This window comes from Dyella jejuensis (assembly GCF_044904675.1).
GTDB classification, from domain to species: domain Bacteria; phylum Pseudomonadota; class Gammaproteobacteria; order Xanthomonadales; family Rhodanobacteraceae; genus Dyella_B; species Dyella_B jejuensis.
Genome location: NZ_JADIKJ010000006.1, coordinates 1 through 115,343, shown reverse-complemented (window position 1 = coordinate 115,343; position 115,343 = coordinate 1). Strand labels below are relative to the sequence as shown.

91 protein-coding genes, 1 other RNA gene and 1 riboswitch (1 of these 93 running past the window's edge) are annotated in these 115,343 nt (G+C 62.3%); of the genes, 59 read left to right on the top strand and 33 right to left on the bottom strand.

Translation table 11 applies throughout. From position 1 onward, the window contains the following. The 5 genes from ISP15_RS07130 to ISP15_RS07110 form a co-directional block, all read left to right on the top strand. Positions 1-405 carry the 3' portion of a hypothetical protein gene (locus ISP15_RS07130; protein WP_404546507.1) on the top strand. Its footprint begins 147 nt before the window's first position, so 405 of the gene's 552 nt are visible here — the last part of the coding sequence; its start codon lies off the left edge, out of view; its stop codon occupies positions 403-405. 78 nt (positions 406-483) lie between these two features. Then, on the top strand, positions 484-1,239 hold the full coding sequence (locus ISP15_RS07125) for a DUF2884 family protein (RefSeq protein ID WP_404546505.1): 756 nt from the start codon (positions 484-486) through the stop codon (positions 1,237-1,239). Between the two features lie 118 nt (positions 1,240-1,357). Beyond that, positions 1,358-1,801 (top strand): PA2169 family four-helix-bundle protein, encoded by a 444-nt coding sequence (locus tag ISP15_RS07120; protein ID WP_404546504.1) that lies wholly within the window; start codon positions 1,358-1,360, stop codon positions 1,799-1,801. After that, positions 1,801-2,385 carry a DUF924 family protein gene (locus ISP15_RS07115; protein ID WP_404546503.1) on the top strand — a complete coding sequence of 195 codons (585 nt, stop codon included), beginning with the start codon at positions 1,801-1,803 and terminating at the stop codon, positions 2,383-2,385. The genes ISP15_RS07120 and ISP15_RS07115 overlap by 1 nt, the downstream gene beginning before the upstream one ends. Before the next feature lie 49 nt (positions 2,386-2,434). Beyond that, complete coding sequence (locus ISP15_RS07110) at positions 2,435-2,770, top strand: hypothetical protein (RefSeq protein WP_404546502.1); 336 nt, start codon at positions 2,435-2,437, stop codon at positions 2,768-2,770. A gap of 23 nt (positions 2,771-2,793) precedes the next feature. Here ISP15_RS07110 and ISP15_RS07105 read toward each other — a convergent pair whose 3' ends face one another. Together ISP15_RS07105 and ISP15_RS07100 are read right to left on the bottom strand one after the other, a co-directional pair. Then, complete coding sequence (locus ISP15_RS07105) at positions 2,794-3,807, bottom strand: 2-dehydropantoate 2-reductase (RefSeq protein ID WP_404546501.1); 1,014 nt, start codon at positions 3,805-3,807, stop codon at positions 2,794-2,796. Further along, positions 3,804-5,459, bottom strand: a complete 1,656-nt coding sequence (locus ISP15_RS07100) for an FAD-binding dehydrogenase (protein ID WP_404546500.1) — start codon at positions 5,457-5,459, stop codon at positions 3,804-3,806. Before ISP15_RS07100 ends, ISP15_RS07105 begins: the two co-directional genes overlap by 4 nt. 196 nt (positions 5,460-5,655) lie before the next feature. Between ISP15_RS07100 and ISP15_RS07095 the strand changes: the two genes are divergently transcribed. The 4 genes from ISP15_RS07095 (at position 5,656) to lpdA (ending at position 10,810) form a co-directional block, all read left to right on the top strand. Beyond that, positions 5,656-6,465: a DUF2884 family protein gene (locus ISP15_RS07095; protein WP_404546499.1), complete on the top strand. Its 810-nt coding sequence runs from the start codon at positions 5,656-5,658 to the stop codon at positions 6,463-6,465. A 130-nt stretch (positions 6,466-6,595) separates the two neighbouring features. After that, positions 6,596-7,441, top strand: coding sequence for a mechanosensitive ion channel family protein (locus tag ISP15_RS07090; RefSeq protein WP_404546498.1), 846 nt, complete (start codon positions 6,596-6,598; stop codon positions 7,439-7,441). Between the two features lie 65 nt (positions 7,442-7,506). After that, on the top strand, positions 7,507-8,952 hold the full coding sequence (aceF, locus tag ISP15_RS07085; RefSeq protein WP_404546497.1) for a dihydrolipoyllysine-residue acetyltransferase: 1,446 nt from the start codon (positions 7,507-7,509) through the stop codon (positions 8,950-8,952). Between the two features lie 13 nt (positions 8,953-8,965). After that, positions 8,966-10,810 carry a dihydrolipoyl dehydrogenase gene (gene lpdA, locus ISP15_RS07080; protein WP_404546496.1) on the top strand — a complete coding sequence of 615 codons (1,845 nt, stop codon included), beginning with the start codon at positions 8,966-8,968 and terminating at the stop codon, positions 10,808-10,810. A 411-nt stretch (positions 10,811-11,221) separates the two neighbouring features. Here the strand turns inward: lpdA and ISP15_RS07075 are convergent, their stop codons facing one another. The 3 genes from ISP15_RS07075 to ISP15_RS07065 form a co-directional block, all read right to left on the bottom strand. Then, the gene (locus ISP15_RS07075; RefSeq protein ID WP_404546495.1) at positions 11,222-11,938 is read right to left on the bottom strand and encodes a hypothetical protein; all 717 of its coding nucleotides are present in this window, start codon (positions 11,936-11,938) and stop codon (positions 11,222-11,224) included. 75 nt (positions 11,939-12,013) lie between these two features. Further along, positions 12,014-13,099 (bottom strand): DNA polymerase IV, encoded by a 1,086-nt coding sequence (gene dinB, locus ISP15_RS07070; RefSeq protein ID WP_449757816.1) that lies wholly within the window; start codon positions 13,097-13,099, stop codon positions 12,014-12,016. Positions 13,100-13,290: 191 nt separating this feature from the next. After that, complete coding sequence (locus tag ISP15_RS07065; RefSeq protein ID WP_404546493.1) at positions 13,291-14,229, bottom strand: ATP-grasp domain-containing protein; 939 nt, start codon at positions 14,227-14,229, stop codon at positions 13,291-13,293. Positions 14,230-14,648: 419 nt separating this feature from the next. Between ISP15_RS07065 and ISP15_RS07060 the strand changes: the two genes are divergently transcribed. Beyond that, positions 14,649-15,983 (top strand): APC family permease, encoded by a 1,335-nt coding sequence (locus ISP15_RS07060; RefSeq protein ID WP_404546492.1) that lies wholly within the window; start codon positions 14,649-14,651, stop codon positions 15,981-15,983. Between the two features lie 134 nt (positions 15,984-16,117). On the opposite strand, the gene ahcY is transcribed toward ISP15_RS07060, so the two are convergent. Further along, a complete protein-coding gene (gene ahcY / locus ISP15_RS07055; protein WP_404546491.1) occupies positions 16,118-17,566 on the bottom strand; it encodes an adenosylhomocysteinase in 1,449 nt (482 codons plus the stop codon). A 64-nt stretch (positions 17,567-17,630) separates the two neighbouring features. Beyond that, positions 17,631-17,755: riboswitch (S-adenosyl-L-homocysteine riboswitch) on the bottom strand. Positions 17,756-17,855: 100 nt separating this feature from the next. On the opposite strand from ahcY, the gene ppc reads away from it, so the two are divergent. Together ppc and ISP15_RS07045 are read left to right on the top strand one after the other, a co-directional pair. Next, positions 17,856-20,597 carry a phosphoenolpyruvate carboxylase gene (gene ppc / locus ISP15_RS07050; protein WP_404546490.1) on the top strand — a complete coding sequence of 914 codons (2,742 nt, stop codon included), beginning with the start codon at positions 17,856-17,858 and terminating at the stop codon, positions 20,595-20,597. Positions 20,598-20,658: 61 nt separating this feature from the next. Then, positions 20,659-21,282, top strand: coding sequence for a TIGR00645 family protein (locus ISP15_RS07045; protein ID WP_404546488.1), 624 nt, complete (start codon positions 20,659-20,661; stop codon positions 21,280-21,282). A gap of 165 nt (positions 21,283-21,447) precedes the next feature. Here ISP15_RS07045 and ISP15_RS07040 read toward each other — a convergent pair whose 3' ends face one another. Then, complete coding sequence (locus tag ISP15_RS07040) at positions 21,448-23,325, bottom strand: ATP-binding cassette domain-containing protein (protein ID WP_404546487.1); 1,878 nt, start codon at positions 23,323-23,325, stop codon at positions 21,448-21,450. 264 nt (positions 23,326-23,589) lie between these two features. Between ISP15_RS07040 and ISP15_RS07035 the strand changes: the two genes are divergently transcribed. Both ISP15_RS07035 and ISP15_RS07030 read left to right on the top strand, forming a co-directional pair. Beyond that, positions 23,590-24,687 carry a D-alanyl-D-alanine carboxypeptidase family protein gene (locus ISP15_RS07035; protein WP_404546486.1) on the top strand — a complete coding sequence of 366 codons (1,098 nt, stop codon included), beginning with the start codon at positions 23,590-23,592 and terminating at the stop codon, positions 24,685-24,687. Positions 24,688-24,773: 86 nt separating this feature from the next. Continuing rightward, positions 24,774-25,322 (top strand): DUF6933 domain-containing protein, encoded by a 549-nt coding sequence (locus tag ISP15_RS07030; protein ID WP_404546484.1) that lies wholly within the window; start codon positions 24,774-24,776, stop codon positions 25,320-25,322. 75 nt (positions 25,323-25,397) lie between these two features. On the opposite strand, the gene metK is transcribed toward ISP15_RS07030, so the two are convergent. The 4 genes from metK to ISP15_RS07010 all read right to left on the bottom strand — a co-directional run bounded on the left by metK (position 25,398) and on the right by ISP15_RS07010 (position 30,226). Next, entirely contained in the window at positions 25,398-26,597 is a 1,200-nt protein-coding gene (metK, locus tag ISP15_RS07025) for a methionine adenosyltransferase (RefSeq protein ID WP_404546482.1), read from the bottom strand. Positions 26,598-26,747: 150 nt separating this feature from the next. Further along, positions 26,748-27,596 carry an alpha/beta hydrolase gene (locus ISP15_RS07020; RefSeq protein ID WP_404546481.1) on the bottom strand — a complete coding sequence of 283 codons (849 nt, stop codon included), beginning with the start codon at positions 27,594-27,596 and terminating at the stop codon, positions 26,748-26,750. Positions 27,597-27,901: 305 nt separating this feature from the next. Continuing rightward, complete coding sequence (dusB, locus tag ISP15_RS07015; RefSeq protein WP_404546480.1) at positions 27,902-28,885, bottom strand: tRNA dihydrouridine synthase DusB; 984 nt, start codon at positions 28,883-28,885, stop codon at positions 27,902-27,904. Between the two features lie 81 nt (positions 28,886-28,966). Next, positions 28,967-30,226 (bottom strand): nucleoside permease, encoded by a 1,260-nt coding sequence (locus tag ISP15_RS07010; RefSeq protein ID WP_404546479.1) that lies wholly within the window; start codon positions 30,224-30,226, stop codon positions 28,967-28,969. Between the two features lie 467 nt (positions 30,227-30,693). Here ISP15_RS07010 and ISP15_RS07005 point away from each other — a divergent pair, with 467 nt between their 5' ends. Beyond that, positions 30,694-31,329 (top strand): homoserine/threonine efflux transporter, encoded by a 636-nt coding sequence (locus tag ISP15_RS07005; protein ID WP_404546478.1) that lies wholly within the window; start codon positions 30,694-30,696, stop codon positions 31,327-31,329. A gap of 27 nt (positions 31,330-31,356) precedes the next feature. Here the strand turns inward: ISP15_RS07005 and ISP15_RS07000 are convergent, their stop codons facing one another. From ISP15_RS07000 to ISP15_RS06985, 4 genes are read right to left on the bottom strand one after another with little or no spacing between them, the layout of a single operon-like run. Then, positions 31,357-31,956 carry a uracil-DNA glycosylase family protein gene (locus ISP15_RS07000; protein WP_404546476.1) on the bottom strand — a complete coding sequence of 200 codons (600 nt, stop codon included), beginning with the start codon at positions 31,954-31,956 and terminating at the stop codon, positions 31,357-31,359. Further along, positions 31,953-33,323 (bottom strand): FAD-binding oxidoreductase, encoded by a 1,371-nt coding sequence (locus ISP15_RS06995; protein WP_404546475.1) that lies wholly within the window; start codon positions 33,321-33,323, stop codon positions 31,953-31,955. Before ISP15_RS06995 ends, ISP15_RS07000 begins: the two co-directional genes overlap by 4 nt. A gap of 44 nt (positions 33,324-33,367) precedes the next feature. Beyond that, on the bottom strand, positions 33,368-33,724 hold the full coding sequence (locus ISP15_RS06990) for a YraN family protein (RefSeq protein WP_404546474.1): 357 nt from the start codon (positions 33,722-33,724) through the stop codon (positions 33,368-33,370). Beyond that, positions 33,724-35,571 (bottom strand): penicillin-binding protein activator, encoded by a 1,848-nt coding sequence (locus ISP15_RS06985; RefSeq protein WP_404546473.1) that lies wholly within the window; start codon positions 35,569-35,571, stop codon positions 33,724-33,726. Before ISP15_RS06985 ends, ISP15_RS06990 begins: the two co-directional genes overlap by 1 nt. Before the next feature lie 76 nt (positions 35,572-35,647). On the opposite strand from ISP15_RS06985, the gene rsmI reads away from it, so the two are divergent. From rsmI to lpxC, 17 genes are all read left to right on the top strand, one after another. Further along, the gene (gene rsmI, locus ISP15_RS06980; protein WP_404546472.1) at positions 35,648-36,487 is read left to right on the top strand and encodes a 16S rRNA (cytidine(1402)-2'-O)-methyltransferase; all 840 of its coding nucleotides are present in this window, start codon (positions 35,648-35,650) and stop codon (positions 36,485-36,487) included. Positions 36,488-36,557: 70 nt separating this feature from the next. Beyond that, positions 36,558-36,920: RNase P RNA component class A (gene rnpB, locus ISP15_RS06975), an RNA gene on the top strand. A gap of 273 nt (positions 36,921-37,193) precedes the next feature. Continuing rightward, positions 37,194-37,640 (top strand): division/cell wall cluster transcriptional repressor MraZ, encoded by a 447-nt coding sequence (mraZ, locus tag ISP15_RS06970; protein WP_404546471.1) that lies wholly within the window; start codon positions 37,194-37,196, stop codon positions 37,638-37,640. Positions 37,641-37,946: 306 nt separating this feature from the next. Beyond that, positions 37,947-38,891, top strand: a complete 945-nt coding sequence (gene rsmH, locus ISP15_RS06965) for a 16S rRNA (cytosine(1402)-N(4))-methyltransferase RsmH (RefSeq protein WP_404546469.1) — start codon at positions 37,947-37,949, stop codon at positions 38,889-38,891. Further along, positions 38,888-39,160: a cell division protein FtsL gene (gene ftsL, locus ISP15_RS06960; protein WP_404546468.1), complete on the top strand. Its 273-nt coding sequence runs from the start codon at positions 38,888-38,890 to the stop codon at positions 39,158-39,160. The genes rsmH and ftsL overlap by 4 nt, the downstream gene beginning before the upstream one ends. Beyond that, a complete protein-coding gene (locus tag ISP15_RS06955; protein ID WP_404546466.1) occupies positions 39,157-40,971 on the top strand; it encodes a peptidoglycan D,D-transpeptidase FtsI family protein in 1,815 nt (604 codons plus the stop codon). The genes ftsL and ISP15_RS06955 overlap by 4 nt, the downstream gene beginning before the upstream one ends. Beyond that, entirely contained in the window at positions 40,968-42,443 is a 1,476-nt protein-coding gene (locus tag ISP15_RS06950; protein WP_404546464.1) for a UDP-N-acetylmuramoyl-L-alanyl-D-glutamate--2,6-diaminopimelate ligase, read from the top strand. Before ISP15_RS06955 ends, ISP15_RS06950 begins: the two co-directional genes overlap by 4 nt. Then, entirely contained in the window at positions 42,440-43,807 is a 1,368-nt protein-coding gene (locus ISP15_RS06945; protein ID WP_404546462.1) for a UDP-N-acetylmuramoyl-tripeptide--D-alanyl-D-alanine ligase, read from the top strand. Before ISP15_RS06950 ends, ISP15_RS06945 begins: the two co-directional genes overlap by 4 nt. Next, complete coding sequence (gene mraY, locus ISP15_RS06940; RefSeq protein WP_404546459.1) at positions 43,797-44,879, top strand: phospho-N-acetylmuramoyl-pentapeptide-transferase; 1,083 nt, start codon at positions 43,797-43,799, stop codon at positions 44,877-44,879. Before ISP15_RS06945 ends, mraY begins: the two co-directional genes overlap by 11 nt. Before the next feature lie 3 nt (positions 44,880-44,882). Beyond that, entirely contained in the window at positions 44,883-46,121 is a 1,239-nt protein-coding gene (gene ftsW / locus ISP15_RS06935; protein ID WP_404546456.1) for a putative lipid II flippase FtsW, read from the top strand. After that, positions 46,118-47,230 carry an undecaprenyldiphospho-muramoylpentapeptide beta-N-acetylglucosaminyltransferase gene (murG, locus tag ISP15_RS06930; protein WP_404546454.1) on the top strand — a complete coding sequence of 371 codons (1,113 nt, stop codon included), beginning with the start codon at positions 46,118-46,120 and terminating at the stop codon, positions 47,228-47,230. Before ftsW ends, murG begins: the two co-directional genes overlap by 4 nt. Further along, positions 47,227-48,672, top strand: coding sequence for a UDP-N-acetylmuramate--L-alanine ligase (gene murC / locus ISP15_RS06925; protein WP_404546452.1), 1,446 nt, complete (start codon positions 47,227-47,229; stop codon positions 48,670-48,672). The genes murG and murC overlap by 4 nt, the downstream gene beginning before the upstream one ends. Beyond that, entirely contained in the window at positions 48,672-49,829 is a 1,158-nt protein-coding gene (locus ISP15_RS06920) for a D-alanine--D-alanine ligase (protein ID WP_404546450.1), read from the top strand. Before murC ends, ISP15_RS06920 begins: the two co-directional genes overlap by 1 nt. Beyond that, positions 49,826-50,572 carry a cell division protein FtsQ/DivIB gene (locus ISP15_RS06915; protein ID WP_404546448.1) on the top strand — a complete coding sequence of 249 codons (747 nt, stop codon included), beginning with the start codon at positions 49,826-49,828 and terminating at the stop codon, positions 50,570-50,572. The genes ISP15_RS06920 and ISP15_RS06915 overlap by 4 nt, the downstream gene beginning before the upstream one ends. Positions 50,573-50,711: 139 nt before the next feature. Further along, positions 50,712-51,950, top strand: coding sequence for a cell division protein FtsA (gene ftsA / locus ISP15_RS06910; RefSeq protein ID WP_404546447.1), 1,239 nt, complete (start codon positions 50,712-50,714; stop codon positions 51,948-51,950). A 114-nt stretch (positions 51,951-52,064) separates the two neighbouring features. Continuing rightward, complete coding sequence (ftsZ, locus tag ISP15_RS06905) at positions 52,065-53,246, top strand: cell division protein FtsZ (RefSeq protein ID WP_404546446.1); 1,182 nt, start codon at positions 52,065-52,067, stop codon at positions 53,244-53,246. A gap of 456 nt (positions 53,247-53,702) precedes the next feature. Continuing rightward, entirely contained in the window at positions 53,703-54,617 is a 915-nt protein-coding gene (gene lpxC, locus ISP15_RS06900) for a UDP-3-O-acyl-N-acetylglucosamine deacetylase (RefSeq protein ID WP_404546444.1), read from the top strand. Positions 54,618-54,816: 199 nt separating this feature from the next. Here the strand turns inward: lpxC and ISP15_RS06895 are convergent, their stop codons facing one another. Next, positions 54,817-55,296, bottom strand: coding sequence for a DciA family protein (locus ISP15_RS06895; protein ID WP_404546567.1), 480 nt, complete (start codon positions 55,294-55,296; stop codon positions 54,817-54,819). A gap of 28 nt (positions 55,297-55,324) precedes the next feature. Between ISP15_RS06895 and ISP15_RS06890 the strand changes: the two genes are divergently transcribed. Both ISP15_RS06890 and secA read left to right on the top strand, forming a co-directional pair. Beyond that, positions 55,325-56,257, top strand: coding sequence for a peptidoglycan DD-metalloendopeptidase family protein (locus tag ISP15_RS06890; RefSeq protein ID WP_404546442.1), 933 nt, complete (start codon positions 55,325-55,327; stop codon positions 56,255-56,257). Between the two features lie 194 nt (positions 56,258-56,451). After that, complete coding sequence (gene secA / locus ISP15_RS06885) at positions 56,452-59,172, top strand: preprotein translocase subunit SecA (RefSeq protein ID WP_404546440.1); 2,721 nt, start codon at positions 56,452-56,454, stop codon at positions 59,170-59,172. 102 nt (positions 59,173-59,274) lie between these two features. Here the strand turns inward: secA and ISP15_RS06880 are convergent, their stop codons facing one another. From ISP15_RS06880 to ISP15_RS06855, 6 genes are all read right to left on the bottom strand, one after another. Then, positions 59,275-60,126 carry a symmetrical bis(5'-nucleosyl)-tetraphosphatase gene (locus ISP15_RS06880; protein ID WP_404546437.1) on the bottom strand — a complete coding sequence of 284 codons (852 nt, stop codon included), beginning with the start codon at positions 60,124-60,126 and terminating at the stop codon, positions 59,275-59,277. A gap of 48 nt (positions 60,127-60,174) precedes the next feature. Beyond that, complete coding sequence (apaG, locus tag ISP15_RS06875; protein ID WP_404546435.1) at positions 60,175-60,558, bottom strand: Co2+/Mg2+ efflux protein ApaG; 384 nt, start codon at positions 60,556-60,558, stop codon at positions 60,175-60,177. Between the two features lie 61 nt (positions 60,559-60,619). After that, entirely contained in the window at positions 60,620-61,408 is a 789-nt protein-coding gene (rsmA, locus tag ISP15_RS06870; protein ID WP_404546433.1) for a 16S rRNA (adenine(1518)-N(6)/adenine(1519)-N(6))-dimethyltransferase RsmA, read from the bottom strand. After that, positions 61,405-62,448, bottom strand: a complete 1,044-nt coding sequence (gene pdxA / locus ISP15_RS06865; protein WP_404546431.1) for a 4-hydroxythreonine-4-phosphate dehydrogenase PdxA — start codon at positions 62,446-62,448, stop codon at positions 61,405-61,407. Before pdxA ends, rsmA begins: the two co-directional genes overlap by 4 nt. A 25-nt stretch (positions 62,449-62,473) precedes the next feature. Continuing rightward, positions 62,474-63,829, bottom strand: coding sequence for a peptidylprolyl isomerase (locus tag ISP15_RS06860; RefSeq protein WP_404546429.1), 1,356 nt, complete (start codon positions 63,827-63,829; stop codon positions 62,474-62,476). Between the two features lie 108 nt (positions 63,830-63,937). Then, positions 63,938-66,295, bottom strand: coding sequence for an LPS-assembly protein LptD (locus ISP15_RS06855; RefSeq protein ID WP_404546428.1), 2,358 nt, complete (start codon positions 66,293-66,295; stop codon positions 63,938-63,940). 154 nt (positions 66,296-66,449) lie between these two features. Here ISP15_RS06855 and msrB point away from each other — a divergent pair, with 154 nt between their 5' ends. Further along, positions 66,450-66,851, top strand: coding sequence for a peptide-methionine (R)-S-oxide reductase MsrB (gene msrB, locus ISP15_RS06850; protein ID WP_404546425.1), 402 nt, complete (start codon positions 66,450-66,452; stop codon positions 66,849-66,851). A 42-nt stretch (positions 66,852-66,893) separates the two neighbouring features. Here the strand turns inward: msrB and ISP15_RS06845 are convergent, their stop codons facing one another. Genes ISP15_RS06845 through ISP15_RS06835 form a run of 3 tightly spaced genes read right to left on the bottom strand, consistent with a single transcriptional unit; the run spans position 66,894 to position 68,987 of the window. Beyond that, the gene (locus ISP15_RS06845) at positions 66,894-67,814 is read right to left on the bottom strand and encodes a histone deacetylase family protein (RefSeq protein WP_404546566.1); all 921 of its coding nucleotides are present in this window, start codon (positions 67,812-67,814) and stop codon (positions 66,894-66,896) included. Between the two features lie 13 nt (positions 67,815-67,827). Beyond that, on the bottom strand, positions 67,828-68,394 hold the full coding sequence (locus tag ISP15_RS06840; RefSeq protein ID WP_404546424.1) for a cob(I)yrinic acid a,c-diamide adenosyltransferase: 567 nt from the start codon (positions 68,392-68,394) through the stop codon (positions 67,828-67,830). A gap of 2 nt (positions 68,395-68,396) precedes the next feature. Then, positions 68,397-68,987 (bottom strand): hypothetical protein, encoded by a 591-nt coding sequence (locus ISP15_RS06835; protein WP_404546422.1) that lies wholly within the window; start codon positions 68,985-68,987, stop codon positions 68,397-68,399. Between the two features lie 102 nt (positions 68,988-69,089). Here ISP15_RS06835 and ubiH point away from each other — a divergent pair, with 102 nt between their 5' ends. The 4 genes from ubiH to ISP15_RS06815 all read left to right on the top strand — a co-directional run bounded on the left by ubiH (position 69,090) and on the right by ISP15_RS06815 (position 73,138). Then, on the top strand, positions 69,090-70,316 hold the full coding sequence (gene ubiH / locus ISP15_RS06830) for a 2-octaprenyl-6-methoxyphenyl hydroxylase (RefSeq protein WP_404546419.1): 1,227 nt from the start codon (positions 69,090-69,092) through the stop codon (positions 70,314-70,316). Further along, positions 70,313-71,515 carry a UbiH/UbiF/VisC/COQ6 family ubiquinone biosynthesis hydroxylase gene (locus tag ISP15_RS06825; protein ID WP_404546418.1) on the top strand — a complete coding sequence of 401 codons (1,203 nt, stop codon included), beginning with the start codon at positions 70,313-70,315 and terminating at the stop codon, positions 71,513-71,515. Before ubiH ends, ISP15_RS06825 begins: the two co-directional genes overlap by 4 nt. Positions 71,516-71,904: 389 nt before the next feature. Continuing rightward, entirely contained in the window at positions 71,905-72,699 is a 795-nt protein-coding gene (locus ISP15_RS06820) for a dienelactone hydrolase family protein (protein WP_404546415.1), read from the top strand. A 124-nt stretch (positions 72,700-72,823) separates the two neighbouring features. Further along, positions 72,824-73,138, top strand: a complete 315-nt coding sequence (locus tag ISP15_RS06815) for an RcnB family protein (RefSeq protein ID WP_404546412.1) — start codon at positions 72,824-72,826, stop codon at positions 73,136-73,138. 9 nt (positions 73,139-73,147) lie between these two features. Here the strand turns inward: ISP15_RS06815 and ISP15_RS06810 are convergent, their stop codons facing one another. Next, positions 73,148-74,167 carry a polyprenyl synthetase family protein gene (locus tag ISP15_RS06810; protein WP_404546410.1) on the bottom strand — a complete coding sequence of 340 codons (1,020 nt, stop codon included), beginning with the start codon at positions 74,165-74,167 and terminating at the stop codon, positions 73,148-73,150. A 447-nt stretch (positions 74,168-74,614) separates the two neighbouring features. Here ISP15_RS06810 and glpD point away from each other — a divergent pair, with 447 nt between their 5' ends. The 3 genes from glpD to ssb all read left to right on the top strand — a co-directional run bounded on the left by glpD (position 74,615) and on the right by ssb (position 78,561). Then, positions 74,615-76,123, top strand: coding sequence for a glycerol-3-phosphate dehydrogenase (gene glpD, locus ISP15_RS06805; protein ID WP_404546408.1), 1,509 nt, complete (start codon positions 74,615-74,617; stop codon positions 76,121-76,123). Positions 76,124-76,248: 125 nt separating this feature from the next. Further along, positions 76,249-77,745, top strand: a complete 1,497-nt coding sequence (glpK, locus tag ISP15_RS06800; protein WP_404546406.1) for a glycerol kinase GlpK — start codon at positions 76,249-76,251, stop codon at positions 77,743-77,745. Positions 77,746-78,045: 300 nt separating this feature from the next. Continuing rightward, complete coding sequence (ssb, locus tag ISP15_RS06795) at positions 78,046-78,561, top strand: single-stranded DNA-binding protein (RefSeq protein WP_404546404.1); 516 nt, start codon at positions 78,046-78,048, stop codon at positions 78,559-78,561. A 255-nt stretch (positions 78,562-78,816) separates the two neighbouring features. Here ssb and ISP15_RS06790 read toward each other — a convergent pair whose 3' ends face one another. Continuing rightward, positions 78,817-81,000, bottom strand: a complete 2,184-nt coding sequence (locus ISP15_RS06790; RefSeq protein WP_404546403.1) for a TonB-dependent receptor — start codon at positions 80,998-81,000, stop codon at positions 78,817-78,819. A gap of 1,032 nt (positions 81,001-82,032) precedes the next feature. Between ISP15_RS06790 and ISP15_RS06785 the strand changes: the two genes are divergently transcribed. From ISP15_RS06785 to ISP15_RS06775, 3 genes are all read left to right on the top strand, one after another. Then, complete coding sequence (locus ISP15_RS06785; RefSeq protein ID WP_404546402.1) at positions 82,033-83,550, top strand: DUF4331 domain-containing protein; 1,518 nt, start codon at positions 82,033-82,035, stop codon at positions 83,548-83,550. 222 nt (positions 83,551-83,772) lie between these two features. Then, complete coding sequence (locus ISP15_RS06780; protein ID WP_404546400.1) at positions 83,773-84,858, top strand: tetratricopeptide repeat protein; 1,086 nt, start codon at positions 83,773-83,775, stop codon at positions 84,856-84,858. 95 nt (positions 84,859-84,953) lie between these two features. Further along, entirely contained in the window at positions 84,954-86,114 is a 1,161-nt protein-coding gene (locus ISP15_RS06775) for a HupE/UreJ family protein (protein WP_404546398.1), read from the top strand. 196 nt (positions 86,115-86,310) lie between these two features. On the opposite strand, the gene ISP15_RS06770 is transcribed toward ISP15_RS06775, so the two are convergent. Next, positions 86,311-88,257 carry an esterase/lipase family protein gene (locus ISP15_RS06770; protein WP_404546396.1) on the bottom strand — a complete coding sequence of 649 codons (1,947 nt, stop codon included), beginning with the start codon at positions 88,255-88,257 and terminating at the stop codon, positions 86,311-86,313. A 167-nt stretch (positions 88,258-88,424) separates the two neighbouring features. Between ISP15_RS06770 and ISP15_RS06765 the strand changes: the two genes are divergently transcribed. Next, entirely contained in the window at positions 88,425-89,414 is a 990-nt protein-coding gene (locus ISP15_RS06765; protein WP_404546394.1) for an Lnb N-terminal periplasmic domain-containing protein, read from the top strand. Positions 89,415-89,465: 51 nt separating this feature from the next. Here ISP15_RS06765 and ISP15_RS06760 read toward each other — a convergent pair whose 3' ends face one another. Beyond that, positions 89,466-91,442, bottom strand: coding sequence for a M1 family metallopeptidase (locus ISP15_RS06760; RefSeq protein WP_404546392.1), 1,977 nt, complete (start codon positions 91,440-91,442; stop codon positions 89,466-89,468). A 506-nt stretch (positions 91,443-91,948) separates the two neighbouring features. On the opposite strand from ISP15_RS06760, the gene ISP15_RS06755 reads away from it, so the two are divergent. Further along, on the top strand, positions 91,949-93,676 hold the full coding sequence (locus tag ISP15_RS06755) for a ShlB/FhaC/HecB family hemolysin secretion/activation protein (RefSeq protein ID WP_404546390.1): 1,728 nt from the start codon (positions 91,949-91,951) through the stop codon (positions 93,674-93,676). A 34-nt stretch (positions 93,677-93,710) separates the two neighbouring features. Next, positions 93,711-94,232: a hypothetical protein gene (locus tag ISP15_RS06750; RefSeq protein WP_404546388.1), complete on the top strand. Its 522-nt coding sequence runs from the start codon at positions 93,711-93,713 to the stop codon at positions 94,230-94,232. A gap of 247 nt (positions 94,233-94,479) precedes the next feature. Here ISP15_RS06750 and ISP15_RS06745 read toward each other — a convergent pair whose 3' ends face one another. From ISP15_RS06745 to ISP15_RS06730, 4 genes are all read right to left on the bottom strand, one after another. Beyond that, positions 94,480-95,697, bottom strand: a complete 1,218-nt coding sequence (locus tag ISP15_RS06745) for an AGE family epimerase/isomerase (RefSeq protein ID WP_404546386.1) — start codon at positions 95,695-95,697, stop codon at positions 94,480-94,482. Then, a complete protein-coding gene (locus ISP15_RS06740; protein ID WP_404546384.1) occupies positions 95,694-96,671 on the bottom strand; it encodes a carbohydrate kinase family protein in 978 nt (325 codons plus the stop codon). Before ISP15_RS06740 ends, ISP15_RS06745 begins: the two co-directional genes overlap by 4 nt. Before the next feature lie 112 nt (positions 96,672-96,783). Further along, positions 96,784-98,106 (bottom strand): L-fucose:H+ symporter permease, encoded by a 1,323-nt coding sequence (fucP, locus tag ISP15_RS06735; protein ID WP_404546382.1) that lies wholly within the window; start codon positions 98,104-98,106, stop codon positions 96,784-96,786. 20 nt (positions 98,107-98,126) lie between these two features. Further along, positions 98,127-99,176, bottom strand: coding sequence for a LacI family DNA-binding transcriptional regulator (locus tag ISP15_RS06730; RefSeq protein ID WP_404546380.1), 1,050 nt, complete (start codon positions 99,174-99,176; stop codon positions 98,127-98,129). Positions 99,177-99,322: 146 nt separating this feature from the next. Here ISP15_RS06730 and ISP15_RS06725 point away from each other — a divergent pair, with 146 nt between their 5' ends. The 11 genes from ISP15_RS06725 (at position 99,323) to ISP15_RS06675 (ending at position 115,039) form a co-directional block, all read left to right on the top strand. Beyond that, positions 99,323-101,653, top strand: a complete 2,331-nt coding sequence (locus tag ISP15_RS06725) for a GH92 family glycosyl hydrolase (RefSeq protein ID WP_404546377.1) — start codon at positions 99,323-99,325, stop codon at positions 101,651-101,653. Between the two features lie 314 nt (positions 101,654-101,967). After that, positions 101,968-103,737: a sensor histidine kinase gene (locus ISP15_RS06720; protein ID WP_404546375.1), complete on the top strand. Its 1,770-nt coding sequence runs from the start codon at positions 101,968-101,970 to the stop codon at positions 103,735-103,737. Further along, positions 103,734-104,180, top strand: a complete 447-nt coding sequence (locus tag ISP15_RS06715; protein WP_404546373.1) for a response regulator — start codon at positions 103,734-103,736, stop codon at positions 104,178-104,180. Before ISP15_RS06720 ends, ISP15_RS06715 begins: the two co-directional genes overlap by 4 nt. 86 nt (positions 104,181-104,266) lie before the next feature. Next, entirely contained in the window at positions 104,267-105,838 is a 1,572-nt protein-coding gene (locus ISP15_RS06710) for a response regulator (protein WP_404546565.1), read from the top strand. Between the two features lie 318 nt (positions 105,839-106,156). Next, complete coding sequence (locus tag ISP15_RS06705; protein ID WP_404546372.1) at positions 106,157-106,522, top strand: DUF6984 family protein; 366 nt, start codon at positions 106,157-106,159, stop codon at positions 106,520-106,522. A gap of 3 nt (positions 106,523-106,525) precedes the next feature. Continuing rightward, positions 106,526-106,753 (top strand): helix-turn-helix domain-containing protein, encoded by a 228-nt coding sequence (locus tag ISP15_RS06700; RefSeq protein ID WP_404546370.1) that lies wholly within the window; start codon positions 106,526-106,528, stop codon positions 106,751-106,753. A 94-nt stretch (positions 106,754-106,847) separates the two neighbouring features. Continuing rightward, positions 106,848-107,435: an IS30 family transposase gene (locus ISP15_RS06695; protein ID WP_404546368.1), complete on the top strand. Its 588-nt coding sequence runs from the start codon at positions 106,848-106,850 to the stop codon at positions 107,433-107,435. Between the two features lie 648 nt (positions 107,436-108,083). After that, positions 108,084-108,197, top strand: coding sequence for an RHS repeat domain-containing protein (locus tag ISP15_RS18620; RefSeq protein ID WP_449757815.1), 114 nt, complete (start codon positions 108,084-108,086; stop codon positions 108,195-108,197). Positions 108,198-108,375: 178 nt separating this feature from the next. Beyond that, positions 108,376-108,702 carry a hypothetical protein gene (locus tag ISP15_RS06685; RefSeq protein ID WP_404546366.1) on the top strand — a complete coding sequence of 109 codons (327 nt, stop codon included), beginning with the start codon at positions 108,376-108,378 and terminating at the stop codon, positions 108,700-108,702. Between the two features lie 92 nt (positions 108,703-108,794). Further along, the gene (locus tag ISP15_RS06680; protein WP_404546364.1) at positions 108,795-114,494 is read left to right on the top strand and encodes an RHS repeat-associated core domain-containing protein; all 5,700 of its coding nucleotides are present in this window, start codon (positions 108,795-108,797) and stop codon (positions 114,492-114,494) included. Then, positions 114,491-115,039 (top strand): hypothetical protein, encoded by a 549-nt coding sequence (locus ISP15_RS06675; RefSeq protein ID WP_404546362.1) that lies wholly within the window; start codon positions 114,491-114,493, stop codon positions 115,037-115,039. The genes ISP15_RS06680 and ISP15_RS06675 overlap by 4 nt, the downstream gene beginning before the upstream one ends. Positions 115,040-115,343 lie beyond the last annotated feature (304 nt).

The following is a 115,343-nucleotide window of genomic DNA, read 5'->3' as shown; positions in this document are numbered from 1 at the left end:
AGCCTTCCGGCCGGCGATGCCCAGAGCGCTGCCGCCCTGCATCGCATGCTGGGTTGGGATATCGGATATCTGCTGGCCGCGTTCCTCGTCATCGCAGCTTGCGCCGGCTGTATTCTGCGGCAGGCATGGGCGCGACCAGCCTTGCGCGTGATCGCGTCGATCCTGTGCGTATGGAGCGCTTATCGCGGTGTATTGCTGTGGCACCAATGGAGCGCGCTCGGCGCAGCGGGGGCCATGCCCTCTGCGCTATTGACGCCGGAACAGGCGGCGCAATGGGCGGATCTGAAGCGGGTCTTGCTGATCGGCCTGCTCCTGCGCGTGATCGCGGTACCGGCACTTTTGTGGCTGGCATGGCAGTTGGGCCAGCCTGCCGTCCGCCTGCAATTTCGCGCGCGCCCAGGTTGACGCAGACCGGTTCAGCAGCAGTTCGCGCGAGAGGACTTATCGCTGTTGACCTTGCCTCATCACGATCGACGGTCAGCCATGCGTATCAGTCCCTTATTTGCTGTCTGGATGCTTGGGCTCGCCTGCGCCGGCGGCCTGCACGCGCAGGATCTGGCCAAAGTGTGCCACGCCACCAGCAGCTACGACCTCACCATACAGCCAGGCCGGCTGGTATTCGACCGGGCCGGCCCGGCGCCGACGCGCGTCGAGCTGGCGCCGGGCACGCTGCACACGGATGGTCAGCCCGTTCCCTTGAACGATGAAGCCCAGGACCGGATCGACCTGTTCCAGCAGGAAGTGCGTGCCTTGGCCCCTCGTGTGAAGGCCATTGCGCAACATGGTGTGGACCTTGCCATGCAGGCCGTACAGGCGGAATCCGATGGCCTGGGCCTCGACCCGGACACGCGCGCCGAACTCGGGCGCCGATTAGCCGCCAACGCGGCTGAACTGCACCAACGCATCGCCGCCAGCCAGAGCACGCACGACTGGCGCGGCGATGCCGCCGATCAGTACGCGGACCAGGTGATCGGCGATATTGCCCCGTTGCTCGCGTCAGCGCTCGGACAACAAGCCGTCAGCGCGGCGATGAGCGGCGACCTCCAGCAGGCTGCGGCATTGCGCGATCAGGCTGCCAGCCTTGCCTCCGGTTTCCAGCCGCGCCTGCAGCGACGATTACAGGTGTTGCGGCCGGACATCCAGGCGCTCTGCCCGGACCTCCAGCGTCTGTCCGTATTGCAGGAAGGACTGCGGGCCAGCAACGGCCGCCCGCTGAACCTCATCCAGATCGGCCGGTGACGTCCGCCGGAACGCCAGCTGAGCGAGAACGGGCTATGGCAGGCAGATTTATCCGCCGCTAAGTGCTTGTCCCGCAACATATCGTCACGCTCGATATGGCAAACCAGGAGGCGGCGCGGTGTCGCTGGACATTCAACATCTGTGCAATGGCCTGATTCGCCGCAGCATCGAGCTGCGCGCGTTGTATCGTCATGCGGCGGACCAGGTCAGCGAGCCTGGATTGCGCACGGTACTGGACGAGGAGGCCCAATCCCTGGCCCTTGTCATTGCCGAGCTGCAAGCACAGATGCGCAGTCATGACGGTACCCCCGCTACCCGAAGTCGCATGATCGGCGCGGCACGGCAGCGTTTCGACGCGCTGCTAACCCGCAACATGCCGCGTAGTGACGATGCCTGGATACGCCTGCTCGCGCGCAATGAACAGGCATTGCTACGCATTTTCGAACGTGTCCTCAGCCGTGTGGCGCCCAGCGAAATGACCACCGCGCTTAATCGGCAGCTGCCGCGCCTGCAGTCGATTCACCTGGACATGCATAGCCTGGCCAAGGCAGTAAGTCACTGATGGCAAACCCGCCGCCGGACGCGATGGCGGTGCTGGAATTCTGGTTTGATCCTGCCCATCAAAAGCAATGGTACGCGATCAATCCGCAGTTCGACGCATCGATCCGCGAGCGATTCGCGACGCAACTGGCGCTTGCCGGTGCCGGAAAGCTGGGCAACTGGGCGGCCACGCCGTCCGGCTGGCTGGCCTTGCTGATCGTGCTGGATCAGTTCTCGCGCAATCTCTATCGCGAAGATGCCCGAGCCTGGGAGCACGACAGCCACGCACAGCAATTGGCCTTGTGGGGAATTGAGGAAGGTTTCGACCGGCAACTGCCGCCAATCCAGCGCGTGTTTGCCTACATGCCACTCGAACATGCCGAAGACATCCGCTTGCAGCAGCGATGTGTGGCCCTGTTCGAAGCGTTATGCGACGAGGCGCCGCTGGAAGAGCATGACCGCTACGCCGGCTTTCTCGATTATGCTCGAAGGCATCGGGCGGTGATTGCGCATTTCGGCCGGTTTCCGCATCGAAATGCCGTGCTTGCCCGCCGCAGCACTGCGCAGGAACAAGCGTACCTCGCGCAGCCTGGCGCAGGTTTCTGATTTTGGATCTCCGGCCCTGGATCGGCCGCTTCACGACAAGGAGCACGTTATGCGTCGCTACGTCTTTCTCGCTTTGCTGATCACCGCCTGCAATGCGCATGCACTGCAAAGCCTGCGGATAGGCAGCCAGGTACTGGTGGTCGGGGACAGCGCCGCCCGCGTCAGGGAGCTGTTGGGCGATCCGGCCGTGCATGCGAAAGGCGCTGCGCCAAGCAAGAAGGGCTCACGCAAGGGCGGCTCGTCGAAATCATCGGGCAAGCGCGCGCCAATCAAAGCCGCGGCGAAAGACCAGGGCGAAGCGTGGCAATACCGGCGTGGCGGGCATACCACCACCTTTACCATCGTCGGTGGGAAAATCGCGCATATCGAGGATGTGGCCCGCTGATAGCTACCCGTGCGCCGCGAGGTTTATCGCGCGTGCGTCAGCTCGCGGAGCAGGGATCGTCCATCCCAGCGCATGCAGGTCTGTTGCGCTTCCCGTATCAGTGCGATCACGCGCGCGTTGGCCGGCGCACGAGATCCTTTTGACGCCGCCAGGGCGACGATTTCGCCGTTGATGTAATCCACCTCGGTTTGCCGGCCAGCTTGCAAGTCGTCCCATGTCGATGAGCGAGCCAGTGGATCGATCGCCAGCATGCGCGCAGCAATACGATGAAACAACGCATCCGGCATCGATAGAACGGTAGGCAGCCATTGCGTGGGCAACGCGGTCAGCTGTCCGGGACGAATGCCTGCCAAATCCAGTGCGCGCAGTCCTTCCCGTTGCAGCAAGGCAAGGCAGCGCCGCCATGCGCGTTGCGACAATTGCTCGCGCAGAGGCAGGCCGCTTAATGCGTTGAGCGGATTGTTGAGATTGATCAGCAGTTTCGCCCATGCCACCGCCTGCATGTCGTCGTGTAGCAGCAGCGGCAGGCCGCTGGCCGCGAACAGCGGAAGCAGCGGCGCCAGCGCCGTCGAACGCTCGACGATCAGCTGGCCCGACGATCCCTGGTGAAAGCAGGCCGGCTGCGGTTGCGTCACGTTGAATGGAACCATGCCCGCAAGCACCCGGCAGTGGGGCAGGGCGGCGCGCAACTCCGCCACATTGCGCACGCCGTTCTGGAAACTGATGACCAATGTGCCGCAAGCCAGCACCTCGGCCAATTCGTGCGCGGCCTGCGCAGTCGCCGCGGATTTCACCGTCACCAGCACGATATCGGCATCCCGCGCGGCTCCGGCGTGCGTGCCTATATCGAGCGCGTCGGAAGTCCAGTGCTGCCGATAACCATGCAGGTCGCTGACCGCCAGCCCGTGTTCCGCCAAGCTTGTCGCCACGCCAGGGCGCGCGATGAAGCGGACCTGCGCATAATCATGCAAGCGTCCGCCAAGATAGCTGCCGATCATGCCGGCGCCGTAGATGGCAATGCGCGGCAACGGCATCATGCGATGGCCGCCGCCGCAGCGCGTCCTGCCACGCGCCCCGAAAACAGGCAGCCGCCGAGGAAGCTGCCTTCCAGTGCGCGATAGCCATGCAGTCCACCGCCGCCGAAGCCGGCCGCTTCGCCCGCGGCATAGAGGCCATGCAAGATGTGGCCGCCGTGTCCCAGCACGCGCGCCTGCAGATCGGTTTCCATGCCACCCAGCGTCTTGCGCGTAAGAATATTCAAGCGCACCGCGATCAAGGGGCCGTTGGCGGGATCGAGCAGGCGATGCGGCTTCGCGACACGTACCAGCCGATCGCCGCGGTACCGGCGCGCGTTATGGATCGCCATGACCTGCGCGTCTTTTGCATACGGATTATCGAACTGGAGATCGCGTGCCTCGATCTGCTCGCGTAATTGCTTGGCATCCAGCAGCGGGTGACCGGCCAGTTCGTTCATGCCGGCTACCAGCTCATCCAAACTGTTGCGCACGACGAAATCATGGCCATGCCGCTTGAATGCCTCCACCGGCGCCGGCGCCCGTTTGCCCACGGCGCGCCTGAGCACCTGGCGCCAGCTTTTTGCGGTGAGATCGGGATTCTGTTCGGAACCGGACAATGCGAATTCGCGGCGAATGATGGACTGATCGAGGACGAACCAGCTGTAATCGAAGCCGGTGCGCCGCAAATATTCCAGCGTGCCCAACGTATCGAAGCCCGGCCACAATGGACCCGGCAGGCGCTGGCCGCGCGCATCGAACCACAACGATGACGGGCCCGGCAAAATGCGGATCGCGTGCATCGGCCAGATTGGGTCCCAATTCTCGATGCCTTCCACGTAATGCCACATGCGGTCGCGATTGATCAGCCGCGCACCGGCCGTTTCGCTGATGCCAAGCATGCGACCGTCGACGTGGGCCGGAACACCGCAAAGCATGTGCGATGGCGCCGGACCCAGGCGTTTTGGCCAGTTCGCGCGCACCAGCTCGTGATTGCCGCCGATACCGCCGGAAGCGACGATGACCGCTTGTGCATGGAACTCGAAATCGCCCACGACCTCGCGCGAGCTGGGCTTGCCGCGTTCGACGGCATCCTGTGCCAGGCGTGCGCCGTGCACGCCCACCACGTTGCCTTTTTCTACCAGCAGGCCGTCGACGCGATGGCGGAATGCGTATTGCAGCAGCCCGCTCGCCTGCGCGGCACGTGCGCGGCGCAGGAAAGGTTCCAATACGCCAGGACCGGTGCCCCAGGTGACATGGAAGCGTGGCACGGAATTGCCATGGCCGATGGCACCATGGCCGCCGCGTTCGGCCCAGCCTACGACGGGAAACCAGCGCATGCCCATGCCATGCAGCCATGCGTGCTTCTCGCCCGCGGCAAAGTCGACATAGGCCTCGGCCCATCGGCGTGGCCATGCGTCCTCGGGCCGGTCGAACGCGGCGGAGCCCATCCAGTCGGCGAGCGCTAGTGCATGCGAATCGCGCACACCCATGCGGCGCTGTTCGGGCGAGTCCACGAAGAACAAGCCACCGAACGACCAATGTGCCTGTCCGCCAAGGCTCTGTTCGGGCTCCTGCTCGACCAGCAGGACGCGCCGGCCGGCATCGGTAAGTTCCGTCGCGGCGACCAGGCCGGCCAGGCCTGCGCCAACCACGATGACATCGGTGGATTGCATAACCGCATGCCCCTGGCATTGTCCCGAACGCCCAACTTATCCCGTGCCCGTCTGTTTGCCTATGTGCGCTGCGCCATCGCGCATGACCGATGGCACGGGATGACGTGCGGCCCATGCCAGCGGGCCGTGTCGCGTTAAACCCTATGCGTGCCGGAACGCATCCAAGCCGGCGAGTTATCCGGAGGAGGAAGCGGCCATGTTTCGTTGTGCCATTGTGCCTGCGCTTGCGCTAGGCCTCGTCGCAACCTGCAGTGTGCAGGCGACGGAGACTCATGCGCATCCCCACCTCCAATGCTCGTATGACAGCGACTTCGATGTCCAGGTAGAACCCGCCGGCATTGCATTCACGCGGGACAACGGCCGGCCCGGCGATGTGTTCATGCACGACGGACAACTGCGCGTGGATGGCAAAACCATGGTCGTGTCCGCTGCCGATGCCGAACGGCTGCGCGATTACGAACGGCAGGTACGCGCATTGCTGCCGGCCATGGCGGAGCTGGCGCGCGACGGCGTGGCCATCGGCTACGCCGCCATGACCACGGTCGTCGCGACACTGGACGACAATGGCGATGAGCGGACGCGGCTGCAGCAGGAACTGCGTGACCGGCATCGCGACGCCTTGCGGCAGATTGATACCACGCTCGGCCGTGGAGTATGGAACGCAGGCGATATCGACCGCGCCTTCGGCAACAACCTCCAAGACACCGTAGCCGATCTGGCCGGCAGCCTGACCCGCGATGTGCTGAAAGATACGCTCAGCGGTGATCCGGCCAAATGGGCTGCACTGGAGGCTCGTGCTGATTCGCTGGATGCCACGATCGACAAGGCGATCGTTGCGCCAGCCGACAAGCTGGCGCAACGTGCCGAAGCGTTATGTCCGCGATTCGACGCACTGGAGCGATTGCAACAGCAATTCCAATTTCGCCTCGCCACGGGCGAGCACCTGCAACTGCTTACCCCGGACATGGACCATAACCACAAGGCAAGCCAATACGCCCAGCGTTGATGCTCCCCCAACCATGCTTCCCGGCATGGGACAGTCACGCGCCCGGTCTCCCTTCCGGGCGTTTTTTTGGTTGCAGCTCGATCGAGAAAGAGCCTGCTAGGCTTGGCGCAGTGTTGCCAGGGATTGCGCCATGTTCGATTACTTCCTACGTCTTTCGCTCGATGATCTGTCGGCATTCCTGATCGGTCGCGGGCCGGCCTTGATCGGCGCGCTGCTGGTCCTGCTGATCGGCAACTGGCTCGCGGCGCGGCTGGCAAATGTCACGCAGCGCGCGATGCACCGCGCATCGGTGGACCCGACCCTTAGCGGCTTCCTGCGCAATCTGCTCTATGGCGTGCTGATTGCCGTACTGATCGTCATTGCGTTGCAGACCGCCGGCGTTCCCAGTGCGCCGCTGCTCGCCGCGCTCGGCGCCGGTGGCCTGGCGATCGGCCTGGCCTTGCAGGGCTCGCTCAGCAATCTTGCATGGGGGGTGCTGCTGATCGTGTTCCGTCCCTTCCGGGTCGGCGATTTCATCCATGCGGGCGGTATCGACGGCACAGTCGAAGCCATCAACCTGATGCACACGCAACTGGTACTGGCAGACAATCGCGAAGCGGTGGTGCCCAACGCGAAAATCGGCGCGGACGCCATCATCAACTTCAACCGCCGCGGCACGCGCCGCTTCGAGCTGCGCGTGGGCATCGGCTATGGCGACGATATCGGCAAGGCCATAGACACGGTGCAGCGGCTGTTCAAGGCCGATCCGCGCATCCTCAAAGAGCCCGCGCCCACCGTATGGACCGACCGCCTCGGCGACAGCTCGGTCGACCTGCTGCTGCGCGCCCACACCACCACCCATGATTTCTGGCCGGCGCAGACCGATCTGCTGCGAGCGGTGAAGGAAAGCTTCGATGCCGCTGGCGTCAGCATCCCGTTTCCCCAGCGTGAGGTGCGTGTGGTCCATGCGCCGATGGATGCGCCGATGGATCGTTGAGCCGGCGGGTCCGCGCATACGTATGCGGATGGCCGCTTCAGGCCAATTCGGCATGTCCGTGGGGGATGCCGGTTGCTATCATGGAAGCCTTGCGGCCGCCTCCGCCTCCCCAGCGTGGCCGCCTTCGCTCTGCAGGAGAAATCATGGCCGACCTCAAAGAAGCCCGCGTTCCTGATATTGGTGGACACGCGGATGTACCCGTCATCGAGGTGTTGATCAAGCCTGGCGATACGGTCGAGAAGGATCAGAGCCTGATTACCCTCGAATCGGACAAGGCGACGATGGAAGTGCCCGCGCCCTTCGCCGGCGTGGTCAAGGAAATAAAGCTCAAGGTGGGCGACGAAGTCTCCGAGGGCGCCCTGATTGCCGTCATCGAAGCCGCCGGTGCCGACACGGCATCCAGTGCGGCACCGGCGCCCAAGGTGGAAGAGCCTGCCGCCAAAGCGCCCGCTCCCGCGCCAGCCGCTGCCCCTCAGCCCAAGGAGGAGCCCGCGCCGCAGGGTGGACGCAGCGTACTTCCCGGCAATGCACCGGAAGGCGACGTGGCCCCGCAGGCCCGCCCGCCTTTCGATGCCAAACTCGTCATGCCCGGGGATGCGCCCTATGCCACGCCCGCGGTGCGCGCCTTCGCGCGCGAACTTGGCGTGGATATCCACCAGGTGAAGGGCAGTGGCCGTGGTGGCCGCATCGTGCGCGAGGACATTACCGCCTACGTCAAGCACGCGCTGGCTTCCGGCGCCCGCCCGGTACAGGGCGGTAGCGTGGCGGCTGGCGGCGGCCTCAATTTGCTGCCCTGGCCAAAGGTCGATTTCGCCAAGTTCGGCGCGATCGAGGAAAAGCCGCTGTCGCGCATCCAGAAAATTTCCGGCGCCAACCTCGCGCGCAATTGGGCGATGATTCCACACGTCACCCAGCATGAAGACGCCGACATCACCGAGCTGGAAGCTTTCCGCAAGAAGCTGGGCGACGAAAACAAGGACCTGAAAATCACGCCGCTGGTGTTCCAGATCAAGGCGGTGGTCGCGGCGCTGAAGAAATTTCCGCAGTTCAACGCCTCGCTCGACGAGAGCGGCGAAAAACTCGTGCTCAAGAAGTATTTCCACATCGGCATCGCGGTGGATACGCCCGATGGCCTGGTGGTACCGGTAATCCGCGACTGCGACAAGAAGGGCCTGCTCGACCTCGCCGTCGAACTGGGCGAGATCTCCAGGAAAGCGCGTGACAAGAAACTCGGTCCGAACGACATGTCTGGCGGCTGCTTCTCCATCTCTTCGCTCGGCGGCATCGGCGGCACCGCGTTCACGCCGATCGTCAATGCACCGGAGGTGGCCATCCTCGGCGTTTCCAAGGCGCAGACCAAGCCGGTTTGGAATGGCAAGGAATTCGCGCCACGCTTGATCCTGCCGCTGTCGCTGAGCTACGACCATCGCGTGATCGACGGCGCGCTCGCCGCGCGCTTCGCTTCTTTCCTCGCTACCCAGCTCGGCGACATCCGCCGTCTGTTGCTCTGACGGGCGCGCGACCATGGCCAATACGATCGAAATCAAAGTCCCCGATATCGGCGGTCACGACAACGTGCCGGTGATCGAGGTGATGGTGAGCGTCGGCGACAGCGTGACCAAGGAACAGAGCCTCATCACGCTGGAATCGGACAAGGCGACGATGGAGATTCCTTCCAGCGCAGCTGGCGTGATCAAGGAACTCAAGCTCAAGGTCGGCGACGAAGTTTCCGAAGGCGCGGTGATTGCCATCGTGGAAATCGCCGAAGCAAGCTCTTCGCCCGCTCCCTTGCGGGGAGAGGGTCAGGACAAGGGGGCGACCTCGCCAGATACGTCAAAAGAAGCGGCGAGCGCTACCATCCAGTCCACCGCAAGCCCTGCCGCCTCACCTCAATCCTCTGCCCAGAGGGGAGAGGAGGCAAAGGCACCGCAAGCCGCGGCATCCTCGGGAAAAGCCGCCGACATCGAATGCAAGCTGGTCGTACTGGGCTCCGGCCCGGGCGGTTATACGGCCGCGTTCCGCGCCGCCGACCTCGGCGTCGATACCGTGCTGGTGGAACGCTATGCCACGCTTGGCGGTGTCTGCCTCAATGTCGGTTGCATCCCGTCCAAGGCGTTGCTGCATGCCGCCGCGGTGATCGACGAAGCCGAAGCGATGGCGGCGCATGGCGTCACCTTCGGCAAGCCAAAGCTCGATCTCGACAAGTTGCGCGGCTTCAAGAACAAGGTAGTCGGCCAGCTCACCGGTGGCCTCGCCGGCATGGCCAAGCAGCGCAAGGTGCGCACGGTGCAGGGCACGGGCACGTTCGTATCGCCGAACGAGATGGAAATCGATACGGCCGAAGGCAAGAAATTGCTGCGCTTCGAATACGCCATCATCGCCGCTGGCTCGCAGTCGGTGAAGCTGCCCGCGTTCCCTTGGGACGACGAACGCATTGTCGATTCCACTGGCGCGCTGGAACTGCACGACGTGCCAGCCAAGCTGCTGGTGGTTGGCGGCGGCATCATCGGCCTGGAAATGGCCACGGTATATGCCGCCCTCGGCAGCGAAGTGACCGTGGTCGAGTTCATGGACCAGATCATTCCAGGCGCCGACGCCGACCTGATCAAGCCGCTGGCCAAGCGACTCGGCGGCAAGCTCAAGGGCGTGCATCTGAAGACCAAGGTCGTCGAAGCGAAGGCCACCAAGAAAGGTATCGAGGTCAGCTACGAAGGCGAGAACATTCCGCCGGTCACCGTGTTCGATCGCGTACTGGTCTCGGTGGGCCGTTCGCCCAACGGTAACAAGATCGATGCGGACAAGGCCGGCGTGGCGGTAACCGAGCGCGGCTTTATCCATGTCGATACGCAGATGCGCACCAATGTGCCGCATATCTTCGCCATCGGCGATCTGGTCGGCCAGCCCATGCTGGCACATAAGGCCACGCACGAGGCGAAGGTTGCCGCCGAAGTCGTTGCCGGTCACAAGAGCCATTTCGATGCGCGCGTGATTCCATCCGTGGCCTACACCGATCCTGAAATCGCCTGGGTTGGTGTCACCGAACGCGAAGCGAAGGAGAAAGGCTTGAAGATCGGCGTAGGCAAATTCCCCTGGGCCGCCAGCGGTCGCGCCATCGGCATCGACCGTACCGAAGGATTCACCAAGCTGCTGTTCGACCAGGAAACCCATCGCGTGGTTGGCGGCGCCATCGTCGGTCCGCATGCGGGCGACCTGATTTCCGAGGTGGCGCTGGCGATCGAGATGGGAGCGGAAGCGGCCGACATCGGTCTCACCATTCATCCGCATCCGACGTTGAGTGAATCGGTGGGCATGGCGGCGGAAGTCTACGAAGGCACCATCACCGACTTGTATATGCCTAAGAAAAAGTAAGCATTTTCCATCACGTCAAAACGATGAAGGCCTGGACATGTCCAGGCCTTCTTTTTTGGCAGGTTAGTCCGGCAGCATGCATACACGTTTATATCGTCCATAGAGCATGCAGCCGATCCTGGAGCACATTTAAGTCCGGCAACATGGTGGTTTGCACGGCCTTATCTGTCTTATCGCTTGTAGCAAAATCCGCGGATCTATAATCCTGCCGTATCGGGGATGGCAACTGTGAGCCATTCAAAGGTAGCGCTGACACGTTGCAACCAATCGTTGATCTCGCGTTGTGCGGAATACGCAGCGGAACAGTTCTTGAGTCGGGGATCATCGATCCCGTTTATCGATCCATCGCGATGGCCGCATTTCATGGAAAACAAATGCTGATTTGATCACGCGCAGCCGAGCATGTGCCTTTCAGGGCGTGACGGAATTGGCCGGGCTCGCTGTGGCAATGCCGGGCTGAGCCGAGGCCTTACCAGCCATAGCCGTATCGATCCGGACGCCGAGATTATCGAGGAAATGCGTCACCTCATTGGTGACCGAAGCCATCTGGTTGACGGTGTGCAGTACTTCGCGCGGCTGCAGGTTATCCGTTTGCAGGTCCACAATAGTGTCAAGCATCTTCGGGCCATCCAGCAGCGAGGGCAGATCCTCGGCCATCATCGAGCTGGCAGCGTTCTGTGCGGCATAGACCGCCGCGTAGCGGTGCAATCGTTCGCTATCGATCCAGCTGGCCGACTGATTGGCGACGGCCACGTCCCAGGCTTCGTGGCGCAGGACCGGCCAGCGCCAATCCAGATAGAGCCCGTCCGGCGTGGCTGCTTGCAAATGTTGCTTGATGACATCGTCCGATGCATGGCTCCTGATGTCCGCCAGCAGCATGTCGCGAACCTTCTGCAGCGCCTGCATGCGCTCGAAGTCGTGCTCGCGTTCGCGGACGATGTCGGCACGATTCTGGCGGATTTCTGCTTCGATTTGCGCGCTCGCCGTGGCCGCGGCGTGTTGATGACGGGAATGCTCGATCCACGCTTCCAAACCCAGCGCGGTAAGAATGCTGAGCACGATCATCAGGTAATGCCTGGCGAAATCCTTCAGCGATTCGAGACGGACATTCGGCGGTTCCAGATGCATGTCATAAGCCCTTCGAGGTTATGGCGAGAATTGCGCCATGGAGCGTAGCCGATCCGGCCATGCTGCATGAAACGGCTATTCGTCATCGAACAAGTCACGCTGTACAGCGTAGTTATCGGCATCGACGAAGCCGGATAGCCCCACTCCGACCAGACGATAACGGCTGTCGGCTGGGCGCTCGACGCGAGCCCGCAAGGCACAGGCAAGATCGGCTAGCTCGCTGGCGCAGCTGGGTCGCGTGGCAAGCGTAAGGCTGCGCGTGAGGGTATGAAAATCGGCGGTCTTGAGTTTCAGCACGATAGTGCGCGCGACGCGGCCTTTTTGTGCCTCGCGCTGGTGCGCTGCCCAGGTCTTGTCCGCGAGGCGGCGGATATGCGGTTCAAGTTGATCCAGGGTCAGGTCGCTCTCGAAGGTATCTTCCGAAGAAACCTGCAAGGTCAATTGATTCGGTTGCACAGGATGATCGTCGACGCCAAGCGACAGTTCATGCAGGCGACGCCCCCAGCGCCCGAAACGCTGTTCCAGTTCGGACTGCGGCAGCTGGCGCAAGTCACTGACGGTTTTGATACCAAGCGCTTCCAGCTTCGCTTCCATCACCTTGCCGACCCCGGGGAGGCGGCCCACGGCCAACGGCGCCAGGAAAGCTTCGACCTGGTGCGGGCGGATCACGAACAAGCCGTCCGGTTTGCGAAAATCCGAGGCAATCTTGGCGAGGAACTTGTTCGGCGCCACGCCAGCCGATGCGGTCAGCTGCGTTTCTTCGCGGATCGCCGTGCGGATTGCCTCGGCGGTCGCGGTGGCGGAGGGCAGATGGGTTTTGGTGATGGTGACATCCAGGTACGCCTCATCCAGCGACAGTGGTTCGACCAGGTCGGTATGTCGCGCAAAGATCTCGCGCACTTGCCGCGACACGGCCTTGTAGCGTGCGAAATCCGGCGGCACGAAAATCGCCTGCGGGCATAGCCGCTCGGCGCGCACTGCCGGCATCGCCGAGCGCACCCCGAATTGGCGTGCCTCGTAGCTCGCCGCGCACACCACCGAACGTGCGCCGCGCCACGCCACCACCACGGGTCTGCCGCGCAAGGCTGGATCGTCGCGTTGCTCCACCGACGCATAAAATGCGTCCATGTCGACGTGCAGGATTTTGCGTGGCGGCTGAATGGGCAACGGCGTGCAGTGCTAAGAGGCGGCAGGCCCGATTCTAGGGCCTGCCCATACTATTCGCGTGGCTCGCGCCGGGGGCTGTTTGCCCGCAGACAGGGAGAGCGAGGGTGTACGTCGCACGACCGGGTAATGAAGCCCTCTGGCGGGCAAACAGATATCGCTAACACGGACTGCGCGATAGTGCGGGCCTAGGGCGCGCCGCCGCCTGGCTTCGCGGCAGCAGGCCGGCTACGGCCCGCTTTCAGGTGCTGCAGCCGCTCGGCGATATGCCGCGCGAAGCGTTCGGCGGCATCCGGGCGGATGGCCAGATGCAGCAGCGGCTCGATCAATTCCAGTTCCATGAGCAGGAATTGGCCGTCCACCACGACGCCATCCACTCGCGCATAGGCCGGTTCGCGGTGGCCCAGCCCGGCTGTCACGGCCAGTGCGTTGCTGGCGGCGCGCAGGATAAAGTCATCCGGCGTCGCCTGTGTGGCGGTCCCGCCGTGGTTTTCCTGTACGCGATAATCGCCCGCCGCAGGACGCTTGAGCACGGCATGGCTGTAGCGACCGCCGAAGTAGAGCAGGGACCATTCGCCGTTGCTCGCGATGTCGGGCACGAACGGCTGCACCAAGTAATCGAGTTCCGTCGGCAGCAGCGAGAGTGCCTGCCGGAAGTTGGCGTCGCCGACCACGCCGCGCAGGGTATGCCACGCTCCACCACTGACGGTCGGCTTGATGACGAGGTCCTGTCCTGTCATCGCGGTCAACAGGCGTTGCAAGTCCGTTCCGCGTGAGACTTGGGTGGGAATGATCGGCACGCCATGCGGCTCGAGTTCGAGCAGGTAACGCTTGTCGCTGTTCCAACGGAGCATGTCCGTATTGTTGATGCCCGGCACGCCGAGCCGGTCAAGCGCGTCCAGCCAGGCAAGAAACGGGGCGTAATGCTGGAAGTAGTCCCATACCGTGCGAACCAGCACGGTGTCGAAGGCGCTCCAATCCACCGCCGGGTCGTCCCAGACGCACATCGCAGGCTGGATGCCGAGCTGCTCCAGCACGGCGACGAAATACACATCGTCCGGATGGACCGTAGGAAACAGCCGCGAGGTGGCGATGGCGAGGCGGCATTCGGAAACAGGCGCAGACATGGGTACACCTCCAGTGACTGAGGTGGGCGCCCTTGATCGTGGTGAGGTCGGCCTATCCGAGCGTGGCGGACCGGTGTCCGTCGCAGCACCCCTCGGGGCCGATGGGCCAGCGAAGCGAATACTGGCGCGTGGGAAGTATCCCGAGCGCGCTTGGTTGAAGTCAATGTGACTTTCGCCGTGCGCAGCCTGCCGTGGAACGGATGCTGTGCCGCTGGTGCGGAAAGGGCGTTATTCCGGCATCGGCAAACAGCTGTCAGCGGGACTATGCGTTGCCGAAAACTTTCGGCGAGCGATCGCCATCGTCTTGCGCATGGAGCCCCTGACTGACGTAAGGCTTGGCGATTTTTTATCCCCATGTCGTCGACATAGGTCACAGGTCATCGGACATCCGGGGTCGGGTCGGGTTAATGTCGCTATCTATGACCGACCACTCTTCCAACCATTCTTATCTGCGGCGACTCGGCATCTGGGACGGTGCGGCCATCGTCATCGGTGGCGTGATCGGGGCGGGCATTTTCCGCACGCCCGCGACCGTGGCCGAACGCACGAGTTCCGGCCTGCCATTGTTGACGCTGTGGGCCGTGGGCGGATTGCTGACACTGGCTGGCGTGCTGTGCTACGCCGAGCTGGGCGCGCGGCGGCCGCAAGCGGGCGGCATTTATATCTACCTGCGCGAAGCCTTCGGTCCATTGCCGGCGTTCCTGTTCGGCTGGACCATGGCGTTGATCAACTATCCGGGCAGCGTGGCCGCGGTGGCGATCACCTTTGCCGATTACGCTTGCCGCGCCAGCGGCTTGCCGGCCTGGTGGGTGAAGCCGGTGGCGGTGGGGGCCATCGCCTTCATCGTGGGCGTGAACCTGTTTGGCGTCCGCGCCGGTGCGTGGATGCAAAACCTGTTTACTTTGCTCAAGCTTGCGGCGATCGCGCTGCTGCTGGTGGTCGGACTCGCGCTGGCGCATGGTCATCTCGGCGGCATGCTGCAAGTGGACACCACGCGCGTCGTGTCCGGCGGCGCATGGATCGGCGCCCTGCTGCCGGTGTTGTTTACCTATGGCGGCTTCCATTATCTCAATGACATGGCTGGCGAAGTACGCGATCCGCAACGCACGCTACCGCGTGCGTTGACGCTGGGCCTGGTCGGCGTAGTGGTCTGCTATCTGCTCGTCAACATCGCCTATCTGGTCGGGCTCGGGCATGCGGGCCTGGCGCAGAGCAAGGCACCAGCGGCGGATTTGATGAGCCATATCTTCGGCCCGCGCGGCGCGACCATCATGGCCGTGGGCATTGCCTGTTCCACCTTCGGCTATTGCAGCATTGCCATCGCAGGCGGCGCGCGCGTGCTGCAGACGATGGGCGCGGACGGCATGTTCTTCCGCTCGGTCGGCCATATCGAACCACGCTGGCGGGCGCCGCAGGTGGCGCTGGTGGTACTGGGGGCATGGGCGGTCGTGCTGATCCTGTCGGGCACGTTCGGCCAGTTGCTCGATTACACCACGGTGGGCGAATGGCTCGGCCACGCCTTCGGCATTGCCACCTTGTTCTGGTATCGCCGCCGCTTCGCCGACCAGCCCGCGCCGTACCGCGTGCCGCTGTATCCGCTGCTGCCCCTGGTATTCGTCGGCACGGTGTTGAGTGTGATCATCGCGACTGCCATCAACGCGCCCGGGGACGCCGGCATGAGCCTGGCGATCATCGCGTGCGGCGTGCCGGTGTATGCGATCTGGCGCCGCCGGCAGCGGGCGCGGACCGGTTGAGGTCTATTCGCCGAACGCATGGCGTTGCGTGCATTCCGCCTGGATTTTTCAGTGCCAGTTAGCACCAGGCGAAAAAAATCCCTCTCCTGGGCGGAGAGGGATTTACGGGATACCGCTTCGCAGTACCGGCTACATCAATAGCGGTAGTGCTCCGGCTTGTACGGGCCTTCCACCGGCACGCCGATGTAGGCGGCCTGTTCCGGTGTGAGTTTGGTCAGCTTTACGCCGATCTGCTCCAGATGCAGGCGCGCGACTTCCTCGTCCAGCTTCTTGGGCAGGCGGTAGACCGTCTTCTCATAGGTGTCCTTGTTCGCCCACAGGTCGAGCTGGGCCAGCGTCTGGTTGGAGAAGCTGTTGGACATCACGAAGCTCGGGTGGCCGTGGGCGCAACCGAGGTTCACCAGGCGGCCCTCGGCCAGCATATAGATGCTGTGGCCGCCGCTCTTGCTGTGCGAGGCGCCGAAGGTATAGCGGTCCACCTGCGGCTTGATGGTTTCGCGCGTCACGTCCTTGGCGGCGTTGAGGCGATCCATCTGGATCTCGTTGTCGAAGTGGCCGATGTTGCACACCAGGGCGTTGTTCTTCATCGCCGCCATGTGCTCCAGCGTGATGATGTCCTTGTTGCCGGTGGTGGTGACGTAGATATCGCCGGTGCCGAGCGTGTCTTCCAGCGTGGTGACCTGGAACCCTTCCATCGCCGCCTGCAGCGCGTTGATCGGATCGATCTCGGTGACGATCACGCGCGCGCCGAAGCCTTTCAGCGAATGCGCGCAGCCCTTGCCCACATCGCCGTAGCCACACACCACGGCCACCTTGCCCGCGACCATCAGGTCGGTAGCGCGCTTGATGCCATCGGCCAGCGATTCGCGGCAGCCGTACAGGTTGTCGAACTTGCTCTTGGTGACCGAATCGTTGACGTTGATCGCCGGCACCAGCAGCTTGCCGGCCTCCATCATCTGGTAGAGACGATGCACGCCAGTGGTGGTTTCTTCGGAAACGCCCTTCCAGTCGGCCGCGACCTTCTTCCAGAAGCCCGGGCGCTCTTTGTGTACGCGCTTGAGCAGATCCTTGATGACCTGCTCTTCATGATTGGCGCCGGGAGTGTTGGCCCAGTTGTCGCCGTCTTCCAGTTCCACGCCCTTGTGGATCAGCAAGGTGGCGTCGCCGCCGTCATCGACGATCAGCTCCGGGCCTTTCATGCCCGGATGGGTAAGCATGTCCAGCGTGCATTCCCAATATTCTTCCAGTGTCTCGCCCTTCCAGGCGAATACCGGAATGCCGGCGGCGGCGATGGCCGCGGCGCAATCGTCCTGGGTCGAGAAGATATTGCACGACGCCCAGCGCACCGAGGCGCCGAGCGCGCTCAGTGTCTCGATCAGCACGGCAGTTTCCTTGGTCATGTGCAGCGAGCCGGACAGGCGCACGCCTTTGAGCGGCTTGGACGGCGCATAGCGGGCGCGGATCGCCATCAAGCCGGGCATTTCCTCCTCGGCCATGCGAATGCGGCGACGGCCCAGCGCGGCCAGCGAGATATCGCGGACCTTGTAGTCGTGCGTAGCGGAATCTTGGGTAACAGCATTCATTGAGGGATGTCTCCGAGTCTCATTGGGGAAACCCGGCCGGGATGGCCGGATCGACGCGAAAGCCGCGTCATGAGCGCCGTTGCGGTCGAAGCATCCACCGAGCCTGGCTGGCTGTGCGGAGACCTGAAAAAAGCGTGGTCCCTTGCGGATGAATCCGCGGCACAGCCAGTCGCAGCGCCCCTCGGCGGGAAGATTTCCATTCTATCCCCAGATGCGGACTTATGACGACTTGGAACGGGCAAGTCCGCATAAATTCGGTAGGCTACGGGACTCATGCAAGGGAGCCCCCATGGAAGCCAGCCGCGATCCTGAATTCCTGCCCCACGACGCCCCGCTGCGCGAGGACGTGCATCGCCTCGGCGCCATGGTGGGACGCATGCTGGCCGAACAGGGTGGCGATGGCTTCTACCAGCGCGTCGAGCAGGTCCGCACCGCATCGATCCGCCGGCGTCGCGAGGGGCAGGCTGTGGACGAGCTGGCCGAATCGCTGGCGGGCCTGGATGCCGCGGCCGCCGAAGCGCTGGCGCGTGCGTTCGCGGCTTATTTCCAGGCCGTGAACACCGCCGAGCGCGTGCATCGCATCCGTCGCCGCCGCGATTACCAGCGCACAGGCGACACCGCGCAGCCGGAGTCCTTGCTCGATGTTTTGCAACGCCTGAAAGAGCAGGGCGCCAGCGCGGACGAAGTGCTGGAATGGCTGTACAAGCTCAAGGTGGAGCCGGTGTTTACCGCGCATCCCACCGAAGCCATCCGGCGTTCGCTGCTGGAAAAGGAACAGGCGATCGTGCGCGCCTTGGTCGATAACTTCGATCCCACCCGCACGCCGCAGGAACGCAAGGAAGACGATGACCGCATCTTCATGGCCCTGTCAGCCGCTTGGCAGACCGCCGAGGCCTCGCCGATCCGCCCCAGCGTGCAGGATGAACATCATCACGTCGGCTTCTATCTCGCCAACCCCATCTACCGGATCGTGCCGGCGTTCTATGAAGCGCTCGCCGATGCGCTGCAAACCGTCTACGGCATAGCGGTCCCGTTGCCGCGCCTGCTCAGCTTCGCCACCTGGGTGGGCGGCGACATGGATGGCAACCCCAACGTTGGCGCGCAGACCATTGCCAATAGCCTGGCCACGCAGCGCACGCAGGTGCTGGAACATTACATCGCCGATATCGAAGGCCTCGCGCGCCTGCTCAGCCAGACGGATGACCGCGTCGCCGTGGATCCGTCGCTAGTGCAGCGCCTGGCTCGTTACCGCGAGCAATTTCCGCGCGCCGCGGCGGCGATCCGCCCGCGCCATGCCGACATGCCCTACCGCTGCCTGCTTACGCTGATGCGTGCACGACTGGAGGCCACGCACGAGGAAGGGCATGTGGAAGGCTATCAGTCGGCTGAGGAATTGCTCGACGACTTGCTGCTGATCGTGCATGGCCTGATCGATCATCGCGGCTTGAATGCCGGCGCCTACGCGGTACGCCGGCTGATCTGGCGCGTGCGCACATTCGGTTTCCACCTGGCGCGGCTGGATGTGCGGCAGGATTCGCGCGTGCACGATGATGCGCTGGCCGCGCTGCTGCGCGATGAAGCGTGGATGCAACGCAATCCGGACGAGCGCGTCGCTGCGCTACGTCCTTACGCCAGCGGCGAACGCGAACTGGGCAAGACCGACGATGCGCAAGCCGAATCGCTGCGCGAGGTGTTCGCCACGCTGCAGTCTTCCCGGGAGCGCTACGGCAAGGATGCGATCGGGTTGTACATCATCAGCATGGCGCGCTCGGCGGCCGATGTGCTGGCCGTGCTGGCGCTCGCCAGGCATGGTGGTTTCACCATGCCTCCTTCGCCCGGCGACGGTGCCGGGGGAAAGCAGGACCGCGGCGTGCCGCTCGACATCGCCCCGCTGTTCGAAACCGTCGACGACCTGAAAAACGCGCCCGCGACGCTGCGCGCCTTGCTGGATGATCCGGTCTACCGCGCGCACCTGCGCGCGCGCGGCGATTGCCAATGGGTAATGCTGGGCTATTCGGACAGCGGCAAGGATGGCGGCACGCTGGCGTCGCGCTGGGGCCTGCAGCGCGCGCAAGTGGAGTTGCTGGACGTGGCGGGGCAGGCTGGCATTCGCCTGGCGTTCTTCCATGGCCGCGGCGGTTCGGCCAGCCGTGGCGGCGCGCGCATCGCGCCGGCGCTGATGTCATCGCCGCGCGGGTCGGTCAACGGCGTATTGCGCGTGACCGAGCAGGGCGAGGTGATCCATCGCAAATATGGCATCCGCGCACTGGCCCTGCGCAACCTGGAGCAGACCGTCGGCGCGGTGTTGCGCGCCAGCCTGCGTCCGCGCGAGGACGATCCGCGCGAGGCGGCATGGCGCGAATGCATGGACGCGCTGGCGGCCGACAGCCGCCGCGCTTACCGCGAACTGGTCGAGCGCGAAGGCTTCGTCGACTATTTCCGCGCCGCCACCCCAATCGACGTGATCGAGCAAATGGCGCTGGGCTCGCGGCCATCGCGCCGGCGCAGCATGCGCGGCGTGGAAGATCTGCGGGCGATCCCGTGGGTGTTTGCCTGGACGCAATGCCGCTCCATCATCACGGGCTGGTATGGCTTGGGCAGCGCGCTCGAACTGGCCGTCGCCAGGCATGGCGAGGCAGCCTGGATGGCGATGGCGCGCGAATGGCCGTTCTTCGTCAACCTGCTCGACGACGTCGAGATGGTGCTCGCCAAGTGCGACCTTGACATCGCCGAGGCTTTTTCCAGACTTTCCGGTCCGCTGCACGACCCCTTCTTTACCCTGGTCCGCGACGAGTTCGAGCGCACGCGCCGCTGGTTACTGAAACTCAAGAGCAGCGATGAACTATTGCGCGATGATCCGCGCCTGTCGCTGTCGATCCGTTTGCGCAACCCTTACGTCGATCCCATGAGCTTGCTTCAGGTGGACCTGCTGCAACGCTGGCGTGCTTCGGATCGCGCCGACGACAGCCTGCTGCGGGCGTTGGTGGCTTGCGTCAACGGCGTGGCCCAGGGCCTGCAGAACACCGGTTGACACGCATGCCGGCATGCGTCGTTTGGCCGTCCAGAAGAAAAATCAACAAGGAAGCTTGCAAATGGAACAGTCCCCAGCCCCTCGCCTTGGTCCGCTGCCGATCCTCATCTTCGGTTCGCGCTGGCTGCAGTTGCCGTTGTACCTGGGCCTCATCGTGGCGCAATGCGTATACGTCTATCTGTTCGCCAAGGAGCTGTGGCACCTGATCCATGAAGCGCCGAGCCTGGGCGAGCAGGAGATCATGTTGATCGTGCTCGGCCTGATCGACGTGGTGATGATTTCCAACCTGCTGATCATGGTGATCGTGGGCGGCTACGAGACCTTCGTGTCACGCCTGCGCCTGGAAAACCATCCGGACCAGCCGGAATGGCTTTCGCACGTGAATGCCTCGATGCTGAAAGTGAAGCTGGCGATGGCGATCATCGGCATTTCATCCATCCACCTGCTCAAGACGTTCATTGCCGCCGGCACGCTGCAAGGCTTGCCATTCTGCTCGGCGGACATGCTCGCGGCCATGGCGCAAAACGATGGCGCCGGTACGATGCTCAAATGCGCCACGCTCACACCGGTGGGCGTGATGTGGCAGACCATCATCCACGTAGTGTTCATTCTTTCCGCCATCGGCATCGCGTGGACGGACCGGATCATGCATTCGCATATGGGGAATGGGAAAGAGGCGCACTGACTGTCGCGATACCTGGTCCCTTCTCCCTTCGGGGAGAGAGGCGGCTGATGCTCTTGCCGGGGGCATCAGAGCGTCGACTTTGAAGCGCAAGGCCAGCCTTGTTCCCTCTCACCCCGATCCTCTCCCCGAAGGGGAGAGGAAGTAAAAGCTCAAGGAGCTTGCCGGTCAGCCCTCCAATTCCGTCCAACGCGCATAGGCGCTGTCCAGTTCCGCCTGGATTTTCGCCAGCGCATCGTTCGCCTGTTGGATCGCCGCGTTGTCCCGCTGATAGAACGAAGGATCATTCATCGCTTGCGCGCGCGCGGCGACATCGGCTTCCAGTTGCTCGATGCGCGCTGGCAATTGCTCCAGTTCGCGCGCGTCTTTATAGCTGAGCTTGCGCTTTGGCTTTTGCGCGTCGCCGGGGCCAATGGCTGTGTCCGGTGGCGACGTGGTGCTGTTTTGCGCCGCCGTTTCGGCCGTGCGCGCCGCCGGACGCTGGCGTAGCCAGTCGCTGTAGCCGCCGACGTAATCGCCGACCTCGCCGTTGCCTTCCAATACCAGCGTGCTCGATACCACGTTGTCGAGGAACTCGCGATCGTGCGACACCAGCAACAATGTGCCCTTGTAGTCGGTAAGCAGTTCTTCCAGCAGCTCCAGCGTTTCGACGTCCAGATCGTTGGTGGGTTCGTCCATCACCAGCAGGTTGGAGGGCTGCGCGAACAGCTTGGCCAGCAGCAGCCGGTTGCGTTCGCCGCCGGAAAGGCGCGTGATCGGTGCGCGTGCGCGCTCGGGCGAGAACAGGAAATCCTGCAGGTAGCCGATGATGTGTTTGCGCTGACCGTTGAGTTCGATGTATTCGCGCCCCTCGGCAACGTTGTCCAGTGCATTCAAGGCATCGTTGAGCTGGGTGCGATGCTGGTCGAAGTAAGCGATCTGCAAGCCGGTGCCTAGCGTTACTTCGCCGCGCTGCGGTGTCAGTTCGCCAAGCAGGATTTTCAGTAGCGTGCTCTTGCCGGCGCCGTTCGGACCGATGATGCCGACGCGGTCGCCGCGCATGATCGTGGTGCTCAGGTCTTCGATCAGTACGCGGCCGCCATAGGATTGGTGCACGTGCGCCAGTTCGATCACTTTTTTGCCGGATGCTTGCGCATTGGCCAGCGCCATTTTGGCGGTGCCGGTCAAGTCACGGCGTTCGGAGCGCTCGCGACGCAACGCTTTGAGGGCCCGCACGCGGCCTTCGTTGCGCGTGCGGCGGGCTTTGATGCCCTGGCGAATCCACACTTCCTCCTGCGCCAGCTTTTTGTCGAATTGCGCGTTGGCCTGCGCTTCGGCATGCAGCCGTTCTTCGCGTCGGCGCAAGTAGTTGTCGTAATCGCCTGGCCAACTGCTGAGCTGGCCGCGATCGATCTCCACGATGCGCGTGGCAAGCGCGCGCAGAAAGCTGCGGTCATGCGTGACAAACACGATGCTGCCGTCGAATTGCTTGAGGAAACTTTCCAGCCAGCCGATGGCCTCGATATCCAGATGGTTGGTCGGCTCGTCCAGCAACAGTACGTCGGGCTTGCGTACCAATGCCTGTGCCAACAGCACGCGGCGTTTCATGCCGCCGGACAACGCGGCGAAATCCGTTTCGGCGGGCAGCTCCAGCTTGGCCAGTACGTCGCTGACGCGGCGATCCAGATCCCAGCCATGCCGGGCTTCGATCTGGTTTTGCACGTCGCCCAGCGCGTCGAAATCGCCTTCGGCAAGCAGATGGTGATAGCGCGCCAGCAAGTGGCCGAGATCGCCCAGTCCGTCTGCCACGACATCGAACACGCTGCCGGCGGTGGCCTGCGGCACCTCCTGCGCCATGCGCGCTACGACCACGCCGCTTTGTACGCGCACTTCGCCGTCGTCGGCATGCAATTCGCCGGCGATGAGCTTCATGAGGGTGGATTTGCCTTCGCCGTTGCGACCGACGATGCACACGCGCTCGTTCGCCTCGATGGAGAGGTCGACATGTTCGAGCAGGAGGGGGCCGCCGATGCTGAAATCGACGCGCTGAAGCTGGATCAGGGACATGTTGCCATTCTAGCCGGTCGGTTCCCGGGAAACCGGGCCAGCAGATAGGGCGTCAGCTCAAGAAGCGGCCTACGTTGTCGATAGACTAATCACCGGTGCGTCACTGTGGCATAACAAGAATTTGCGACGGCGCTGGCCGGTAAAATTTACAAAAACATGCACTTAGCATGGCTGATTGAAGTATTTCCTCTGGAAATTGCGACCAGGTTGCATTAAGGTTGCGCAACGCGGCCCCATGCCGCGGTTTTTTGGGAGCGAAAGGCCGTGGCGATCATCCATTCCAAATCGTTCATGCGGATGCCGAACCGGCTGTTTTTCTTGTTCGCGGCGATCCTGCTCGGGCTTGGTGGCCTCGTCGGGGTAGCGCATGCTGGCTACGCCGCCATCGTGATCGATCCGACCACCGGTGAGGTGCTAAGCGCGGTAAACGCGGACGAGCAGAATTATCCGGCCTCGCTGACCAAGATGATGACGCTTTACCTCACCTTCCAGGCCTTGCAGAACGGCAAGCTCAAGGTGGATCAAGACCTGCCGGTGTCCACCTGGGCGGCGTCCCAGGCGCCCACCAAGCTTGACCTGCGCGCGGGCCAGACGATCTCGGTGAACGATTGCATACTCGGCATGGTCACCAAGTCCGCCAACGACGCGGCAACCGTCGTCGCGGAGAGCCTGGGCGGCAACGACAGTCATTTCGCGGACATGATGAATGCCCAGGCCGCGCTGCTGGGCATGAAAGCCACGCATTTCGACAACGCCAATGGCCTGCCGGACCCCGCCAACGTCAGCACGGCACGCGACATGGTCAAGTTGGCGATGGCGTTGTATCGCGATTTTCCGCAATACACGCATTATTTTTCGACCCGGGAATTCGTGTTCCGTGGACAGCTGGTGCGCGGCCACAACAACCTGATGGAGCGCTATCCGGGCATGGACGGCCTGAAAACCGGTTTCACCGATGCGTCCGGTTTCAATCTCGCTTCCACCGCAGTGAGGGATGGACGCCGCCTGTTTGCCGTGGTGCTGGGTGGACGAACCGCGTCGGCCCGCGACAACCTGATGGCTCGCCTGTTGGACGATGGTTTCGATAATCGCCCCACACCCGAGACCCTGGTGGCACAAGCTGGCCGGACCAGCACCACCCGCCGGGTGCTGGCCGCCCTCTCGCCGATCAGCACCGCAGAGGCGGATGAGACCGCTCCCGCACATCGCCGCACGGCCCACGCCGGCTGCACCCGTCATCGGGGCAAAAGCTGCCCGCGAGTAAGCAAGTCGGCGCACCCCAGGCCAGCCACGACTACGCGGCTGGCCCATCGCAAGAGCAAGAAAGTGATGCTTGCCTCCTCGGGCGACAAGCACGATTGAGCATCGTTGTCCCTGGCCCTGCCTGTCAGGGCGCCAGCGGACCTGGAACATAACGACATGGCCTGGATCGCGCCGCGTGTGGACATATGGCTGCTTTTCGTTGCACTGCCAAGCTTTTGAAAGCCATGAAGGCGACGCCGGAAACCCGGCCGCATCCGTCGCATAACCGTCTCGGGGAATGGACTGCCAATCTGGTTCGCGTATCGCGCATCCAGTTGGTGATCGCAGTAAGCGAGCCGACCCGCTTTGCAGTGGTGATCGACGCCGCGCCCTACGCTGCGGTGAGGGAACGGTTTCAGCATGCCCTGTTCCATGCGTTGCTGCACATTGGCATCCCTGCCGATGCAGCTGCGAGCGAAGTGGAGGCGACTTATCCGCTCGAGCCGGCCGTAAGCAACTGCCGCTCAGTGCTCGGTACGCTCAATCGATTCGCCGACGAGGTGGCGTCAGCCCTTTATCACGGCCAGGCTTGCTCGGCGGCGGAACTTACACGGCAACTGAGCGGAACGATCGTGCTCAAGCCTGCCCATATCGTATTTCCCGCTGACCGGGTTCGGGAGGCGTTCGGCTTGGCGCCTATCGATCGCAGGAAAATGTTTCCCATGCTGCTGCCGGGCGATAGCAGGTTGCATTGAACGAACCTGTGTCGTCAAAAGCAAACGGACCGCGCGTGGCGGTCCGTTTGCGGCGTAACCCGAAGGTGTCAGGCGTTACTTAAGCTTGGCGTCGGCCCGCAACGCATCGGCCTTGTCGGTCTTCTCCCAGGAGAACGCCGTAAAGGTCTTGCCATCCGTGCCCTTCACCTCGTATGGAGTGCGGCCGAAGTGGCCGTAGCTGGCGGTCTGCTGATACATCGGATGGATCAGGTCCAGCATCTTGATGATGCCGTATGGACGCAGGTCGAAATGCTTGCGGATCAGCTTCTCGATCTTTTCGTCGCTGATCTTGCCGGTACCGAAGGTGGTCACCGAGATCGAGGTCGGCTCGGCCACGCCAATGGCGTAGCTCACCTGCACTTCGCAGCGATCGGCAATGCCGGCGGCGACGATGTTCTTGGCCACATAACGCGCGGCATAGGCGGCCGAACGGTCCACCTTGGACGGATCCTTGCCCGAGAACGCGCCACCGCCGTGACGAGCCCAGCCGCCGTAGGTGTCGACGATGATCTTGCGGCCGGTCAGGCCGCAATCGCCCACCGGGCCGCCGATCACGAACTTGCCGGTCGGGTTAATGTGGAATTTGGTGCCCTTGTGCAGCAGCTTGGCCGGCAGTACCGGCTTAAGGATGTGCTCGCGCACCGCCTCGACCAGATCCTTTTGCTTCACGCTTGGATCGTGCTGGGTCGACAGCACCACCGCATCGATCGACGTAGCCACGCCGTTCTCGTAGCGCAGCGTGACCTGGCTCTTGGCGTCCGGGCGCAGCCACGGCAGCGGCGAGTTCTTCTTCTTGCGGATCTTGGCCTGCTGCTCGACCAGGCGGTGCGAATAGTAGATCGCCGCCGGCATGAAATCGCGGGTTTCGTTGGTGGCGTAGCCGAACATCAGGCCCTGGTCGCCAGCGCCCTGTTCTTCCGGCTTCTTGCGGTCCACGCCCTGGTTGATGTCCGGCGACTGCTTGCCGATCAAATTCAGCACACCGCAGGTCTCGCCGTCGAAACCGACTTCCGAGGAGTCGTAGCCGATATCAAGGATGACCTTGCGCGTCAGCGCTTCCAGGTCGATCCAGGCGCTGGTGGTGACTTCGCCGGCGACGATGGCTACGCCGGTCTTCACCATGGTTTCGCAGGCCACGCGGGCGCGGGGATCCTGCGCCAGGATCGCATCCAGCACGGCATCGGAAATCTGGTCGGCGACCTTGTCTGGATGGCCTTCGGAAACCGATTCGGAGGTGAAGAGGTAATTGCTCATCGTGGCTTATATCCTTCTTTACGGATAAAGAGATGGAAGGGGGAAACGGGCATTCTACACGCACCAGCTCCCGGAATCACCGCCAAGTCTGGCATATCCGGGTGATGGCGAGATCGTGTTCAGGCCCTCGCGGCCGGCCGGCAGGGCCGGTCATGGGGATGGCGCGGAGGTATGGGCGTGGATGAATGCCAGGGTGTCGTCGAGGGTAGGCGCCTTGCCACGCAGCGGGCGAGAGAGGGCGAAGGCCAGCGTGATGTGCCCCACTGCCGGATAGAGCTTCAGATCGACCGCGTCATGGTGCTCGCGCAGCGTCCGCGCCAGGGAAATGGCATTGGACGGTGCCACTTCCTGGTCTGCCGTGCCCTGTAGCAGCAGCATCGGCGGCTCGTGGCCGCTGACATGGCGCACCGGCTGCGCGCGCGCTTGCGAGGCCTGGTCGTGCCCGAAAATGTCGAGCATGTCCTTTTCGCCGGGATCGATCGGCATGAAGTCATAACAACCGGCCAGGCCGATGAAGCCCGCCAGATTGTCCGGGCGCAATCCATATGGCGCGAGCCAGGACGGATCGGTGACCAGCAGCGCGCCGATCTGGCCGCCGGCGGAGTGCCCCATGACGAACATGTCGCCCGGCGAACCGCCGAACGATCCAATGTGCTCATGCGCCCAGGCCACGGCACGCGCGCCATCTTGCATGAAGCCATCCATTTTTACTTGCGGGTATTTGCGGTAATCGGGAATCACCGCGACGATCCCATGCGCAGCCAATGCCGTGCCGACGAAGCGATACCAGGCGCGCTCGCCGTGCGTCCAGCTGCCGCCATAGAAGAACACCACGACCGGCGCATGGTCGGCATGCGCGGGGCGATACACATCGAGTTTCAGCTGGTGCCGTGCGTCGAACACAATGTCGTGCGTGGCTTCGATGCCGGCACGTCGATCCGTGGCGTTGAGCCCGGTGAACAGCGTCGCCTCGCATCCGCCAAGTAGCAGCGCGGCCATTGGGAGCGCGATGCGCAAAAGAAAGCTTGGCCAAAACCGACGAGGCGAAAAAGACATGGGCATGGATGAGGGACAGAAAAATCAATGATGCCTGCAATCGCGCCGTCAAAGGTTACCTTCCTGGGGCGGAGCGTTTCTTCCCGCCCCATGCAAGATAATCGTGAGTGACACGTAACCGACCGCCGGCACTTCTCGCCCGATTAACCGCATCGTGTAACAGCAAGTCGACAATCCTTCGCATGCGCCAGCGTTGCGCTTGTCGACAGACTCCGATAAATATTTGCTCGGTGGATACGTACGGCGCCTCAGGCTGCCAGCATCGTCCCGTGCCTGGCGGAAAAATAGTGCCGCGTCAGTCGAAGTTGATCGGTAGCGGTTTCAGCCTGGTTGACGACTTGGCGGAACGCTGCATTTTCCGGATGATCTTTCACATACCATCCAAGATGTTTGCGCGCGATACGCACGCCTGCCTGCTCGCCATAGAACGCATAAAGCTGTTCGAGATGGCCCAGCAGGATCGCGGCGATATCCGTTGACGACGGTGGGTCGAGCAATTCGCCTGTGGCGAGGTAGTGGGCTATTTCGCGGAAAATCCACGGACGTCCTTGTGCACCGCGGCCGACCATGACGGCATCGGCGCGTGTAACGTCGAGTACGTGCCGGGCTTGTTGCGGTGTGACGATGTCGCCATTCGCCAACACCGGTATGCGCACGGCCGCCTTCACTGCGGCAATGGTTTCATACTCCGCGTCGCCTTCGTATTTGTCGGCGCGCGTGCGGCCGTGCACGGCGAGCGCAGCGATACCGCTGTCTTCAGCGATGCGCGCAATGGTTAGTGCGTTCCTATGCCGGCGATCCCAGCCGGTGCGGATTTTCAGCGTTACCGGTACCTCGACCGCGTCCACGACCGCCTTCACGATGCGTGCCACCAGCGGCTCGTCCTGCAGCAGCGCCGAGCCGGACCATACGTTGCACACTTTCTTGGCCGGGCAGCCCATGTTGATATCGATGATCTGGGCGCCGTTGGCGACATTGAAGCGCGCGGCCTCGGCCAGCATGCCCGGGTCGTAGCCGGCGATCTGCACGCTGATCGGTTCTGGCTCGCCTTCATGGTCCATGCGCTTGAGCGACTTGCGCGTTTGCCACAGGCGCGGATCGGATGCGGTCATCTCGGACACCGCCAATCCAGCACCCAGCCGCTTGCACAGCAAGCGAAACGGCTTGTCGGTGACGCCGGCCATGGGGGCCAGCACCACCGGAGGATCAATGCGGTAGGGGCCGATCTGCATCCGCTTAGTGTAAGCCCTGATCGCCCCGGGCTTCTCGTTCCTGCCTTGCCCGCGCCCATGCCGGGCCCGGCGGCGGGATATTCAGTGGCCGGGAATGCTCCGTACCGTGTCCGGCTCGTGCTTGTGCCGGAACAGGAGCACGAACAGCACTGCCACGCTCAGCGAATAGATGGCGAAGGTCATCCAGATGCCGTGCCATTCCAGGCTATGGTCGGGGCGGGTGAAGTATTTGTCGATGACAATGCCGCTGATCGAGCTGCCGAGTACGGCGCCGATGCCGTTGGTCATCAGCATGAACAGGCCTTGCGCGCTGGCGCGGATGGCGGGGTCGCTCTGGCCTTCCACGAATAGCGAACCGGAGATATTGAAGAAATCGAAGGCCATGCCATAGACGATGCAAGACAACACGATCATCCACAGGCCCGGGCCGGGATTGCCGAAGGCGAACAGGCCAAAGCGCAGCGTCCAGGCCAGCATGCTGGTCAGCATCACCGCCTTGATGCCGAAGCGCTTGAGAAAGAATGGAATCGCCAGGATGAACAGTGTTTCGGAAACCTGCGAAATCGACATGATGATGGCGGGATAGCGCACCGCGACCAGGTCCTTGTAGGCATCGACCTTGTCGAAATCATGCAGGAAGGTGTCGCCGTAAGCATTGGTCAGCTGCAGTGCGGCGCCCAGCAGCATGGCGAAAATGAAAAAGACCGCCATCTTGCCGCGCTTGAACAGCGTGAACGAGGTAAGGCCCAGCGCATCCAGCCACGAATGATGATCGTGGCCGCGTAAACGTGGCGGGCAGGGCGGCAGCGTAAACGCATAGAGTCCGAGCACGAGCGCGGCGACCGCGGCCACATAGAACTGGCCGGTGGTGGTTTCCAGGTGCAGCAGGCTCACCATCCACATCGCCGCGATAAAGCCCACCGTGCCCCACACGCGGATCGGCGGATAGACACGGACCACGTCCGCGCCTTCCTGCTTCAGCGCGTTATAGGCCACGGTGATGGCCAGCGAGATGGTCGGCATGTAGCACATCATGTTGATCAGCATGATCCAGAACAGCGTGCCCGGATCGTTGATCATCGGCACGATGCACAGCACGAGCGCGCCGGCGATATGCAGGCTGCCGTACAGGCGCTCCGCGCGGATCCATTTGTCGGCGATCACGCCGGTGATCGAGGGCATGAACAGCGAAGCGATGCCCATGGTCGAGAAAATCGCGCCGAATTGCGTACCCGACCAGTGCCGGTTCTGGAACCAGTAGGCGCCGATCGTGATCAGCCAGGCTCCCCACACGAAATACTGCAGGAAGTTCATCGCGATGAGTCGCAACTTCAGGCTCATGGGCTGGTTTTCCGCATTTGCGCTTTCCCCTGGGGATACTCTGAACAATGCTACGTAGGCGTCACCAGCTCTGTCTGTTCGCAGACCATAGGTTCGTCGGCGCACGCGGGGAGGGTACATGGATGTACCCGGCTTTGAGGAGCGAGGAAGGGATGCGGACAGACAGAGCTGGCCCCAACATGTTGAATTTAAAGCGATGGGGTGATGACCAGAAGGCACGCAGAGTGTGCCGCGCGGCTTGGCAAGACGGCCAGTCTTCCCGGCGCCGCACAACACACTCTGCGAGCCTTCTGGTCATCATGCCGCCTGCGTAGCATTGATCAGAGCATCCCTAGTCAGGCCAGGGACCGCCCCCACGCCAAAAGCGATGGCAGCGTAGAGGAATCCATGACCTGCCGGCAAGGCGCGGCGCGGCAGGCCGCGCCTTGCCGGCGCGTCTACACTGCGCGGATTCGCCGGAGCGTTTCATGAGCCTGTTCATCACCATCGCGATCGTGCATATCATCGCCCTGCTTAGTCCGGGGCCGGATTTCTTTTTTGTCTCGCAGACGGCGGTGAGTCGCTCGCGGCACGAGGCCATGGCCGGTGTGGCGGGAATCGCGCTGGGCGTCGCCATCTGGGCGGCGCTGGCGCTGCTGGGCCTGCAATGGCTGTTGCACCGGCTGGCATGGCTGGAGCGGCTGATTACCCTGAGTGGCGGTCTGTATCTGTGCTGGATGGGTTTGAAGATGCTGCGTGGGGCGTTCGCCCGTCCCGCGCCTGGCGCCAACACCGCGCCCGAAACCGTGCCGGTCGGTGCGGGTACGTGGCGTTCCCTGCGCAATGGTTTGTTCACCAATCTCGCCAATCCGAAAGTGGTGGTTTATTTCGGCAGCATCTTTTCCGCGTTCGTCGGCGAAGGCGTCCCGGCGGGCGCACGCTGGGGCCTGTGGACGATGGTGGTGGCGGAAACCTTGCTGTGGTTCTCGCTCGTCGCCGGATGCTTCGCGTTGCCGGTGATCCGTCGTGGTTACCTGCGTATAAGTCGCTGGATCGACGGCTGTGCCGGCGCGGTATTCATGCTGTTCGGGCTGCACCTGATATTTTCGTCGCGCAGCGCTTGAGGCTACGGCTTGCGATGCCGGCCTTTTTCATCCGCGTGACAGCGTGCGAGCCACCAGTTGGCGTAACACCGGCAGCAATTCCGCTTCGAACCACGGATTGCGCTTGAGCCAAAGCTGGTTGCGCGGACTGGGGTGCGGCAGCGGCAGCACGCCGCGCGCGAGATGGTATTGCCAGGCTTGCACGGTGTCGGTGAGCGAGCGACCGCGTTGATCGCCGATCACGCCGGCTTGTGCGTACTGGCCGATCGCCAGCGTGCATTGCACGCGCGTCAATTGCGCCAGCAGGCGCGGATGCCAGGTCGATGCGCATTCAGGGCGGGGCGGCAGGTCGCCATTCTTGCCGCTGCCGGGAAAGCAGAACCCCATCGGCACGATCGCGATACGCTCGGCATCGTAGAACGTGTCGCGATCGACGCCGAGCCAATCACGCAACCGATCGCCACTGGCGTCGTTGAAGGGAATGCCGGTGGCGTGCACTTTCCGCCCCGGCGCCTGGCTTACGATCAGCAGGCGCGATGATGCCGCTGCCTGCAACACCGGACGCGGGCCGTCCGGCAGCTGGGCGGCGCACAAGCGGCACGCACGGATCTGTGCCAGCAGCGCTTGCAGCGACTCCGATTGCTTCACGGCAGCAGCTTGCCCGGGTTGAGGATGCCATCCGGATCGAACGCGCTTTTGACGTTGCGCATCAGGCCCAGCGTGCTCGGCTCCAGCGCGAGTGGCATGAATTCGCGCTTGACCAGACCGATGCCGTGCTCGCCGGAAAGCGTTCCCTGCAGCGCGATGACCAGTGCGAAGACATCGGCGAGACAAGCATGGGCGCGTTCGTGTTCGGCTTCGTCGCGGGGAAGCAGGTTCACGTGCAGATTGCCATTGCCGGCGTGGCCGAAGGTGACGATCAGCACATCGTGCTGGCGCGACAATTGGCGAATGCCATGGACCAACTCCGGCAGCCGGCTGACCGGCACGACCACGTCCTCGTTGATCTTGTTCGGCGATATGGTGCGCTGCGCAGGCGACAGCGCCTTGCGTGCGGACCATAGCGCCTGGGTTTCTTCGGCGCTCTGCGCGACGTGCAGGGTTTCCAGGCCATCGCCATGGGCGGCACGTGAAATGGCATCGACGGACGAAGGCAGCGTGGCAGGCTCGCCGTCGACTTCGATCATCAGCATGGCGCCTGCCAGTGGCACGCTGTCGCCGCCGTGGTCATGGGCGAGTTGCAATGCAACGTCGTCGATGAATTCAAGCGCGCACGGCGTGACCGGCTGCGCCATGATGCGCGCTACCGCATGCGCCGCGCTGGTGACATCGCGATACGTCGCGCGTAGCGTGCGCAAGCCGGATGGCTTGGGGGTGAGCTTGAGCGTGGCTTCGGTGATCAGCGCGAGCGTGCCCTCCGAGCCGATCAATAGACGGGTGAAGTCATAGCCGGTGGCGCCCTTGCTGGTGTAGGTGCCGCAGCGAAATCCGTCGCCGGTGCCGGCCACGGCGCGCAGCCCCAAGGTGTTTTCGCGCGGACTACCGTATTTCACGGTACGCGGGCCGGCGGCGTTGCACGCCAGATTGCCGCCGATGCTGCACCAGGGCGATGAAGTGGGATCCGGTGGCCAGAAGAAGCCATGCGGTGCCAGTGCGCGCTGCAGGTCGCCGTTCAGCACGCCGGGCTCGACGACGGCCAGTCGATTATCAGGATCGATGCGCAGGATGCGGTTCATGCGTTCGAAGCTCACCACCACGCCGCCTTGCACCGGCACGGTTGCGCCGGTGGTATTGGTGCCGCGGCCGCGGGCGATGACGGGTACGCCATGTTCGCGGCAGGCGCGCACCAGCGTCTCTACTTGTGCGTGCGCTTGGGCAAACACCACCGCATCCGGCAAGGCGTGGCGACGCGAATTGTCGTAGGCGTAGGCAAGCCGCTCGGCTTCATGCGTGGAACAGGCCTGTGCGCCGAAGGTTGCATGCAGTATGTCGAGCAGGGAGGTGGGCAGTTTCATCGCTTTACTTCCTCCCTTGGCCGAGAGGTGACGGAGATCGATTGTCAGCCAGCTTCAAATGCCCCGCGCAGCCAGTTCATGCGCGCGTTGTCGGCGGGGCCGTCATAGCTGACCACATCAAAGCGGCAAGTGCGCTGTGCATGTTGCGGATGGGCGGCCAGCCACAGCTGGGCGGTCCGTACCAGGCGCGCCTGCTTGGCTGCCGTCACCGATGCTGCCGCGTCGCCGTAATCGGCGCGAATCCGGTGTCGCACTTCGACGAACACCACGGTATCGCCATCGCGCATCACCAGGTCCAGTTCGCCGTAGCGAGTGGTGTAGTTGCGGGCCAGCAAGGTCATCCCTGCCTGTTTGAGTTCGCCGCACGCGCGCTGTTCGAACGCTGCTCCAGCAATGCGCATCAATGGCCTGCCGGTAGCGCAGGCGCAGGCGTGCTGCTGGCGGGTGCTGGCGCGCTGGCGCCCGATGCGGGACTGGCTGGCGCGTTGTCCATTTCCAGGCTGCCGTTCATCGGACGCGCCACGCCATCCTGGAATTTCATCCAGGCCAGTACGCGCTTCACATGTCCGAAGGTGTCGTCGGCAAGCTGTCCGGTCGCGCCAGGCAGGTAACTGCCGGGGTGGCTTCGCAGCCAATCGAGATAGGGCACGAGGTTCCACGCATCCATGCCGAATGCGAACAGTTGCGCTGTCGCCCCGCTTGCGGCGGGAAGCTGTGCGGCGATGTCCTGGTAGCTCGGCAAGCCGCTCTGCGCGTCGAACAACCAGGGCGCATCGCAGAACTCCACGCCTTCCAGGTCGCGGTCGGCGGTGGGATTGTCGCTGCCGCCATAGATATGCGAGGTGCCGAACACCGGCAGGTTGATGCGTTCCACGCGCAGTTGCGGCAGCAACAGGCGCGCCTGTTCGGGACGCATGCTGATGAACATGCCGGCGTCGTCGCCGGCGCTGCCCGCATTCAATGCATCGATGGCGCTGCCGTAGTTGACGTTGCCCGGGGCGATCTGCGCGCTGCCGGCCAGCTGCCCGCCTTTCGCCTGCCATTCGGCCTTGAATGCGGTAGCCGAACGCTTGGCGAAATCATCGTTGGAAATGACGACGTAAGCGCTATGGATGCCACGTTCGGCCATGTGATCGGCGGCCTGGGCGCCTTCGTCTTCCGGCATCAGCGCGAACTCGCTGGCAGTGCCGGCGGGCAGGTTCTTGTTGTCCGAATGATTGAGGGCGAGCACGGGAACCGGCAGCGATGCCTGGCCCAATACACCCATCACTTCGCTGCGCGTCAGCGGGCCTACTACCAGTTGCGCGCCGTCGGAAACGGCCTGGTTGTACGCCTTGATCGCACTGGCGGCGGTGCCGCCGCTGTCGTAGACGCGAACTGCCGCGCGCGGCGCATGCGTATCGGAGGCCTGGAAATAAGCGGCGAAAAAACCTTCGCGAACCGCGGAACCGGCCACCGCCCACCCGTCGCTGTTGGGCAGTAACAAAGCGACCCGCGCGGGCATCTTGTAGCCTTCGCGCACGCTTGCGCTGCCGCCGGGAACCAATGTGCCGACGGCCTGTTCGAGATTGGGTTGCGCTTGCGCGACGGTGACGCCGAGGCGGCCCAGCGCTTCGTCGACCCACGGCAGCATGCGATCGTCCGGTTGCATCGCGGCTGCGCGGCGCTTCAGCGGATCCGCGCCGAGCTTGGCCAGCAGGGAAACAGCCTGGTCGCGGTTTTGCGTGCGATCCATGCCTTGCAACAGGGGGTCCATGCTTACGCGAGTGCGCGCAGCACTCCAGAAATCGCCCGTGCCGGCCTGGGCCTGCGCGCGCAGGTCCAGCAGCCGCGGCTGTAGATCGGGCGGTACCGCGAGGCCGGTTTGCGTGGTCAGGCGCAGCGCCGTGGCGGGATCGTGCTGATGCAGCGCGATTTCCGCGCGCAGCAGATCCAGTCGCAATGGTTCGTCATCGGTGAGCTGGTCGCGCTGGATGCCGGCGACGACCGGGGCGGCGCGGTCAAGCGCGTTCTCCTGCCGATAGGCTTCGGCGGCCAGCAATTTGTAATGATCGGCGAGGCTGGGCGTCTGCGTGGCGAGCGCCAGATAAGCTTGCGCAGCTTGGTCGAATTGTCCCAGGCTGGCCAGCAGGGCGGCGTTCTGCGCCGCTGCGATCTCGGCCGGCGAGCGCTGCACCACGGCGGGTGCGCAGGCACTCAACACCAGCGAAATCAGCAGGCCTGACGCGGCAAGACGACTCGGGCGCATGCGGCTTCCTCGATCCCTTGGGACAATTGCGCGATCATAGCCGATCGTCTTATCGGTCACCGCGAAAGGATCCGTCATGTCGTCCAACCCGATGGGTACCCTGTGGGTGGTGGCAACGCCGATTGGCCATCGCGACGATATCTCCGCGCGCGCCATCGAAACCTTGCGTAGCGTCACGGTGATCGCCGCTGAGGACACCCGCCACAGCCGGCCGCTGTTGCTCCAGCACAACATCGGCACGCCGTTGATCGCGCTGCATGAGCACAACGAGCGCGAGGCGGTCGCGGCGATCGTGCGCCGATTGGAGCTGGGCGAGTCGGTCGCGCTCATCTCGGATGCAGGCACGCCGCTGATCAGCGATCCGGGCTTTCGCCTGGTGCGTGCGGCGCGCGAAGCGGGCATCCGTTGCGTGCCGGTGCCGGGCGCGTGCGCGGCGATCGCCGCGCTTTCCGTGGCGGGCCTGCCCAGCGACCGCTTCGTGTTCGAAGGTTTCCTGCCGCCGAAATCCGCGGCTCGCTGCAGCAGGTTGCGGGAGTTGGCGGCCGATCCGCGCACGCTGATCTTTTATGAATCCTCGCATCGCGTAGCGGAAAGCCTGGCCGACATGCGCGATGTGTTCGGCGCATCGCGTGAAGCCGTGCTGGCGCGCGAACTCACCAAAATGTTCGAGACCGTGATCGGCGAACCGCTGTCGCAACTGGCCGCGCGGGTGGTCGAGGATCCGAACCAGCAGCGTGGCGAGTGCGTGATCCTGGTCGCCGGGCGTGGCGAGGAGGTCGATGCGACATTGGCGGAGGGCCAGCGGGTGTTCGCGATCCTGCGCGAGGCATTGCCGCCGGCCAAGGCGGCGAAGCTGGCGGCGGCCATCACCGGCGCGCCACGGAAGCTGCTTTATGGAGACGGTGGCGAGGGATGAATGCATGGCGCCATGTCGCGTGTTCTCGTCATTTCGTCGTTCCGGTCGCTTCTTCCCTATAATGGTCGGCGGAGTCGGCCGGACAGTCGCGTCGCGCGCAAGCGCATCGAGGAAAGTCCGGGCTCCACAGGGCAGGGTGCCAGGTAACGCCTGGGCAGCGCGAGCTGACGGCCAGTGCAACAGAAAGCAAACCGCCGATGGCCCGCAAGGGCACAGGTAAGGGTGAAACGGTGCGGTAAGAGCGCACCGCGCGCGGGGACAACGTCGCGTGGCACGGTAAACCCCACCCGGAGCAAGACCGAATAGGGGAACGATAACGCGGCCCGCGTTGTTCCCGGGTAGGTTGCTGGAGCCAGGCGGTGACGCCTGGCCGAGAGGAATGACTGTCGCGCCGCAAGGCGTACAGAACCCGGCTTACAGGCCGACTCCACCTTTTTACTCAGGACCGAGTTAGGAGGGGCGGGAGACGAGGGCGGCGCCCAGGCGCCTCTTGCTCGTTTTCTCGCCCCTCTTCGCTGATCGTATTGATCGCAAAAAAACCATAGCGATCAAGGGTCTCGAAAAGCTTTCTAGAAAACACTGCATAATTCGCCACAACCTCGCCTTTCTCCTTGATTCACAAGCAAAAAATCCTTGACAGTCTCAAGGGGCGAGACTATCGTGGATTCCTGTGTGAAATCGTGGGATTTCGTGGAGTTCATGGCTTGTGTTCCAGGGCGAGACCGCCATCACCGTCGATGACAAGGGCCGTCTGGCTATTCCGACTGCTTATCGGGAGCTAGTGGCGGGCGCCTGCGCCAATCGGCTGGTGATCACCTACAACCCGTTCGAGTCGGGCTGCCTTTGGCTGTTCCCGCATGCCGAATGGGAGCGGGTTCGCGATCAGGTGAATGCATTGCCGAGCGTCAAGGCCGTGCACCGCGCCTTGCAGATGAAGCTGGTTGGCGCGGCCGCGATGGTCGAGCCCGACAGCGCGGTGCGCATCCTGTTGCCAGCCAGTCAGCGCGTGGCGGCCGGGATCGAGAAAAAAGCGGTCCTGCTGGGTATGGGCAACAAGTTCGAGCTGTGGAGCGAGCAGGCCCATCTGGCCAAGATCCGCCAGACCATCGGCGAAGACGAAATCAGTGACGACATGACGGACCTGCGACTCTGACCGGTGACGGTCAAGCGCGGGATGAATGCGAACAAGAGCGGGAGTGCGGCATGGCCAAGAGCCTGAATTCATGTTGCCAATGGCCCGCGCCGGAAGCTGTTTGCACGCAAGGCCAGGAAGAGTGAGGGCGTGTATGTCGATACACGACCGAGCGACAGCATGGCCTTGCGTGCACATAGACCCGGCCCTACGGGTTGCGTCGCCGTGGCCTTCATGCGGCAGCGCGCGGCTTGATCAGGGAGCTGCCTTGACCGGCGTCGTGCATTGCCTGAAGACCGCAACGACACAACGCGGGCCATGGGCAACATGAATCCGGGCTCTCAATGGCGGCATATCCCGGTGATGCTGGATGAGGCGGTGGAGGGTCTCGCCGTGCGGGAAGGCGGGCGTTATCTCGATGGCACCTTCGGACGCGGCGGTCACGCTCGCGCCGTGCTGTCGCGTCTTGGCGCAGAAGGCCGGTTGTTGCTGATGGATCGCGATCCGCAAGCCATCGCCGCCGCGCAGATAGTGTTCGCGTCTGACCCGCGTGTATCGATCCGGCATGCCAACTTCTCCACCTTGGGCGAATGGGACGAAACCGCGTCCGGCCTGGACGGCGTGCTGCTCGATCTGGGTGTTTCCTCGCCGCAATTGGACGAAGCTGCGCGCGGCTTCAGCTTCATGGCCGATGCGCCGCTGGACATGCGCATGGACACCACGCAGGGCGAAAGCGCGGCTGACTTCCTTGCTTGCGCCGATGAGCGCGAGATCGCCGATGTGCTGTGGACCTTCGGTGAAGAGCGTTTCAGCCGCAAGATCGCGCGCGCGATTGTCGAGCGCCGCGCCGAAGCGCCCATCGCGCGTACCGGCGAGCTGGCGGCATTGATTGAACGCACGATCGGCCGCCGCGAACCTGGCAAGCATCCGGCCACGCGCAGTTTCCAGGCGCTGCGTATCCGCGTGAACGGCGAACTCGAAGCGCTGCAACGTGGGCTCGATGCGGCGCTCGACCGGCTAAACGTGGGCGGACGCCTGGCGGTGATCAGCTTCCATTCGCTGGAGGATCGTGCGGTCAAGCTGTTCATTCGCGATCATTCGGGGCGCGTGCAAGGCAGCCGCCGTGGCCCGCCCATGGCAGCGGCGCCTGCGCGCCTTGCCGCGGTCGGCAAGGCGCGCTTTCCCTCCGCGGCCGAGCAGGCCGCGAACCCGCGTGCGCGCTCAGCCGTATTGCGCGTGGCCGAAAAATTATCCGAGGAACCTTCCGCGTGAAGGCCATCGGAATCTTTTCGCTGTTGCTGCTGCTGGCGGCGGTCATGATCACTGCGATCGCGGTGGTATGGACCCGGCACCAGAGCCGCGTGCTGTTCGTGCAACTGACGCAACTGCAAAGCCAGCGCGATGAATTGAATATCGAATACGGCCAGCTCGAACTGGAGCAGGCCACCTGGGCCGAACCGCGCCGCATCGACGAGGAAGCGCGTACCAAGCTGGGCATGTTCATGCCGCGTCCGCAGGACGTGCAACTGGTGCGGCCATGAACCGGTTGCAGCGCCCCATCGCCAAACCTTCCGCGCGTCGCCAGGGGGCGGGCCCCAGTGCGCGCCGGCGCATGCTGCTGGTGATCGCCGTGCTCGCTGCCGCATCCGTCGGCTTGATGGCGCGCGCATTCGACCTGCAAGTAGTGCGCAAGCAGTTCTACCAGGACCAGGGCGACGCGCGCTTCCTGCGTGAAGTACCGATCGCGGTGTCGCGCGGCACCATTTTCGATCGCAACGGTGAGCCGCTGGCGGTTTCCACGCCGATGGTTTCCATCACCGTGGTGCCATCGGAAGTGCTGGACAATGCCGACCGCATCCCCGCCCTGGCCCAGGCGCTGGGAACCAGTGCCGATGATTTGAAGGCTTATCTCGAACAGCGTGCCGACCGCGAATTCGCCTACCTGCGTCGTCAGATGAATCCGGACGCGGCGCAGGCCGTGCTCGCGCTTGGCGTACCGGGTGTCAACGGACAGCGCGAATACAAGCGCTATTACCCATCTGGCGAAGTCACCGCCCACGTCCTGGGCTTCACCAATATCGACGACCACGGTCAGGAAGGCCTGGAGCTGGCCTTCGACAGCTGGCTGTCCGGCAAGCCGGGTGCGAAGCGCGTGATCCGCGATCGCATGGGCCATATCGTGGAAGACGTCGAGCAAGTGCGTGCGCCGCAGCCTGGGCAGAACCTTACGCTCAGCATCGATCGCCGGATCCAGTTCCTGGCCTACAGCGAATTGAAAAAACAGTTGGAGGACGTGGACGCGGACTCAGGCGAAATGGTGATACTCGACGTGCACACCGGCGAGATCCTGGCAATGGTCAGCCTGCCCACCTACAACCCGAACGCGGTTAACGGAACGACTGGCGCGCAGCGCCGCAATCGCGCTGTCACCGATGTGGTGGAACCCGGCTCGACGATGAAGCCTTTCACGCTGGCGGCAGGCTTGTCCAGCGGCAAGTACACGCCGACTTCTCCCTTGGTGGATACCGGAAACGGCCACTGGATGTACTACGGCCACGACATCCGCGACGACACGCCCAATGGCCTGTTGACGCCGACCGGCGTGCTGACCAAGTCCAGCAACATCGGCGCCGCCAAGATTTCGCTTTCGCTCGATACGCAATTCGTCTACGACGCATACAAGGCATTCGGCTTCGGCGACAGTACGGGCAGCGGGTTTCCCGGCGAATCATCCGGTTTCCTGAAAGTCGGGCATACCTGGCGCCCGTTGGAAAAGGCGACGATGGCGTTCGGCTACGGCATGAACGTGACGCCGCTGCAACTGGCCAACGCCTATGCCACGCTGGCTGACGATGGCGTCATGCACTCGCCTACGTTCATCAAGGAAGGCGACAACGACGGCAAGCAGATCGTATCGCCGCAGATCGCGCGCGAGCTGGTCGCCATGCTCGAAACCGTGACCGCGCCGGGCGGCACGGCAACGCGCGCGCAGATCGCCAACTACAGCGTGGCCGGCAAGACGGGCACGGCGCATCTGGCCGCGATCGGCGGTTACGCCAAGAACAATTACAACTCGCTGTTCGCGGGTATCGTGCCGGCCACCGCCCCGCGCCTGGTCGGCGTGGTAGTGATCAATAACCCGAAAAAAGGCTACTTCGGCGGCGCTGTCTCTGCGCCGGTATTCCAGCGCGTGATGGACGGTGCGCTGCGGCTGCTGGACGTGCCGCCAGACAATATCGGGCGCTGGTACGTGGGCGGTCCATTGCAATCGGGTGGTGGACTGGCTGGCAACGCGCCGCCGCCGGCGAACAACCAGGACGATGCCGCTGCCGCGGAGGTGGTCGATCCATGAACGGCCAGCGCCTCGATCATCTGTTGCAGGGCATTGCCGAGACCACGGACGGTGGATCGATGGTCGTTTCCGGCCTCGCCCTCGATTCGCGCCAGGTGCGCGGTGGCGACGCCTTCTTCGCCTTGCGCGGCACGCGCGGGCATGGCATTGAATTCGTCAGCAGTGCAGTACAGCGCGGCGCCGTGGTGGTGCTGGCCGAAGCGCCCCCGTGTTCGCTGGAAAATCCAGGCGTGCCGGTGCTATGGATCGATGGCCTGCATACCTTCGTCGGTGAAATTGCCGCGCGTTTTTTCGGACGTCCATCCGAATCGATGCGCATGATCGGCGTCACTGGCACCAACGGCAAGACGTCGACCGTGCAGATGCTGGCGCAAGCGCTGGAAAAACTCGGCCATCGGACGGCCACCATCGGCACGCTGGGCGCCGGCCTGCATGGACGGCTGAGCGAAGGCGAGCGCACCACGCCCGATGCCATTGCCGTGCAACGCCTGCTGGCGGAATTTCGCCGCGACGGCGCTACCCATGTAGCGATGGAAGTATCCTCGCATGCGCTCGAGCAGGGCCGCGTGGCAGCCACGGCTTTCGATGTGGCTGCGTTTACCAATCTCACCCGCGACCATCTCGATTACCACGGCAGCATGCAAGCCTATGGCGCGGCCAAGGCGAAGCTTTTTGCATGGCCCGGCCTGGCATCGGCGGTGCTCAATATCGATGACGCTTTCGGACGCGAGCTGTCCGCCGGGCTCGCTCCCGAAGTGCGGGCGCTGCGCCTCAGCGGGGCTGGCGATAAGCATGCCGACATCGCAGCCACTGATATCAGTACCTCGGCCCAGGGCATCACTTTCGACCTGCGCACACCGTGGGGTACGCAGCGAATTCACAGCCGCCTGCTGGGCCGCTTCAATGTCGCCAACCTGCTTGCCGTGGCCGGTTGCCTGGGGGCGTTAGGTGAATCGTTCCCGCGCATGGTCGAGGCGCTCGAGGCGCTCGATCCAGTCAATGGACGCATGAATCGACTTGGCGGCGCACACGATTTGCCCTTGGTAGTTGTCGACTACGCTCATACGCCGGATGCCTTGGAACAAGCCCTCCAGGCGCTTCGCGCGCATTGCGCCGCGCGGCTGATCTGCGTGTTCGGCTGCGGCGGCGAGCGCGATGCAGGCAAGCGTCCGCAAATGGGGGCGATCGCCGAGCGGTTGGCCGATGTCGCCATCGTCACCGATGACAATCCTCGTGGCGAGGATGGCGACCTGATCGTCGCGCAAATCCTGGCCGGAATGGCGCAGCCGTCGGCCGCTACCGTGCTGCGGGATCGCGAAGCGGCCATCCGCGGCGCACTGGACAGGGCAACTACGGGAGACGTCGTGTTGATTGCTGGCAAGGGCCACGAAACCTACCAGGAAGGCGCGGGCGGCAAGCGCGCGTTCGACGATATGGCGGTAGCGCGAGCCGTGCTGGAGGAACGCGCATGATGCAGTTGGCCGCCATCGCCATGTGGACGCATGGGCACGTGCTCGCAGGCGACGCCAGCGTGACGGGCGTGGCAATCGATTCGCGCAAGGTCAAGCCGGGCGATCTGTTCGTGGCCTTCAAGGGCGAACGTGTGGATGGCCATGATTACCTTGCCGATGCCAAGGCGCGCGGCGCGTCGGCAGCCTTGGTGGAACGCCGGGTCGAGATCGATTTGCCGCAGGTGCAGGTGGAAAACGTCGAACTGGCGCTGGGAGACTTGGCCAGCGCGGTGCGCGCGCAGCGCAATGCGCGGGTGATCGGCATTACCGGCTCGAACGGCAAGACCACGGTGAAGACGCTCACCGCGTCGATTCTTTCGCGCCATGGCCGCACGCACGTCAACGCCGGCAGTTACAACAACGAGATCGGACTGCCGCTGACCTTGCTGTGGATGCCGGAAGACACCGAATACGCAGTGCTCGAGATGGGTGCCGGCAAACCGGGCGATATCGATTACCTCGCCGCCATTGCACGGCCCGATATCGGCCTCGTGAACCTCATCGCGCCGGCGCATCTTGAGCGGATGGGTACGATCGAGACGGTGGCAGAGACCAAGGGTGCGCTTTATCGCGCCTTGCCGGCCGACGGCGTGGCAGTCATCAACGCAGACGACGCCTTCGCCAGTTTCTTTGCGGGGCTGGCGGGCGGTCGCAAGGTGCTGCGTTTCGGGCTGGACCACAAAGCCGACATTGGCGCGGACATCCTGGACCTGCGTGTCGATGGCTCGCACTTTGTGCTGAGCACGCCACAGGGCGATGCGCAGGTGCAGTTGCCGCTGCCTGGCCGCCACAACGTCGCCAATGCCTTGGCAGCCAGTGCGATCGCGCTGGCGCTGGAGGTGCCGCTCGACGCGATCGTCGCCGGGCTGGAACAGGCTGCGCCAGTCGAAGGGCGCCTCAAGCGTATCGCGATGCCCGACGGCTGGACGCTGATCGACGACAGCTACAACGCCAACCCCAGTTCGATGCAGGCGGCGATCGATACGCTCGCGCTCGCCCACGGTGAACGCTGGCTGGTGCTGGGTGATATGGCTGAACTGGGTGCGGATGCGCGTGCATTGCATGCGGGGGTCGGCCGCCATGCACGCGAACGCGGCATCCAGAAATTGTTTGCGGTGGGCCCGCTGAACGCAGCGGCGGTGGAAGCGTTTGGTGACGGCGCCACGCATTACGCCGACCGGGCCGCCTTGATCCAGGCCCTGCAGGCCCAATTGCATGCCGGCGTGACCTGCCTGGTGAAAGGCTCGCATTCGGCAGGCATGGAACATGTCGTGGCGGCGCTGAAAGGCAACCGGCCAGGGGAGGGCGCGCACCATGCTGCTTGAACTGGCCGACTGGATGGCACGGCATTTCACCGCGCTGCATCTGTTCCAGTACATCACCTTCCGCACCATCATGGCGGCGTTGACGGCGATGGCGATGTCGCTATTGTTCGGACCGGTGCTGATTCGCAAGCTTGCCGCGCTCAAGGCCGGGCAGGTCGTGCGCAAGGATGGTCCGCAGACGCATTTGTCCAAGGCTGGCACGCCCACGATGGGCGGCGTGATGATTTTGCTGTCCGTCGCCATTGCAACCCTGTTATGGGCGGATCTCGATAACCGCTATGTATGGCTGGTGCTGGCCGTACTGGTGTGCTTCGGCGCCATCGGCTTCTACGACGACTACCGCAAGCTGGTGCTGAAAGATAGCCGTGGCCTGGCATCGCGCTGGAAATATTTCTGGCAGTCGGTGTTTGGCCTTGGCGCGGCCTGGTTCCTGTACCACTCGGCGATCCTTCCGGCGGAGACCGCGCTGTTCGTGCCGCTGTTCAAGCACGTCGCCGTGCCGCTGGGCGTGTTCTTCATCGTCGTGGCTTACTTCATGATCGTGGGTTTCTCCAACGCGGTGAATCTCACCGACGGACTGGATGGACTCGCGATCATGCCGACGGTGCTGGTGTCGGGCGCGCTCGGCATCTTCGCCTATCTTGCCGGCAACAAGGTGTTTTCCGAATACCTGGGCATCCCGGCCATTCCTGGCGCGGGCGAACTGGCCGTGGTCTGTGGCGCGCTGTCAGGCGCAGGCTTGGGTTTCCTTTGGTTCAACACGTATCCCGCGCAAGTGTTCATGGGCGACGTCGGCGCGCTGGCAATCGGCGCGGCGCTGGCGGCTATCGCGGTGATCGTGCGGCAGGAAATCGTGCTGCTGATCATGGGCGGCGTGTTCGTGATGGAGACTGCTTCGGTGATGCTGCAGGTCGGCAGTTTCAAGATGACCGGCAAGCGCATTTTCCGGATGGCGCCGATCCATCATCACTTCGAATTGAAAGGCTGGCCCGAGCCACGGGTCATCGTGCGGTTCTGGATCATCAGCGTGGTGCTGGTGCTTATCGGTCTGGCTACGTTGAAGGTGCGCTAGGCCATGATCAAGCTGTTTGGCACATCGCAGGCAAAGCGTCGACAGGGTCCGCGCGGCAAGTTCGACTTGCCGCTGCTGGTGGCCCTGGTCGGGCTTGCCTGCCTGGGTGCCGTGATGGTGGCGTCGAGTTCGATCGCTGTCGCCGACAGCATGCACATGGGGCAGTTCTATTACCTCAAGCATCACCTGGCGTATCTCACGCTCGGCGTGGCCGTTGCCGGCGTGGCGATGCGCACCGAATTGAAAGTGGTGGAAAAGCATGCGTTCTTCCTGATGCTGGTGGCTTTCATCCTGTTGCTGGCGGTGTTCGTGCCACACCTGGGGATGCGCATCAACGGCGCACGTCGCTGGCTCAACCTGCTCGTGACTTCGTTCCAGCCAGTGGAAGCCGTGAAACTGATCCTGGTGGTGTACATCGCCAGTTACCTGGTGCGTCATCGTGAGAGCATCGAGACGCGCTTCCTGGGCTTGATCAAGCCGATCGCCGTGTCAGGCGTGATCGTGTTGTTGTTGTTGGCGCAGCCGGATTTCGGCTCGGCCACGCTGGTGATCGCGGTCACCATCGCGATGGTCTGGCTGGGCGGCGCGCGGCCGCTGTTCCTGTGCATCATGGGTCTGCCGCTGATGCCGCTGCTGGCGATTGCGGCAACCAGCGAAAGCTATCGCATGAAACGCCTGACCTCGTTCATGGATCCGTGGAAGGATCCATTCAACGACGGTTTCCAGCTGACCCAGTCGCTGATGGCGATCGGCCGCGGCGAGTGGACCGGCGTTGGCCTGGGCTCGAGCGTACTGAAGTTGTCCTACCTGCCCGAAGCGCATACCGATTTCATCTTTGCGGTAATCGGCGAAGAACTCGGCCTGTTCGGCATCATCGCGGTAATGGCCCTGTTCGCGCTGGTGGTCTGGCGCGGCCTGCACGTGGGACTCAAGGGCGTGGAAGTCGGGCAGCGTTTTGCTGGCTATGTCGCGTTCGGCATTTCATTGATGATCGGTCTGCAGACCATGGTATCGATCGGCGTGAATCTGGGGGCGCTGCCCACCAAGGGCCTGACGCTGCCGCTGATCAGCTATGGCGGTTCATCCATCGCGCTCACCTGTGTGATGGCTGGCGTACTGCTGCGCGCCACCTACGAAATCAATCGCGCACTCGACGCGCGCCACATGGCTACGCGCATGCCCGCCACCGCGGCGCCTGATGCGAATGCGGCTGCGCGCGAGCGCGAAGCGGTGGCGGCATGACCATGGCCGGAAAGCGCGGATTCACGACGGATGGCGCACAGCGCACAGCGCCGGTGTTGATCATGGCCGGCGGTACCGGCGGTCATATCTTCCCTGGCCTGGCTGTGGCAGAAACGTTGCGCGCCCAGGGTGTGCCGGTGGTATGGCTGGGTGCGGCGGGCGGCATGGAAACCAAGGTCGTACCGGCGCACGGCATCGACTTGCATACCGTGCCGGTGGGCGGATTGCGCGGCAAGGGTTTGAAGACGCGCCTGCTCGCACCGTGGATGCTGTTGCGCGCGCTGCTGTCGTCGCTCGCCGTGCTGCATCGGCTGAAGCCGCGCAGCGTGCTGTCGATGGGTGGCTATGTGGCCGGACCGGGCGGCATTGCCGCGCGCTTGCTGCATCGTCCACTGCTGGTGCACGAACAGAACCGCGTCGCTGGCTTCACCAATCGCAAGCTGGCCACGCATGCACGCCGGGTCATGGCCGGCTTCGCCGATAGCCTGCCGAACGCGGAATGGGTAGGCAATCCGGTGCGAGCGGCGATCTCCTCGCTGGCGCCTCCGGCACAACGCATGGCCGGTCGCCTTGGCCGGCCACGTTTGCTGGTGCTTGGCGGCAGTCTGGGTGCGCGCGCGTTGAACCTGTCCGTTCCGCCGGCGCTCGCTGCCTTGCCGCCGGCATTGCGTCCGGAAGTGCTGCACCAATGCGGCAATCGCGGCATCGAAGAAGCGCGCAAGGCGTATGCCGACGCAGGCGTCGAAGCGCAGGTCGTGCCATTTATTGAAGACATGGCTGGCACCTACGCATGGGCCGACCTGGCGGTATGTCGCGCCGGCGCGCTCACGCTTGCCGAACTCACCGCATGCGGCCTGGGCGCCGTGCTGGTGCCGTTCCCTTACGCGGTGGATGACCACCAGACCCGCAACGCCGAGGCGCTGGTCGCCGTCGGCGCTGCCGAATTGATACAGGAGCGTGACCTGGACACGAAGGAACTGGCGCAGCGACTGAGCATGTTGCTGGGCAATCGCGCCAAGCTGCTGGCGATGGGCGAGGCCGCGCGCACCTTGGCCAAGCCGGATGCCGCGGCGCACATCGCGCGCGCCTGCGTAGAGGTGGCCGCATGACGCCGCGTCGACTGCTTGCGCACGAAGACCTGATGAGCACGTTCCGCCGCGTGCACTTCATCGGCATCGGTGGCGTAGGCATGAGCGGTATCGCGGAGGTGCTGCATAACCTTGGCTATGCCGTATCCGGTTCGGATCGCAGCGAATCGGCGACCGCGCAGCGCTTGCGCCAGCTCGGCATCGACGTGCATATCGGCCACGCCGCAGCGCATGTCGGCGATGCCGACGTGGTGGTGACGTCCAGCGCGATCAAGCACGACAATCCGGAACTGGTCGCCGCGCGCGAGGCGCGCATCCCGGTGATTCCGCGTGCAGAAATGCTGGGCGAACTGATGCGCTTCCGGCGCGGAATCGCGATTGCCGGTACGCATGGCAAGACCACCACCACCAGTCTCGTTGCCAGCGTGCTGGCCGAGGCCGATTACGATCCTACCTTCGTGATCGGCGGCCAGCTCAATGCGGCCGGCGCGAATGCGCGCCTGGGCACGGGCCAGTACCTGGTCGCCGAAGCGGATGAGTCGGACGGTTCTTTCTTGCTGCTGTCGCCGGTGATCGCGGTGGTCACCAATATCGATGCCGACCACCTGGAGAATTACCAGGGCGATTTCGCGCTGGTACGCAAGGCATTCAATGATTTCCTGCATCGCCTGCCGTTCTACGGGCTGGCGGTGCTCTGCGTGGACGATCCGGAAGTGGCCGAACTGGCCAAGCTCACGACTCGCCGCGTGATGACCTACGGCATTGACGCCGAACACGCCGATGTACGCGCGACCCATGTGCAGCAGCGTGGTTTCGAAATGCATTTCGACCTGCTGCTGCCAGGAGTCTCCGATGCCATCCCGGTAACGCTCAACCTGCCGGGACGTCACAACGTGCTCAATGCCCTGGCCGCGGCCTCGATCGGCTGGCAGTTGGGGGTGGAGGCCGACGCCATTGCTCATGCGCTGGCGCATTTCCAGGGTGTCGGACGCCGCTTCCATCGCCGTGGCGAGATTGCGCTCGATCAAGGCAAGGTGATGCTGGTCGATGACTACGGCCACCATCCTCGCGAACTGGCTGCAGTGTTTGCCGCGGCGCGTGGCGGCTGGCCGGACCGCCGGCTAGTTGTCGGTTTCCAGCCACACCGCTACAGCCGCACGCGCGACCTGCTGGACGATTTCGCCAACGTGTTGGCCGAAGCCGACGTGCTGGTGCTTACCGAAGTCTATCCGGCCGGCGAAGCGCCGATCGCCGGCGCGGACGGTCGTGCGCTGGCGCGTGCCGTGCGCGCGCGCGGCAAGGTCGATCCGGTACTGGTCGGTCATCCACGCGAATTGAAAGACGCCTTGCCGGCACTGCTGCGCGATGGTGACCTGCTGCTGCTGCTGGGTGCCGGCGACATCGGCGCCGCTGCGGTGGAGCTGGCGCAGGCCGGGCAGTTGAAAAGCGGGGGACAAGCATGATGGAAAAGATTTTTGCGCAGCGGGACTCCGGCGTCATAACCCATGATTCGACCGCGTCGATTCAGGCAAGCACGGTCGTGCCGGTGACCGCTGCATCCGGGTCCTCTCATTCCGGAGCGGCCGCGCAAGCCGCTGCTGGCGCTCGCGTTTCGAGCCCCGCGTTGCGCGCCGCGCGGATCACCGATCCGGCGCAGTTCGGCCGCGTCGCTGTGGTGATGGGCGGCAGCTCAGCCGAGCGCGAAGTGTCGCTTGATTCGGGTCGCAACGTGCTGGCGGCCTTGATCGCGCGTGGTGTGGACGCGCATGCGATCGATGGCATTCCGGCGCTGCTCGATGCATTGCGTGCCGGCCATTTCGCGCGCGTGTTCAACATCCTGCATGGCCAGCATGGTGGCGGCGAGGATGGCGTGCTGCAAGGCGCGCTGGAATCGCTGCATATTCCCTACACCGGCTCGGGCGTGCTGGGTTCGGCACTGTCGATGGACAAGACGCGCTCCAAGCGCGTGTGGCAATCGCTGGGACTTCCAACACCGGCGTTCGTGCCGCTTCCGCGTGGCGCGGATGTGCATGCGGCGGCGCGCGAGATCGGCTTCCCGTTGATCGTGAAACCGGCTTGCGAAGGTTCCAGCGTAGGCGTTACCCGCGTGTTCGAGGAAAAGGATCTCGATGCCGCCGTGGCGCTAGCCGAGAAATATCCCGGCGACATGTTGATGGAAGCCCTGATCGAAGGCGACGAACTGACCGTCGGCATTCTCGGCCGCCAAGTGTTGCCGAGCATCCACATCGTGCCCAAGGGCGCGTTCTACGATTACAACGCCAAATACATCGCCGAAGACACGCGCTACATCTGCCCTGGCCTGGAAGGCGAAGTGGAAGCGGCGCTGCGTGCACTTTCGCTCGAAGCGTTCGACGCCCTGGGCTGCCATGGCTGGGGGCGCGTCGATCTCATGCGCGACCGCCAGGGCCGCGACTGGCTGCTGGAAGTGAACACCGCGCCAGGCATGACTTCTCACTCGCTGGTGCCGAAGGCGGCTGCCGTGGCTGGGATTGATTACCAGGAACTGTGCTGGCGGGTGCTTGAGACAAGCATGCATAGGGAGCACGGCGCGGGCGCTTCGCCGTCGTTCTCCGCGGATTCCACGGGAGGGAGTTCGTGAGAGGAAGCATCCGCCTCGTTGCCTGGTGCCTGGCCATCGCCCTGGTGGCGTTGCCGATCGTCGGCGTGCTGTGTGGCTGGTTTGCCGCCGATCGCTGGCCGGTGACCCAGCTGACTGTGCAGGCCGAATTCAAGCACGTGAGCGTGGCGCAGCTTCGTGCCGCCGTGCTGCCTTGCTTGGGCAAGGGTTTCTTCGCGTTGAATCTCGATGCCGTGCAAAAGTCGGTAGCTGCGCTGCCGTGGGTGGAATCGGTCGAGGCGAGCAAGCGCTGGCCGGATACTTTGCTGCTGCGCGTGTACGAGCGACAGCCTTTTGCCCGCTGGAATGCCAGCCAGCTGATCAGCGGCGAAGGCAAGGTCTTCGCGGTGCCGGATGCGGGCAGCTATCAGCAATTGCCTGACCTGCACGGCCCGGACGATCACCTCGCCGAGGTCGTGAGTTTCTTCGCCGACGTGCAAAAGGCTTTCGCGGGCACGCATCTGAAAATCACCGGCGTCACGCTGACGGACCGCGGCAGCTGGAGCGTCGCGACCGACAGCGGCGCGCAGATCGTGATCGGCGACCGCAGTCAAGCCGGTCGACGCCTGCGACGTTTTCTCGCGGTGTATCCGAAAGTGGTTGCAGGTCATGACCAAAACTTCGAGTACGCAGACCTTCGCTACACCAATGGCTTTGCCGTGAAGTGGCCGCAATCGTCGGTTGCCCCGACTACCCCGATCGCCGGAGGCGCGCCGCGCACATGAACATCAAGTGCTTGCCCTTCTGCTTCGCATGCCCGGCGTTGGCGCGTGGCGCTACATCTCTCAACGGCGTATCGACATACGCTTCTTCGTTCGTGCTTGCCCTGCGGGCAAACGGCTACCGGCGCGGGGTATTTGGACTATGAGAGCAGGCTCCAGAAGTGAAAAGCAGCTGGTCGTCGGCCTGGATATCGGCACCTCCAAGGTGGTCGCGATCGTAGGCGAGTATGAGCCGGGCGAGCCGATCGAAGTGATCGGTATCGGTTCGCACGTATCGCGCGGCATGAAGCGCGGTTCGGTGGTGGATATCGAATCCACCGTGCATTCGATCCAGCGCGCGGTCGAAGAAGCCGAGCTGATGGCCGGCTGCGATATCCGCTCGGTGTATGCCTCTATTTCCGGCAGCCACCTGGAAACGCGCAACTCGCACGGCACCGCGGCGATCCGCGATCGCGAAGTGGCGCCGGGCGATCTCGATCAGGTACTGGAGGCTGCCAGCGCGGTTGCGATCCCCGCCGACCGCAAGGTTCTCTATAAGGAGTCGCAGGAGTACCGCATCGATGGCCAGGACGGTATCCGCTCGCCGGTGGGCATGAGCGGCGTGCGACTGGAGGCATCGGTGCATCTGGTTACCGGCGCGGCTGCGGCGGTGCAAAACATCAGCAAATGCATCCAGCGGTGCGGACTGTCGGTCGACGAGCTGGTCCCCTCCGCGGTAGCGAGCGCGAAGTCGGTGCTCACCGATGACGAGCGCGAACTTGGCGTATGCCTGGTCGATATCGGAGCGGGCACCACCGATATCGCCATCTATACGCAAGGCGCGATCCGCTATACCAAATCGTTGCCCGTGGGCGGCGACCAAGTCACCAACGACATTGCCTACGGTGTGCATACTCCGACCGCGCATGCCGAGGAAATCAAGATCAAGTATGCGTGTGCGCTGGCGCAGCTGGCGCACGCGGAAGAAACCATCCAGGTACCCAGTGTGGGCGATCGCCCGCCGCGCAGGCTGGCGCGCCAGTCGCTGGCGCAAAGCGTGCAGGCCCGCTACGAGGAAATTTTCGAAATGGTGCAGGACGAGCTGCGCCGCTCGGGCTACGACAGCCTGGTCGCTGCCGGCGTGGTGCTGACCGGTGGCGCCTCGCGGATGGAAGGCGCGCTGGAGCTGGCCGAGGAAATCTTCCACAAGATGGTCCGCGTAGGCGTGCCGCAACACGTCAACGGCCTGGGCGAGGTGATTGCCAATCCGCTGCATTCCACTGGCGTCGGCCTGTTGCTGCATGGCGCGCGTTCCGGCGGCATGCGTGTCAATGGGCCGGCGGGTGGCAGCGTAGGCGGCCTGGTCGACAAGTTGCGCAGCTGGATCACCAAAAACTTTTGAGTTCGGCCGTGCAAGAGGCGCAGCCAGGGCGAATGGAGGTTCGCTCACCACCTCGGGATGACAGGAGTCGTACCGCGGTTACAACGACAACGAAAGCTCTACGGAGGACGGGAAATGTTTGAACTGGTCGAAAAACTCGCACCGAATGCGGTGATCAAAGTTATCGGCGTGGGCGGCGGTGGCGGCAATGCCGTGGCGCACATGCTCAATGCCAACATCGAAGGCGTCGATTTCGTCGTCGCCAACACGGATGCGCAAGCCATGAAAGGCTGCGGCGGGCGCATGCATCTACAACTGGGCGCCAATGTCACCAAGGGCCTGGGCGCGGGCGCCAATCCGGAAGTGGGCCGGCAGGCCGCGCTGGAAGATCGCGAGCGCATCGAGGAAATGCTCGAAGGCGCGGATATGGTGTTCATCACTGCGGGCATGGGTGGCGGCACCGGCACGGGCGCGGCGCCGGTGGTCGCCCAGCTGGCTAAAGAGAAAGGCATCCTGACGGTAGCGGTCGTTACCAAGCCGTTCCCGTTCGAAGGCCGCCGTCGCATGCAGGTGGCCCTCAAGGGTATCGAGGACTTGTCGCAGCACGTGGATTCGCTGATCACGGTGCCAAACGAGAAACTGCTGTCGGTGCTTGGCCGCGAAGTCACGCTGCTGAATGCTTTCAAGGCCGCCAATGACGTATTGCAGGGCGCGGTGCAGGGTATCGCCGATCTCATCACCAGCCCTGGCCTGATCAACGTCGACTTTGCCGACGTGCGGACCGTGATGAGCGAAATGGGCCTGTCGATGATGGGCTCGGGCACCGCCCGTGGCGACGACCGTGCCCAGGCGGCGGCCGAGGCGGCTATCAACAACCCGCTATTGGAAGACGTCAACCTCAATGGCGCATGCGGCATCCTGGTCAATGTGACCGCTGGCCCGAACCTCACCATGCGTGAGTTCGATGAAATCGGCCGGATCATTCACGACTTCGCCAGCGAGGACGCCACGGTGGTGATCGGTACCTCGCTGGACCCGGAAATGCAGGACGACGTGCGCGTCACGGTGGTGGCCACCGGTCTGAACCGGGTTGCCGCCCGTCAGCCAGTCCGGCCGGTTGCGACCCAGCAGGTGGAAATGCGCCAACGCCCGCGCCCGATGGTGTTGCGCACCGGGACCGGCAACGAAGTGGTCGACTACGCCCAGCCGGAAATCGTGGCCAGCAACCCACGCGGTGGCGAGGGCCCGGCCAAGAGCGCCGACCCCAGCTTCGACTATCTGGATATCCCCGCGTTCCTGCGTCGCCAGGCGGACTGAAAACGTAAAGAAATGTGAATGCCATGAACTGACAACGTATTAACTTGTCACAGTTCCCTGTGCCGGACTGGAGGTTCCTCCTCCGTCCGTCGCCTGGTCGTCGCCAAGGCGCGGCGAGGGGCATCGCTGATGTCGGCTGGCATCGCGTTCTGTGAATGCGATAGGCGGTGCGACTAAGGATGGCGCACGATTGGCTGGGCGGCGATGGACGCCGGTCGCCGGTCCAAGATCCCGTTGCCGGGCTTTCCCGTCCCTGGCGCGGGATCTTGCGTCGAATCGCAAGTACTTGTCATGCCTGTAGTGCTTGCAGCATCGGGATGCGAATGAATCGCATTAATTGATGAAAGGAAAATGAAGGCTTGACCGGACTGTACGGTACGGTCTGTTTTTCCGCAGGTTAAGACTGTGTTAGCATCCCAGCTCGAATTGGCTGCTGCCCCTACAGGTACCCAATAAATGATCAAGCAGCGTACGCTTAAAAATATCATCCGTGCTACCGGCGTCGGGCTGCATACCGGCGACAAGGTCTACATGACGCTACGTCCGGCGGCACCGAACACCGGTATCGTTTTTCGTCGCACCGATCTCAATCCGCCGGTTGACATCCACGCTCGTCCCGATCATGTCGGCGACACCCGCCTGTCGACCACGTTGGTCAATGGCGACGTGCGTGTTTCGACCGTTGAGCATCTGCTGTCGGCCATGGCCGGGCTGGGCATCGACAATGCCTATGTCGACCTTTCCGCGCCGGAAGTGCCGATCATGGACGGCAGCGCCGGTCCGTTCGTGTTCCTGCTGCAGTCGGCAGGCATTGAAGAACAGTCGGTGGCCAAGCGCTTCATTCGCATCAAGAAGCCGGTAAAGGTGCAGGAAGGCGATAAGTGGGCCAGCTTCGAGCCATTCGAAGGCTTTAAGGTTGGTTTTTCGATCGAGTTCAATCATCCGATCATTTCCAAGCGCACGTCGCGCGCGGAGATCGATTTCTCGACCACGTCCTTCGTCAAGGAAGTAAGCCGCGCGCGCACCTTCGGTTTCATGCGTGATATCGAGATGTTGCGCGAACACAACCTCGCGCTTGGCGGTTCGATGGACAATGCCGTGGTGCTCGACGATTACCGCGTGCTCAATGAAGACGGCCTTCGCTACGAAGACGAGTTCGTCAAGCATAAGATCCTGGATGCCATCGGCGATCTGTACCTGCTCGGCCATAGCCTGATCGGCGCTTACTATGCGCACAAGTCCGGCCACGAGTTGAATAACAAGTTGCTGCGCGCGCTGATGGCCGATGTTACGGCGTGGGAAGAAGTGAGCTATCAGGATGATCCGGCCACCGCGCCGATTTCCTACGCGCACCCCGCTCAAGCGATCTAAATCAGCTGTAGCGCCAGACGAGCCGGGCCTTTTGGGTCCGGCTCGTTCGTTTTGTGATCCTCATCACGCTTTCATGACCCCTTCGTTCACGTTATCGCGACAGGTCCTAGAGACTTGGGCGGGGTAGTGCATGGTATAAATTCCGCTCCCGTGCTGGGGCAGGCGGCCATGCGCCTGTGCCGAGCAAGAGCGTTTCAGCTCAGGGCGTTCGGCGGGATCTGGAATTCGCAGTTTCGGCGACGGACGCCAGGCCCAGAAACAGTGCCCGCAATTCGGGGTCCTGGATCGAATTTGCGGCGGCTTTCAAGTGAAGTGCCGCCGCGGTTGAAAGCGGTTTTGGTTGCTCCGGCTGGGGATCGGGCGGAGGAAGGGGGGCCACTTTCACAATAACTGAGCCGGCATTCGCGCCTATGGCGCGTGCGGCAGCGAGGATGTGCGCCTGTTGCAGGCGCAGCCTTGATGCCCAGGCCGGTGAGGAGGCCAGGAAGACAAGGCGGTCGTCGCGCAAGTTGGCAAATCTGACCTGCTCACGCAGGGGCGGCGGCAACGTCTGACGTAGTGCGCGGTCCAACGCTTCCAGCTCGCCGGCCTTTTTCGCCAGCGCAGCAACAGGACCGACATCGGTGATGGACAGTGGTCCATGGCCGGTACGGCTGGAGGCGGGCACGTCGCGCTGCATCGGCAAAAAACTTCGAATTGGTAATGACATGCAAATCATACTCGTCTCGCGCGCAGGGAAGATGCCAAAAACATTGGACCTCGCCAATCAGAGACTTCGCTGGCGTGTACTGGGGATCGGGGCCGCTGTAGCGCTGGCCCTGGCCAGCCTGGGCGCTGGCCTGGCCATGGCGGTAGCCAGCCCTCGCGATCGCGCGCTAGCGGAAATCGACACCTTGCACCAGCAGGTCAAGGCGCAGGACAAGCAGTTGGGAGACTTGCGCGAAGACGCGCACCGGCAGCTCGACGCGCTCGCCACCAAGCTTGGGCAACTGCAAGCGCAAGCCACCCGTCTCAACGCCCTTGGAGAGCGGTTGGCCGAGGTCGGCAAGCTCGATAACGGCGAGTTCAATTTCGACCAGCCGCCGCCGGTCGGCGGGGTGGAAGTGACGACCGGTACCAGCGCCTACGCGCTACCGCAAACGCTAGATGCCAGTATCGATCAGCTGGCCAGCCAGTTCGACACGCAGCAGGCCCAGTTGAGCGCGATGCAGAGCCTGCTGCTCAACGCGCGCATCGATTCCGACCTCAAGCCCACCGGTATGCCGGCAGACGGCTACATCTCCTCCTATTTCGGAGTGCGTGCCGACCCCTTCGACGGCCTTGCGGCGCGCCATACAGGGCTCGATATCGCGGTACCTTACGGCAGCCCTGTGCGCACGGTCGCCGAGGGCATGGTCACTTATGCGGGAGTCCGCAGCGGCTACGGCAATGTCGTGGAGATCGACCATGGCAATGGGTACAGGACACGCTATGCGCACAACAGCAAGTTGTTGGTGCATCCCGGCGAGCATGTGCGGGTAGGAGATGAAATCGCCGAGGCGGGCTCTACGGGCCGCTCCACCGGTCCGCATGTGCACTTCGAGGTCTGGTACAACGGCCGTGTGGTCAACCCGCTGGCGTACGTAAAAAACCATCGCTGAGCGAGCTGCCGGCGGCGACCTTGAAAGCGCGCCGCCTTACCGCCACCCCTTGCCCTGTTGGTGCGAGGTCGCCGGCGCTGTCGTATCCGCATCGTTCCGCGTTTGGGATACCCGGTAGACCCTAGTATCATCAATCCTTTGCCCGACCGGGCTGGCCCCGGTCGGCTTTTCCAGTTTCCTGATCCGGAAGATCGATGCTTAACCGTGCCCTGACGAGCCTTTTTGGCAGCCGTAACGAACGTGTACTGCGCCAGCTGTCCAAGACCGTCGCGCGCATTAATGCGCTCGAGCCTGAGTTCGAGAAACTCAGTGATGAAGCCTTGCGCGGCAAGACCGCCGAGTTCAAGCAACGTGTTGCCAGCGGCGAGACGCTGGACAAGCTGTTGCCGGAGGCTTTCGCCGTGGTGCGCGAAGGTGCCAAGCGCGTGCTCGGCATGCGCCATTACGACGTGCAGCTGATCGGCGGCATGGTATTGCACATGGGCAAGATCGCCGAAATGCGAACAGGCGAAGGCAAAACCCTGGTCGCAACCGCGCCGGTTTACCTCAATGCGCTGGAAGGCAAGGGTACACACGTCGTCACGGTCAACGATTATCTGGCCAGGCGCGACGCTGCCCAGATGGGCAAGCTTTACACCTTCCTGGGCCTTACCGTGGGCGTCGTCTACCCCGGCATGGATCACGGCGACAAGTTTGCCGCCTATGGCGCGGACATCACCTACGGCACCAACAACGAATTCGGCTTCGACTACCTGCGCGACAACATGGCGTTGTCCAAAGAGCAGCGCTGCCAGCGCGGCCTGCACTACGCCATTGTCGACGAAGTGGACTCGATCCTGATCGACGAAGCACGCACGCCGCTGATCATCTCCGGTCCGGCCGAGGATTCGCCGCAGCTTTACATAGCCGTCAACAAGCTGGTGCCGCGCATGACCCGGCAGGAAGTCGAGGATGGCGCCGGCGATTATTGGGTCGACGAAAAACAGAAGCAGGTGCATCTGTCCGAAGAGGGTATGCAGCACGCAGAAGAACTGCTGCAGCAGGCCAAGGTGATCGACGAGGAAAGCAGTCTTTACGATGCCCGCAACCTGGCGATCGTGCACCATCTCAACGCGGCCTTGCGCGCCAACGCCATTTACCAGCGCGACGTCGATTACATCGTGCGCGATGGCGAAGTGATCATTGTCGATGAATTCACTGGCCGTACTCTGCCGGGCCGTCGCTGGTCCGATGGCCTGCACCAGGCGGTAGAAGCGAAAGAAGGCGTGCCGATCCAGCGCGAGAACCAGACATTGGCGACGGTCACGTTCCAGAATCTGTTCCGCATGTACAAGAAGCTGGCCGGCATGACCGGCACGGCCGACACGGAAGCCTACGAGTTCCAGCAGATCTATGGGCTGGAGGTGGTGGTGATCCCCACCCACAAGCCGATGATCCGCAAGGACAATCCGGACATGGTTTTCCTCAGCCAGGACGTGAAATACAAGTCCGTGATCGAGGATATCAAGGATTGCCACAAGCGCGGGCAGCCGGTGCTGGTCGGTACTGCATCCATCGATGTTTCGGAGCTGCTGTCCGAACTGCTGCGCAAAGAGAAGATTCCGCACGAGGTGCTCAACGCCAAGCAGCACGAGCGCGAAGCGCACATCGTGGCGCAGGCTGGCATGCCTGGCGCCGTGACTATCGCCACCAACATGGCTGGCCGCGGCACTGACATCGTGCTGGGTGGCAGCCTGGAGGCGTCGCTGGCCGCGCTACCCGAAGATGCCAGCGAGACCGACCGCGCTCGCATCAAGGCGGAATGGAAGAAGCGCCACGAACAGGTACTGGCGGCGGGCGGCCTGCACATCATTGGTACTGAGCGCCATGAGTCGCGCCGTATCGACAACCAGCTGCGCGGCCGCTCCGGTCGCCAGGGTGACCCGGGTTCCTCGCGCTTCTACCTGTCGCTGCAGGACAATCTGCTGCGTATCTTCGGTGGCGAAGGTCTTGTGCGCTGGATGAAACGCTTCGGCATGAAGGAAGACGAAGCGCTGGAAGACCGCATGATCAGCCGCCAGATCGAAAAGGCGCAGCGCAAGGTCGAACAACATAACTTCGACATCCGCAAGAACCTGCTCGAATACGACGACGTTGCCAACGACCAGCGCAAGGTGATCTACCGCCAGCGCGACGAATTGTTGGAAGGGGATGACGTTTCCGCCACCGTCGCCGATATCCGCGATGACGTGATTGAAAGTGTGGTACAGCGTTATGTGGCCGCCGACAGCATCGACGAACAGTGGGATCTCGCTGGCCTCGAGCGCGAGCTCGAAAGCGATTTCGGCATGTCGACGCAGCTGAAGTCCTGGCTGGAGCAGCAGCAGGAAGCGGACGCTGCCACTGTGCGGGAGCATGTCCGCACGCTGGTCAACGAGATGTTCGAAGCCAAGGAGAGGCAGGTCGGCCCCGAAACCATGCGCCAGCTCGAGAAGCACATCATGCTGAGCGTGGTGGACAATGCTTGGAAAGAACACCTTTCCAGTATGGATTACATGCGCCAGGGCATCTATCTGCGCGGCTATGCGCAGCAGGATCCCAAGCAGGCGTTCAAGCGCGAATCCTTCGACCTGTTCCAGCAGATGCTGGCGCGTATCAAAACCGAAGTCGTGCAGATGCTGGCGCGTATCCGTATTCGCAGCGAGGAAGAAGTCGCCGCGATGGAGGCCGAACAGCAGCGGATGGCCGAACGCATGCAGCGCCAGATGCAAGCCACTGGCGGCGGCGCACCGGCCGGCGGCGTGCTGGGCATAGGGTCGGCGGAGCCGGCGGGAAGCCCCGAGCCTGTGGCGGCAGGTCCCAAGGTGGGGCGCAACGATCCTTGCCCTTGCGGTTCGGGCAAGAAATACAAGCATTGCCACGGTCAGCTGAATTGACCTCGTGTTCCCTTTCTGGTTGAGGGGAAAGGGAAGCGCGGTTTTATTCGGCAGTTTGCCATGTAGCGAGCGAGGCGCCTTCTTCCAGGGCGGAAGAAGGATTCAATCGCCGCCGCCGGGCGGCTTCTTGCGATGCGGCTCCGCATCTATCGTGATGTATTGTGGCTCTTCAGCATCCAGGCGTAGCGCGGTGAGCTTGCCGCCCCAAACGCAACCTGTGTCGATGGCGTGGATGCCCATTCCGGCGAAGCGGCCCAGTGCGGACCAGTGCCCACACACGATGCGCGTGTCGCGCCGACGCACGCCCGGCACCTCGAACCATGGATACATGCCAGGCTTTTGCGTGCCGGGGACGCCCTTGCCTTCGAAATCAATCCGGCCGTTGACGTCGCAGAAGCGCATGCGGGTCAGCGTATTGATCGAAGCACGCATGCGTTCGATGCCTTGCAGGCGACTTGACCATGCAGCCGGACGGTTGCCGAACAGATTCTTCAGCAGCCGCGGATGACGAGAGCTGGAGAGTTCGCGCTCGATTTCCCCCGCACAGCGTTGAGCCTGCTTCAGGGTCCAGCTGGGAGCGAGGCCGGCATGCACCATGGTCCAGCCCAGTGCCTCGTCGTGATGCAGCAGTTTCTGGTTGCGAAGCCATTCGAGCAACGTCGGTGCATCGTCGGCAAACAGCACTTCGCGCAGTTCCGGGTTAACCCGCGCCTGCGCATCCTGCTTGCGTTGGCCGATGGCGAGCAGGCTCAGGTCATGATTGCCGAGGGTAACGATCGCGCTATCGCGCAGCGTGTACACCAGCCGCAGCGTATCCAATGACTGGCCGCCGCGATTGACCAAGTCTCCGCAAAACCACAGCCGATCACAGGCCGGATCGAAACGCAGCTTCTCCAGCAGCCGTTGCAATTCCGGATAACAGCCCTGGACGTCGCCGATGGCGTAAGTGGCCATCAGTGGGCCGCCTTTGCACTCTGCTGAGCGCGCATCATGGGCGGGCCCTCAATGGAGCGTCCGCGGAATGGAAAGCGTGAACGCAGGAATGGGCGCTTCGAAACGGGTGCCATCATCGGCCACCATCTGATAACTGCCCTGCATGGTGCCCACGGCCGTTTCCAGCACCGCGCCGGAGGTGTATTCGTAATCATCGCCGGGACGCATCCATGGTTGCTCGCCGACCACGCCTTCGCCATGTACTTCCTCGATCTTGCCATTGGCGTCCGTGATCACCCAGTGACGGGTCAGCAGGCGTGCCGGGACGCCACCGGCGTTGTGCAGCCTGATCGTGTAGGCGAACACGTAGCGGTTTTCGCCAGGTACGGACTGGTCCGGGACGAAGCGGGTTTGCACCTGCACATCGATCGTGTAGGGGAATTTGTCGTTCATGGCGCGATTGTAGCGTCAAGCGCGTTCCACGGCAGCGCGTGAGCCTGCACCTCGGATCGGGTCAGGACTCTACGGCAACCTTGGCCAAGCGCACGAAGTCCGCGGGCGCGAGCGTTTCTGCGCGGGCCTTCGGATCGATGTCGGCTCGACGGATGGCATCGGCATCCAGCAGTTGCTTCAAGGCATTGCCGAGGGTCTTGCGGCGTTGGGCAAAGGCGGCCTTCACCACGGCGTGCAGCCGCACCGGGTCGGCGTCATGGCGTGCGTCGGAAGAAAGCGGTATGAGACGTACTACCGATGAATCCACTTTCGGCGGCGGCCGGAACGCGCCGGGCGGCACATCGAACAGCGGTTCGACACGACAGGCGAGCTGTAGCATTACGGATAGACGTCCATACACCTTGCTGCCTGGTTCGGCCGCCATGCGATCCACCACTTCTTTCTGCAACATGAAATGCATATCGGCGATGGCGGCCGCATGGTCCACGCAGTGAAACAGGATCGGGCTGGAAATGTAGTAAGGCAGGTTGCCAGCGATACGCAAGCGCGATACGCCTTGCTGATGCGCCATCGCCGTGAAATCCACAGTCAGCACGTCGGCATGCACGATAGCGAGTTCGCCGATGCTGGCGGCGCGGGATTGCAGGTTTGGAATAAGGTCGGTATCGAGCTCGATCGCGGTCAACCTGCCGGCCGCGGCAAGCAGCGGGAAGGTCAACGCACCCTCGCCGGGACCGATCTCCACCAGGAAGTCATCGGGACCAGGGGCGACGGCGCTGACGATGCGCTCGATATAGCGGCGCTCGTGCAGGAAATGCTGGCCGAAGCTTTTCTTGGGACGGGCGCTCATGGTGTTGCTGGCGAAGTGGGCGCTTGCCGTCCTGCGCTTGAAGTGGACGGCGGAAGCATTGCATGGCGCGTTGCCAGCTCCAGTGCGAGCGTTGCGGCTGCGATCAGGCTGGAAGGGTCGGCCTTGCCAGTGCCGGCAAGATCCAGTGCCGTGCCATGGTCGACCGAGGTGCGAATGAAGGGCAGTCCCAGGGTGATGTTTACGGTGCGATCGAAGGCTTCGCTCTTTAGCACGGGTAAGGCTTGATCGTGGTACATGGCAAGCACTGCATCGTAATGTTGGCGCTGGGCGGGCACGAACGCGGTATCGGCGGGGAGCGGGCCGGACAACCGCATGCCTTCGCGCCGCAGTTTTTCCATCACCGGGAAGATCGTTTCGATTTCCTCGCGCCCGAGATGCCCATTTTCGCCAGCATGCGGATTCAATCCGAGCACGGCAATGCGTGGTTCGGCGAAGCCGAACTTGGCGCTTAGTTCGCTGTGCACGATACGCAAGGTGCGTTCCAGGGAAGCAGCCTGGATGGCGGCGGGAACGGCCTGCAAAGGCAGGTGCGTCGTGGCCAGCGCTATGCGTAGCTCCGGGCTGGCCAGCATCATCACCACCTCGGCATGGCTGTGCCCGGCAAAGAACTCGGTGTGGCCGGTGAAGGCGACACCGGCGTCGTTGATCGAGGATTTTTGCAAGGGTGCGGTCACCACGGCGGCATAACGCCCGCTTGTGCATCCATCCGCCGCTTCGGTCAAGGTGGCGAGTACATGCCGGGCGTTGCGCGGATCCGGGTGGCCGGGAATTTCTTCCACGGCAAGCGGAATGTGCCTTATGCGCAGCTCGCCGGGCCGACGATCCTGGCTGCCATCGTCCTCAATCAGCTGGACCGAAAGGCCGCAACGCGCGGCTGCGCGTTCCAGCAAGCCGCGATCGGTGATCGCAATGAAATTGGCCGCCAGTGGAGTGGCGGCCAATCGTACGAGCAGTTCAGGGCCGACGCCGGCCGGCTCGCCTGCGGTAAGGGCGAGCCGCGGTAGCGCGAGGCTGTTCACGGCCAGTCCGCATGCCGCCAAGCCATTACGAAGACGCCTTGCCGTTGTCGGCGTCGTTTGTTTCCTGCAGTTCGGGCACCAGGATTTTCACATACGAGCTGGAGCGCAATTCGCGCAGGTAGTCGTCGTAAGCCTGGTCGGCCTTGCGATTGCCGATCGCCTGACGCGCCTGGTCACGGGCGAGTTCGTTGGTCATGTCGCTGCTGCGCGAACCCAGGCGCTGGAGGATGTGCCAACCCGCTTCGCTCTGGAACGGTGGCGAAATCTCGCCATCCTTCATCTCGCTCAGTTTCTGGCCGATCAGCGAACCCCACTCGCCTTGCTGGAACCAACCCATGTCGCCACCGGCATTGGCGGTGGTGTCGTCATTGGAGTCGTCCTTGGCCAGCTTGGCGAAATCCTGGTGCTTGTTGACGATGCGGTTGTAGAGGTCCTGTGCCTTCTGCTCGGCTTGCGTCGCCGAAAGCAGCTCGCTCGGGCGGACCAGAATCTGCCGGGCGTGGTATTCGGTAACCATTTGCTTGGACGGCGCGCGCTGGCCGATCAACTGCAGGATGTGAAAGCCGGTCGGGCCGTGCAGGATGCCGCTGACTTCGCCAGGTTTCAGGCTGTTGATGGTATCGACGAAGGCCGGTGGCACTTCGTCCAGGCGCCGCCAGCCGAGATCGCCGCCATCCAGCGCATCGGGCGCATCGGAAAAACGGATCGCGGCGGCTTTGAAGGACATGCCGCCCTTGATTGCCGCGATTGCTTGCTCGGCCTTGTTTTGCGCAGCCTGGATGTCGGTCGCGGAAGCGCCGCTGGGAATACTGACCTGGATGTGCGCCAGATGCACCTCGCCCGCCTTGTAGCTGGGGCTGTTGAGCAGGTTGTTGATCTCGCTCTCGGTCACCGAGACTGAGTCATGCACCACGCTCTGGTGCAGTTTCTGCACCACCAGCTGGTCGTGCAACTGTTGGCGGAAGGCTGCAAAGCTGAGGCCGCTCTGTTCGACGGCGGCGTGCAGCTGGTCGGGCGTCATCTTGTTCTGCGCCGCGACGTTCTGCACCGCCTGGTCGACGTCGGCATCGGATACCCGGATGCCCTGGTCGTCGGCGCGCTGCAACTGCAGCTTCATCAGTACCAGGCGGTCGAGCACCTGGCGGCGCAGTACGTCGATCGGCGGAAGTTGCCCGGGCTGGCTGGCGTATTGCTGCTGGATCGCGGCAACGGCGTCGTTCAGTTCGCTCTGCAGGATCACATCATCCTCGACCACGGCGACAATGCGGTCGACCGGCTGCAGGCCGGAGCTGGAATCCTGCGATGACAGCAGCTGGGCCTGGGCCAGCGAGGGGACTGCGGCGACAATCGTCAGCAGGAACAACGCAAAAATCTGCTTCATCAGTGAACAGCCTTCTGTCGCCAGGGGCGAAGGGGTTATTAACGGTAATCTCAAAAAACGAACCGGGCGGCCGTCTTTCCGAGGGCGTCCAAAACATCCGGGACGCGCTTATTGATAGCCAAGGATATCACGCCGCAGGAGGCTGTCCGTCTGGTCGCTGGAAGCACCCATGCCCTTGAATTCCAGCTCGAACATGACGGCGGTATCGGTGCCCGGCCCGATCTGGCCGGGCGGAAGCGTAGTGATCACGCCGTCGTAGCCGGTCACGTAGTGGCGTGCCACCACGCTGACTTTCATGCAACAACCTTCGTATTGCACCCCCGCGACAGCCTCGACCGTGCGCTTGTCCATCATCGAGTAGGTCCAGTCGCCGATCAGGCGCCAACGATCCGTGAGCGGATAGACCGTCGAGATGTCGTATTGTTCCAGCAGGTTCTGGCGGAACCGGTAGGAGAAATTGAGGATGCCGTCGAAGCCGAGCCGGCGCTGCACGGTGAACGTGCCCAGCTCGGTCTTGCGGGTGTTCGGGTTCCACAGGTATTCGGTGCTCATCGTCCATTGGTCGTTCAACTGACTGCTGAGCTCGGCCACGTAGTCCGACCCGGACCAATTGGTGGCCGGCACGCCGGGGTCCTGCACCAGTTGGGGGGTAAAGTAGCGAATCTGGCCGAACGTCGCGGACAGCCGCTCCACGCCAGCATCGTCGAGCAGGCGGGTGGTGACCGCCGCGGTGAGGTTGTTCGCATTCATCTGGCGATCCGCGCCCGAGAATTGGTTCGGGGCGAACAGCATCCAGTCGTCGAAGGCCATCAGGCCGGTATCGAACAGTGGCAGGTTGTTCTGGTTGCGATAGGGCACGTACAGGTAATAGAGGCGCGGCTCCAGCGTCTGCGTGAAATCGCTGCCGAACAGCGAGGTGCTGCGTTCGAAGATCAGGCCCTGGTCGAGGCTGACGATCGGCAACGAGCGGCTCGGATTGCTTTCGTTGAACGGCGAGGGCGTGCCTGGGGCAATCGGGCCATAGGCGTTGTAGTTCTGGTAGCCGCTGTCCAGCGAGTAACCCGTGTAGCGATAGGCCAGCTTGGGCCGGATGAACCACGCAGGCCCCTGGAAATCGGCATCGATATAGGGATAGAGATCCAGGCGCGAGCCTTCCACCATGTCGAACTTGTGAAACGCCACCGCCTCGCTGGTCATGCCGACGTCGTACCAGCGCGCGAACGGAATATCCATGTTGAAGGTAGCGCGCGGCAGGCGTTTGTACGGCTCCACGCTGTTCGGCTGCGAGGGATCCACGTTCTGGTATATATCGCCGCCAATGGAGGCGCTCCACCAACTGCCTCCGCCATTGAGGTAAATGCTGGAATACAGCAGTGCCGTGGAAATGGTGAACAGGTCATCGCCAAAATCGTGCAGATAGTTCTGATCCGACGCACGATTGATGTTGGTGCTGAGCGACCAGCCCGGAAACAGGATCGTAGTATTGACGAACTTGTACAGGTAGCGCTGCTGGCCCTGCGTGTCGACGGAAGTCGGCGTGATCTTCTGGTCGTTGTAATTGTCGCTGGGCATGAATTCGAAATCGAATTCGCCATTACTTTTAGGAAATAGATAACGCGCCTGGCCGGAAAGCATCGCTCCGCGCATCGTGTAATAGCGCGGAGTGATGGTCAGGTCGTAGTTCGGGGCCAGATTGAAGTAATACGGCAAGCGGAACTGGTAACCGGCGTTGCCGGTGTGCTCGAAGTATGGATACAGGAAACCGCTGGAGCGATCGTTATTCAACGGAAAGGACATGTATGGCGTGTACAAGAATGGCACGCCGAACAGATTCATCGTGGCGCTGCGGGCCACCCCGCGCGCCGTGTTATCGTCGGTCTCGATCTTCTTGGCGCGTATTTCCCAGACATGGCGCCCGATATCGCAGGTGGAATACGTGGCTACGGTATAACGGTTGCGATTGGCATCGATCATCTGCGCCTGCACCGCCGTGCCGTTGCCGTGTGAATCGAGCATCTGGAAGCGCACGTTGCCGGTCGCCAGCCCTACGCTGTTGTTGGTATTGCCGGTGAGGTGATCGGCCGAGAGCAGGTGGGTAGCTTCCTGGTAATGCACGTTGCCGCGGGCGTCGTAATCGCTGGTGTCGCTGTTGTAGTCGGCGACGTCGGCGTGCAGCTCCTGGTCGGCGCGGATCGTCTTCACGTGGCCGTTCAGGTGGAAGATGGTCTGGTCCGGGCTTTCGACGTGATCGGCCCACACATAGGTCTTGGCCGTGGCGCGCAGTGCGGAATCCTTGCTCAGGAACGGATCGTAGAACTCCAGCATGCCGTTGGGCCGGCAAAGCGCGAAGTTGTCCGGTCGGGGCGCGCAGATGAAGGTGCCCAGCGGGCAGACCACCTCGGAGCCGTCCAGCGTGCTCTTTGGATGCTTGGTCTGGGAAGAGGCCTGGACGCCCTGGCTACTCATCAGGGCGGCGGCAGCAGCGATTGCTAGCAGGCGGCGTGGAGGCAGAGAACGCAAGGGCGGCGTAGGCTTCACGGAGGCAATCAATCGGCGACGAAGGGGCGTTAAGCTAACAGAAAGGCCCTTCGGACGGCACACGTTCCAGCGAGGATTTCAAATGAGCCAGCACAAGACCGACAAGACTGACGAGCAATGGCGTAAAAGCCTGAGTCCGGAGCAATACGCTGTATGTCGCTGCTCGGCAACCGAGCCGCCTTTCAGCGGCAAGTGGTACCACCATATGGAGCCGGGTACCTATGTTTGCGCGGCCTGCGGAGCACCCCTGTTCGCTTCGGAAACCAAATACGATTCCGGCTCGGGCTGGCCCAGCTTTTTCCAGCCGGCCACGCGAACCGCGGTGAGTTTGGTGCCGGACGAAAGCCATGGGATGCATCGCACGGAAGTCCGTTGCGCGGCGTGCGAATCGCACCTTGGGCATGTTTTCCCGGACGGGCCCAAGCCCACCGGCCTGCGCTATTGCATCAATTCGCTGGCGCTGGATTTCGCGCCGCTGGAATGATGTTCGCAAGGAACAGTGGTAGGCGGCGGCACTGCCGCCAGGTTATTCGCCTAACAATGCGCTGACGTGCGCGCTTGCGCTGGCCGCCAGGGCGGCGAGGTCATAACCGCCCTCGAGCGTGGACACCAGCCTGCCGCCGGCATGTGCCCTGGCCAGGTCCACCAGGCGTTCGGTGATCCAGGCATAGTCCTCCGCCTGCAGGCGCAGATCGGCAATGGGATCGCTGCGGTGCGCATCGAAGCCGGCCGAGACCAGCACGAGCTGGGGCTTGAACACGTGCAGGCGCGGCAGCAGCGCCCCATCCCACAATTCGCGGAATTCGTAAGAACCGGCCCCGGGCGGCAGCGGCGCGTTGACGATATTGCCCATGCCACGCTCATCCGCACTGCCTGTGCCGGGATAGAGTGGAGACTGATGGCTCGATATAAACAGCACGCGCGGTTCGCGCTGGAAAATGTCCTGGGTGCCGTTGCCGTGGTGTACATCGAAATCAGCGATCGCCACCCGCTTCAGCCCGTGCACGGCCAGGGCATGGGCGGCCCCCACGGCGACCGTGTTGAACAGGCAAAACCCCATTGCGGCGTCCGGCGTGGCGTGGTGTCCGGGCGGCCGTACCGCGCAAAAGGCGTGGGTGGCCGCGCCTTCCATTACCGCGTCGATCGCGGCGACCATCGCGCCCGCCGCGCGCAGGGCGGCTTCGGTGGAAGCCGGCGACATCAAGGTATCTTCGTCCAGCCGGAGCGTGCCTGATTCCGGCGCGGACGCGAGGATCTTGTCCACATGGGCGCGGGCGTGCACGCGCAACAGTTGCTCGTGCGTGGCCCTGGGTGCCTCGACGCGATCCACGAGCGCGAAGCGATCCTGATCCAGGGCTTGCAACACGGCGCGCAGGCGCGCCGGCGATTCGGCATGGCCCGGACCGGGGTCGTGCTGAAGGCAAACCGGGTGGGTGAACAGCTTCAGCATGCGCTGCGGCTCAGGCGGTGGGCTTGCGGCGGCGTTCGTGCTGCCAGAGCACCTCGCCATGGCCGCCGGCACGCGCCAATACCCGGCCGAGCACGAACAGCAGGTCGGACAGCCGGTTGAGATAGCGCTGTGCCTGCGGCCGGATCGATTCGACCCTGCCCAGCGCGATCACTTCGCGCTCCGCACGCCGGCATACCGTGCGTGCCAGATGGCAGCAAGCAGCGGCCATGCCGCCGCCCGGCAGGATGAAATCCTTCAGCGGCGGCAAAGGTTCGTTGAAGCCGTCCAACGCTTGTTCCAGGCGGGTGATGTCGCCATCCTCGATCATCGCCATGCCGGGGATGCACAGTTCGCCGCCCAGGTCGAACAGTTCGTGCTGCACCTGGACCAGCGTTTCGCGCACGGCATCATCGACGCCCTCGCAGGCCAGCACCATGCCGATGGTGCTGTTAAGTTCGTCCACGGTGCCATAGGCGTTGACCCGCGCAGAATCCTTCGCAACCCGCGAGCCATCGCCCAGGCCGGTGCTGCCGTCGTCGCCAGTGCGCGTATAGATTTTCGACAGGCGATTGCCCATGGTCAGTGCTGCGTCCGACCCTGTTGCCGCGCAACGTGCGCAATCTGCACCGCCAGCACATGCAGCACGGCGCCGAGGCCGACGTACAGCGCCGTGGTCTGCAGGAACGGCAGGTACCAGTCACCCATGTTCTGGAACCACGCGCCGAAGCTGCGCGGCGCCGGCACATGGGCGCTCAACCAGTAAAAGCTGCCGTTCGAAATGAGATAGCAGAGATTTTCGCTGACCAGCAACGCCGCTGCGGCCAAGGCCAGGGTCGAGAGCCGGAGGCCAGCGTGGTGCTTGGCCAGCCAGCTGCCGCCCAGCCACAGTGCGCCATACGCCGGGACCAGGAACCAGTAACCTGCCGAAACGCAGTAATGGCTCCAGAAGTTGATGCCCATATGGGTGATCGCGATGTAATCCACCAGCACCGCTTCGGCCATCAACAGCGGGAACGCCCAGCGGGCCGAGCCACGCAACCAGAAGCCGGCGAGGAAAAATATGCCCCAGCTGGCATCGGGCAGGGCGTCGAAGTGATGCATGCGGGTTGCCGCCATCACCAGAGCAAGCGCGGCAAGGATGCCAAGGCGCTGGGTTTGTGTCGTAGCCATGAAGGAGTTCCCTGAAACGGACCGCTAATGAAAGACGCCGAGTTTAGCCCAACGTGGGCTGACTCATGCGAAGAAGCATGTGCCAGCGCGTATCATCCGGGCATGAATGCTTCTGTTCCGTTTGACTCCCATGGCCAGGTACTGATTGTCGGCGGCGGACTGGTCGGCGCCAGCCTTGCCATTGCGCTCGATGCCGCCGGTTGCCGCGCCACCCTGGTCGAAGCCGCCGCGCCGCGCACGGACGCTCAACCCAGCTACGACGAGCGCAATCTCGCCCTGGCCCGCGCCACCGTGAACGGGCTCGATGCCATCGGCGTGTGGCCGCTTGCCGCCGCGCAGGCCACGCCGATTCGGCACATCCACGTCAGTCGCGCCGGCGAGTTCGGCAGCGCACGCCTGGATGCGGCGCACCATGGCGTGGACGCATTAGGCTGGACCTTGCCCGCCCGCGAACTGGGCGCGGCCTTGCTGCGCAGGCTCGATACCTGTACGCAACTCACCCGCATTGCTCCCGCAAGCCTCACCGGACTGACCCGCTACGAACATGGCTGGCGTGCGGAAATCCAGACCCAGCAAGGCCCGCGACATATCGACGCCGCGTTGCTGGTTGGTGCCGACGGTACCGAATCCTTCGTGCGCGCCCAGCTCGGCATCCAGGCCGATATTCATGACTACCGGCAAACCCTGTTCGTATGCACGCTGACGCCCGAGCGGGATCCGGCGAACCGCGCCTGGGAGCGTTTCTCCGATGACGGACCGATTGCCATGCTGCCGCTGGCCGAGCGTCGCTGCGGATTGGTGCTTACCGTGGCCGCGGCCGCGGCTGCCGAGGTCGGCGCCATGGACGACACGGATTTCATCGCATTGGCGCAACGGCGCTTCGGCTGGCGACTGGGACGGTTGCAGCGGCCGGGCAAGCGCCATCCGTATGCGATCCGTCGGGTTGCCGCGCAACGGTTGATCGCATCGCGCGCGGTGCTGGTCGGCAATGCCGCGCAAACGGTACATCCCATCGGCGCCCAGGGCTTCAACCTTGGTCTGCGCGATGCCTTGACGCTGGCCGAACTGGTGGCGGAGGCGGCCGATCCCGGTTCAACACGGCTGCTGGAGCAGTATGCCGCGCGCCGTGAGCCGGACCGCGCGGGCACGATGGCGATGAGCCACGATCTCGTTCGCTTCGCGTGCATGCCGCAGCCCTGGCTCGCGCCGTTGCGCTCGCTCGCCTTGCTCGCCTACGACCGCGTACCACCGTTGCAGCGGGCGCTTGCCCGCCGCGGCATGGGTTTTCGCGGGCAACCGCCGCGCGCGGTGCTGGAGCGCCTGCCATGAGAACCATTCCTGCCACGCAACGCCGCGCGCCCGCCATCGACATCGCCGTGGTTGGCGGCGGCATGGTCGGCGCAGCCGCGGCGCTCGCGCTGAGTCGTGCCGGCTTCAACACGGCCTTGCTGGAAGCGCGGCCGCCTTCGCCCTGGCATGCGCGGGACGACCATGACCTGCGCGTCGTCGGCCTTGCGCCATCCTCCGTGGCATTGCTGAATGACCTGGGCGTATGGACGTCCATTCGCCACGCGCGCGCCTGCCCTTACGCGCATATGCATGTGTGGGATGCCGCGAGCGGCGCGGCGATCGATTTCGATGCTGCCGACGGGGGCCGCGACCTGCTCGGTTACATCGTCGAGAACAGCCTGGTGCAGTGGATGCTCTGGCAGTCGCTGGAGGCTGCCGGCGTGCAGCGCCTGTGTCCCGCGGCGGTGACTCATTACGAGGTGCGTGCCGACCGTGTCGTGTTGGAACTTGCCGATGGCGAGAGCCTCGCTACCCGCCTGCTGGTCGCTGCCGACGGTGCGGGCTCGCCGCTGCGCGAGCGCGCTGGCATTGCTACGCACGGCCGCGACTATGCGCAGCGCGCGGTCGTGGCACACGTCGCCACCGAACGTCCGCATGCGCATGCCTGCTGGCAGCGTTTTCTGGCTACAGGTCCTGTTGCCTTACTGCCGTTGGCCGACGGTCGCAGCTCCGTCGTGTGGTCGTTGCCCGAGATCGAGGCGGAAAGGGTCTTGGCCTTGAGCGATGACGATTTTCTCAATGAACTGGGCGTTGCCAGCGACTTTCGGCTGGGCTGCATCACGGCCACCACGCCGCGCGCCGCGTTCCCCTTGAAACTGCAGCTTGCCAGGGCCTATCAGGCCGAACGGATGGTGCTGCTGGGCGATGCCGCGCACGCGGTGCATCCGCTGGCCGGGCAGGGCGTGAATCTCGGCTTGAGGGATGTCGCCGAACTGCGCGACACGCTGGTTGCCGCCCGCGCTGCCGGCCGCGACTTTGCCGCCGCGCACGTGCTGCGGCGTTATGCACGGCGCCGGCGCAGCGCGGATACCCTCGATGCCTATGGCTTCGATGCGCTGGCGCGCATTTATGCCTGGCAGGCATCGCCGCTGGTCCTGGCGCGCAGCTTGGGCGTGCACTTGCTCGACCGCCTGACGCCATTGAAGCGGCAGATCGCCATTCACGCCGCGGGCCTCTAGGGATGCTCTGATCAATGCTACGCAGGCGGCATGATGACCAGAAGGCTCGCAGAGTGGGTTGTGCGGCGCCGGGAAGACTGGCCGTCTTGCCAAGCCGCGCGGCGCACTCTGCGAGCCTTCTGGACATCACCCCATCGCTTTAAATTCAACATGTTGGGGCCAGCTCTGTCTGTCCGCATCCCTGCGGTCCGTCGTCTCGACAGACAGCCAGTCCGCCTTCCTCGCTCCTCAAAGCCGGGTACATCCATGTACCCTCCCCGCGTGCGCCGACGAACCTATGGTCTGCGAACAGACAGAGCTGGTGACGCCTACGTAGCATTGATCAGAGCATCCCTAGTGACGTAGTCGCCCATCCCGGCAGATTCGCCTTCTATTCAAAGGAGATACGAATGCGCTTCGCTCGATTCAGTTGTCTCGCGTTACTGGTCGGCCTGAGCTTTGCCGCGCAGGCCCGGATGGTGCATCGCCCGGTGGCATGGACGCTGGATGGCACGCACTTCAAGAGCGTGCTGGTGTACGACGATGCCGGCGCTGTCAAGCGTCCGGCGCTCGTCATGGTGCCGAACTGGTACGGCGTGAATGATGCCGCCATCCAGAAGGCGGACATGATCGCAGGCAAGGATTACGTCATCCTGCTGGTTGATATGTATGGTGAAAATGTCAGGCCCCAGCCGGGACATGCCGATCAGGCGCAAGCGGCGACCAAGCCTTTATATGGCGATCGTGCGCTGATGAGGAAGCGTATCAACGAAGCGCTTGCGCAGTTGAAAGCACAGGCCGGGCGTGCGCCGATCGATACCGGCAAGCTGGCGGCGATCGGCTTCTGCTTCGGCGGCACCGCCGTATTGGATTTGGCGCGCAGTGGCGCAGACATTGCCGCTGTCGTGTCCTTCCACGGTGGCCTGGCGACCGATGATCCGGCGTTGTCCAGGAACATCAAGGCGCGCGTGCTGGCCATGAACGGCGCTAACGACAAGGGCACCATGCCCGATGCCGACAGGTTCATGGCTGAAATGCGCGCCAGTCCGGCCGACTGGGAATTCGTGGTGATCGGCAATGCCGTGCATTGTTTCACCGAAGTGGGAGAGAACTCGCCAGGATGCAAGTACGATCCGCGCGCCGCCGCGCGCAGTTATCGCCTGATGCAGGATTGGCTGCGTGCTGCTTTCAGCGGCACGCCGTAACGCTTGCAATGGTATAGCTCAGGTCAGTGCGCGCCCCACGTTGCTCAGGGTCGACATGGGGCATATTGCGCAAGCCATGCTTAATCGGCGATTCTGTCGTGACACAGCCAAAAGGGGATATTGCATGAGGTCGTATTCCAAAGCGTTGCTTTCCGGCTTGCTGTTTGTGTCGTTTGGCATTGCGGCATCGCCATTTCCGGAAAGTGCAAGTCGGGCGGGTGTACAGCTTTATCACACGGGACGTCCTGTGCCCGAGCAATACATGGCGGACGGCAACGTCATCCAGAACTACCACCACTACCATCTGGACAAGCCCACGGATGGCTATGAATGGGTGCATGGCACGGAAAACGAATACCTGCTGGTTTCGACCAAAACGCGCATTCTCAGAAGAATCGATTATCGCGAGAATATCCCGCCGGAATCGCCGGGTAAGTAACGGATTCCTTTAAAACGTGCGCTGCACCGAGTAATCGGCCAGCGTCGCCAAAGCATCCCGATAGGAAGACGCAGGCAGCGAGGCCAATGCCTCGCGCGCGGCCCGGGCGTGCCGCAGGGCGCACTCGCGGGTGCGCTCGATCGCGCCCGACTCGCGGATGGCTTGAAGGATGGGATCCAGCGAATCCAGGCCACCGTGCTCGATCGCATGCCGCATCTCGCGCGCCTGCTCCTGGCTGACGCGCTGCAGCGCATAGATCAGCGGCAAGGTGGGCTTGCCCTCGGCCAGGTCGTCGCCGATGTTCTTGCCCAGCGTGCTGACGTCGCTGACGTAATCGAGCAGGTCGTCGGCAATCTGGAAGGCGTAGCCGAGCTGCATGCCATAGCGGCGCAGCGCCGCGACCTGAGCTTCCGCCAGCCCGCCCAGCAAGCCGCCCAGCTGGGTGGCGGCGGCGAACAGTACGGCGGTCTTGCGCTCGATCACGGCCAGGTAGGCCGCTTCGTCCACGTCGGCATTGCCGATGTTGAGCAACTGCAACACCTCGCCCTCGGCAATGGTGTTGGTGGTATCGGCCAGGATGCGCATGATGCGCATATCGTCCAGCTCCACCATCAGCTGGAACGAGCGCGAATAGAGGAAGTCGCCCACCAGCACGCTGGCGGCATTGCCCCACAGGGCATTGGCCGTCTTGCGGCCGCGGCGCAGGTCCGACTCATCCACCACGTCATCGTGCAGCAACGTAGAGGTATGGATGAACTCGATGACCGCCGCCAGCTTGATGTGCTTGTCGCCGGTGTAGCCAGCTGCGCCGGCGGCCAGGGCATGCAGCATCGGGCGCAGGCGCTTGCCGCCGCCGGCAATGATGTGGTCGGCGATCTGGTTGATCAGCACCACGTCGGAGGCCAGCCGCTGCCGGACCAGGGCATCGATGCGCTGCATGTCGCCCTCGGCAAGGGCGCGCACCCCGGCAAAATCGCGTGCGGGATCGATGGTCTGGAGAACGGTGTTCATGCGGCTGGGGCTGGACATAGAACTTCGATTATAGGGGCGGAGCCTGCATTACGTGTGATCCTGCCCGAAAGTTCTTCCAGTCCGGCGCTTTGACGGTGCACCGAGGATTGTTTGGCCCCGCGCCATCTTGCGGCGATTCTCCAGACGCAGGCCAAGCCACGATCTGCCGGAGCAGGTGGCATCGAGCCGGTCCAGCGCCATAGCGCGAAGGTGAACGCCGTTGCCTGCTGCCGCGCCTGCGGCGCTGGAGGCTGTGGCCAAGCCGGCTGTCCACCACGGCCGGTACGCAAGTGCATCGCTCCCTCGAAGCGAGCCAGGCCCTGGCATGCGATCCTAAAGGCAACGTCCGAACGCGAAACCGGAGATGCCGCGCATGGCCTTCTATCCGCCGCTGCCGCGCACAGGCGCAGTGCGTGTTCCAGCAGCCCGCAGCGATGCTTTGCAATGCAGTTCCAGGGACGAGCGATGACTGAGCAGTTCGATCTACTGGTAGTCGGCGGTGGGATCAACGGCGTAGGCATTGCGCGGGACGCGGCCGGGCGCGGGCTTTCGGTCTGCCTGTGTGAGAGCGACGATCTGGCTGCGCATACCTCCAGCGCCAGCACCAAGCTGATCCATGGCGGCCTGCGCTACCTGGAGCAATACGAATTCGCGCTGGTAGGCAAGGCGCTGGCCGAGCGCGAGGTGCTGCTGCGCGCGGCCCCGCACATCATCTGGCCATTGCGCTTCGTGTTGCCGCACCAGTCGCATCTGCGGCCTGTGTGGATGATCCGGCTAGGCCTGATTCTCTACGACAACCTGGGGCGTGGTCGCCGCACTTTGCCCGGATCGCGGCGCATCGCACTGAAACGACACGAGGCCGGAGCGGCCTTGCGCGCGGACTTCCACACCGGCTTCGTGTATTCCGATGCCTGGGTGCAGGATGCCCGGTTGGTGGTGCTCAACGCGATGGATGCACTGGAACGCGGCGCCACCATCTACCCGCGCACGCGCTGCTTGAGTGCCAGCCGCGACCCAGGCGGTTGGGATGTGCGCCTGCAACCGGCGCAAGGCAAGCCATTGCTGGTGCGCGCCAGGGCACTGGTCAACGCCACCGGCCCGTGGGCCGTGCAGTTCCTCGAACAGGTGGCCAAGGTCGGCCATGATCATGCGTTGCGATGGGTCAAGGGCAGCCACATCGTCGTGCCGCGGCTGTTCGAACACTCGCATGCGTATATCTTCCAGCAGCCCGATCGCCGGATCGTGTTTGCGATCCCTTACGAGCACCAGTTCACGCTGATCGGCACCACCGACCTGGACTATCACGGCGATCCCGCGTCATTGCACATCGATGAGCAGGAAACGCATTACCTGTGCGACGCCGTGAATCGCTACTTCAAGCGCGGCATCGCGCCAGCCGATGTCGTATGGAGCTACAGCGGCGTGCGCCCGCTGCTCGATGACGACACCGGCAATGCCTCGCAGGTCACGCGCGATTACCTGCTTGAGCTGGACCGGCACGGCGCGCCGCTGCTCAACGTGTTCGGTGGCAAGCTGACCACTTACCGCAAACTGGCGGAAGAAGCACTGGACCAATTGGCGCCGCTGTTTCCGCATGCGTCGGAAGCATGGACGTCCAAAGGCCATCCATTACCCGGTGGCGAACGGCAGGACGTGGACGTCCTGCAACGCGAATTGCAAGCAGCGCACCCCTGGCTGCCCGAAGCGATGGTGTGGCGCCTGGTGCATAGCTATGGCAGCCGCACTACGCGCATCCTCGGCCAGGCACGTTCGCTGCAGGACCTGGGCGAGCACTTCGGCGCGGATCTCTACCAGGCTGAAGTGGATTATCTGCGTGCGCTGGAATGGGTGGTGGACACCGACGACGTGCTCTGGCGGCGCAGCAAGCTCGGCCTGCGTTTCCAGCCGGAACAGGTGACGCGGCTGGCGACGTATCTCGCCAACGCGCCACGGTGCCGGGCTTCGTTCGCGTGAGTCGGCGTCTGTTCCCCTCTTACTGTCAGCCGTGTTTCCGGGCATGCGGGCAATGACCGTTCCATGCGTCCGGCGTACCGGCCGCATGGGCGGCTGGATCGCGACCGACTTCACAGGAGCCTTTCATGGATAAGCCCTACATCCTGGCGATCGACCAGGGCACGACCAGCTCACGCGCGATTCTGTTCGATCGCGCGGGAAGCATCGCCGGCGTAGCGCAGCGCGAATTCGGGCAAATTTTCCCGCAGCCGGGCTGGGTCGAACACAACCCGCGCGAAATCATGACCAGCGTGCTTACCACCATCACCGAAGTGATGAACAACGCGCAGGTCGACGCGCGCGCCATTGCCGGCATCGGCATCACCAACCAGCGTGAAACCGCAGTGGTGTGGGACAAGGCAACTGGACAACCGATCTACAACGCCATCGTGTGGCAATCGCGGCAGACCCGCGAGATCTGCGATGAACTGGTCGCCGCCGGCCACGACCAAATGGTGCGCGCCAAGACCGGTTTGCTGATCGATGCGTACTTCTCCGGCACCAAAGTGAAGTGGATGCTCGATCGCGTCGAGGGTGCGCGCGAACGCGCCAGGCGCGGCGAGCTGCTGTTCGGCACCATCGATACCTGGCTGATCTGGAATCTCACCGGCGGCAAGGCGCATGTCACCGACTACACCAATGCCTCGCGTACTTTGATGTATGACATTCACGCACAGCGATGGGACGACCAGCTGCTGGACATGCTCGATGTGCCCAAAGCGATGCTGCCCGAGGTACGTTCAAGCAGCGAAATCTATGGCAAGACCCTGGGCCGGCATTTCTTCGGCCAGGAAGTGCCGATCGCCGGCGTGGCGGGCGACCAGCAGGCGGCCTTGTTCGGCCAGGCCTGCTTCCAACCGGGCATGGCCAAGAATACTTACGGCACCGGTTGCTTCATGCTGATGAACACGGGCGAGCAGGCCGTCACCTCGCAGAACGGTTTGCTCACCACTATCGCCTGGGGCCTGGACGGCAAAGTGGAATACGCGCTGGAAGGCAGCATCTTCGTTGCCGGTTCGGTGATCCAGTGGTTGCGCGACGGCCTGCGCATGCTGGGCAAGGCCAGCGATTCGCAGCAATACGCCGAGCGCGCCGGCACCAACGAAGGCGTCTATATGGTGCCGGCCTTTGTCGGACTGGGCGCGCCCTACTGGCGCAGCGATGTGCGTGGCGCCGTATTCGGGCTTTCGCGTGGCACCACCAAGGAGCACTTCGTTCGCGCGGCGCTGGAGTCGATGGCTTACCAGACCCGCGATGTGCTGGCGGCGATGGAAAGCGACGCGGGCCTGAAGCTAAAAGAGTTGCGCGCCGATGGCGGCGCCATCGCCAACGGATTCCTGGGGCAGTTCCAGAGCGACATGCTGAATGTGCCTGTGCTGCGGCCGAAAGTGGCCCAGACCACCGCGCTGGGCGCGGCCTACCTGGCCGGCCTCGCCACCGGCTTCTGGTCCAGCCGCGAGGACATCGCCCGTCATTGGGCAGTCGATCACCGGTTCGAACCCGCCATGCCGGAAAACCAGCGCGAGGCGCTCTACACGGGGTGGCGACAGGCTATCGAGGCCACCATGGCCTTCAAGGTGTGAATTGCGATCCGGCCGTTGTACCGATGGGGTATGCGGCTGGGCCCGGGTATTGCCGGGATGGCGGCCCATCACCCAAGCTGGAGCGAGTGCCGGGAGGCCGGGCGTCAGGCATGTATCATGGAGTGCCTGTGGGCCGGTGGTTGACGGCTCTCGTGGAAAACCAAGGTCAGCGTCGATGGTCCTCCGCGCGCACGCCATTTCAGCCAAGGCTGCAGGCGTAGTGTCCACCATCGCGGCGAAGCGGCAATCCGACGCTGATCAAGCAAAAAAACTTGTCCAGATTCAGTCTTGAGGTCATCCATGGCACGCGGCATAAATAAAGTCATCCTGGTCGGCAATCTCGGCGCGGATCCCGAAGTCCGCTATACCGGCAGCGGTACCGCGATTGCCAGCCTGAGCATCGCCACTTCCGAACAATGGACCGACAAGCAAAGCGGCCAGAAGCAGGAACGCACCGAATGGCATCGCGTCAAGCTGTTCGGCCGGCTGGCGGAGATCGCCGGCGAATATCTCAAGAAGGGCCGCCAGGTCTACGTCGAAGGCTCGTTGCGCACCGACAAGTACACCGGCAAGGACGGCGTCGAGCGCTATTCCACCGACATCATCGCTAGCGAACTGCAGATGCTCGGCGGCGGTAGTGGCGAGGGCGGCGGCATGAGCGGTGGCGGCGGTGGTGGTTATCGCGAGCGCCCGCAGGGCGGCCCGCCACGCCGTGGCGGTAGCGGCGGCGATGATTTCGGCGGTGCGCCGCAGCGTCAATCCGTGCCGCCACCGGAAAGCAACAGCAATTTCGACGATGACGATATTCCGTTCTAATGAATACCTGGAATGTATTGTCAGATTTGAATAAACAGCCCTTGATTCATCAAGGGTTGTTTATTTTCAAACTTTTCATTTTCTCGCACTAATTTTCAACTTGGGATCGGCGCGTTTGGATGAACGGCTATGCGCCTGCGATACAAGAGAGTGTAAGTTTCGCGATGCAGTGGTGAGCGATATCACTACTGATTGATCGTGGCATTCAAGATTTGCGCCGGCTGGTTACAATGTCCTGGCAATGCAGAAGTCCAGCTAAAGATTTAGTCTCAGAGTGAACCGGAATTCGCGAGGTTCGCCGGGGTGCACGGTGATGCCCGCAGGCACGACCGGCGCGGTAGTCGACACTCGGTAGTCCTGCTCGTAGGAAATGTCGTAGTACTTTCGGTCGAAGATGTTCAAGACGTCCAGCGACAGCGACATTCGCGGCGACAGTTGCCGTTGTACCCGTAGATTCGTCACGAGGGAGCTTGGCCCGACCAGGGCATCGTCCTGTGATAGCGGATACGCACCGATGTAACGCAGCTTTATATCGCCCGACCAACCGTCGACGTCATGCACCGTCAGTCCTATGGACGCCACTTTTGGAACAGCGTTTGGGATGTAGTCGCCGGAAAGCCCGTTCTCGTTCTCATGTGTATAGCGCGCGTGAGTATAGGCGAGGTCAGCATCTAAAAGCAGCCAATTATTAAGCATCAAGTGGTTGTTCCACTCCACGCCGTAGCGGGTGCTGGCGCCGTTGGGTGTCGTGCTGCCGATATCCGAATCCGCGTTGTAGATGAGTTCCGAAGCAGTATTTAGATGCCACAATGCGAGGGAGCTCTGCAGGTCTGGAATCGCGTCAGTTCGAATGCCGGCTTCCTCACCAAAAGCGCCTACTAGCGGCGGCACAGGTGATGCCGGTCCGCCAGTGGTTGGATCTATCTTGTAGATGACGCCACGCGCATCATTGCTGTGAAAGCCATCGCCGGCGTTGATGAAGAATTCTGTGTCGTGCCAGGGACCAAAGATCAGCGATAACTTTGGCGATGTTCTGCTCGCAGATGCGCTACCGCTGTTTTGCGCCAGTGATAGAGATGTCAGGTTCATTTGCACGATGTCTTCGCGCATGCCTGCCAGGGTTCGAAACCATTCATTCCACTCGGTCGTGTTTTCGATATAGAGCCCGGCCTCGGTCTCGCCGACCAGGTTGTCGTTAACTGTCTGAAAGGGAACGCGCGCTTCGGTATCAAATAGTCCAACGTGGATGTAGTCGCGGCGTATCTGCAGGCCAGCCTCGGTGGTTGAATCATGGTCAAAAAGGTTGTGCGCCCAACCGTGCGCCAACTTCGTGCCGAGGATATTGCGCGCTTCCTCCTGCTCGAATTGGTCGCCGGTCGCTGGACGAAGTTCGAAAAACGTGAAGTCGGAAAAAAGCTGCAGCTGATAGTGCTCAAGGTAAGCCATTACCTTGGTGTATCCAGCCGCGTCGTGGGTGTGCCATTCACCGGACAGAATATCGCGTGTGCTATCGCCCCCGTCGGTGGGATCTAGTGCGCAGAAGCGGCAGAGCTGGCCAGACTGTATGAGTGCCAGCGGCACTTGGTCGGTGGAGTTCCAGTGGGCCTGATAGGCGATGCCGTCGATGGACCAACCGTTTGTTGCATCGCCGTCAGTCAGGCGCAGCAGAATATTTAGCTTGCGCATGCCTTCGGGTAATCGCCACGGTCCATTCTCTTCCAGCCCGTCGACGGCAGCCAGCAGGATGGGCCCGGCGGACGCTGACGTTGCTGCGGCGTCGCTCCGGTTGGGAAACACAGGGAACGACCCGGCGATCAATGCGCGCCGATAGTCGTAGCTGCCTACGGTGACTTGAGCGAACGGCGCGAGCAGGCTATTGCGATAATAGATATCGGCTGATCCTGCTGCGGAAAAATCACCGTTCTCGGCGAAGTAGGTGCCCTTGCGGTAGTCGATTTGCTGTACAAGCTCAGGGATCACAAAATTTAAATCAGAATAACCCTGGCCGTGCGCATTGGTTGGCATGTTGACGGGCACGCCATCGACGCCAGTCGCAAAGTCAGTGCCGTGATCGAGGTTGTAGCCGCGAAGAAAATACTGATTCGCCTTGCCATCGCCCGAATGCTGCGTGACCACCATGCCTGGAATAGCCTCCAGCACCTCGCCGGGGCGCAAAAGAGGCAAGTCCTGCAAAAGTGATCCCAAAATGATGCCCTGGGAGGCCGCATTCGACGTGCCGACCGCGTTATCGTAGTGCCCAATCACCGACACGCGCTGCAACGTCTTGGCCATCTTGGCCGGATTGGAGTCAATGGCAACCATGTTGCCTTGCGCCGTTATCGCCTGTGCATGGCTTGCCTGGGCTGAAAGCAGGACCGGTGAAGCAAAGACTGCAAGCTGCAAACAAGAATGGACCAGGCGTACGCGGCGCACGTACATGCAATCCACCCTCTGCGAATGGGATGACGGTTTGGGCTCCCTATCCTTGAGCGATGGAACGGCGAAAGTGCCGGCTAGGAGGCGCGATCACCTGAACCAAGGGGAGGCAAGGATCTCGCCACCGTCAATGGTTGGATATGTGTCTGGCGTGATGGCGGCTGCATCGAATGTTCGCTACCCAAACAGACATTCAACGTGACGAAGTAACGGCGAAATTCCCCGGATTTTATTAATAGGTCAATATTCCACTTGGCGAGACAAGCCTAGACAAGCATGGACGCTTGGCGACCGGGGCAACGCTACGCGCTCCTATGTCGACGATGCGTTGAAAGATACGGACGTACGCCAGTGTGTTTAAACCCTCGAATCCGCGCGTATGACTGTTTCCTGCCGGAAGTTAAACGGACAATGGAGATTCGATACGAAAAAAGATGCTTTCCCGCCACGTCGTGTCCGGCCGGTTGAGCGCGGACGACCGGGCTTCCAGGATCGCTGCGTTGACGGTAAGTCGAACTTAAAGCGATCGAAAGCAAGGATATTACAGTTACCAAACAAGGCAATTAGTGATATGTCGAATCAAAAAGGCAATGCGGATCACGTCATCATCGGCAACGTATATCCGTTCAACGACTGTGTCCGTCAAAAATCAGATCCTTTTATTTGTAATGATCATGCATGCGGTCCGATGACGTGGATAATATCTATTACGTTCTCCTAAAAATAGGAAAAAAATGCGCGGTAGTAACATTGCGTGCCCTATTGTTCTCGGCGCCGTGCATTCGTATCCCGGCTATAAACGTATCCACCTATGTTCACCAAGGAAGGGGATTGGCCAGGGGCCGATCGTGAAGATGGATGGGAGCAACGCTTATCAATGCATCCAGGGTGCATTACCTAAGTATTGTCCGCGCTTCAGGTCGGAGCGAAATTCAGGAGCGGGATCCGTACCACGGAACCGCGTGGAGTCGCTTTATGTACCGCCCGTAAGATTCCCGCGGAATGTGACCAAACTACGCAGGGCGAGAAAACACCATGAAATTCAAACCGCTTTTCCTGTTTATCAGTCTGGTGCCAGCAGTTGCGCTCGCATCAAGCCATCGCGAGGCGCCGTTCATCAGCACTCTTCCGCAAGTCGACGGCAGCGACTTCTACATGTTCATGAGTTACGAGCCGGGACGTCAGGGATACGTCACCTTGCTCGCCAACTACAACCCGCTACAGACACCCGGTGCAGGTCCTATTTACTACGCGCTTGATCCGAATGCCTACTACGACATTCATATCGACAATGCCGGGCATGCCCGATCGGATTTGACCTTCCGCTTCCGCTTCACCAACACCTACAAGAATCTCACTGTTCCTACGGGTGCAAATGGCAAGCCCATTGCTGTGCCGGTGCTCAACATCGGCCGTATTTCCAGCAGCAATCAAAGCGATCTCAATCGCATCGAAACGTATACAGTGGAAGTGCTGCAGGGCGATGACAGCAAGGGCCGGCCGCTTGTGAATAGTGAGGGCGGGTCGTCGACATTCGTCAAGCCGGTCGACAATATCGGCTTTAAGTCGATCAATGACTACGCCGGCTACGCGAACAACTATGTTTACGATGTCGTTATTCCTGGATGCTCGCAGCACGGCAGGGTGTTCGCCGGACAGCGTAAAGATGGCTTCGTCGTCAACGTCGGGGAAATCTTCGACCTGTTCAACCTCAACCCGCTCGGCTCGCGGGAGTCCTCGCACAATGCACTGACTGCCAAGAATGTTGACACGCTTGCATTGGAGGTTCCGGCAAGTTGTTTGCGCAGCAACAGTTCCGATCCAATCATCGGCGGATGGACTACCGCCAGCATTCCGAAACATCTGGACATCGACCCGGCTAATGGCGGCCAATCCGCAGCACCCGCTAACGCAGGGCCCGCTGATTATGTGCAGGTCTCACGGTTGGGCCTGCCACTGTTCAACGAGGTGGTGATCGGTTTGCCGGATAAAGACAAGTACAATGGCAGTGCTCCGTGCGACGATGCGCAGTTCGCGAAATACGTGACCAATCCCACGCTCCCTGCGCTCGTCAACACATTGTTCGGGGCGGCTATCCCCCATACCCCGCGTTATGACCTTGTCACCGTGTTCCTGACCGGCGTGCCGGGTCTTAACAAACCCGCCAGCGTCACGCCGTCGGAAGAGCTCCGCTTGAACACGAGCACACCGGTTACCGCGCCCGCCAAGCAGAACGATCTGGGCGTACTGGGCGGCGATCTGGCGGGGTTCCCGAATGGACGTCGTCCTTATGACGATGTGGTGGACATTGCCCTGCGCGTGGAAGAAGGCGCTCTGTGCAGTACGTCCATCGGTGCCTGTGGTAATGAAACCAAGGATCCGAATAACGGCGCACCGTTTACGGATGGTACGCGCTCGCCGGGTCCGACCGCGGCGACTGAAAAGGTCGTCGGAGACGAATATCCAGCCGACACGTATCTTCCTCAGTTCCCGTACCTGATGACGCCGCTGCCTGGTTCTCCTAACGGCGAAAATGGTGTGGCCGCCAACTGAGCCCTGACCATGGATTGCCATCGACTCTCTTGTCTGAGCTTTGGATTCAGAAGCAAGCCTGGCGCAGTGCATCGCAATGCGTGCCGCGATGCACTGCGCGTCTTCCTTTCGCTTGCGTTGTTGCTGATGGCTGACATGGCACAAGCCGAGCACAGTACACCGTACATACCGGCTCATCCGGATATAGTGCTCCAGCTAGTGCCACCAACGACTGATCCGCGTGTGCGCCAGTTCACTCGACTGCGCGAGGATCTCCAGCGGCATCCGAACGATGCAGGCAGGGCTGTGGCGCTGGCGATGGCGTATATCGACTACGGACGATCCACCGGGGACGCCCGGTTTCTTGGGCGCGCGATGGCGGTGATCGCGCCTTACATGATCCAGGCTGCACCACCCATTCCGGTGTTGCTAGTGCATGCGACGATCCAGCAAAGCCGACACATGTTCCAGGCATCGCGCAACGAGTTGATGCAGGTTCTCAAGCGCGACCCAGGCAACGCTCAAGCCTGGTTGACACTCGCCACCGTCGCCATGGTGCAGGGCGATGATGAAACAGCCAACGATGCTTGCGTGCATCTGGCCAATGCAAGCAGTGATTTCATGGGAATCGTGTGTACGGCATCTTTGCGCTCGCTGACCGGACACCCGGAACAAGCTTATGCATTGATATCGATGGTGGAAGATCCCGGCCCCAAGGCGCCGCCGGCGGTCAGGGCATGGGTCGAAGGACTTTTGGCCGAAGCGGCGGCCCGCATGGGTAAACCGGTGGTGGCCGATGCGCATTTCAGGAATGCCTTGCAGTGGACACCGGGCGATAACTTTCTGCTCGCCGACTACGGCGAGTTCCTGCTCGACCAAGGACGCGCGCAGGAAGCGATCAACCTGGTCAGCGGCGATACCCAGTCGGATACGTCGTTCTTGGTGCTGGTAACAGCCGAAACTGCGTTGGGCCTATCTCGCGCCAAAGGCGACGTGGCCGAGATGAATGCCCGGTTCAAGTCGATGGAGCAACGGGGCGACCATGTTTTTATGCGTGAGCAGTCTAGCTACACGCTGCATATCCTGCATGATCCCAACGTGGCGCTCGAGCTGGCAAGGCAGGATTGGCAAGTGCAGCGGTCGCCCAAGGATGTGCGCGTCTACCTCGAGGCGGCGATCGCCAGCCAGGATCCCTCGGCGGCAACACCCGTACTCGACTTCATCGCCCGCACCCACCTCTATGACGTAACCCTTAATCCATTGGTTGCACAGGTGCAGTTGGCGCAAGCCACCAGCGGAAAAGCCGCCTTGACGCGACGCAACCCGTGAACCTGCGTAGTCTGCTGATCGCATTTTGTGCCGCCGCCATCGGGTTGGCCTCGCCGGATGCGTGGGCGCACAAAGAAAGCGATGCGTACCTGACCTTGCACACCGACGTCGCGAATGATCATGTCATGCATGGTCAATGGGATATCGCTTTGCGCGATCTCGATTTCGCGATCGGCCTCGATACCCGGCATGACGGCGCCATTACCTGGGGCGAGGTGCAGGCACATCGCAGCGCGATCGAAAATTATGCATTGTCTCGATTAACCATCAAGGGCGATGGCTTGACTTGCACGATGCAGCCCACCGGGCAAATGATCGATGATCATACCGATGGTGCTTACGATGTCATCTTGTTCGATGCCGTCTGCGACAAGAACATCCCGAGCAAGCTGACCGTCGTCTATCAACTGATGTACGACCTCGATCCTTATCATCGTGGAATCGTAACGATTCACGCAGGCGACAAGATCGCCGGGGCGGTATTGGGGCCGAGTAACCCCGTAGCCAGCCTCAACTTGCGTGAGCCGGATCGCTGGGGAGAATTCAAGAGTTTCGTGACCGATGGCATCTGGCACATCTGGACCGGCATCGATCATATCCTGTTCCTGTTGTCGTTATTGTTGCCCGCGGTATTGATCCGTCGCCGCGTGCCACCTGCAAATGAGTCCTGGCGCAAAGGAACGGTCATGAGCGAGGCCACCGGCGTGGTGATGGCCGCGCTGACACAGCGCCCACAGTATCGCTGGGAGGCGGCAACACGTTTCTGGCCACCCTGCCTGGATGTCATCAAGGTGGTGTCCGCCTTCAGTCTGTCGCACTCGATCACGTTATCCCTGGCTGTGCTTGGCATCGTGCATTTGCCTAGCCGGCTGGTGGAATCGGGCATCGCGCTATCGGTGATGGTTGCGGCGCTAAATAATATTTACCCGGTAGTGCATAAACGAGTTTGGCTGATAGCGTTCGCCTTTGGATTTATCCATGGGCTGGGCTTTGCCAGCGCGTTGGCGGGATTGCAATTGCCGGCCGGCGCCATGGCAGCATCCCTGGGCGGGTTCAGTGTCGGTGTGGAGATTGGTCAGGAAGCGATCGTGCTTGCCTTCCTGCCGCTGGCCTACCTGATGCGCAAGACACGATTTTATCAAGTGGTGCTGTTTCGCTGGGGCTCGCTGTTGATTATCGCCATGGCTACCGGTTGGTTCGTGCAGCGCGCGTTCGATGTCCTGATTCCTGGTTTCAGCGCAATCGTTCCGAACTGAAGGCAGCGCGCGGTGATGGATGGATCATGTTGCCAAACCGACAACGGCATTGGCGCGAAGCGCGATTGAGCTTTTATTGGTGCCTTCAGATCAGGGCGGGGCTTGTGCATGGACTATGAGGGAATTGTTCGGGAGCCGTTTGCGCGACCCGGCGCGTCAAGTTTCGGATTCACCAAGCGCTTTATAGGGCGGCGGCTTACGACGACGGTTGCCCACACGCAAGCTGCGTTCTGCCCGCGTCACCCGCGCCAGCCTGCCACAGGCAGTGCAGGGCGCTGGCGTGCAGCCGCAGGATACGACGCAGTTCGATGATCGCCTGGGGCGTTTCCTGCACGTCGTGCCAGGAGGGCACGACCAGTTCGGAATCGGCGCCGTCGAGATGGGCGCTGGCGTAGGGCACCACGCCGTCGTCGGATGCCGCCAGCGGTCCCTTCGATTTATAGATGCCCACGATGGTGTGGTAATGCACCTCGGGCGAGATCGGCAAAGTGCTCGACGCCTCGATGAATGGATCTTCGTTACTGAGGTTGTCGATGCTGTTGGGGATGCGCGCGGGCGTGCCGCGCGTGGCGCCTTTGCCCTGCATCGCATCCGTAAGGCCCTTGCCTTCTTCCAGCAGCGTCAGCGGCAGGCGGATCAGGCTGCCGATCCAGCGCGCCAGTTTCCATTGCGCTACGGGCGTACCGCGATGCGGTGCGGCCAGGAATACCGCCCGCGTCACTTGCGGCATCGGTGTGAATTGCAGGTAAGGCGCGAGACGTTGGCGTATCTTCTGCTGCTGCGTGGCGGTCAGGCCCGGGCGCTCGGGCAGGACGCGCCAGAGCCGGTCGCCACTGGACGACACCAGCAAGCGCGCGATGACGCCGCCCATGCTGTGGCCGATCAGCACGATATGGTTGGATGCCACGGCGCGGCCCGATGGATCGAAGTGATGCAAGGTGTCGTCGATCGCCTTGCGGATCTGCGCCAGGTTGACCGCCACCGGTACATTGGTCGGGTAATACACCTCCCAGACCTGATAGGTGCGTCGCAACTGTTCGTCACCCATCACTTCGTTGACCACGTTGATCCACGCTTCCGGACTGCTGGCTAGCCCGTGCAACATGATCACCGTGAGCCGGTCCGGATCGTAAGGCTGCATCAGCAGCACTTCCGGCCGAGCCAGTCCGCCGCGCCCAAGCAGCGAGCGGATGGATTGCTGCGCAAAACCGGAGCGCGCAAGCCACACGCCATAGGGGGCGGTGAAGTTGGCGGCCAGCGGGATGCTCTGTCCGTCCAGGGTGATGGCGTTGTCCAGGTAGGGATTCTTCGCATACACGCGCACGTCGTGCGTTTCCAGCACGCTTTGCAGGGTAGCGCCAGGAAACTCCAGTACCGCGGTCAGCGGCACATAGTTCGATTCGCGCCAAGGCTGATCGCTATCGTTCGGATTGGCGCCGATGGCAATAAAGGTGGAGCCGAAGCCATCGCGGCGATAGCTGTTGCGCAGGCCGCTGAAGCCCAGGTCTGCGGCGGGAATCAGCTGCTTGGGCAGATAGTCGCCCGACCCCAGGTAGACATCGGTGCTGGGTTTGAGCAGGTTCCAGCCCGCCACGGGCGTGCGCATCCAGTCCGTGCCCAGCGTGGGAAGCAGCCGGAAGAAGCTGCCTACCGCGCGCCGGGTGGCGTAGTTGTAGAAATCCAGTACCTGCCACTGGCGGGTTTCGAACGCACGCTCGCCCGGATCGCGCGCGGTGTAGAACAGGTAGGCATAGGCATAGCGCGCCGACTGCAGGTAGGCATCCAGCGCCGCATCGTCGATGGCCGTGCTGTCGCCGGCATGATCGTGCTGGATCGCATAGGCCAGCCACAGCTCGGCCAGGGAAGAAAGACGCCGTTCGTCGTCCAGGCCGTCGGAATAGAGCAGGGTGTTGGTACAGCGCGGGAAATTCGCCGCGCATGCGTCGCGGTCCAGCGCCACGACATTGAGGGCCTGCACGGTGCTGTCGCTGAGGGTGCGGGTACTCAGTACGTCGCTGCGGCGCTGGGCGGCGTAATCCTTTTGCGCGATATGGTGCACGCCGACCATGTCGCAACCGGCGCCCAGCAGCAACGCTGCCACGGCAACGACACGCGGAATCCAGTTTGGCTTGCGGCCTGTCATCGATTCTTCTCGCGGGTGGAAGCGGATGAGTCGGTCGTTGCCGTTCTATTATCCATGCATCAGGCGGTTGCGCCATGCGGCTGCGCGGCTCGCGCTCCGGCGCGCGCTCCGGCGCTGGGACTACGGCCGCGGAGTTGTCGCGAAATCCCATTACGAGGAGATGGCCAATGTTCCTGCGATGGATCCTCTACGTGCTGGCCGTGCTGGCTGCCGTGCTGTCGGGCGGATGGGGCGCGCTGGCGCTCTGGTATCAGTTTCCCGGCGGCGCCATGTTCCGCTGGATGGCAAGTCTCCTGTGGGTGGTGTTTGTGCTGGCGCTGCTGGTGGCGGCCTGGACCCGGCGCAGTGGCTTGCCGATCGGGGTCTACGCGCTGGCTTTCATGTTGTTGCTGGCATGGAGGGGCACGATCATGCCATCCAACCACCGCGACTGGGCCGATGATGTGGCACGCCTGCTCACCGGTGACGTGACGGGCGACCATGTCACGCTCTACAACGTGCGCAATTTCAACTGGCGTTCGGAAGACGACTACGACGCGCGTTGGGAGACGCGCCACTACAACCTCGGTGAGCTGGCATCGGCCGACCTGATCCTCTCCTCGTGGGGTATGCCCGGCATCGTCCATGCCTTGCTGTCATTCGGCTTCGATGATGGTTCCCATGTGGTTTTTTCGGTGGAAATCCGCCGCCGGCGGGGACAGTCGTTTTCGTCCATGGGCGGGTTCTTCAAGCATTACGAACGCACGATCGTGGCTGCCGACGAGCGCGACATGATTCGCGTGCGGACCAATGTGCGCGGCGAAACCGATCACCTGTACCGGCTGCAGATGAGCAAGCCGGCGATGCGTTCGCTCTTCCTCGCCTATGTCAGCGAGGCCAACCAGCTGGCCGCCAGGCCAGCGTTCTATAACACCGCGACGTCGAACTGCGTGACCATCGTGTACGACATGGCCAGGCGCATCGATCCGGGGCTGCCCTACGATTACCGGCTGCTGCTCACCGCTTATTTGCCAGGTTATCTGTATGGCGTGGGCGCGCTGGACCAGCATTATCCGCTGGATGTGCTGATACGGCAGGGCGATATCACGGCACGCGCACGCGATACGAAACCGGACGATGATTTTTCGCGGGCGATTCGCACCCCGCCGGAGCCGTAGGCGCCCGAGCCCTCCGCCCATGCGGCAAGAGGGCCCTTGGAGAGAAACCGATTACCGCACCGTAAACGTGTTATTGCTCCGATCCACATCCGGAATCGCATGCTGCGGATCGATCGTCGCCGACTTCACCGGCTTGTTGCCTGCCACGTTGATCACATAGCTGCGGTGCTGCATCCAGGTTTCGACCGGCACGCGCACATCCTGCTTGCTGCCATCGGTGTAGACCACTTGCAGCGTGGCCGGCATTACCAGCTTATCCAGGTTGGCGAGCGTAACCGTCGCGCCTTTGCGCCAGTCGCCGTCGAGCGGCGCCACGTTCTCCACTGCCAGATCCAGCTTCCAGTTGTACTCGTACCAGCCGCGCCAGAACCAGCTCAGGTCTTCGCCGGTTTCGCTTTCCATGAAGCGGAAGAAATCCGATGGGCTGGGATGCTTGTAGGCCCAGGTCTGGATGTATTTGCGGAAGGCGGGATCGAAACGCTCCGGCCCGATGATCTGCTCGCGCAGCAAGACCAGGCCGTAGGCCGATTTGAAGTAGGTGACCGGATGGCGGTACTTCTCCTGGATCTCGTCGGCGCGCGTGAGCAACGGCGGCGCATCCGGATCGGTCAATACCTTGACGATCTCGTCGGCGGGATTGCCATGGCCGGGCGCGTATTCGGAATCGCGCTTGGGCGCGTATTCGCCGTGGTTGAAGTGATCGGCTTCGTACACGTCGATAAAGGTATTGAAGCCTTCGTCCATCCACGCATTGCGGCGTTCGTCGGTGCCCACGATCATCGGGAACCAGGTGTGCCCGATTTCATGCGCGATCAATGCGTGCAGGTCGCTGCCCTTGGCTTCCTTCGAGTCGAAGGTGATGCTTGGGTATTCCATGCCGCCCGCCGAGCCCGCTTCGTTGATCGCTACCGGGTAAGGATAGGGATACCACTGCCTGGAGAAGTACTCGGTGGATGCTTTCACGTATTCGGTGGCGCGGCCCCAGGCATCCTTGCCCGCGCTTTCGATCGGATAGGCCGACTCGGCCAGCGCGGTCTTGCCGTCGGGCAGATTGATGCGCGCGGCATCCCAGATGAACGCCTTGGACGCACCGAACACCGCATCGCGGCTGTTCTGGATCCGGAAGTGCCAGGTCAGCATGCCGCTTTGCTTGGGCCGGCTGTCGGGATCGTTCACTTCTTCTGCCGAACGGATCATCACCGTGGTGTCGCTGTGCCGTGCCTGGTCCAGGCGCTGCATTTCGGTCTTGGTCAGCACGTCCTGCGGATTGAGCAGTTCGCCCGAACCCACCACGATCATGTTCCACGGTACGGTCACCGAGTAGTCGTAGTCGCCGTATTCCAGGTAGAACTCATTATTGAGGTAAGGGTCGGTGGTCCAGCCGCGCAGGTCATCATAGACACACATGCGCGGGTACCACTGCGCGATCTCGAAGATCTCGCCATTCTTGGTCGGGTTGACGTCGGTACGGCCACCGAACTCGCCCGGCACGGTGTAGCTGTAACTGATGTGCACGCGCAGTTTGCCATCGCGCGCCTTCAAGGGCTGCGGCAGGCGGACCTGCATGCGCGTATCGGAAACTGACCAGTCAGCCTGCTGCAGCTTGCCGTCGCTGCCTTCCACGGCCACGGCAGCAATGTGCTCTCCGTCGGTGAATTCGGTCGGGAAGCGGCCGCCGCCAAAGGCGCCGCGCGCATCTTTCAGATAGCGGTTCTGCTCGACCTGCAGCCACAGCACGTCCAGATCGTCCGGACTGTGGTTGGTGTAGGTAATGACCTCTTCGCCGGTGAGCTTGCGGGTACCCGGGTCCAGCGTGGCCTTGATCTGGTAGTCCGCCCGGTTCTGCCAGAACAGTGGTCCGGGCTTGCCGCTGGCCGACCGGTAGGCATTGGCTGCTTGGGGATAGACGAAAGGTGCGAAGGTCTCGAACGGATGGTAGGCGGACTTGCCTTCATCCACGGCGTTCGCGCCGTTAGCAAGGAAAAGGGCGGCTAGCACCGCGCCGCAAAGCGTCAGGATGGATTTCATGAGGGCCCTGTAGCGTTGGGGAATGCGCCATCCTGGCACTGAACGGCCGACGATACTGCAACGCGGTAAAGCGATGCCAGTGCGAGATGGCGGATGGTGCCACGGGGACGATCCGTGGTCGCTTCGCGGTCCGGCTGACGGCTTATATGCGCGCTTATGCTGCGCGCGCCGGTACCTTGCATGGATGCCGTTATCGTTGTCGATGCGCGCGCCTTTTTTATCTAACCGTTCGGCTTCGAGATTCAGTGGCACGTTTTTATCCGGCTCCTGTTTTCCCAAGGCGGTCACGCATTATGCGAATAAGCTTTGAGCTCCATGGGATGTGTCTATGGAAAGAGCTCGAAATTTGCGCCAAAAAATAAGTGATAAGCGGTGTGATCTGTATGCATTCATTACGGATGGGCGTAAGCAACTCCTGATTTTTCTTAATCGCCGCGCGTCATATGGCTGGCTCATAAAGGTTTCGTTTATCGTCCGGGCCTTTCTGGTATGCGCAAGAATGAATCGTGTACGTCAAGGAAGAATCTTTCGTTCGTCATGACGCCTCGTGGCGACGCTGGCTTGCGGTAGCAAGCCTGGCGATGCTGCCGCCGCTGGTTGCCGCCCAGGATCGAACGCCGCCCGGGATCACGCTTGATGAGCAGCAGCAACGCGAACGCACGCAGCGCCAGGCGCAGGAACGGCAGGCGCGCGACGACGCCCCGGATGTTCGTCTGCACCAGCCGGCAGCCATCGGCTTCCACGATCTCGCCTTACCCGAGGAAGCCGACTGCATGGCATTGCGCGGCATTCGCCTGGTAGGCGCACGCGCTGCCGATTTCTGGTTCGTGCAGCGTTATCTCAGCCAATACATCGGACGCTGTGCCGGTCATGAAGGCATCAGCCTGATCGTGCGCCGCGCCGGCGATCTGATCATCGATCACGGCTATGTCACCACGCGCATCGGCCTTCAGGCGCAGAATCTCTCCAGCGGCGTGCTCATCGTCACCCTGGTGCCGGGCGTGATCCACGCCGTGCGCATGGCGGATGGTTCGTCATCCGACGATTGGCGCTGGGCCTTGCCAATGCGTCCCGGCGACTTGCTCAACCTGCGCGACATCGAACAAGGGCTCGATCAGCTCAAACGCCTGCCGTCGCAGGATGTAACGATCGACATTGCGTTGGCGGAGGGGACAGGTCAATCCGATCTCGTCATAACCGTCAAGCGCAGCAAGCCCTGGCGCGTTGTCGCCACGCTGGATGATTCCGGAGCCGCGGCCACGGGTCGCTATCAGGCTGGCGTGAACCTGGGCATCGACCATCCGCTACGCGCCAATGACCTGCTGTCGCTTGGCGTGACGCACGACGTGCTCAACGGTTCGGGACGCGGCACGCAGGGCTTCAACGGCAATTACTCCATTCCGCGCGGCAACTGGCTGTTTGCCGCCAGCGTCTATGGCTTGCGCTATCACCAGACGGTGGCAGGATCGGCGCAGACCTTCAACAGCAGCGGCATCTCCAGGACGATCGACCTGTCGGCGCAGCGCCTGCTTTATCGCGATCGCCACAGCAAGACGACCGCCGAGCTGCATGTCGGCAAGCGTTGGGCACACAGCTATATCGAAGACGTGGAGCTGGATTCGCAGCGTCGCGACATGAGCATGCTGGAAGCGGCCATCGCCCATCGCCGTTACCTCGGCAACGCACAGCTGGATCTGCGTGTGGCTGAACGCTTCGGCGTGCCCTGGTTCGGCGGCCAGCATGATTCGGGTGATCGCCAGCCCGACGATCCCCTCTTTCGCTACCACCTCACCACCCTGGATGCATCGTTCACCCGGCCGTTCGCGCTAGGGCGGCAACCGATGCAATGGACCAGTGAGTTCCACGGCCAGTACACCGACAACCATCTTTACGGCTCCGAATACATCGGCATCGGCGGCCGCTACACCGTGCGTGGTTTCGATGGCGACCAGACGCTCGCCGCCGCCAAAGGCTGGTATTGGCGCAACACCTTGTCCCTGCCACTGGGCAGCTGGCCGATGGTGTTTTACGCGGGCATCGATGCCGGCCGCGTGAGTGGCCCCGGCACCGAATACATCCCCGGCAACACCACCTTGAGCGGCGGCTTCTTCGGCTTGCGCGGCACTTATCGCCAACTCGGTTGGGATGTGTTCGCCGGCAAGCCGTTGCATGGTCGGGATGCGTTGCCCCATCAGCGGCCAGCGGCCGGACTGCAACTTGTCTATTCGTATTGACGATCAACCTTGCGAGGATTCTGAGGGCCACGCTATGAAACACAAGCTGTTAATGGCCGTGCTGGTATCGGTATTGGCCGGCTGCGCCACCCAGCCCACCGGCATCAGGGGAGATCAGGCCACGAAATTTCGTGAGCAAGGCGTATCGATCAGTAGTGTGCACGGAGCATCGGCAGTGGTACTGCAAACAAAAGGCAGAGCGATTGGCGCCTTCACGCTTGGTTCCGGTGGCGGCTATGGTGCAGGGGGCAGTACGGTCGGCAATGCCCTCAGCGGCATCGGCACCACGCTCTCGCTGACGACGTCGCAGCGTGGGAATAGCAGCAGCGATACGAACTCAGGCATCGCACAAGGCGCGATCAACGTGCGCGATAACCCGAACCGGGACCTCAGTGACCTGGATCGCGATCGCTCGCTCGGCAATCAGGCGCTCGCACCGATCTTCGATGCACAGAAAGTGCAAGAGAACATGGAGCTGAGTCAGGTGGCCGGCTATGTCGGCATGCGGGCAGCGGCGCGGCGACGGCGTTGGACGGGACTAAGTACAACTATTTGATTCACCTGCAGGTGCGGCGACTAATGTCGCAATGGGTCTTAAATCCGCACCGCGAATGGATCGATGGCCCGGGAATGAGCCATGGCAGCCAGACGTTGAGCGACAAGCTCGCGCTGGGTGCGGGTCAAAGGCCTGGCTGGATCACCTATGCCGTCGGCCCTGGCGCCACGATCGATGGTGGGCAGCAGCGTACCCACCAAACGCACAAGACCCTTCCACCCCGTTATCCCGTTAACGCCCTTTGCAATCAGGGTGTTCCGCCATCGCGGATCAGCGCCATTACTTCATAGCACGCGCCCATGGTGTGATAGTCCACCTTGCCGGCCGGACTCTTCTCGTCGTCGTATTTCTTGTTGTCCTGGGTAAGGATGCGGTACCAGGCGCCGTACCGGTGGTCGATGAAGTGTTCCCAGGCGTAGGCCCAGAGCTTTTCATACCATTGGTCGTATTTGGCTTGGCCGGTACGTGCGTGCAACAGCGCGGCGGCGGCCAGCGACTCGGCCTGCACCCAGAAATATTTGTCGCCGTCACAGACGCTGCCATCGGGCGCGAAGCCATAGCAGATGCCGCCGTGCACGGGATCCCACGCATGCGCCAAGGCGGTATCGAACAAGTGTTGCGCGGTGGGCGCCAGCCATTTTTCTTCGCGGTTGCGTTCCAGCAGCAGCGATTCGAGGATCAGCAGCAGCTTGGCCCATTCGGTTTGATGGCCGGGCTGGAAACCCCACGGACGGAACAGGTGCTTGGGATTGTCGCGGTTGTAATCCCAGTCCACGCTCCAGTCGGTTTTGTAGTGCTCCCACACCAGGCCGTTGGCGAGTTTGGCCTGGCGTTGCGTCATGGTGTGGGCAAGGGCAAGGGCGCGTTCCAGGTAGCGCGGTTCGTCACTGGCCTGATAGGCGGCCAGCATCGCCTCGCACATATGCATGTTGGCGTTCTGGCCACGGTAGTCGGTGAAGTGCCACTGCGCGTCGGCTTCGTCGCGATACAGGCTGGCCTGCGCGTCCCAGTAGCGGTGTTCCAGCAGCTCCCAGGTTTCGTCCATCCATGCCCTGGCTTCATGGATGCCGGCCTTGACGGCGGTGGCGTAGGCGAGCAGCACGAAGGCCACGCCATAGGCGTGATTCATGCGGTCGTCCGGCTTGCCGTCACGGATCGTCCAGGCATAACCGCCGGTATGGGCGTCGCGGTGCACGTCGCGCAAGTAGCGCAGGCCGTGGCGCGCGGCCTTAAGGTAATCCTCGCGGCCGAATTCGATCGCGGCCATGGCGTAGTTGAAGACGAAGCGCGTGCTGCTCACCAGATGGCGATGGCTGGTGTCGTAGACCGTGCCGTCGTCGCGGAAGTAGTGGAAGAAGCCGCCGGCAGGATCGATGGCGCGCGGATGGTAGAAAGCCATGGTCTGTGCGATGTGTTCGCGCAGGAAATGTTCGGAGCGGAAATCCGGAACGGCTGGCGTGGTCATGCGTGTGTCTCCATGAACTGTGCTGCCTCGTCGGCATTCGGCATCGCGGCGAACGAGCCATGCCGCGTTACGGCTACCGCGCCGCAAGCGCTGGCGTAGCGCAGTGCGGCATGCAGGCGCGGCAGGGTGCCGACCCAGGCATCGAGGTTATCCGCGGTAATGCCCTGGTCGGCGAGCTGTTGCAGCAGGCCGCCGACGAAGGCGTCGCCCGCACCGGTGCTATCGACCATGGGCACGTTGTAGCAGGGCAGCTCGCCGTCGGCATCCGGGTGGTACCAGCGCAGCGGCAGCGCACCATCGGTCACGATCAGCAGGCGCGCATTGCCGGTCCACAGGCGATCGAGCAGCACCTGTTCGCCGTCGTTCGCCAGCCAGTCGAATTCTTCCGCGCTGAGCTTCACCACATCGGCCAGCAGCAAGGCCGGCCATACATGCGCGCGCGGTTCGCTGCCGAGCGGCCACAAGGCAGGGCGCAGGTTCAGGTCGAAGCTCACCAATGCGCCGGCGCGTCGCGCGCGGCGCATGCCTTCCAGCGTGGCGTCGGCCAGATCCGCGTCGGTCATGCTGTTGGAGCAGACGTGGAATACCGCGGTGTCGTCGAATGTTTCCGGGCGGAAGTGTTCGGCGCGGAACAACAGGTCGGCCGAGGGCGGGCGATAAAAGCTGAAGCTGCGTTCGCCGAGCGAATCGAGCGTGACGAACGCCAGCGCCGTATTCGCCTCGCCGGTACGCACGACATCTGCGGTATCCACGCCAGCTTGCTGCAGGCTGTGCAGCAGAAAATCGCCGAAGCGATCGAGCGCCAGCATGCCGGCGAAGCGCGCGTGCCGGCCCAGCTTGGCCACGGCGACGGCGACGTTGGCCGGTGCGCCGCCAGCGAAGGGGATGAAGTGGCGCGCGAAGCCGTAGCCATCGCCGCCTTCGCCGTGCATGTCGATCAAAGCCTCGCCGAAGCAGAGGATGGAACGTTTCATCAATGGACCTCAAGATCGAAACGGATGATTTTTCTTCCAGGCTTGTTGAACCGGTGCCCGGCTGCGCGCATGCCCGTCGCCCGGTCTACGCCCGCGGGCAACGGGTTTGCCGTCACGTGGCCTGGACCGGTGCACTGCGGATTTTCGAGCCGCTCAGCCCGTAGAAAACGATGTACGCATAGCACAGCATCGGCAAGAAGAACGCATGCTGCACACCGATGTTGTCCGCCACCAGGCCTTGCAGATAAGGCATCAGCGCACCGCCCACGATCGCCATGATCAGCAGGCTGGACGCCTTGCCGGTAAGCGGGCCCATGCGCTCGATGCCGAGCGAGAAGATGGTCGGGAACATGATCGAGTTGAACAGGCCGATCGCCACGATGCTGTACATGGCGACCGCGCCGCTGGTCGACACAGTGGTGAGCAGCAACAGGATATTGATCGCGGCGAATAGTGCCAGTAACTTGCGCGGCGAGAATTTTGCCAGCAGCGCCGAGCCCAGGAACCGGCCCACCATCGCGCCGCCCCAGTACAACGCCACATAGTGCGCGGCCTGTTGTTCGCTCATGTGGCCGATGTCCGGCTGCGACAGATAGTTGACCATGAAGCTGCCGATCGACACTTCCGCGCCGACGTAGAAAAAGATGCCCAGAATCCCGAACAGCACGTGCTTGTAGCGCAAGGCATCCAGCAAGGTGTGCCGGCTGCTGTCGGCCTGCTCCGTGCTTTCCTCCAGCGAGGGCAGGCGGAAGATCCATACGAATACCGCCAATAGCACCAGCACCACGGCCAGGCCGATGTACGGCGTTTGCACGGCCTGCGCTTCCTGCGTGCGATAAAGAGCCAAACCGCTGGCCGACAGCGTGGAAATTTCATCGCTGCTCTTCACCTTGGTCGACAGGATCAACAAGCTGCCGAACCACGGAGCGAGAAAGGTGCCGAACGAGTTCAGCGCCTGCGCCAGGGTCAGGCGGCTGGAACTGGTTTTTTCCGGCCCGAGCAGCGCCACGTAGGGATTGGCCGCCACCTGCAACACGGTAATGCCGGTCGCCAGCACGAACAGTGCGCCCAGGAACGCGATGTACAGCCGCAAGCCGGCCGCCGGCCAGAAGCCCAATGCGCCGATGCCGGCGATGATCAATCCGGCCACGATGCTTTTCTTGTAGCCCAGGTGCGCCACCACACGCCCGGCCGGTAGCGACATCAGGAAATACGTGCCGAAGAATGTGAGCTGCACCAGCATCGCCTGCGCGTAGTTAAGCTCGAACACCGCCTTCAGATGCGGGATCAGGATGTCGTTCAGCGCAGTGAGGAAACCCCACATGAAAAAGACCGCCGTGATGACGGTCAGCGCAAGCGGGTAATACGTGTAGCGACTGCTGTGCGGGGCCGTCGAGGAGGCAGAGGCCGGCGGCGTAGGAGCGGTAAAAGCCATGATGTGGGATGTCCTTATGATCAGGCGTGAGGCGGACAGCTGCTGGCGCGGACCAGCAATTGCACCGGAACGATGGTTTGGCGGGGTGGCGCGGACGGTTCCTGCAAGCGCTGCAGGATCAGCTCCGCGGCTTGCCGGCCGCGCGCGCGCGGGGTTACGGCCAGGGTGGTAAGCGGCGGGGCGCTGACCGCCGCCTCGGCGATATCGTCGAAACCGGTGAGGGCAAAATCGCGGCCCGGCTGCAGGCCGCGCTGGTGCAGCCCCAGCATCAGGCCAAGTGCCACCGCATCGTTGTAGCAGGCCGCCGCCGTTGGCGCTTCGCGCCCGGCGAACAAGTGCTCGCTTTGCGCTACCGCATCCAGGCGATTGGGCATGCACTCGATCATCCAGTTCGCTTCCACCGATAGGCCTGCCGCCTTCATCGCCTCGTGGTAGCCGGCGCGCCGCTGTTGGCAGGAACTGGAGCCAAGGTGACCGCCGTAGAAGGCGATGCGCCGATGGCCTTGCGCAATCAAGTGTTCGGTGGCGAGGCGTGCGCCGCGCTGGTTGTCGAGGAACAGCCGGTCCCAGTGATCGCATGCGGCGAGGTCACCGCCCACTTCACGGTTGAACAGCAGCAACGGCGTCTGTGATCCCACCGCGGCGAGCACCTGCTGGCCGTCACTGCCTTCGGCCGGTGACAGGATGATGCCGGCTGGCCCATGCTCCATCAGCGAGCCGAGCACCGCCAGTTCGCGTTCGGTCGATTCGCCGGTGCTGCCCAGCAGCGTGACGTAGCCGGTATTGCCCAACACTTCATCCACCCCGGCGGCGAACTCCGCAAAGAACGGGTTGGCCAGGTCATTGAGGACCAACGCAATGCTCGACGAGGTACGCCGGCGCAGGTTGGCCGCCGCCCGGTTGTAGACGTAGCCTTGCCGCCGCAGCTCTTCTTCGACGCGAGCGCGGGTGTGCTTGTTGACCAGCGGGCTGCCCCGCAGCACCAGCGACACGGTGGCCCGGGAGACGTCGCAGCCCGCGGCGATGTCGCTGAGGGTGACCTTGCGGCCGACCGGCGGTGTGTTCCCCATTTATGCCGAATCCTTGCTTTTGGAACGATCCAAATTTACCCGAACCGGCAAATTCATGATCACGCAGTGCAACATGCGAAGATGTTGCGTCGATGTTAGCTTGCGCCATTTAGAACGATCCAAACCACTTCTCCGGACTGTTTACCATGGACCATCGCCTGACTTGTTCCTGCCTGGCCGTACTGTTGATGGCGTCGCTCGGTGGCTTGACCACGGCCCGCGCCGGGCAACACGCGGCGGATGTCGATCCTCGCATAGGTACGGGCGGCGATGGGCATGTTTTCCCCGGCGCGACGGTGCCGTTCGGCATGATCCAGCTGTCGCCGGATACTGCCATGCCCGATTTCAAGCACGCCTACAAATGGGCTGCCGGGTACCAGTACGGCGACCCCACCATCATGGGCTTTTCCCACACGCATTTTTCCGGCTCCGGGCATTCGGACCTGGGCGACGTACTGGTGATGCCGATCGCCGGCGACGTGAAGCTCGATCCGGGCGATGAAAAGATTCCCGGCAGCGGCTACCGCTCGCGCTTCGACCATGCCACCGAAGTGGAGCATCCGGGCTATTACGCGGTCACGCTCAGCGACTACAGCGTGCGCGCCGAACTCACCGCCAGCCGTCGCGTGGGCTGGCATCGCTACACTTTTCCGGTCGGCAAGCCCGCGCACCTGCTGCTCGACCTGCGCCCGAGCATTTACGACTATCCGGGCAAAGTGCTGTGGTCGAACCTGCAGGTACAGGCCGATGGCACGGTCACCGGTTGCCGCACCACGCGCGGCTGGGCGCCCGGACGCGAGCTGTGCTTTGCGATGCGCTTCAATCAGCCGTTGCGTTCGCGCGAGCTGTACAACCGCGAAACCGACGTGGCCTACAAGGGTTTCAAGGGACCGGGCAACCAGCCGGAGGATGCCAACGCGCAGAACGGCCGCGCGCTGGTCGGCGTGTTCGATTTCGGCGCATTGACGCAGCCGTTGCTGGTGAAGGTGGCGATCTCGCCGGTGAGCCAAGCCAATGCCGTCGCCAATCTGGACCAGGACGGGGAGGGCTGGAATTTCGATGCGCAGCGCAGTGCTGCCGCCGCGGCCTGGAACAGGGCGCTGTCGCCGATCGACGTCGAAGGCTCGCAAACCCTGCGCACGCAGTTCTACACCGCGCTGTACCACGCGATGATCGCGCCGAACCTGAGCATGGACGTCAACGGCGAATATCGCGGGCCGGATCATCAGGTGCACAAGGCGGAAGGCTTCGATTTCTATTCCAGTTGGTCGATGTGGGACGTCTATCGCGCCCAGCAGCCGCTGTTGATCCTGCTGCACCCCAATCACGTCACCGCGTTCGTGCGTTCGATGATTGCCGCGCAGCAGGCCAGCCCGTTCGGCATGCTGCCGGTATGGGCCTACCAGGGCCTGGAAACCTGGTGCATGACCGGCTACCACGCGGTGGCGATCATCGCCGATGCGTATATCAAGGGCATTCGCGGTTTCGACGCCGACGCGGCGATGAAAGCGATGGTCTCCACCGCCACCTACGGCGATTACGGCGACCTGGCCGATTACATGAAGCTCGGCTACGTGCCGATCGACAAGGAAGTGGAAGGCGGCTCCAAGACCCAGGAATACGCCTACGACGACTGGGCCATCGCGCAGATGGCCAAGGCGCTGGGCAAGCACGACATCTATGCCACGTTCGAAAAGCGCGCCAGCAATTGGCGCAACGTATGGGATCCGAATACCGGCTTCATGCGCGCACGGCTGAGCACCGGCCAGTTCCGCGTGCCTTTCGATCCGGCCAGTGCCGGCTACGGCGATGACTACACCGAAGCCAACGCCTGGCAATACTCCTGGTACGTGCCGCAGGACGTGGCCGGGCTGATTACCGCGATGGGCGGCGACCAGGCCTTCACGCACAAGCTCGACGCATTGTTCGACGCCAAGGTCGATCCGGCCATCTTCAAGAATGTGGAAGACATCACCGGCCTGATCGGCTGGTACGCGCACGGCAACGAGCCCAGCCATCACATCGCGTACCTGTATGACTATGCCGGCGAACCGTGGAAAACCCAGCAGCGGCTCAAGCAGATCATGGATAACGAATACGGCCCGGGCCCGGCCGGCCTGATCGGCAACGACGATCTGGGGCAAATGTCCGCCTGGTACATCTTTACCGCGCTGGGCTTCTATCCAGTCACCCCGGCCAGCGACGAATACGCCATAGGCCGGCCATTCGTGCCGCGTGCGGCGATCCACCTTGGCAATGGGCACACCTTCACCATCACCGCGTCACCGCTGGATGGTGCGCACCCTTATGTCGGCGCGGTCACTCTCAACGGCAAGCCGCTGGAGCGCGTATACCTCAAGCACGCCGACATTCTCGCCGGCGGCGAATTGCACTTCACCATGCAGGCGCAGCCGAACAAGCACTGGGGCACGGCCATCTCGGCGCGGCCGGCGGCGATGAGCGCCTACTCGCGCTGACCTTGCCAGGACGACAAGCCTGCGCCTGCCTGGATTGCAGGCGTGGGATGCGCCGGGCGATGCAAGCCTGCATCCAGGGCCGGCGTGCCGCGCCGGCCAGTTCGCCGGCGCCCGGAAAGGAAAGGAGCACGTCACTATAAGAATTTTCCGCCCGCTACTTGCAGCCAGCCCCCGCTACAGGGGGCGAAAGAGATCACTTGCGTGCCGCACTAGTCAGTGGCTGCAAACATGCGCAGAATGCATGCATCATGCCGTAAGCGCATACCGATCAAGGGCGGTCGATGATCCGAAGGGGGATGCGACATGTAGCAGCCATGCGCTGGCGTACTGGTGGTCTGCTGCTTGCTGTTGTCGTTATCGTGGCGCTGCCGTGCATGATCACGCGCGGCGGGTCGCGGCGTTCCCTCGCTGCCGGCGAACGAGTGACGCGCTCGGCCGAAGTGCAGGCGCTGGTCTACCGCATTGCCGACCAGACCCATGACAGCGAATCGGCGATCCAGCATTTGCTGGCGGACGATCCCTACGGCCACGCCGAGGCCGTGGCGCAAAGCGCCGAAAAGACGGTGCCCGGATTGCTGGACGAATTGCGCCACGCAGCGGCCGACAACCCGCCGCTGGAAGAAATGGTGGAGCAGTTGAGTGCGGTGGAGAACGGTCGCCTGGCGTTGCTGAACCAGGCCGTGCAACGCTACTTGCAGCATGACCAGGCGGGCGCCGAGCAGGCCCTGCGCGATGCCGGCAGCCTGTTCCGCGTGGACGAGATCGCCAACAAGATCGCCGCCAGCGCCCAGCAAACGCTGCTGGCGCGCCGCGAAGACGCCACCAGGCAGTCGGACGATAGCCGCCTGGTGCTGACGCTTACCGCCGCCGCGCAATTGCTGATGCTGATGATCGTGGTGATCGTGTCCGAGCGGCAGATCGGCCGCCGCCTGCGGGCCGAAATACGCGAGCGCCAGGCGGTGCAGCGTTCGCAGATGATCTTGCAGGCGGTACGCGAACCGATCGCCTTGCTCGACGATCATCTGCGCACCCTGCTGGTGAATACCGCTTTCAGCGAACTGTACGGAGTGCCCGAGGAGAGCCGCGCCGACTACCTGGACGACATCGGCCAGGGCGCATGGGCCGACGAAGTGCTGCAGCAGCGCCTGCAAGATGTACTGCTACGTGACCGCGAGCTGTGGGATTTCGAGTTGACCCAGCGCACCGTCGACGGCGCGGAGCGCCACGTCGTGATCAACGCGCGCCGCCTGCAGCAACCGGATAGCGAAGATCCCGCGCTGCTGCTGACCGTCAGCGACGTGACCGCGCGGGCCATGGTCGAACAGCAGGTGAAGGAGCTCAATCACCAGCTGGAAGGCAAGGTGGCGCAGATTTCCGACGTCAATCGCGAACTGGAAGCTTTCAGCTACTCCGTCTCGCACGACTTGCGCGCGCCGTTGCGGCACATCACCGCCTTCGCGCAGAAGCTCGAAACCCACCTGGGCGAGCAGATCGATGACACCGCGCGTCACTACCTGGGGGTGATCCGCGATGCGTCGCACCGCATGGCGCAGCTGATCGAAGACCTGTTGGTGTTCTCGCGCCTGGGACGTGGCGCGCTGCGCCTGCAGGCGGTGGACATGCGCGCCTTGGTGCAGGAAGTCTGCATGCTGGCCGAATCGGAAGTGCCCGAGCGCCGCATTATCTGGACCATCGAGCCGCTGCCGATCGTGGTCGGCGACGAAAACATGCTGCGCACGGTATGGCAGAACCTGATCGGCAACGCCGTGAAATACACCGGCCAGCGCGAGGTTGCACATATCGACGTATCCGTGCGGCAAGATGCAGCAGGCGATTACGAATTTACCGTGGCCGACGACGGCGCGGGCTTCGATATGCGTTACCTCGACAAGCTCTTTGGTGTATTCCAGCGGCTGCACAAGGCCAGCGAATTCCCCGGCAACGGTATTGGCCTGGCCAACGTGCGGCGCATCGTGATGCGGCACGGTGGCCACGTGCGGGCGGAAGGGCAGCCGGGACACGGCGCACGCTTTCATTTCACGCTATCGGCCATCGATCCGCCCTCATCCGGCGAACCGACATGACCTACGATCCCCTGCGCACCATCCTGCTGGTCGAAGATAGCCCGTTTGACGCCGAAATGACCATGGACGCGCTGCGCGAAGCCCATCTGGTCAATCCGGTCGTGCATGTCGAGGACGGCGTGGATTGCCTGGACTGGCTGTACGCCCGCGGCCCGTTCGCCAATCGGCCGGCTGACGATCCGGCGGTGGTGCTGCTCGACATCAAGATGCCGCGCATGAACGGGCTGGACGTGCTGCGGCAGATGCGCGGGGACGAACGGTTCCGGCGTACCCCGGTGGTGATCCTGTCGTCCTCGCGCGAGGAAAGCGATCTCGCCCGCAGCTGGGACCTGGGCGTGAACGCCTACGTCATCAAACCCGTCGATGTCGGCCAGTTTTTCCAGGCGGTGCGCACCCTGGGCCAGTTCTGGGCCTTGCTCAACCAGGCGCCGGAGCAGGAATGAGGCGCGACCTCGGCAAGCTGTCCGGCACGCCCCCCGCCGCGGCCGCATTGAAATATGATGACAGGGCTGACTTCGGAACCCTGGGGATGCTGGACAAGGCCAACCAACCGCGATCGCTGCCGCGCATACGTGTCTTGCAAGTGGAAGACAGCCCGCTCGATGCGGAGCTGGTCCTCACCGAGTTGCAAGCCGACGGCATCGACTATGACGTGCGCCTGGTCGATGACGAGCCGGCCTTCGTCCAGACGCTGGAGCAGTTCCGGCCGCATATCGTGCTGTCCGACCTGAGCATGCCTGGCTTTTCCGGGCAGCGCGCGTTGCAGCTGCTGCGCGAGCACAGCATGGACATCCCCTTCATCTACGTCTCGGCCACGCTTGGCGAAGAAGCCGCCATTGCAGCGCTGCGCGAAGGCGCGACCGACTACATCCTCAAGCAGAACCCGGCGCGGCTGGCGAGCGCGGTGCGCCGTGCCATGCGCGAGTCGGAAGAGCAGCGCGCACGGGCGCGCGCCGAAGCCGAATTGATCCGCATCCAGCGTTTCGAGAGCCTGGCCATGCTCGCCGGCGGCCTGAGCCACGATTTGCGCAACCTGCTGCAGCCGCTGCTGCTGGCCGGCGACAGCCTGCAGGATTACCAGCACGATCCGCGCCTGGCCCGGCTTGGCGAATTGGTGCGCGACTGCGGCCGGCGCGGCCTGGAAATGGTGCAATCCATGCTGTCGTTCGCGCGCGGCGCGCACCGCGCCGAACAGGTGAAAGTGCAGGCGCTGATCGATGCGTTGTCGCTGCTGCTGCAGGGGAGCGTGCCACGCGGCATCACGCTGGACATCGAGGTGTCCGATCCGCAGCTCACCTTCGAGGGCAACCACACCGAATTGCAGCAGTGCCTGCTCAACCTGTGCCTCAATGCCATCCAGGCGATGCCCAGCGGCGGCATCCTGCGCGTGGTGACCTCCAAGTCGCTGCTCGACGCCGAGTTCTTCCTCGAGCACGAAGACGCCCAGCCCGGCGAATACGTGCGCCTGTCGGTCACCGATAGCGGCCAGGGCATGACCGACGAGGTGCGCAAGCGGCTGTTTGAGCCGTTCTTCACCACCAAGGAAGGCGGCACCGGCCTTGGCCTGCTTTCCTGCCGCCGCATCGTCTACAGCCATGGCGGCGCGATGCGCATGGATACCATCCTCGGCGAAGGCACTTGCTTCGACCTGTACATCCCATTGGCACGTCCGGCCATCGAAGCGTCTACCCTGGTCGATGGCGACACCAGCCTGCACGGCAATGCCGAACATGTCTTGCTGGTAGTGGAAGAGGCCGGCCAGCTCACGCTGTTGAGCGATACGCTGGATGCCTGGGGCTATGAAGTCCACGGTAGCCAGAGCGGCACCGCCGCACTGCAATGGATCGAAGCCTGCGGCCTGCCTGACCTGGTAGTGATGGATGCGGACATGAGCCTGTTCACCAGCGAGCGCACCCTGGCGGCGCTCACCCAATACGGGTATCACCACGGCGTATTGGTGCTGTGCCGTGCCGACGACCCGCCCAATTCCGAGCTGTTCCAGGTGCCCGGCAGCCGGGTCCGCCGCTTGAACAAGCCGGTCGGCACCAAGGCCCTGCTGCATGCGGTGCGCGAGGCGTTGCGGGGCAGTAAAAAGGATTAGCCCAGGAACCATCAGCCTGGACCAACTGTTCGACGGATGGATTGCGCAGCGATTCTGCCCGAACGATGCTAAAGACGTCGGCTCGACGACCTGGCCGGCGATAACCACTTCTCGGCGGACAGCATCCGCGAAAGTTCCTCCAGCACTGATCAAGGCGCCGTCCATGGTGGGCAATGATGGCCGGTTCAGGCAAAGGTGCCGAAATAGGGAATATTTCAAGGCGAATGGTAGTTGATGACGTGGAATTCAACACGACGTCTATCACCTGCCAAGCGGAAAATTAATACTGGAACCATTTATCCGGTGAAGTAGTGATCTATGCGAGAACTAAAAGCTACAGAGAGAAGCGCTGTTTTAGCAATGGCCAGAGTAGTTGGTGATGCATCCCAAAGAGAGCAGTTGCTACGAGATTTGGAGCATTGCCACGTGGAGTTGATATCACCAGACGGGGGCTGTCTTATATTCCATATAGACGGATACGACCGTCCCCATCCTTGTGGTCAGGACACGTTTCGGGGTGAGGACAAATTTCCTGTAGAAGGGGTCGCCATGGATAAGGACGGGTCCAGGATCATGGTTTATTTATATTCGGATCCCAATAGAAGAGTATTGGAGTTGGAGTTAGTTAAGATCAGCGCTGATTCGACTTTAAATCCTGATTGGTCAACCTTTGAATTGACCTGACTTATGGCGGTCGAGCGCAAACACGAACGCTACCAGATTCAACACCTGCATCGTGGAGGATTTTCCCTGCGGGAGATCGGTGATGAGCTTCAACGGGCTCCCAGTACGATCCGTCGGGAGTTGGGTCGCGATACGCAGGGCGTGGAGCGCTACGACGCGCGCCAGGCGCACCGCCGCACATTCAGAGCGATGTGTGGCCTGTCGTCGAGGCCCGTCTCGCCGAAGGCTTGAGTCCCGAGCAGATCACCGGCGAAGGGCCGGTGGCCATCAGCCATGAACGCATCTATCAACACATCGCAGGGGATCGTCAGCGCGGTGGCACCCTGTGCATCACCTGCGTTGCCGCACGCGGCGGCGACGTGCCCGCTGCGGCACACCACGCCAACGTCAACGTTTCGGTGGGCGACGCATCAGCGAGCGACCGGCCATCGTCCAGACACGCCCGCGCGTGGGTGATTGGGAGGGTGACACCATCGTCGGCAAGAGCACCGCTCGCCTGGTCACGCTGGTCGAGCGCAAGTCGGGGCTGCTGCGCGTGCGTCGCATCGCCAAGGGCGAAGCTGATCCGACCCTGCGCGCAGTTATCCAATCACTTCATCCGTTGGCTGCCCGCGCGCAAACCCTCACGTGGGACAACGGTAGCGAGTTCGCTGAGTATGCCTTGATCGATATCGTGCTCGGGGCAAAGAGCTATTTCGCTGACCCTTACTCGTCATGGCAGCGCGGTTCCAACGAGAACACCAACGGTCTCTTGCGACAGTACTTCCCCAAGGGCTGCGATCTCAGTACCTTCTCTGATGCTTACATCCAGAGCATTGAAGACAAGCTCAACAGCCGACCACGAAAGCGGCTAGGATTTCACACGCCGCAGCAGATCTTCGATAAGTCCTTCAGACGCGCACTTCTAAATTGAATCGGCCCCACTTCTCGGCGGAGAGCGCCTGCTGGACGCGCGGGCTTAGGTTTCCGCAAAGGCGGCGAATCGCAACATCCCGCAGAGAAGGCATGGCCCGGGCGCGGTGGACGCCTTCATCACGGCGCATCGTCATGAAGCAGGGCCTCTTCCAAGGGAAAGGCCTCTCGCCCCGCTGATTTTCATTGCATGGCTTTCTATAAGTAAACGAATCCTTCCTTTACGCCGCTTTTCAATGCGCTGCAATGGTGCCAAGACATTTAGGCAATAACTTCGTGCACGTGTAGGGCAAAGTCTTGAACATAGGGCATGCCGCAAAATACCAAGATCGCTTTGATGCTTTGGGTGAGGAAGCGTGAGGTTCGGTGAGAAAGCGTGATTTTATTTGCGGACAGCATCCGCGAAAGTTCCTCCAGCGCTAATCAAGGCGCTGTCCATGGTGGAACATCGATGATTGTGTTGAAACGAATTCATGGGGGCGCGATAGCTCTGCTGTGTGTGATGTCCGGGGTGGCGTCGGCGCAGCCATTGCAAACGGCTGACCTTCAGGGCACCTCTTCGGGGCAGACCACGCCAGTCACACTTCCTGATGCAACGCCGCCAATAGCCCCACGTGTGGCGGATGCAGGCACTAACGGAGGTGCCACTGTGAGCTACACCTACGACAGCCTCGGCCGCCTGATCCAGGAAACCTATCCGGCTCAGTCCAGCAGTTACACCTACGACGCCGTCGGCAATCGCACACAAGCGCAAACCCGATAGGCGTTAGCGCAGAAGAGGGAACTTCATGAATACCATCATTCCATCACGCTTGTGCGGCTCGCTTGTGTCCATCGCACTTTTAGCAGGGGTTGGTGCGCATGCGCAGGATCTTAAATCGCAGTCCGAGGCCCGTCAGGCATCTGCCCAGACTCTCAACACAGCGCCCTCGCAATTGAGCATGCCGCTGGTCAGCGCGGACGAAGGCCAGCGCTTCCAGCAACAGCGCATTGTCAAAGCCAGCGACGTGCCCGTGCGCAAGATGCTGCAACAAGAAGCTGCATCAACTGCTGAGAAAAAACCTTCGCTGGCCGGCGTCAGCGGCGAAGTCATGAACGCCCCCGACGCAAAGCCGACGCTGGGCCATGCGTTGCCGACCAGCCACACCACGCCGCTGGGATTTCCGCGCGCTGACTTCGCCACCGGCACAACGCCGCAAGCTGCGCAATCGGGCAAGACCGGCGCACCATCGTCCGCGACGGGTTTGAGCAACGCCATCGTCAAGTAAGCCAAGCATCGTCCCCGTTTCACGCGGGCTATCCCGTTACTCGTCGCCCGACACAAGCCGGTGCCTGTGGCGTGGCGCCATCAGGAGCAGTCATGTCTTATAGGATCCATACTTTTCGGCAAGCCATCATCGCTGCGCTGTTGTATGCAATGGGGGTGAGCACCGGGATCTACACGCCACCCGCGCAGGCCGCGGTGCCAGCACTGACTTGTACGCCGCCCCCCGCCGAGCCAGAGATGGCCTCGCTTGCGCGCGCGCTCGAATATAACCTCAGCCTGATCTACGAGTATGTTTACTACAACATCGACTACTCGCCGACCTGGGGCTCCAAGAAAGGTGCGCTAGGCACCTATCTGGATCGGCGCGGCAACGGCATCGACCAGAACACCCTGTTCGTCGAACTGCTACGGCAATCGTGCATCAGTGCCAATTACCGCTATGGCAGCGTAACGATTCCTACCGCGGCCATGGCCAATCTGCTGGGTACGCAAAACACTGTTGCCGCTGTGTCGACGGTGCTTGGTAATGGCGGCTTCTCCGGCAACATCGATGCTCAGAATACGACCATAAACATGGTCTGGACGGAAGCCACAGTCAATGGCACTACCTACGAACTAGACCCATCCTTTAAGTCATACATTGCCTTTACGCCCATCGATCTGGGCAAGGCAATGGGCTATTCGAGGGATAGTTTGCTTTCATCGGTGGCAGGCGGGGCTTCACCTATCCCGGGTATGCCCGCGGGCGTGAACTCCGCGCAGCACTTCGATCGCGGGCAGCTCACGGCACAACTCAACGCCTATTCTGGCAACCTCGCCAACTATTTAAAAACCAACGCACCCTCCGCCTCGACCAAGCAAGTCTATGGTGGACGGGCCATCACCAACGATTACTACGGTTCGACCTTTCCGGCCGCTGGTACGCTTTACGATAGCCTGCCCGGTTCGTTCGAAACGGTTTACACCTTGACCGTTTCTGATAGCGCCGATGGCTCAAACCCCGGCCTGAGCACTAATTTGTACGCCAGCCAGATCGCAGGCAAGCGCCTGACTCTGACTTACAACGCCTCAGCACAACCGGTGCTAGCGCTTGATGGCACAGTACTGGCGACTGGCGCGGCCACCGGCGTGCCGGTGCAAACCGTCAACATGACTGTGCAGCAGCCCTATCCGGCCGGGGCCAATTTCTCCAGCTGGACGGTACATCCCCGGATTAAAACTGGCGGAATGTACGCACTGATGCTGGTGGCTGGTGAACTGGGTCGTGACAGCCTCACTCGCCATCAAAAAGCCGTGCAACGTTATCTCAATGCCGGACAAACTGGTGAGCCCGCCACCGGCGAAGCATTGACGGCTATCGGTACCGCCTATCTCAGCCAGTCCGATCGCGCGGGCCAATTTTCTGGCGACTACTTTGGCTTTGTCGACGTGCGCCATGCAGCCATGGGCATCGCCGGCAAAACCACGTCCGCCTATGTGGACTTCCCAGGTCAGACCAACAGCTTTAGTCCGTTCGACGCCAGCATGCCGATCGACAGCATGAGGGCGGCGGCTATAGGCATCAATATATTTAACAGCACGCTCGAATCCACCGCCGTGGATCAGCTACAGAAAAATCCGGCTGTCTCCACCGTGCGCATGTTTGACTATGCCAACAACGACGGTACCGGATTCATCGAAGCCAATAATGCGAATTGGGCTCAGGTGCAACCGCTTCTGCAAAACTGGGACGACAGCAGCAAGGCTATCATGGCCGGCTATCTGCAGGCCCATCCGGACAACGGACAGATCTTTGTTCCGCAGAATGGCGCGCGCAAGGTCGGTGATTGGACAGGTAGTGGTTATTACCAGCTCGATAGCGCCGGCAATAACTTCAATATGGCCTATCTGATTGCCGGAGGGTATTACGGAGGATATGGCACGCTACCGAGTTTCAATGATCTGTTCTCGGGAGCATATTCGTTCGATGCTACAGGCCAAAACTCTTTGCCGCCGCCGCTCGCCCATGATCCGATTGATATGCGGTCAGGAGGTTATCAATACACTCATCCGGATATTGACGTTGGTAATGGAGACTTTCCCTTCCGCTTGAGCTTCAACCGCTCTTATGACTCCAGCAATGTAAACCAGTCCATCGGTATGGGTGCGGGCTGGCGCAATAATTTCATGACCTCGGCCATGATCGACAGCGACAGTTACCTTGCATTTGGCGATGACAACCCGCTAGCCGCCGTGTCATCCGCTGTTACGGCCTACGTGCTGCAGGGTCTGTCCAATAGCGATAACCCTCTCCTGACCAACACCGTCGTCGCTTCGCTGGCAGCCAGCTGGATGATGGATCAATTGGTCGACAATGCGATCACCTTGAACCTAGACATTGGCACCAAAAAGTTCGTGAAGATTCCCACGGTCAACGGCCCGCTGTATGTCCCGCCGCCAGGCGATGCATCGACGATCACGGTCGACGCCAACACCCAGGCCATCACGCTCACTGACAAGTTCAAAAATGTCTATCAGTTTGACGCGTATGGCAAGCTAGCCCAGTGGCACGATTTGAATGGCAACAACGTTACCCTTACTTACAACGGTAGCGGCGCCGACAAAACGCTGGCTTTGGTGAGTAATAATCACAATGCCAAGCTCAGTTTTACCTACAGCGGCAATAAGCTGACTCAGGTCAGCAACGGCAATGCGTCGGTATCCTTTGCCTACAAAGGCGAGGCATTGATCAGTTCCACCAACCAGGCAGGCAAGACCACCGCCTACACCTACGATCCATTCGGCCTTTTGACATCGATCTTCTATCCTTCGTTTCCGAGCGCCGCTGCCGTTACCAACGTCTACGACGCGCTGGGCCAGATAAAAACCCAGACCGACGCTTCTGGTAACGTTTGGCAATATCTGTTCGCCAACGGTCACCGATCAACCGAAGTCGATCCGTCAGGTAACGATTGGTCGCTTTATTACGACAAGAACGGCAACAACATCGAAGACATCGATCACGTCGGCAACCATACGGTATTCACCTACGATGGGGCGGGCCGAAAAGTGCAGACCACCTATCCTGCGGGTGATAGCGTGGAGGTGGCTTATGATGCTAACAGCAACGTGATCAGCCAGACCACCAATCCTATCCCGGGCGCTGTTGACACCGTGACCGGTCAGCCGGCCACGCCGCTGGTCGAGTCTCGGACTTACGATCCGATCTTCAACAAGCCAGTTACCGTGAAGAATCCGCGCGGCTACGTCACTACCAATACCTACGACACCGCCGGCAATCTCGTCCAGGTTACGCAGCCTGCCGTGGCCAAGCCCGGTGGCGCGACGATGAGCCCGGTTACCAAGACTACCTACAGTTTCGGTCTGCCCACCAGCGTGACTGACGCAGAAGGTCGCGTAACCACCTATGCCTATGACCCGACCACGCTGAACCTTTTGAGCAAAGTGGAAGACGCCGGCGCTGGCCATCTCGGTCTTACCACTCAATACAGTTATGACGCGGTTGGCAACAAGCTCACCGAAACCGACCCGCGTGGCAACACCGTCAATTATCAATACGACGCATTGCGCCACCTCACCCAAGTGACGCAGCCTGCGCCGTTCAGTAAAAGCATCACCCAATACCAATACGACGCCGACGGCCAGAAAATTGCGGAAATGCACGCCACCGGTGACGTTTCCGATCCATCGCGAACCACCACCACGGTGTATGACGCCGGTGGCAAGGTTATCAGTATCGTTCAGCCCGACGGCACAAGTAAAACCGCCACCTACGACAGCGTAGGTCGCATTGCCACGGAAACCAGTTCCAGCGGTCGACAGGTGGCCTATGCTTACGATCCTAATTCGCGCGTGATCAAAGTCACCGACCAAGTGGCCGGCAATCTGGAACCATCCATTTCCCGCAACCTCGGCGCGGTTGTGCGCGAACAGCGCACCTACTACAACACCGGGGGCCTGGCCACGCTTACCGACGGTAGCGGCAATACGCTCACCTACTACTACGACGGCTTCAAGCGCCAAAAGCAAATCATCTATCCGGACAACGGCTACGAACTGCACGGTCTCGATGAGGCCGGTAACGAGTTGGTCACGGTTAATCGCTCCGGTCAGTTAATCTGGTTCAGCTACGATCCGCTCAACCGGATGGACAGCAAGGCGCCGGATAATGAAGCGCAAGTGGGCTTTGGTTACGACTACACCGGTCGCCGCATGGTCGCCAATAGCAGCGCTGGCCTGAATTTTAGCTACGGCTATGACAGCGCCGGCCGCCAGATCAGCGAAGCGCGTTCCGATCTGGGCGCCACCACCTGGACCCTGGATGCCAACGGTAACCGAACGTCGCTGACATGGCCCGGCAAGCCGGCCTACACCACCAGCATGGCCTACGACGCGTTGAACCGTTTGACCGATATCTACGAAGGCGCAACCAGTGCTCGCAAGCAGCTGGTCCATTACGAATACAATGTGCTCTCGCAACGCATCGGCAGCGAGATGACCGGTACGTTCAAGGCGGCCGACACCACCATCGACTGGACCAAGGGCGGGCAGGTTGCGCTGATCGACAATAGCTGGACCGGGGGCAACCTGGACTTTGAATACAGCTACAACACCGACCATCAGCGCACCGGTGTAAGCATCAGCGACTCGAGTTTCATACCCGTGGGCCTGCCCGGCAACACGTCATCCTACGCTAGCAATGCGCTCAATCAATACACCGCCATCAATGGTGCTGGCCTCGCCTACGACACGCGCGGCAACTTGATCAGTGGCAACGGCTGGAACTACAGCTACGACACTGAAAACCACCTTTATCAGGCGACCACGCCCGGCACTACGGCGAACTACGCTTATGACGTAATGGGGCGAAGGGAAAGCAAAACAGTCAATGGCCTGACCACCCATTACGTATCTCTAGGCGACCAAGAGATTGCCGAATACAGCGCCACGGGCATTTTGCAGAAGCGCTTCATCTATGGCGCCGGACTGGATGAGCTGGTGGCGATCGTTGACCCATCCAACAATCATCAGTTTGCACTAAGCGATGCGCTAGGTTCCGTGATCGGGTTGGTGGGCGATGACGGCATCATGAGCGAGAAGAATGCCTACACTGCTTACGGCACGAGTGTCAGTTTGGGTAATGACCAATCACCCTATCTATATACGGGGCGTCGCTACGATCCGGAGACTGGACTGTACTACAACAGGGCGCGAATGTACTCGCCAGTACTTGGTAGGTTTATGCAAGCGGATCCAATCGAAACAGATGGGGGATTGAATTTTTACGCCTATGTCCGAAATGATCCGGTGAATGCGACAGATCCAATGGGGTTAAAAATTTTGGTTAATGGTGATCCTTACTTATATAACCAAGCGATTGATTATTTAAGTGCGGATAGCGGAATGGCAAATTTGATCAAGAGGCTAGAGGATTCGCCAGTAATCTTTGTTATCAACTATAGTAAAGATGGGGAGGACCTATATCAGCCGGCAGCAGGACTAGGGCTCCAAGACTATAGTAATATTTATTGGGATCCGTATAGCGCACTCCGCGTAACCAATGGTGGAAGTCAGACACCTGCGTTAGGTCTGGGTCACGAATTGGCGCATGCGGGCGCAAGCCCAGTGGATCGAATAGTTGGTAACGCCTTCGCATCGGGTTACCAAAATTATGAGGAAAAGCGCGTGATTGATGAGTATGAAACTCCGGCTGCAATAAATTTAGGAGAAGGAATACGGGATAACCACTATAGAGTTCCTTATACCGTATCTTCGCCTACTTCAAAAAAATGAAAAATAAATTTTTAAAAAAAATGGTGGTGACGCTTGTTGTTCTCCTCCTGATGGGCGACGCTATTCCGGCGGATGTTGAAGAGCCGGCCTCTGGTCAACAATTGGAGCTTACGCTAGAACGGTTTGCATCGAACGAAGTATGGCGCGTGGATATTTTGGAAATGAACCCTGGCACGATTACTCGTACTTCGATTACGCCGGAAATGCTTGAAAAGAGTCCGGAATACAGGCTCACCATTAACATGGTGCCAAATACAAAATATTGGCAAGAATTAAGGCTAGTTTTAACGCATCTAACTGTTGCGCCAGTGTACGAAAGTAGAGGGGATATGCGGTGGGGGATCATTTTTTTTGGTCAATATAACTACCGTATTGGAGGATTATATTTTGACGCTTCAGGGCGTCTTGGCGCAGTTAATAATCTCGATGTTTCATTTAAAAATGGGGGTGATGTAGTAACGATGCTGGCGAATAATTTCTTCAGACAAATGAACTCAGTGATGGATTGTAGGTGTCCGGCAACCGAGAATGCTTGGAAATGGTAAGAATTAAGATGGGTATCGCCCATAAAATGGGAATATTAGGCGATGAAAAATCCAGTCGCTTGGTGATGCGTCGACAATCATGGTCGATGCCAACACATAGCCATTACGCTCAATAAAAAATTCAAAATATCTATCAGTTTGATAGGGATGGCGAGCTAGGGATGCTCTGATCCATGCTACGTAGGCGTCACCAGCTCTGTCTGTTCGCAGACCATAGGTTCGTCGGCGCACGCGGGGAGGGTACATGGATGTACCCGGCTTTGAGGAGCGAGGAAGGCAGACTGGCTGTCTGTCGAGACGACGG

Excerpts from the sequence above, each read along its gene's own strand:
- ISP15_RS07125 (WP_404546505.1), top strand. The coding sequence starts at position 484 with ATGCGTATCAGTCCCTTATTTGCTGTCTGGATGCTTGGGCTCGCCTGC.
- ISP15_RS07115 (WP_404546503.1), top strand. The coding sequence starts at position 1,801 with ATGGCAAACCCGCCGCCGGACGCGATGGCGGTGCTGGAATTCTGGTTT.
- ISP15_RS07110 (WP_404546502.1), top strand. The coding sequence starts at position 2,435 with ATGCGTCGCTACGTCTTTCTCGCTTTGCTGATCACCGCCTGCAATGCG.
- ISP15_RS07105 (WP_404546501.1), bottom strand. The coding sequence starts at position 3,807 with ATGATGCCGTTGCCGCGCATTGCCATCTACGGCGCCGGCATGATCGGC.
- ISP15_RS07100 (WP_404546500.1), bottom strand. The coding sequence starts at position 5,459 with ATGCAATCCACCGATGTCATCGTGGTTGGCGCAGGCCTGGCCGGCCTG.
- ISP15_RS07095 (WP_404546499.1), top strand. The coding sequence starts at position 5,656 with ATGTTTCGTTGTGCCATTGTGCCTGCGCTTGCGCTAGGCCTCGTCGCA.
- ISP15_RS07090 (WP_404546498.1), top strand. The coding sequence starts at position 6,596 with ATGTTCGATTACTTCCTACGTCTTTCGCTCGATGATCTGTCGGCATTC.
- aceF (WP_404546497.1), top strand. The coding sequence starts at position 7,507 with ATGCCGGTTGCTATCATGGAAGCCTTGCGGCCGCCTCCGCCTCCCCAG.
- lpdA (WP_404546496.1), top strand. The coding sequence starts at position 8,966 with ATGGCCAATACGATCGAAATCAAAGTCCCCGATATCGGCGGTCACGAC.
- ISP15_RS07075 (WP_404546495.1), bottom strand. The coding sequence starts at position 11,938 with ATGCATCTGGAACCGCCGAATGTCCGTCTCGAATCGCTGAAGGATTTC.
- ISP15_RS07065 (WP_404546493.1), bottom strand. The coding sequence starts at position 14,229 with ATGTCTGCGCCTGTTTCCGAATGCCGCCTCGCCATCGCCACCTCGCGG.
- ISP15_RS07060 (WP_404546492.1), top strand. The coding sequence starts at position 14,649 with ATGACCGACCACTCTTCCAACCATTCTTATCTGCGGCGACTCGGCATC.
- ahcY (WP_404546491.1), bottom strand. The coding sequence starts at position 17,566 with ATGAATGCTGTTACCCAAGATTCCGCTACGCACGACTACAAGGTCCGC.
- ppc (WP_404546490.1), top strand. The coding sequence starts at position 17,856 with ATGGAAGCCAGCCGCGATCCTGAATTCCTGCCCCACGACGCCCCGCTG.
- ISP15_RS07045 (WP_404546488.1), top strand. The coding sequence starts at position 20,659 with ATGGAACAGTCCCCAGCCCCTCGCCTTGGTCCGCTGCCGATCCTCATC.
- ISP15_RS07040 (WP_404546487.1), bottom strand. The coding sequence starts at position 23,325 with ATGTCCCTGATCCAGCTTCAGCGCGTCGATTTCAGCATCGGCGGCCCC.
- ISP15_RS07030 (WP_404546484.1), top strand. The coding sequence starts at position 24,774 with ATGGCTGCTTTTCGTTGCACTGCCAAGCTTTTGAAAGCCATGAAGGCG.
- metK (WP_404546482.1), bottom strand. The coding sequence starts at position 26,597 with ATGAGCAATTACCTCTTCACCTCCGAATCGGTTTCCGAAGGCCATCCA.
- ISP15_RS07020 (WP_404546481.1), bottom strand. The coding sequence starts at position 27,596 with ATGGCCGCGCTGCTACTTGGCGGATGCGAGGCGACGCTGTTCACCGGG.
- dusB (WP_404546480.1), bottom strand. The coding sequence starts at position 28,885 with ATGCAGATCGGCCCCTACCGCATTGATCCTCCGGTGGTGCTGGCCCCC.
- ISP15_RS07010 (WP_404546479.1), bottom strand. The coding sequence starts at position 30,226 with ATGAGCCTGAAGTTGCGACTCATCGCGATGAACTTCCTGCAGTATTTC.
- ISP15_RS07005 (WP_404546478.1), top strand. The coding sequence starts at position 30,694 with ATGAGCCTGTTCATCACCATCGCGATCGTGCATATCATCGCCCTGCTT.
- ISP15_RS06995 (WP_404546475.1), bottom strand. The coding sequence starts at position 33,323 with ATGAAACTGCCCACCTCCCTGCTCGACATACTGCATGCAACCTTCGGC.
- ISP15_RS06990 (WP_404546474.1), bottom strand. The coding sequence starts at position 33,724 with ATGCGCATTGCTGGAGCAGCGTTCGAACAGCGCGCGTGCGGCGAACTC.
- ISP15_RS06985 (WP_404546473.1), bottom strand. The coding sequence starts at position 35,571 with ATGCGCCCGAGTCGTCTTGCCGCGTCAGGCCTGCTGATTTCGCTGGTG.
- rsmI (WP_404546472.1), top strand. The coding sequence starts at position 35,648 with ATGTCGTCCAACCCGATGGGTACCCTGTGGGTGGTGGCAACGCCGATT.
- rsmH (WP_404546469.1), top strand. The coding sequence starts at position 37,947 with ATGAATCCGGGCTCTCAATGGCGGCATATCCCGGTGATGCTGGATGAG.
- ISP15_RS06955 (WP_404546466.1), top strand. The coding sequence starts at position 39,157 with ATGAACCGGTTGCAGCGCCCCATCGCCAAACCTTCCGCGCGTCGCCAG.
- ISP15_RS06950 (WP_404546464.1), top strand. The coding sequence starts at position 40,968 with ATGAACGGCCAGCGCCTCGATCATCTGTTGCAGGGCATTGCCGAGACC.
- ISP15_RS06945 (WP_404546462.1), top strand. The coding sequence starts at position 42,440 with ATGATGCAGTTGGCCGCCATCGCCATGTGGACGCATGGGCACGTGCTC.
- mraY (WP_404546459.1), top strand. The coding sequence starts at position 43,797 with ATGCTGCTTGAACTGGCCGACTGGATGGCACGGCATTTCACCGCGCTG.
- ftsW (WP_404546456.1), top strand. The coding sequence starts at position 44,883 with ATGATCAAGCTGTTTGGCACATCGCAGGCAAAGCGTCGACAGGGTCCG.
- murG (WP_404546454.1), top strand. The coding sequence starts at position 46,118 with ATGACCATGGCCGGAAAGCGCGGATTCACGACGGATGGCGCACAGCGC.
- murC (WP_404546452.1), top strand. The coding sequence starts at position 47,227 with ATGACGCCGCGTCGACTGCTTGCGCACGAAGACCTGATGAGCACGTTC.
- ISP15_RS06920 (WP_404546450.1), top strand. The coding sequence starts at position 48,672 with ATGGAAAAGATTTTTGCGCAGCGGGACTCCGGCGTCATAACCCATGAT.
- ftsA (WP_404546447.1), top strand. The coding sequence starts at position 50,712 with ATGAGAGCAGGCTCCAGAAGTGAAAAGCAGCTGGTCGTCGGCCTGGAT.
- ftsZ (WP_404546446.1), top strand. The coding sequence starts at position 52,065 with ATGTTTGAACTGGTCGAAAAACTCGCACCGAATGCGGTGATCAAAGTT.
- lpxC (WP_404546444.1), top strand. The coding sequence starts at position 53,703 with ATGATCAAGCAGCGTACGCTTAAAAATATCATCCGTGCTACCGGCGTC.
- ISP15_RS06895 (WP_404546567.1), bottom strand. The coding sequence starts at position 55,296 with ATGCAGCGCGACGTGCCCGCCTCCAGCCGTACCGGCCATGGACCACTG.
- ISP15_RS06890 (WP_404546442.1), top strand. The coding sequence starts at position 55,325 with ATGCAAATCATACTCGTCTCGCGCGCAGGGAAGATGCCAAAAACATTG.
- secA (WP_404546440.1), top strand. The coding sequence starts at position 56,452 with ATGCTTAACCGTGCCCTGACGAGCCTTTTTGGCAGCCGTAACGAACGT.
- ISP15_RS06880 (WP_404546437.1), bottom strand. The coding sequence starts at position 60,126 with ATGGCCACTTACGCCATCGGCGACGTCCAGGGCTGTTATCCGGAATTG.
- apaG (WP_404546435.1), bottom strand. The coding sequence starts at position 60,558 with ATGAACGACAAATTCCCCTACACGATCGATGTGCAGGTGCAAACCCGC.
- rsmA (WP_404546433.1), bottom strand. The coding sequence starts at position 61,408 with ATGAGCGCCCGTCCCAAGAAAAGCTTCGGCCAGCATTTCCTGCACGAG.
- ISP15_RS06860 (WP_404546429.1), bottom strand. The coding sequence starts at position 63,829 with ATGAAGCAGATTTTTGCGTTGTTCCTGCTGACGATTGTCGCCGCAGTC.
- ISP15_RS06855 (WP_404546428.1), bottom strand. The coding sequence starts at position 66,295 with ATGAGTAGCCAGGGCGTCCAGGCCTCTTCCCAGACCAAGCATCCAAAG.
- msrB (WP_404546425.1), top strand. The coding sequence starts at position 66,450 with ATGAGCCAGCACAAGACCGACAAGACTGACGAGCAATGGCGTAAAAGC.
- ISP15_RS06840 (WP_404546424.1), bottom strand. The coding sequence starts at position 68,394 with ATGGGCAATCGCCTGTCGAAAATCTATACGCGCACTGGCGACGACGGC.
- ISP15_RS06835 (WP_404546422.1), bottom strand. The coding sequence starts at position 68,987 with ATGGCTACGACACAAACCCAGCGCCTTGGCATCCTTGCCGCGCTTGCT.
- ubiH (WP_404546419.1), top strand. The coding sequence starts at position 69,090 with ATGAATGCTTCTGTTCCGTTTGACTCCCATGGCCAGGTACTGATTGTC.
- ISP15_RS06825 (WP_404546418.1), top strand. The coding sequence starts at position 70,313 with ATGAGAACCATTCCTGCCACGCAACGCCGCGCGCCCGCCATCGACATC.
- ISP15_RS06820 (WP_404546415.1), top strand. The coding sequence starts at position 71,905 with ATGCGCTTCGCTCGATTCAGTTGTCTCGCGTTACTGGTCGGCCTGAGC.
- ISP15_RS06815 (WP_404546412.1), top strand. The coding sequence starts at position 72,824 with ATGAGGTCGTATTCCAAAGCGTTGCTTTCCGGCTTGCTGTTTGTGTCG.
- ISP15_RS06810 (WP_404546410.1), bottom strand. The coding sequence starts at position 74,167 with ATGTCCAGCCCCAGCCGCATGAACACCGTTCTCCAGACCATCGATCCC.
- glpD (WP_404546408.1), top strand. The coding sequence starts at position 74,615 with ATGACTGAGCAGTTCGATCTACTGGTAGTCGGCGGTGGGATCAACGGC.
- glpK (WP_404546406.1), top strand. The coding sequence starts at position 76,249 with ATGGATAAGCCCTACATCCTGGCGATCGACCAGGGCACGACCAGCTCA.
- ssb (WP_404546404.1), top strand. The coding sequence starts at position 78,046 with ATGGCACGCGGCATAAATAAAGTCATCCTGGTCGGCAATCTCGGCGCG.
- ISP15_RS06790 (WP_404546403.1), bottom strand. The coding sequence starts at position 81,000 with ATGTACGTGCGCCGCGTACGCCTGGTCCATTCTTGTTTGCAGCTTGCA.
- ISP15_RS06785 (WP_404546402.1), top strand. The coding sequence starts at position 82,033 with ATGAAATTCAAACCGCTTTTCCTGTTTATCAGTCTGGTGCCAGCAGTT.
- ISP15_RS06770 (WP_404546396.1), bottom strand. The coding sequence starts at position 88,257 with ATGACAGGCCGCAAGCCAAACTGGATTCCGCGTGTCGTTGCCGTGGCA.
- ISP15_RS06765 (WP_404546394.1), top strand. The coding sequence starts at position 88,425 with ATGTTCCTGCGATGGATCCTCTACGTGCTGGCCGTGCTGGCTGCCGTG.
- ISP15_RS06760 (WP_404546392.1), bottom strand. The coding sequence starts at position 91,442 with ATGAAATCCATCCTGACGCTTTGCGGCGCGGTGCTAGCCGCCCTTTTC.
- ISP15_RS06750 (WP_404546388.1), top strand. The coding sequence starts at position 93,711 with ATGAAACACAAGCTGTTAATGGCCGTGCTGGTATCGGTATTGGCCGGC.
- ISP15_RS06745 (WP_404546386.1), bottom strand. The coding sequence starts at position 95,697 with ATGACCACGCCAGCCGTTCCGGATTTCCGCTCCGAACATTTCCTGCGC.
- ISP15_RS06740 (WP_404546384.1), bottom strand. The coding sequence starts at position 96,671 with ATGAAACGTTCCATCCTCTGCTTCGGCGAGGCTTTGATCGACATGCAC.
- fucP (WP_404546382.1), bottom strand. The coding sequence starts at position 98,106 with ATGGCTTTTACCGCTCCTACGCCGCCGGCCTCTGCCTCCTCGACGGCC.
- ISP15_RS06730 (WP_404546380.1), bottom strand. The coding sequence starts at position 99,176 with ATGGGGAACACACCGCCGGTCGGCCGCAAGGTCACCCTCAGCGACATC.
- ISP15_RS06725 (WP_404546377.1), top strand. The coding sequence starts at position 99,323 with ATGGACCATCGCCTGACTTGTTCCTGCCTGGCCGTACTGTTGATGGCG.
- ISP15_RS06720 (WP_404546375.1), top strand. The coding sequence starts at position 101,968 with ATGCGCTGGCGTACTGGTGGTCTGCTGCTTGCTGTTGTCGTTATCGTG.
- ISP15_RS06715 (WP_404546373.1), top strand. The coding sequence starts at position 103,734 with ATGACCTACGATCCCCTGCGCACCATCCTGCTGGTCGAAGATAGCCCG.
- ISP15_RS06710 (WP_404546565.1), top strand. The coding sequence starts at position 104,267 with ATGCTGGACAAGGCCAACCAACCGCGATCGCTGCCGCGCATACGTGTC.
- ISP15_RS06705 (WP_404546372.1), top strand. The coding sequence starts at position 106,157 with ATGCGAGAACTAAAAGCTACAGAGAGAAGCGCTGTTTTAGCAATGGCC.
- ISP15_RS06700 (WP_404546370.1), top strand. The coding sequence starts at position 106,526 with ATGGCGGTCGAGCGCAAACACGAACGCTACCAGATTCAACACCTGCAT.
- ISP15_RS06685 (WP_404546366.1), top strand. The coding sequence starts at position 108,376 with ATGCCGCTGGTCAGCGCGGACGAAGGCCAGCGCTTCCAGCAACAGCGC.
- ISP15_RS06680 (WP_404546364.1), top strand. The coding sequence starts at position 108,795 with ATGTCTTATAGGATCCATACTTTTCGGCAAGCCATCATCGCTGCGCTG.
- ISP15_RS06675 (WP_404546362.1), top strand. The coding sequence starts at position 114,491 with ATGAAAAATAAATTTTTAAAAAAAATGGTGGTGACGCTTGTTGTTCTC.